Genomic DNA, 113310 nt, shown 5'->3' on the forward strand with positions numbered 1-113310 from the left:
TGCCTTTGTAAAGGTCAAAAAAGTAAGGCCGAGAGGTATATTTTTTGATAGGGGATTTTATTTGCGTTATTTTGAATGTATTTTGCTTTTAGTTCTAGGCAAAGCGCGTATAAATAAGTTCGGAAACAGGAGATGAAAAAGTTTTTTAAAAACTTATTTGGAGGAGAAGAGGTGGCTGAGGAGTCTTTCAGCACCCTTGGCGTAGACATGCACTCACATATCCTTCCTGGCCTTGACGATGGGTCGGATAGCCTGGAAAGGTCTCTTGAGCTGGTGCAGGTCATGAAAGATATGGGCTACCATAAACTGATCATGACGCCGCACATCATGAGTGACTTCTATAGAAACACGCCGGAGGGAATACGTGAACGGCTGGCGTTACTGCAGGATGCCGTGAAGGAGGCAGGAATTGAAATGGAATTGGCTTGTGCCGCCGAATATTACCTGGACGAGGGCTTTCTGGAGAAACTGGATACAGGACAGGAACTGCTGACCTTTGGCGATAATTACCTGCTGTTTGAGACCTCTTTCCTGAATGAACCTCTGAACCTGCGTGAAGCAATATTCAAGATGCGCTCCAAAGGGTATAAGCCAGTACTGGCACACCCGGAACGGTATAGCTACTTTTATGGCAAGTTCGACAGCCTGGCTGAACTAAAAGAACTGGGAGTGTTCTTTCAGCCCAACCTGAACTCTCTGAGCGGTTACTACTCATCAGGGGCAAAAAGTGTAGCTGAAAAGCTGATTGATAATGGAATGGTTGATTTTCTGGGCACAGATACACATGGCCTGAAGCATACGGATTCGCTTCAAAAGGTGCTGTCGTCAAAGTACCTGACTAAAGCATTTGCTTTACCGTTGCGCAACAATCAGTTATAATATTTCCCTCACTAACTATCTGCCACATGGTATTTGTAACAGGCGGGAGTGGCCTCATAGGCAACTTTCTGATTCCGGCACTTCTGGAGCAGGGGCATACGGTGAAAGCACTATATCGCGGAAGTATACCCCAGGTACATAATGCACAGCAGGTAACGTGGGTAGAGGGAGACATACTTGATCCTGTTTTTCTGCGCGATGCGCTTAAAGATGTGCAATATGTGTTTCATTGTGCCGGGCTAGTGTCTTATGCGCCGCAGGATAAGGAACTACTGAAGCAAGTAAATATTGAAGGTACTGCAAACATTGTAGACGCTTGCCTGGAACATGGGGATGTAAAGTTGTGCCATGTAAGTTCCATTGCGGCAGTTGGCAGGCCTAAAGGAGTGACAGTGCTTGCAGAAAATAGCAAATGGGATTCTGCCGCTGAGCACTCTGCTTATGCAAGTTCCAAATACTTGGGCGAGTTGGAAGTATGGCGTGGTATTTCGGAGGGGTTAGATGCAGTGATCGTTAACCCATCAGTTATACTTGGTCCTGCAGACTGGAACCGCAGCAGCACGCAACTATTCAGATATGTTTACAACGAACGACTCTTTTACACACAGGGCAGCGCAAATTTTGTGGATGTTCGTGATGTAGTGGAGGCGATGATGAAACTGACTTTCTCGGGTGTGACCGGAGAACGGTTTATACTTAATGCCGAACAGGTAAGCTACAAAGCTTTTTTTAAGAGTGTGGCCGATGGCTTCGGTAAAAAGGCACCTTCGGTTAAAGTGCCTCCTGCCCTGGCTGAGGTTGTGTGGCGACTGGAGAGTATCCGTACCTGGTTTACCGGCGGGCGCCCCCTGATTACAAAGGACACAGCTCGCGTATCCGGAAAAAACCATTTTTTCAGCAATGATAAGGTTAAAAAGGCAACTGGCCTTACCTTCAGGCCCTTAGCCGAAAGTATAGCCTGGGTTTGTCAAGAATTAAAGGCCGCCGCACCTGAATTGCGGTAAACTATTTGCGGTGTAAAAATGTAATAGAAAAAAGGCTGTTCCCTTGCAGCTTGTTGGATTTTTGAGATGAAAGATGACTTTGAAGAACACAGCGAGGAGCTGGAGTTGATAAACCGTTTCGAGCAGATGCTCGGAAGTGATGAGACCGTATTTTTTGATCTCTCTGATTTTGAATTAATAATAGATCATTATACTGCTAATTTCGATTACAAAAAGGCTTTAATAGCCTGTGACACAGCATTGGTGCAATATCCCTTTTCATCAGGATTGATGATTGATAAGGCGCAGCTGCTGGCAATGTCCGGCAATTTTGAGGATGCCCTTGTTCTTATAAACCAAGTGGCCGAGGTAGAGCCGGAGAGTGCAGACGTGCAGCTAACACGTGGTATTATCTATACACAGCGCGGCGAGTTTCGTGATGCTATTGACTATTTTAAAAAAGCCCTTGCTTATTCTGAAGACAGGGATGATATCTACTTTAACATTGGCCTGGCCTACCAGACGTGGGGTAAATTTAACGCTGCCATCAAATACTATAAAAAGTGCGTAGCGTTGAACCTTGAAAACGAGGCTGCTATGCAGGAAGTCATTTATTGCATGGAGCTGACGGGTACCATACGTGATCACATCCCGTTTTTCCAGGAGTTTGTCGATAAGGACCCTTATTCTTATGTGGCCTGGTTTAACCTTGGCAACGTGTATAACAAACAGGGCATATATGATAAGGCTATTGCAGCCTATGATTATGCCACGATCATCAAGCCTGATTTTATAACAGCTTACAATAACATGGCCAATGCGTACGTGTTCCTGGGTGAGTATACCAAAGCCATAGAAGGGTTTAACGCCATGCTGGAGCACGGCTCTCCTTCTGCGGAGGTATACTGTAACATAGGGGAGTGCTACGAGAAACTGCTGCAGTGGGACCTGTCCCGCAGGTACTACCAGAAGTCAGTTGACCTGGACCCGGAAATGGATGAAGCCTGGTTTGGGATTGGGGTGATACTGGATGCACAGGGCAAATGGTACGAAGCGGTACACTTTTACAAAAAAGCTGTGGAACTGTACGATGACAGTGCGGACTATTGGGTGGCGCTGGCTGGTGCCGAGTACAATGTGGGGCACGTGGTATCGGCACTGGAGAGCTATGCGCGTGCAGCCGATGTGCAACCAAGCGATAAGAATATTTACCTGAACTGGTCCATCATTCTGTTTGAACAAGGCAATTTTGAAGAGGCCATCGAAATTATTTTGAATGCGATAGAACTGCAACCAGACGAAGCAGAGCTGTATTATAGGGCTTGTGCATACATGCTTTCGGCAGGAAAATACCGCGAAGCTTATAATTATCTGGAAAATGCATTAATTTTGGACTTCGATAAGCACAAGCTGCTGTTTGAGTTCTTCCCTGAGCTGGAGTCGCAGCGCGCCTTATCCAGGTTAATTGATCAATATCGCAAATAAAATTAGATGAACTATTCGCTGAAGAGTATCCCGGAGCGCGAGGCAAAACCACGCGAACGCGGCTATACCATGGCTATGGACAAAGGTCTTAGCGTACGGGAGGTAGAGGACTTTCTGGAAGTAGCCGGAGATTATGTAGACATTGTAAAGTTGGGCTGGGGCACTTCGTATGTATCGCCTAATTTACAAAAGAAGCTGGATGTATATAAAGCCGCCGGCATACCTACTTATTTTGGTGGAACTCTGTTCGAAGCCTTTATCATCAGGAACCAGTTTGATGATTATCGCCGTGTACTTGATAAGTATAACATGACGTTTGCTGAAGTATCGGATGGATCTATCGAGCTGCCGCACGATGAGAAATGCAATTACATTAAGCAACTGGCAGAGCAGGTAACGGTGTTATCAGAAGTAGGCTCTAAAGATGCTGAAAAGATAATCCCGCCTTACATGTGGATAAAGCTTATGAATGCAGAGCTGGAAGCCGGTGCCTGGAAAGTGATCGGGGAGGCGCGTGAAGGCGGTAATGTTGGTTTGTTCCGTTCTACAGGTGAAGTGCGTAGTGGTTTGGTAGAAGAGATCCTGACGCAGATCCCTTTTGAAAAAATCCTTTGGGAAGCGCCGCAAAAGGCACAGCAGGTTTGGTTTATCAAGCTGTTGGGAGCCAATGTGAATCTCGGAAACATTGCGCCAAATGAAGTTATTCCTCTGGAAACGATTCGGTTAGGACTGCGCGGCGATACTTTCCTGCATTTCCTTGATTTAGAAAAACCTTGTTAGAGGATTGAAGTATAAAATCAAAAGTATATAAATTGCCCGTCGGGACGCCCGCACGGGCAATTTTAGTTAAGTAACAATATGAGCCAGGTTAAGCAGCCAAAAGAATCAATGAAAAGGAGATCATTAAGAGAATACATCCTGCTTTTTTCGAAGGGAGTAAGCATGGGGGCTGCCGATGTGGTGCCAGGAGTATCGGGTGGTACCATCGCCTTTATTACCGGCATCTATGAGGAACTGCTCGGCTCGATACGCTCTGTAGACGGTGAGGCTGTAAAGCTGCTCATCCGGTTCAGGCTAGCCGACTTCTGGAGTCATATTAATGGCAACTTTCTGGTAGTGCTTATATCAGGCATTCTTTTTTCAATTGCGTCTTTATCAAGGCTTATACTTTTCCTGCTGGAGAATTACCCGGAATTACTCTGGTCTTTTTTCTTCGGGCTGATTGTGGCATCGGCTGTTGTGGTGAGCAAAAAGATTACCCGCTGGACCTGGGGTGTACCGCTGGCAGGATTAGCAGGGGCAGCCATTGCTTATTACGTGACTGTGGCTACTCCTACACAAACCCCTGAGGCATACTGGTTTATCTTTCTATCAGGAGCCATTGCTATATGTGCCATGATTTTGCCTGGTATCTCAGGAAGCTTCCTGCTGGTGCTGCTGTCAAAGTATGAGTACATTCTGGGGGCGGTAAAGGAACTGAAGGTAGATGTGATCCTGGTATTTGGTGCAGGCTGTTTAACTGGTATACTTTCTTTCTCGCATGTGATCAACTGGATGCTGAAGAAGTACCACAACGTAACAGTTGCCCTCCTGACCGGTTTTATGGTAGGTTCTCTTAACAAAGTATGGCCCTGGAAGCTGACTATAGAAACCTATACAGACCGGCACGGAGAAGTTAAGCCTCTGATACAGGACAACGTGTTGCCGGGAGCTTATGAGTCTCTCACAGGAAAAGAATCCTACCTCGTTTATGGTGTGGTGCTGGCGATTTTTGGATTTATGCTGGTATACCTGGTGGATAAATTTACAGACGACAATACAACTCAAGTATAAGGCATGCGCAAGTTCGGCCTGATCGGTAAAAAGCTGGGGCACTCTTTCTCTAAACAGTACTTCACTGAGAAGTTTAAAAGGGAAGGAATAGCAGATACCACCTATGAGCTTTATGAATTACAGGAGGTAGAGGAGTTAAAAAGCTTGCTGCAACGGGAGCCGGACCTGGCGGGGCTGAATGTGACCATACCTTATAAGCAACAGGTAATACCCCTGCTTGATGAAATGGATGAGGCTGCCACACGCATTGGTGCAGTGAACACCATCAGGATCAGGAATGGCAAAACCAGGGGCTTCAATACTGATTATGTAGGTTTTAAGTCCACTTTAGATACGTTTTACCCTATAAATGCGCGTGGTAAAGCGTTGGTATTAGGAACAGGGGGCGCTGCTCAGGCTGTGATCACTGCCCTGGCAGACCTGCATATTCCATATAAACTTGTTTCAAGAGACCCGGGAGAAAGCTCACTGTACTATGGCCAGTTAACAAAAGAAGTGTTACAACAACACAACTTATTAGTGAATACTACTCCCTTAGGAATGGCACCGCATACAGCCACTTTCCCTGAGCTAAATTATGGGGCTCTAACAAGCGATCATTACGTTTATGACCTGGTGTACAATCCAGAACAAACTGTTTTTCTGCAAAAGGCTGCGGCGGCTGGTGCTCATACAATGAATGGTCTGCAAATGCTCTATGCACAGGCTGAGGCTGCCTGGCGGGTTTGGAATCTATAACAGCAGGCAAACATACAGGTATTAATATATTTATTCTGTGGCAACGCAACATTTAGCGGGTGCTCTCACGTAGAAGACGTGAAGCTCAAACCTACTAGCATGATGCAACTTAGCGCCCTAAAACAGAAAACCAATGCCCTTAATGTAGAGATCTACACCCTGTATTTATCTTATCGTGATCAGCGGGTGCATTGGTCTGCTCGTATACTCCTGGCGTTTGCCATCGGTTATGCCATCAGCCCAATAGATTTTATTCCGGATATGGTGGCGGTGTTTGGTTTCCTGGACGATGTTATTGTGGTGGCCTTGGGATTTCACTTCTCTTACCACCTGCTGTCTAAAACGGTAGTGGAGCAGGCAAGGCTCCAGGCATTCGACGAATTCAATGGTTCTTCAGAAAGAGCGGTAAATGCGACCAGAATTGTAAATTATGTCTGGTTACTCGCTTTTACATTTATATCACTGATGTGTTATAAGTTTTTGCACACTTCTGTACTTTAGTTACTATACTAGTTACTATACTCAAGCGAAATACTTTCTGGTTTGTACCTGCTCAGGCGTGCATAAAGTACACCGCACAGCTTTATATTCTTCAAGCTGTAACTATATAAAACCCCAAAATTTTTATACATTTGTCTGCCTAAAGTGATGCGATCATTTTGATGCCGTCCTTTATTCCCAAAATATTTTTATAGCCTTGCAACCCTTTGTGCCTGATAAGAATCATAGAGTTGTGTAAGGCATAATCTGGCAGCGTTTGAAGCTTTTTACTAAACCAAAATCTGAAGAGGATAAGCTCATAGAGGGGTGCATTTCCGGTAAGCGGGAGATGCAGCGACTGCTCTATGACCTTTATGCCAGCAAGATGATGGCGGTGTGTCTGCGTTATGCTCCTACTACTTTCGAGGCAGAGGATATAATGCAGGAGGCTTTTGTAAAGGTTTTTTCAAACCTTCAGAACTTTAAGAAAGATTGTCCACTGGAGTTCTGGGTCAGGAAGATCATGGTGAATACGGCGCTGAAACATTTGCGCAGTAAACAACTTCTAACGGTTTCGCATGAGACAGAGGAAGTAGCCAGCATTGCTTCTGATAGCTATAGCCTAAGCAGCTATAGTATGGATGAGCTGATGGGAATAATTCAAAGCCTTGCCCCGCGTTACAGAATGGTTTTTAACCTCTATGCCATAGAAGGTTACAACCACAAGGAAATAGGCGAAATGCTAGGCATTTCGGAAGGAACATCAAAATCACAATATTCACGCGCCAGAGCCATACTGCAGGGTATGCTAACGCGCCAGGAAAAAAACTATAATGAGCATGTCATCAGCAGCTAACCATAACCGTGGACCACTGGAGGAAGAATTCCAGCGCCGGATGCACGACGCTGAGGCTTCGCCATCTCCTGACCTATGGGCCCGCATAGATCATGACCTGACGATTCAGGAAAGCAGCCACTACAAAGGCAGGATGGTGCTTTACCGCCAACTGGCGGCAGCATGTTTTGTCCTTTTCGTGTTGGCAGGAGCACTGTTAACATATCACTTCAAGCAGGATGAGGCTGCTGCCATTGCTACTGTACAACTTGACCTTTCTCCAAGGGGACAAAATGAAATAGCAAAGGCAGCGGAAGGCAATGTGCTTGAGAGTGCATCTCCGGAAGGATTGGCTGACGTAGGGCAGGAAGCCTCTTCAGTTGTCAATCCTGTTGCCAGCAATTTGTCAGAAGATACACAGAACGTTAGTCCTTTAGCAGCAACAACTGTAGCTGAGAAGGGTAGTAATGCTCCGGTAAAAGATAAGCAGTTAGCAGGAGCGCTTCCCACGGCATATGGTATCAAACTTACTGCTAACAGCGATCAAATATTTGGCGGTGCAGAAGGTGCTGCAAAGGAAAGCATAGCAAATAAGTCAGCTTTCACGTCACTGAGGCCATTTTATCAGACTGCCCGTCAAGCAATAACCTCGATCCCGCCATCTTTTAATGGTTCTTCCATCAACTCTTTTGCAAGATATTCAGAGCGTCAGAAGTCTTTGGTAGAACTCAGCACAACAGTCCGGGAAGATATGGCTGCTAAACAGCAGAGAAGTGAAGCTCTTGCCATGGCGCTTAATAATTCGGGTGCAGAAAAGGAAGAGAAGGAAGGCAGTTCAGATAGCCGTTGGACCTTGGGCATGGGCTACGCACCATCTTATTTCAACCAAAACATAGGCATGCCAGAGCAGATGATGGGCACCGTGTCCAGGTATAGCTTAGTATCGTCTGGGCCGGACAAGACGGCAGAATCAGCAAGTAACATGGATGCGGCGCGTGATGAGTTTGAGGCAAACACTGATCCGGCTTTTTCTTATGCTGTTGAGGTTAAAACAGGCTTTAAACTCGGTAAAAAACTCAAATTGCTTTCAGGACTGGGCTTTACACAGAACACATCCCGAACAAAATCAAGCTACATTGTAAAGCAGTTCTGGATCAAGCCTACTACCAATGAGCGTGTAGCCATGCCTGCTACTTCCGTGTTCCTGCCATCCTTGAATAATAATTTCTCTACAGACTCCCTGAGTGTAGACAAGACAGATGACTTTTATGTAAACTACCGGTACCGCCACGTGACACTACCTGTTGGCCTGCAGTATGAAGGCAACATAAATAAAGATTGGTTCTGGTACACATCAGGAGGGGTTGCTGCTAACTTTTTAGTAGAAACAACAGTGATGGCTTCTAACAATGAGGTTAAAGATGTAAGCTACGATTATGGAGATGATTCACCTTTCCGCAAGGTCCAGTTCTCTGGCAATGTATCTCTGGGTGTAGGAAAGCGTGTTGCAAAAGCAATTTCTGTGACTGCGGGTCCTGAGTTCAGGGGCTACTTCAACTCGTTGTTAGCTGAACCGGATAAGGCGTTGGCTCCGCAGGGCAGACCGTACACCGTTGGTGTAAACATGTCGGTAAACTATGACCTTAGCCGGAGGTAAAAAGAAATTTTTTCTCTACAGCCTGCAACCAAAGCAGCCACAGGCGGGTCATGTTGATGAAAGCGTTTGCAGATAACCTGAACATCATCAGAAAAAATTATGAAAACGAATGCTAGTACCTTTGCTGCGCTAGTAGCTGTTGCCAAAGCAAATTTATCTGGGTGGTATGTACTGCTTATGTTGCTTTTAATGTCAGTGATTTTCTCTGGGTAAAAGCCAAAGCGGAATACACCAACTGCCTGCCAAAAGGTGATGCAGCAATGCATAGTCTTATGGTACACCGGAAACCTTCTGTTTCTACAGAGAAGGTAAAAATTATACTTTTATTCGCTCCTATCTAAGCTATGAAGAAGACTACTTATGTAGTTGCTATGGGCTTTTTTGCCCTGACTACTCTTGCCGGATGTTTTAAGAATGAAGAACCTGCCCCAGCGCTGGACTCAGTAGGTCTTAAAGCGTCCGTGCAAGGGAAGTGGTTTATAAACAGGATCAGTTACAGGCTCTGCCGGGAAAACAATTGTAATACTACTTATTATGCTGGCACTGCACAGGACTATTTCGAATTTAAGGCAGATAGTGCCTATCTGGTGCAGCGAGATGAGCAGGACGTACGACAGAAGACAAGCTTTGCTGCTGATTATTCGCGCCGTGATGCCATCATTTTAACTACGACTAATTGGTCAGGCACCTTTATAGTAGAAGAACTCAGGACTGACAGAGTGGTATTAAGAAATGAGTTTAAGGGCCGGGACCCTGCTGCAGTTTTTACTGACACCTATGAACTGACCCGGTAATTATGCGGGCTGTAACACAGGGTGTTTGTAGTACCGCAATTGTGTTAGTTTCAGACTGCCTTACAAAAACGAACTGCCATTAGTACAATATAATACCTATGAAAAGTTTTTTATATACTACCCTGCTATACCTGTTTCTGGCAGTACTTTTAACCAGATGTACCGAAGTTGCACCGGAACCCGTGTGCATTAGTGCCGAAGTTGTAGGGCCGGATTGTGACAGCGGGTGGTATATTCTGAAATTAGCTGAAAGCACTGAAGCTTCGGGCAAACTGAGCAACGGCTATACTGGCCAACTGCAAGGAGGGTATGTTACTACAAATAATCTTCCGGAGGAGCTAAGGCAGCCAGGAACTGCTGTTGGGCTAGCACTGGAAATCTATGGTGAGAGTGCACCACGTTGTGTGTCAGTAGCGGTTATGTATCCGGCTGTACAAGTAAAACGCGTATGTGGCAGCACTGTTACGCACCTATAAGTGCTACTGCTATATTATTATTAGTGTTGTTTTGATTGGAAATAGTGTTTACGTAAAAGGCCTGCCAGCTCTATGGCGGGTCTTTTTTATTTCTGGGTTTACCTCATTTAGGGCTTACGTAGCAACTTCAGGTACGCTTGCTACCTGTTTTCAATAAAAAGTTTTACCTGCTTGCAACCAAATGATACAGGTTAGGGTCATGTGAATGAGTGCGGTTAAAAGATAACCTTGTTGGAAGCATTAACTGAGTATTATGAAAAAAACTATTTACACTTTATTCTGTTTTGCCTTCGTTATCTTTTTAAGCAGCTGTGAAGAAGCAGAGGTGTCACCTTGTGTTGAGGTACGTGTAGTAGACAATGATCCTTGTGGAGGTGGAGTTGTGCTGGAGATTTTAGATGAGAATAGTTCTGTAGACGGAATAGTACGGTGTGGTAATGGAGTACAGCCGCGCTATGTGACAGTAGACAATGTGCCTGAAAACTTGAAACAGGCAGGCACTAAATTTACATGCCAATTAGAAGACAGGGAAGATGATATTCCTCTATGTCTCGCAATTTTTATAAGATATGAGGCTGCAACTATTTCAAGTATCTGCAGCCAACCAGAACCTGCACCGGTAGTTGCAGATGGGAATTAAGTTAGACATTTTTTCCTGCACAAATACTACCAGGAAGCCTGCTGTTCTCAGCAGGCTTCTTTTTGTTTACAGCCATACCTTGCAGCAACCACGTATCAACATCATAAATTGACAGCAGGCAAACTTCCTGTTTGTTTTAAATGTTATAGTTTATCTTTACTGATCCGTAAAACAGGAAAATGGATTTTATATTAACATCAGAGTTTCAACCAACCGGCGACCAGCCGAAAGCAATTGCCCAACTTACTGAGGGTATAAATAAGGGGGAACCCGCGCAGGTTTTGCTTGGTGCCACAGGTACTGGTAAAACGTTTACGATGGCAAATGTGATCAGGAACACTGGCAAGCCTACGCTGGTGTTATGTCACAATAAAACACTTGCGGCACAGCTTTACGGGGAGTTTAAGCAGTTTTTCCCGGAAAATGCAGTGGAGTACTTCATCTCCTACTATGATTATTACCAGCCTGAAGCATATATTGCTTCATCGGATGTTTTTATAGAGAAGGATCTTGCCATAAACGAAGAGATCGAGAAACTGAGGCTTCATACTACCTCAGCGTTGCTTTCCGGCAGGAGAGATATTGTGGTGGTAGCATCGGTGTCGTGCATTTATGGTATTGGTAATCCGGAAGAATTTGGGAAGAACGTACTTTACCTGGCACCCGGTCAGCGACATAGCCGTAATAACCTGCTTTATACTTTTGTTCAGATCCTGTACAGCCGTACCGAAGCAGAGTTCACACGTGGAACATTCAGGGTAAAAGGCGATACAGTAGATATTTATCCGGCTTATGCAGACTTTGCATACCGTTTATATTTCTTCGGAGATGAGCTGGAACAAATACACCGCATCGACCCGCAGTCAGGCAAAAAGTTATCTGACGAGAAGGCTATAACACTATACCCGGCTAACCTCTTCGTAACAGGTAAAGATACGCTGCACCAGGCCATCAATGAGATTCAATTTGATATGGTGGCACAGCATGAGTACTTTCTTAAAGAGGACAGGCCTACGGAAGCCAAGCGTATAAAAGAGCGTACCGAGTTTGACCTGGAGATGATACGTGAGCTGGGATACTGTTCAGGCATCGAAAATTATTCGCGTTATTTCGACAGGCGTTCCCCAGGGTCCCGGCCTTTCTGTTTGCTTGACTATTTCCCGGATGATTTCATGATGGTGATCGACGAGAGTCATGTAACGGTGCCACAGGTGCGCGCTATGTGGGGCGGTGACCGCTCCCGGAAAGTTGCTTTAGTAGAATATGGTTTCCGGTTACCGGCTGCCATGGACAACCGGCCCCTCACGTTTAACGAGTTTGAAAGTATGATGCACCAGGTTGTGTTTGTGAGCGCTACACCAGGCGATTACGAGATACAGAAATCTGAAGGTGTAATTGTAGAACAGATCATACGTCCTACCGGCTTACTTGACCCGGTTATAGAAGTTCGTCCGAGCACAAACCAGGTAGACGACCTGCTGGATGAGATAGATGAGCGCGTTAAAGAAGGAGCCCGAGTATTGGTGACAACGCTGACGAAGCGTATGTCAGAAGAGTTGACGAAGTACCTGGATCGCCTGAACATTAAAACCAAATATCTGCATTCCGAAGTTAAAACTCTGGACAGGGTTGAAATTCTGCGCGAGTTACGCTTAGGAGTAATAGATGTATTGGTAGGGGTAAACCTGCTGCGCGAAGGGTTGGATTTGCCGGAGGTAAGTCTGGTTGCCATTCTGGATGCCGATAAAGAAGGCTTTCTGCGCGACCAGCGTTCACTGATACAGACTATGGGACGAGCCGCCCGTAATGAAAAAGGCAAAGTGATCATGTATGCTGATCGGATGACCGGCTCTATGCAGCGCGCTATAGATGAAACGAACCGTAGACGTGCTACACAGATGGCTTATAACGAAGAACATGGTATAACGCCACGCACCATCTTTAAATCTCATGATGAAATCAGGGAGCAGACTTCAGTTGCTGATGCTCGCAAGAAAGAAGTAAAAATGTATGTAGGTCCGGAAGAAGTGTCGCTTGCTGCAGAACCGATCATCCAGACCATGAAGCGGGAGGAGTTGGAAAAGCTGATCAAGAAAACAGAGAAGCAGATGGAAGCTGCCGCAAAAGACCTGGACTTTTTACAAGCTGCCAAATATAGAGATGAACTGACTGAGCTAAAAAAGCTGCTAAAGACCAAGCGGGATTAACGTGAAGATCAAAATGCTGCTGCCCGCATAGTGCCGCTTTTTTATTACAAGTAGGTGTCAGCCCCTTTTTTGATTAAGTGTTGGTAATAAGTTTTGGTAGGGCCTTAGTATAAATCTCACTGAAACATTAATTAAGTATAAGCATGAATAAAATAGCCATTCTGGTATTGCCTGTTCTGATAGGAATGCTTTCTGCATGCAGTTCTACCGTAAGCGAAACTGCCGCAAATGAATCTGAAAATGTAGCGACACTGTCCACTGAAAATTATGGGAAGTACATGACAGCGCTAGCTTCTGATGAAATGGAAGGGCGGAAGCCTTTTACCAGTGGAGAAAAGAAAACGCTACAGTACCTGGAGAAGGAGTTTAAAGCTCTTGGCCTGGAACCCGGCAATGGTGAAAGCTACCTGCAGGAAGTACCGATGGTGGATATAAAAACGACTCCAAGCCAGAAGATGATAATAAAAGGCAATGGAAAGGAGTTTGTATTGCAGGGCCGTGAAGATTACGTACTATGGACCCGACGCACAGAACCAGTTATTGACATCAATAGCGAAGAGCTTGTATTTGCAGGCTTTGGCATTGTATCACCAGAGTATAACTGGAATGATTATGCCGGGTTGGATGTGAAAGACAAGATTGTGCTCATAATGGTTAATGATCCCGGATTTTACGAACGGACCCCAGACAAATTCAAAGGCAATGCCATGACCTATTATGGCCGCTGGACCTATAAGTTTGAAGAAGCAGCCAGACAAGGTGCAAAAGGCTGCCTGATCATACATAGAACAGAACCGGCAGGTTACGGTTTTGAAGTGGTACAGAACAATTGGAATACCTCTAAACTATACCTCGATGAACGTGGCAATGAATCCTATAAGTGCGCTATTGAAGGATGGGTAACTGATGCCACAGCCCAAAAGTTATTTGATGCCGCCGGTATGGATTATGCGGCCACAGTAGCCAGAGCATCAAAGCCAGGAGCGAAACCTCAACCAATGGGGTTAAAGGTAAGCACATCGCTGAAAACGAATGTAGCTTATGATAAGAGCTACAACTTTATAGCTAAGATTCCGGGTAGCACTAAGCCGGATGAGGCAGTTATTTACACAGCACATTGGGACCACCTGGGATATGGCAAAGCAGATGCCACCGGAGATAGTATTTATAACGGCGCCGTGGACGATGCAACAGGTGTGGCGGGATTGCTTGAACTTGCCAGGGCATTTAAAAGTTTGCCAACACCGCCAGAGCGGAGCGTCGTTTTTTTAGCCGTAACAGCTGAAGAGCAAGGGCTTTGGGGCTCTGCTTATTACGCTGCTAACCCGGTTATCCCGAAAGAGAAAACAGTGGCTGATATCAACATGGACATGATGAACTCCTATGGAAAAACGAAAGATATTGTCCTGTATGGCCTGGGGCAGTCAGAACTGGAGGACTACATTACGGAGGAGGCTAAGGCTGCCGGCAGGTATATTGCGCCTGAGGAGAACCCGGAGGCAGGCCTATACTATCGGTCTGATCACTTTAATTTCGCCAAGATCGGAGTTCCGGCATTGTTCATAGGGCCGGGTATAGATCATCTGGAAAAAGGAAAAGCCTATGGTAAGCAGAAGCTGGATGAGTATTTTTCGGACTACTATCATAAACCATCAGACGAGATGCGCGATGACCTTGTGTTAGAAGGTGCTGTAGATGACCTTACTCTTTTGTTTAAAGTGGGTAAAAGACTGGCTTATTCCAATGAATGGCCAAAATGGAAAACCGGATCAGAGTTCAAGGCAGCCCGCGAAGCTTACATGAAATAAAGTTTTTCAAGAGTATTTAACTTAAAAGGCACCCAAGGTTATACTTTGGGTGCCTTTTAAGTTAGTAGCAAAGGGTATGTTGTGAATTCCTTTGACGATTCAACATGAAAAAGCTCTTGAATATTTATTTTACTGTTGAACGGAATCAGGAAGGAATATTGAGACCTGGAAGTGTGGTAACTGGTTTACCCTGCTTCTACTCCGGGGTGGAGCAGAAACAGGACCAGGATTTTTCATAGTTGTAGGTAGTAGCATCGCGACAGGTCAAAGCATTTGCCTGCCATCTATGTACAAGATGCCGATTGTAGTAAAAGGGTTGCACGGGTATCTGAAAATTTCTGATATTTTTAAAAGAATAGAATAAGTGCAGAATTCAGTGCCAGACTTATAAAAGCAGTAACCCTTTCTCCCTTAACTCAAACCAGGTAGGCGAAGCCAGAAACTCATCAGCATTTAAATGTGCCTCTGCCGGGAAAATTTCTTTCAATTGCTTTAATGTAAGTGTTTCATTGCTATCCGGCGTAATTCTACGGATAGTATCGAAAAGCCATTGACCTATGGTAGCCGTGGTCTTAATCTGGAAGTCTTCCCCTTTTTCAAAAAAGGTCAGCACACAGCGCTCAATGGTCTGCCCTTTTTTAGCAAACATTGTAAAGTCTATCTCAGGCGTATTACCCAACCAAAGAACACGGGCATTAAGTCGGGTACTATCAGGGCGATGCGGTTGCTCTATGGCAGTGCTAATTAAGTCTGGCTTTAGTGTAGTGCGTGGTGTTTTAAAGTCAAACCAGAAGGAGAGAGGCTCCTCCAGTGCCACACCATGCATGTAATTATAAATCGCCTTTGCCAATCCTTCGCCAAATAAGCTGTGGTCGGTGCCCTTCGGGTCTTCGTGCCACAGGTCGTTGTTAGCAAAGTCGCCTTCTGGTGGCCCAACTTTCACTACATTATACTTTTCAGGATTTTTGCCGACAGGGCTATGGGCCGTCATGCTAAAGCGGTGCCAGTAGCCTGACTGAATTACATTATTGAGGAACAGCTGGCGGACTACCTCCAACGAATCCATTGTTTCCTGAGTGGTCTGAGTCGGGAAGCCATACATCAGGTAAGCGTGCACCATAATACCAGCTTGGGTAAAGCTATCCGTAACCCGGGCTACCTGACCTATGCTCACACCCTTCTCCATCAGGTCAAGCAACCTGTCTGATGCCACCTCCAAGCCACCTGATACAGCGATGCAGCCTGAGGCAGCCAGCAGGCGACACAGGTCTGGCGTAAAAGTCTTCTCGAAACGGATGTTGCCCCACCAGCTAATTTTAACACCCCTGCGGATAAGCTCAATAGCCATGTCGCGAAGTGGGGCAGGAGGCGCGGCCTCGTCTACGAAATGAAAGCCTGTTTGCCCGGTTTGGGCTATAATCTGCTCGATGCGGTCAACAAGCAAGGTAGCCGGAGCTACATCGTAGCGGTTAATATAATCCAGGGTGATATCGCAGAAAGAACAACGTTTCCAGTAGCAGCCATGCGCAATAGTAAGTTTGTTCCAGCGGCCATCGCTCCAAAGGCGGTGCATCGGGTTGATGACGTCGATAACCGAAAGGTAATTACTTAGTTGCAGGTCGCTGTAATCAGGAGTGCCTACCTCCGTATGCGATATATCAGCATCCTGGCAGCCATTGATATACTGTACCTGCCCATCAGAAAGAAGAAACGTGCGCTGAAGTTTTTCCTGTTCTCTTTCCTCTTGCAGGTATTCCAGTAACTTCAGCCAAGGGCCTTCGCCATCATCCAGAGTTACAAAATCAATGTACTTGAAAAGACGAGGCTCACGCAGGCTTCGTAATTCAGTATTGGGGTAACCGCCTCCCATGGCAGTTTTTATGTGTGGGTATTTCTGTTTGATATATTGTGCCAGCCGTAGCCCTCCGTAGAGGTTACCCGGAAAGGGAATAGAAAACCCTACAACATCTGGTGCGGCCTGCTGCAGATGTTCTTCCAGCAGCTCAAGCAACATTTCATCTATAAGGCTTGGCTTTTCCTGAAGGGCAGCTTCCATTGGGCTGAAAGATGTGGCCGATAAAGCCAGCTTCTCAGCATAGCGGCTAAAGCCAAAGTAAGGGCTTGCCGTTTCTTTGATCAGGTCACCGAGGTCTTCGAGGTATAAGGTTGCCAGGTAGCGCGCCCTGTCTGTAATACCCATACTTCCAAAGGCCCAGTCAATATCCTCCACCTGGTCAAAGCGGGAGGCCTCGGGTAAAAAGCGGCTATAACTGATTTGTTGTGCCAGCGTCAGGTCTTTGTTCTGCAGGAAACGAATTACGGGCTCAACAGTGTGCAGGTATTCGCGCTTCAGGCGCAGCATTCGTAGGCTGTTGTCTGATAACTCATACGCACCTGTTTCTATTTCTTTGAAGATACGGGTCAGGCCATACTTAGAGAACATCTTCAGCACCAGTTCAATCCCCAGATCAGCCTGTTTAACTGCAGCATATCCACTACCATTCAGAAATCCTTTTAGATAGGCTGTAGCCGGATAGGGAGTATTTAGCTGTGTAAGCGGAGGAGTTATCAACAATATGTTAGACTTCGACAAAGTATTCAGGATTTAAATATGTTACAGAAACCGATGCAATTTGCAAAAAATATGGCATCAGAACCTCTTGTTTCAATTTGGTGTGCTTTATAACAGCTTAATATAGGAGGAGGTTCATTGTTGATATAATATATAAAAATGTTAATATATTAGTTAATAAATAATTTTTAATAGATAGTTTATATTTATTTAAAAACTAATTAGCTTTGTTTGATTCAAAAAAACAATAAAAATATTATATATAAGTAATTCAATAATTGTGCTTTAAGAAACTACTCCAATTGTAAAATAGTGTATGAGTACAAAAAATAATGTTCAGATGTTTATTACAGTAATGTTGTTAGCATTAGGTGCTGTTTGCTCGTTATTTCAGAAGGATATTCCTTTGAAATACAACGTGGAACTACAGCTGTACCAGGATGCAGGTTCTGCGGCGCCTGTATTGGTGCTGCAAGATGTTGATACCCGTACATCAGAACTTATAAAATATGAAAAGGATATTAAGAGCCTGGAATTGACAGGTGTAACTGTATTCTTGAAAGGTACTTCAGATCTGGAGCAGCTTCAGGGAGAAATTTCCTTCGCAGAAAAGGGTAGTAAAGATTTTATTGAGTTAGGAAGACTGGAAGGTATTTGTGATCAGCTAAATCCGGAGGCAAAGCAGAAAGGTGCGGTGATCGTGCCCAATGCTTACGCCAGTCAAAAACTACTCGGACTGATCAAAGCTGGCCGCGTTATCACATTCCGATTAAAGGCAACATCCGACAAATATCCACTGGTAGCTAACCTGGCGCTTACTATCGATTCGAAGATGACGGTAGAAATATAAATGAATATCTATCAGTTGCCGGTAATCCTGCTGATCAGGTAATTAACCCCCGGTACTATAGCCATAACAGTAAATCCTATCAAAACGAAAAAGACAAAAAAGGAACGCATCCAGTTTATAAGAAAGCCGGAGCTGATTCCGAATGTATAGAGATTTAATGCAGAGGCAAGCAGTAAACTGATTACAGCAATCAGCATAAGCCTGGTCTTCAGGTGCGGATAAAGATTGTTTCTCATTAGCCAGTTATTATGAAGCAAAGGTACAGCTTTGTAAAGATTTATATAGCAGGAGTACCTTTTTGTGTGTTCACTTCTTCAGAAGCCTGTTACAAGGTGGGGCATATTTTAACTCTAAACAAATTGCCGTCGTACATTGAGTAGGATGCTGCTGTACAATAGCGGAACATGCCAATTATGTTAAACAGGAAACCGACACTACAATGAATAAAAATAAATTAAAGAATACCATACTAACCATAACACTGGCCGGAGTTGCAACGATAGGATTCAGTGCTTGTGATAAAGGCACGGAGCCTGGTGAAACAAATGTTGAACGTAGCGAGATAAAAGATGCTGGAGAGCTTGTCGGGGACGATGATGAAACGAAGCGCACAAGCGATACAACCAACCTTGAGAAATATTACGATGATGCCGACCATGAGAATCATGAGGATAATACGGATGAAGCGATCGGTGATGGCGCCTATGATGGCAAAGGAGATGGTGTAAATCGAGATGAAGTACAATAAGCTTTAAACCTTAATGAAAGAAAGAGCGCCCCTGCAGTATTGTTGCAGGGGCGCTCTTTCTTTAAGGGTTTCTGTTACTTAATTAAAAACAAATCCACTTGGCGCTATACCAGCTTTAAATGTACCGGCCTGGACGCCGGCGGGGGTAAAAATATAAACGGTTCCATCACCTTTAAAGCCATTTGCATCGCCTCCGTAAAGATTACCTGTTGCCGGATCTACACTAAGTCCATAAAAGCTTTTGTTGATAAACATGCTGTGGCTAAGGCTGTTGGCGGTAGTGCTTTGCTGGTATACCTGGCCATCATAGTTATAGTACAACATGCCGGACGTTTTGTTTATTACCAGTCTATCTGCCATTGCTGTGGTATTGGGGAATGTAAAGGTGTTTACAACAGTGCCTGTGGAGATGTTGATCTTGCTTAAAGCGCCTGCCGTATAAGCTGACTCAGGTAAAGCCCAGTCTTTGTTGCCAGAGCTTAGAACCCAAAGCATGTTGTTTGTATCAAGTACCAGGCTATTAGGCCCAAAGGTAACCGGTATTGTTTTTTCAACAGCATCTGTGGTCGTATTAATAACCGAAATTGTATTTCCTCCCGAGTTGGTTACATAAACTTTGCCGCCGCTAATGAGCAGGTGCTCAGGCTGAACTCCTACTGTAATCGTTTTTAAAACAGTGTTCGTTTTAAGATCAATCACAGATACCCGCCCGTTGTTGTAGCTATAATCAGCGTTAGCAGGTAACCATTCAGTTACATATGCCTTATCATTTACCGCAGCTACATAGCGTGGAGCACTTAAGCCCTCTATAACTCCCCCCGACTTAAAGGTAGATGCGTTCACAACCTCAATCTTATTGCTGTTGTTGGCAACTACATACGCGCGGTTATCATGGATCATCATATCCTGCACCACATCGCCAAGAGGGCGGCCTTCATTTTCTTTGCTGAAAACATCGGTATGCACCTCCTGCGTGGTAGTTTTATAAAATGAAACAGAGCCATTGGGAGTCCCAAAGTTGCCCTCGTTTATTACAAATACGCCATCTTCGGTGTAAGTGCCTGCCGGGGCATCTGTAGCCTCGTCGCAGCTAGTGAGGGCAAGAGAACCTGTTAGTAATACAGCGCATGCAAACAGCCTGTGGAAAAAGTTACTTTTTTTCATGAATTTAAGAGAAGAATTTAACTATGGAATAAGAAAGCGAATGCTAAATGTGTAGCCCCTTGGAGGCATGGCCCGATAAGCCATTGTCTGATACACTGTGTTTGTTACATTATCAGATCTCAAACTAAGGACAAGCCTGTTAGGCCCCACTGAAAGCTCTTTACTTAGCGCCAGGTTCAGGAGCATGAAACTGTTCAGGTAGCCTGATTCAGAATTGCTGGTATACCGGAGCCCGGTAAAGTTCAGGTCGCCTGAAACGGTAAGTTGTTTATACTTTATACTTGCGTTAAGTATAGCTTTATGATGGGGCACATACATGAGTTGCTTTCCTTTATCGCCGGTTCCCTCATAAACCTTCGCCTGTTCCGAAGAGGTATAAGTATAGCCGGCAGCGCCTGATAAAGTAAACTCGCCACGTTTCATTGTAGCTTGCGTACTTAGCTCCATGCCTTTGGATATAACCTGTTGCAGATTAGTTGGTCGCCACTGGCCTCTTGCGTTGGGGCTCCATTGTATCCAGTCATCAATCTGCATGAAATAAGACGTTGCTTCAGTTTCCAGAAGAAAGAAGTTGCCCGGCACCAGCACATGCCGCAAGCCGCTTTCGTAACTCCAGCCCTGTTCGGGTTTTAAGGAGGGGTTGCCGGCACCTTGCCAAAACCGATCATTAAGCGTGGGTACTCTGTAACTGCCGGAGGCGCTGCCTTTCAGGGAGAGTTGGTGAGTATTGTTATTGTAGAACTTCCATTCCACACCCATTGCAGGTGTTGGGTGTGGGTTATAACCTTCAACAAAAGCCTGGCGCAGGTTTAGGCTAAGTTTTAGCTGTTTTACCGGATCAAACCGAAAGAGAGCAAAAGCAGAGGCTCTGTTTTCATCTTTGACACCAGCATAGCCATCATTTTCTGCTATGAAGCGTTGCAGATTAAATCCTCCTCGTAAACTCCACTTATCAGCACGAGTATAAGTTTGCTCTGCCTGTAGCTGATATGTGGCCACATCCGCTTCCGAATTAGTTGAGAGGTCGGTATAGTTTAAGTAGTCGTTAAAGTAAGCGGCTTTTATACTGGTCTGCCCGAAGTGGCTGTCGTGGGTAAGCAATGACATAAGGCGCAGGCTCTTATCCTGTTGTGTAGCATTGTTGTAAACAGAGCCCATAGCAGGCTGTATCTCACGATCAGAAATAGTATACCAGCCGTGTATGGCAACCGTTGTGCGGGAATTAACCAGCCAGCTAATATCCTGGGTAAATCCGTGCTGAACTACAGCAGCGTTGGTCTGTTTTACTTCCGGGGTGCCATACCGGGACAGGTCATTGTATTTGAAATCGTTTTCTGCAGATCTGCCATAAGCGCTGGCACCTATCCGTACTTTATCATTGCTGTAACTCACGTTGCCGCTACCAAAACCACGGTGAAAGCTGCCAGCTTCTAACTGAATATCAGCTGCCAGTCCTCTGTTGTCATTAACCGGAGAAGAGAGCAGAACTGCACCGCCAATGGCCCCGCTACCATAAACAGCGGCCGCTGACCCGTATTGTAAGGCCACACCACCAAAACCGCTCACGGGCAATGTAGAGAAATCAGTTTGCCCTAAAACAGGAGAGGAGATGTGTAACCCATTCCAGAGTACTGCTGTTTGAGAGGCGTTTGTACCCCTGAAAGCGGCTGTGGAGATTCCGCTGATGCCATAGCTCTTAAAGTAAACCGGAGTGCGCGCTTGTAAAGCATCAGCCAGCGAACTGGAAGCATGGTGGCTGAGGTAAGTACTATCCAGATGCGCAACGTGGCTTCCTGCTGAAAATACTTCAGCGGGTTTGCCAAATACTTCTACTATGTGTAACTGGTGTAGGGTAGTATCCTGCTGTTGCGCCATGGCAACAGGTGCCAGCAAGCTACAGCAGGCTATCAGCCATACTTCAGAAAATAAGAATTTTGCCAATGTTCCGTTTGCTTTAGTCCCGAAGCATGCCGGCAAGTAAAAAAGAGGTAACAGCAAACGCAGTTTCAGCGGTGGCCGTGCAGCTTTTTACCCGAAAGCATACGACAAATCAGTGTCGGACTGGCAGGTCTCCTGGCTCTCTTCGGTTAGTCCGCCTTCCCATACTGCGGGTGCAATACAGTGGCCGTTGGTGTTGGGCTAACTTTTTTGTGAAGATGACAGTTGCGGGAACAGCGCAGGATTTACACCTGCTTCCCTTTTAAGGCAATAACCACGGCAGTAGTTACAGCCACCAATCAGGTGCAAAATTAGTGATTAATTCGGAATGCGTAATCAATAATGACTGGAATCTGATAAAGAGCTACTGAATGGGAAACGTAAAACAGGGCGTTCTACGTAAAGAGGGTCGTGTTAAGTATACTTATAAATGTCTGTTAACCTCTGATGACAAAGCTGCCCAAATCGTTTTATACCCGCCCTAATGTAGTTCAAATTGCCCGGGAGTTGCTTGGCAAATACGTCTACACATGTATTGATGGTATGCTGACTGGTGGCATGATCGTGGAAACAGAGGCTTATGCAGGAGAAAATGATCAGGCTTGCCATGCGCATCTTAACCGGCGCACACAGCGAACGGAGATCATGTACCACGAAGGCGGTGTAGCTTATGTGTACCTGGTTTATGGTATTTACCACCTGTTCAACATCATCACAAACATAAAGGACCGGGCAGACGCTGTACTTATCAGGGCCATTGAGCCGGAAGTTGGGATAGAGGAAATGCTGCTACGCAGGGACTTCACTACCATAAAACTAAACCTGAGCGCCGGCCCAGGAGTGCTAAGTATAGCACTTGGTATCAATAAGAAACTTTATGGTGCCGACCTGACAGGAGAGACCATCTGGATTGAAGATAAAAAGATCGTCATACCTCATGAAAATATATCCACGGGGCCTCGAATTGGCATAGACTATGCCGGAGAAGATGCTTTGCTGCCCTGGCGTTTTTGGGTGAAAGGCAACAAATGGGTAAGCAGGAAGAAGTGATGTTACTCTTTAGGCGGGAGTAAGGTTTTGAGGGCTAACGGCATGCGTTTTGCCCATGCTGCTTCAAAGTGTTTTGCCTCCGGATCTTTGATCCAGATGAAATCTTTGCCGGCTTTATAGCCTTTTTCTTTAAGCGCAGCTATCATCTCATCAATGCCTGGTTGCAGGCGCTCTTCCAGTTCAATACCGCCGTTGTCTATATAAAAAAACAGCTTTTTCTTTCTGCCTTGGTAATTCCGTACATCTTTTACATAATCGATGTGTTGTATCTTGAAAGCGGGCGACATACAGATAGCTTTTGAAAAGACCTTGGGATACTCCCAGGCCAGCATAAAAGCCATGATTCCGCCGGCAGATGACCCACCGGTAAAAGTATGTTTCCTGCCTTTTTTGGTGCGGTAAGCCTGATCAATGTAGGGTTTAACTGTATTTACAACAAAATCCATGTAAGCATTTCCCTTTTCACCGGGTGTGTATTCATCACTCCTGTCCGGGGTATTATAAATACCAACAATAATAACAGGAGCAATTGCCCCAGCTTTGATCAAACTATCCGCCGTTTCGTCAATCTGCCAGTCAACTCCAAATGAACTGGTAGCGGGGTCAAAAACATTCTGGCCGTCGTGCATGTAAAGCACAGGGTATTTTTTGGTGCTGGTGGCATATCCCGGGGGTAACCACACGATCAGGTCTCTATCTTTGATGCCCTTTCCTGTAAGGTTTTTGTGCAGTTCGGTGGTGCCAGTTACCCCACCTTTTAGTGTTACCGTTTTTTTGTCCAGCCAATACAGCACTTCATTTGTTATGATAGCTTTTTGAGTGGCGTTAAAACGAAAGTTCTGAAGCGCTTTTGCATCGGCATCAGTGCCTTCCCGGTCCCAGGAGCCAAGGGTATACTTGTACTCTACTGTCTGAGGTTCCTGCAGTTCTATTGTCTTGGACCAGGTATGATTGCCTATATATTCCATCCTGGCGGTAGCCGGATCCCAATTGCCCAGTTGCGGTATACTTCCGGTAATATAAACAGTAGTAGTGTCAGCTAATGCAGGTGATTTCATTAAAAACTGAACCTGGAAGGGCTGTTGAGCAACAGCAATGGAACAGCATGATAATAGAACAGCTAATGATAAGAGAAACAGCTTCATGTTTATGGGGTATAAATACCGTGTGAAGAATGATGATCAGTTGTCAAACTAGCTACTACGTGCATCTTTGAGCAAAGCTCTCATTTACTTGTTGAATTGGATAGCAGCATTAACTGAAATTTAAGCAAAAAGCCTGGCAGGTACAACATCTATGCTGTCCCAGCCAGGCTTTTTGCTTAAGCTTTTCGGCTTATCTTTTCTTCTTTACTTTATCCTGCTCGTTGTCGGTTCTGCCTTGAGGAGTTTGTGAGCGCGACAGAGGAGTACTGGTTACGTCTCTGTCCAGGCTGTTCGAAATATCTTTCTTTTTGCCTTCGCTCTTATCCGTAAGGCTAGAGCCTTTGCTTTTATTTTGGTCTTTCATTGCTTTCATAGGTTACTGTGGGTTATTCTTCAGAAGAGTTATTCTTCTTGCTGTTATCGTTTTTACCTGCACTTTGCCATCCTTTACTTTGAGAAGACTTACCCTGATTACTTGCTTTAGCTGTTGTTTTACTTTCTGCATGTGGGGTTGTAGCATCTTTCAAAGAGGCCTGCGTTGCAAGTATACTTCCTTTTTTACCTGCTTCGTAAGATTTCTGTGGGTTACTGGCAAAGCCATGGAATTCCCAGTTTGTTTTTTCTCCTTTCATGGGTAATTATAGTTTTGGGTAAAACATAGTATAGGCTGCTGCTGCAGCTTAAGTTTCAAGAATTCAGCTATCAGGACTTGCCTTTATCGGTGTTTTTGTGGCTTTGGCTGCCAGCCTTAGCATGTCCTTTTGAATCTCCGTGCCAGCCGCGGCCCTGGCTACTTTGAATATTGGTTGTGCTACCACTACTGCTGATTTTCGGGGAGGATGTGCTGTTTTGAGAAGTGGTTTCCCCTTTAATTCCTTTACTAGGTTTCATGGTGCGGGAGGTGTCATTAACATCAGCAGCCATTCTGCTCTGATTCTTGTCTTTGTTGGTCTTCATAGCAATACATAATTTATGAAACAAAGGCCTGCAAAAGAGCAGGCCTACACGGTATTGTACGAAGTAAAGCTGTGGTAGTTGGCAGTAAACTAGTGAATTATACCTTTGTGCAAATTAGCACAAGGGGTTTTTGGTGCATGTCAGTTGTAAAAAATAAGTACATATCACCACCCTCTTTGATGCCTGTTTTTTTACGAATTTCGGCCACTGATTCAGGAAAATTACGGACTGTAATGTTGGCTTTTTTGAGTGGCAGGTGGCGCATCAGTTCCTTTTTATTGTAGCGGCTAAGGCTAAGGCACCGGAAGCTTCTGCCCGGGAAATCAGCCACAAGTATAGGAGATGTGTAAAGGTGGCTGTTTGGGTGGAGCTTGTTCAAATTGTATTGCTGACCCAGGTACCGATAAGCCCCGGCCTTAAGTATGGCAGCATTTGGCTCATAAATATATTCCTGTGGATCGGTGTAGTGAGGCACAGCCTGCTCTTCCTGGGCACTGGTAAAGGAAATTGCTTGGGGGGCAGCATGTGTGCGCAAGTTAATAGCAGTACGCACTACATTTGCTAGTGGTGTTTTAGAAGGCTTTAATAAGTATAGCACCTCTTTTACCTCATTCTGCACTGCCACGACCCATACCTTACTTACATATCCAAGTTGCTCCAGAGCCAAATCAATATCCAGCATGGGAGAGGTTTTTAAAAGGACTGCCTGTGCTTTTTGTAACAGTAGCGGGAGCAGGTGCAGCACATCCGGCTCACAGTCTTGTAATAAGTGCAGCTTTTCATCGCTGCCGCCGCGCCTGGCAGGGTCCAGGTAAATCACATCAGCCTTACTCGAAAAGCGCTCCAGGAAGGTTTCAGCATTACTGTTTATACTTTCAATGTTATTTGCCTGCAGCAGGTTGAAATTGTAGGCGGCTACCTCCTGCAGTTCTGCATTCTGCTCCAGGTGAATCACCTGCTTAAAGCTTTTTGCAAAGAAAAAACTATCTATTCCCAATCCTCCGGTCAGGTCAACAAGCAACTCCCCACTTAGCAGGGATGCTTTAAAAGAGGCTGTTGCCTCAGATGAACTTTGCTCAACTGAAAGCGACACAGGGAAAATAATTTCAGGATGCTGTGCCCAGGACGGCAGCTTTAGCAACGCTTTTTGCCTTGCCTGTATCTGCTGCACAAGTTCAAGCATTGGCAGATGTGGGTATCGGCTGGCCTGAAGCATCAATGCAGCAGGATCTTGTCGTGAGTGCTCCTGAATAAACTGTATTTCCTCTTTCGTGAATTTCCGCATATCTCTTATACACCCTTATGTCGGGAGTGCCTTTTAAAAGCCCTTAAAGGTAGCTATTTATACTTTTATGCTCAGTGGCTGATAAAGATATCAAAGTGTTTTTTAAACAATGCAATTTGTATATGGTTACTAATCAAGTAATTGTAATTATGTAAAACTTAAATGAATTAGCTATGAAGAATTGGACCAAACTTTTGCTACTGGCAATTATGCCTGCCCTGTTTTTTACAAGCTGCGATGACGACGACGATGATCTGGACCTATTGGAAAACACGGCACAGGTGATGGTAATACACGCATCCCCAGATGCACCTGCCGTAGACTTATATGTTGACAATCAGAAAGTAAATCCCAGCGCCCTGAATTATCCTAACAATACCGGTTATCTGGAGCTTGAAGCTGGCACCCGCAATATAAAAGTAACGCCGGCAGGGGCAGATGTTAGCAGTGCCGTAATAAATGCAGATGTTGATTTGGATGAGGATGTAGCTTACTCTGTGTTTGCTGCAGATGTTGTAAGTAGCATTGAGCCTGTTGTGCTTGTGGATAATTTAGCAGAACCAGCTACAGGTAAAGCACATGTGCGCTTTGTACACCTTTCACCGGATGCGCCGACCGTGGATATTGCAGTGCAAAATGGACCGGTACTTTTTTCTGATATAGAATTTAAAGAGGGCACTGCCTTTATGCCTGTTGATGCAGGAACTTATAATCTGGAAGTTAGGCCGGCGGGTTCCACAAGCGTTGTTTTATCACCTACTGTAAACCTGGTTGAAGGGGGCATCTACACGATCTTTGCGAAAGGATTTGTTACCCCTCCATCCGGCAATAGCAATGCCCTGGGTGCAGAAGTGATCGTAAATAATTAAATTCTAGGTTAGTCAAATTGCTGTGAATGCCTGCTTAAATAGTGGGCATTTACAGTTTATAAACTGGTGTTACACAGCTTGAATGATGCATAATTGTTGAACTTGCGCAACAAATTGTGTATTTTTGTGTTTTCATCAGAAAATACAGACATAATGATCGATACACAGCTTAAGTACAAAGTGCGCGATATCTCACTGGCAGAGTGGGGGCGTAAAGAAATAAGACTTGCAGAGGCAGAAATGCCAGGTTTAATGGCTATCCGTGAGGAGTTTGGCCCGAGCAAGCCATTGGCAGGTGCCCGCATCGCTGGCTGCTTACACATGACAATCCAGACAGCAGTTCTAATTGAAACTCTGGTTGAACTGGGTGCAGAAGTTACCTGGTCGTCATGTAATATATTCTCTACCCAGGATCACGCTGCTGCTGCCATTGCTGCCGCAGGTATTTCTGTGTATGCCTGGAAAGGTATGACAGCAGAGGAGTTTGACTGGTGTATTGAGCAAACGCTTTTCTTCGGGGAAGACCGCAAGCCATTGAACATGATCCTTGATGATGGTGGTGACCTGACAAACATGGTGCTTGATAACTATCCGGAACTTGCTTCTGGTATCAAAGGCCTGTCTGAAGAGACTACAACTGGTGTTCACCGCTTGTACGAGCGTATGAAGAACGGTACGCTTACTATGCCTGCCATCAACGTGAACGACTCCGTTACAAAGTCAAAGTTTGATAACAAGTATGGCTGCAAAGAGTCTTTAGTAGATGCTATCCGTCGTGCAACTGACGTGATGATGGCTGGTAAAGTAGCTGTTGTGGCTGGTTACGGTGACGTTGGAAAAGGTTCTGCTGCTTCGCTTAGAGGTGCAGGTGCCCGCGTAATTGTTACCGAGATAGATCCGATATGCGCACTTCAGGCTGCCATGGACGGCTTCGCTGTAAAGAAAATGGCAGATGCTATTAAAGAAGCTGACATTGTAGTAACAGCAACTGGTAACAAAGATATCATCGGTGAGAGCGAATTCCGCTCTTTAAAAGATAAAGCTATCGTTTGTAATATCGGCCACTTCGATAATGAGATCGATATGGCATGGTTGAACAAGGCTTACGGCAATACAAAAGATGTGATCAAGCCACAGGTTGATCTTTATAACATCGAAGGTAAAGATATTATCGTGTTAGCTGAAGGTCGTTTGGTAAACCTTGGTTGTGCTACAGGCCACCCATCTTTTGTTATGTCAAACTCTTTCTCTAACCAGACATTGGCACAGCTAGAGCTTTGGACCAACGCAGATGCTTACGAAAACAAAGTTTATACTTTGCCAAAGCATTTAGATGAAAAAGTAGCTCGTCTTCACCTTTCAAAAATCGGTGTTGAGCTGGATGAACTTACGCCTGACCAGGCCCGCTACATTGGTGTGGAAGTAGAAGGCCCTTATAAGCCAGAATACTACAGATACTAAACCTTAGGGTCTTATATATAAAAGAAAAAGCCGCTGCAGAATTTTCTGCAGCGGCTTTTTCTTTTTAGGGGTAAGGGTCAAGAGTATCTTATTCAGTCATATAATATTGAATTTTGACATTAGTGCCTTTTTGTAAGATTTACCAATAGGAACATCGCCTTTTGCAAATACCACCGAGTTCTCTTCCAGTGCTTCAATTTTATCCAGATTTGCGATATAGGAACGATGTACGCGCACAAAGTTTTGGGAAGGGAGTTTCTGCTCCATGTCTTTCAGGGTAGAGCTCACCAGATATTTTTGTTCAGCGGTAACAATAAAAGAGTAATTGTCATAAGCCTCTACCCAGATTATCTCGCTGTAGTGCACTTTAATGATACGGTGCTTTACCTTAACAAAAATGTAATCTGTAGAAACATCTGCGTCTTTATTGTTTACATGTGAGCCATTCATCTCCTTATCTTCTTTGCCCACATTATCATGTTTATAAAGAGCTATTTCTATGGCTGAGCGCAAACTTTTTTCATCATAAGGTTTCACCAGAAATCCATCAGGCTCTGTTTTCTTAGCCCTGTCTATGGTAGCGTTGTCAGCGTATGCCGTCAGGTATATAAAAGGAATATCAAATTCCTGTCTTATCTGTGAACCGATATCAACGCCGTCATGATCACCGCTGAGATTAATGTCTAGCAGCACCAGGTCGGGCTGCGTCTCACGGATTCTGCTTATGGTATCTTCGCCAGAATCTATTGCACATGTTGTGTAGCCTAATTCTTCTAGACTAGCTGCAAGATCCTCCGCAATGATGACCTCGTCTTCTGAAATAAGGATTTTGGGTTTTGTCATAGCATTAGGTTCTTACGATAAATTTTAAATTATGATGGTAAAACAAAATGTAATATTGATTTTGTTCCATTATTATTAATGAAGCTAATAGTCCCGTTTAGTTTCCTGCTTAATGATGAAACCAGTTGTAATCCAAAGGATTGCGTTCTTTTATAGTCGAAATTTGCAGGTAGGCCTTTACCGTTATCGCTGACAGTTAATATACAATGGTGGGCCGCTAATTGTTCTAAAACAATACTTAACAGTCCTTTTCCCTTACAATCAGGGAATGCATACTTTAACGAATTGGAAACAAGTTCGTTTACAATTAATCCTAAAGTTATTGCAGTATCTATATCTACTCTTATGGCAGGTACCTGTAACTCAAGTAAAACATCCTCCTGCGTAAACCCATAGGCTTCGTATAAACTCTGGCAAATACTCATAAAATAGTCGTCCAGATCTATCTGGTCCAGGTCCTCGAGGCGATAGAGGCGCTCATGCAGGATAGCCATGGAGCGCACCCTGCTTCTGATGGCACGCATCACATCTACAGCCTGCGGGTCGTTTACGTGGCGTGCCTGCAGGTTTAACATACTGATCACGATCTGGAGGTTGTTCTTAACCCTATGATGTATTTCCTGGAGCAACATCTCTTTTTCCCTGTTCTTCCTTTCCAAAAGTCTGGTCCGGTGGTTAACCCGCATTTCCAGCAGCGTGTTCATCTTTACCAGGCTCCTCTCGCGCAACCTGACAATGCTAAGCACTGAGCCGGCTAATATGAGCAGCAATACCCCGATAAACCATTCGCGCCGCCAGATAGGGGGAACAATAGAGAAGGTATAAAGTAAAGGTTGCGGTGTCCAGTAGCCGTCATTGTTCTGTGCATGGAGCTCAAAGGTGTAGGTGCCGGGATTAAGGTTGGCATAGGTAGCAAACGATTGATCTGTGGCCGGAGACCATTGTTTTTCATAGCCCTTCAGACGGTGTTTATACTTTACTTTGTCTGGCCCTGAGAGGCAGATGGCATGAAAGTCAAAGGTAAGGTGGTTTTGTGTATGCGGCAGCTTCAGGTTAACCGGGAGACCGGAGAGAGTGTCCACGGCAAATCCTAACTTTTCCCAATTGGTAGGCTTCTGATACAACATGATATCAGTCAAGGCTAATTCCGGGTATACCTTATTTCTTCTGTCCAGAGAAGGCAGGTACTTGGTAAGGCCTTTTGTAGTGCCAAACCACACACTGCCATCCGGGGTTTGAGTGATGGCATTATAGCAGATCTCAATTCCTTTAAAACCATTGGAGCCAGCATAGCTTCTGTAATTAAGCCGGCCATTCTGACGTAGTATAGGTAACCGGACCTTTAACACATCGCGGCTGGTGCCTACCCACAGGTTATCGCTGGCATCAACAAAAAGCCCTTTTATACCTTCGTTTGGCAACCCATCGGACGCATTAAACAGCTTGGGCTTTTGCCAGGCTTCATTTAAAACTATAATGCCATAGTTAAAGCCCCCAAAATATAAGACACCTGCTTTGTCCTCTACAATAGAGACAACGTCTTCAAAATGAAACTGGTCCAGCTCCGGCACTTTCGTCAGCTTATTATTCTTTAGCTGGTAAATACCGCTGATGGATCCAAACCAGATGCGGTTTTTACTGTCCTGGAAAACCTGATATATTTTTTCAGAGGGTTGCGCATTATCTGGGGTGTAGTTGGTGAATTTGCCTTTGTTGAAGCAAGTGGCACCATTTGCCGTAGCTATCCAAATATTTCCTTTGGTATCCGATGTGCAATGGAAAGCCTCGTTCGCGGGCAACCCGTCTTTCATCGTATATTGGATGGTAGAATCAGGGGTAATGTGCCAGACACCATTGCTAGTTGATACCCAAACGTTTTTATCCCCATCCAGCATCAGGATGTGGTTTATAGCTGTACCCTCAGGCCATGCTGTTTTACGGTTCCAGTTCAAATGCCCACCACTCATATAAGCGGTGGTGCCTTCGTCGGTACCCAACCAGATAGTGCCTTTAGAATCTTCGGACAAAGCAGTTACTCTGGGCTCTGATATATCGCCTGACTCAAAATAATGAACGAACCAAGGCGACATGTACTGCTGCAGCCCATACCCGTTCATCCCGATCCATACATTGCCTTCATTGTCTGTTGCTAACGTATTAACCCTTCTTGACCGCAAGCCATTCAGGCGCGTGATGTGCGTATACGATTTGCCATCGTACTTTACGATACCATTCTGGCGCAGAGCTATCCAAAGATTGTTATAAGCATCAATCACAAAGCTTGTGACTGCCAGGTTAGACCCGGTTATGGGAAGTGGGAAATACGCAAGGGAGTCCTGCTTTATCTGAGCCACACCAGCATCTGTTCCGATCCAAACAGTTTTGTCGTTGGTCTGGATCAAACTACTTATGCTATTGCTGGGTAGCGCACTGTTCTCTGTTTTGTAGTTTGTAGCGGAGCCGGAATTAGTGATCTTATAGAGCCCATTAGTGGCTGACCCCGTCCAGATAGTACCATTGGGTAGAAGCAGGAGCGAAGTATAAGCTTGTTCGGGCAAGGCATTATACTTTACAAATCCTTCTAAATTGCCATAGAAAAGCCCCTTTTCAGTTGCAAGCCATATTCTCCCCATTTTATCTTCTGCCACAGCAAAAATGGTTTTGATAGGCAATGCCTCTTTTTGATCATATCTAAAAAAGGAGCGGCCCGTGTAGCGCGTAAGACCATGGTCTGTGGAACCAATCCAGATATTATTGCGGCTATCCTGAAAAAGACATGAGACATTGTTGCTGCTAAGGCCTTCTTCTTTAGTGTAGGTAATAAAGTCTTTCCCGTTAAACCGGCTGATGCCCCCCCTGGTTGCCACCCAAAGTTGCCCATCGTGGTCCTGGAGTACATCGTTTACCTGCGATTGAGGTAAACCTTGTTCAAGTGTCCAGTTCCGGAAGTTATATTGTTGTGCAGATGCCGCATTAAACAACAGGAGCAAACAAAATAGTAAAAGGAAGCGCATATATTACATCAAAGCCATTACAGTTTTGTCTCCGGCTTACAAATTCATTTGTAATCAAGGAGATAAGGGTAAATAATGCTTACGGTGTATACGCTAAAAAGTACGTAGTTAATTAGTTGCGCTTATGTGGCAGAAGCCATAAAATAACGAGTAAAAGCAATTGCTACTGATGTCAATACTATAGACGCTTGCTAAAAAGGGACTTTATACTTCTGGTTATTTTATATAAGCCACTTCTTTGGCAGGGAAAATCCTGTCCAGGAGGCTGGCCAGGCGTAATTTGGTGTTCTTTTCTCTTTTTCGGATAGGAATGCCTGAAAAGCCAAATTCTTTCATCCTGGCAATATCCTGCTCAATGCTGCCGCCTTTTAAATAAGAACCCAGGAAAAATTGTGTGATGCCGACATTCCACTCTTCCTTGTTGCTCCAGTAATGGCCGATCCATTTATCTGCAGCCTGTAAGCCATACGTCTCCGCAAGGGCCACTGAGAGGGCAAACTGTTCAATTAAACGCCTTGTAACGTTTTCGCGGCACATGTCGTCGCAAATAGAAAGGGCCAGTTGCACAGCTTGCAGGTTGTTTTTCTGCGGAATAGCAACCACACCTGCATTCCACATAGTATGAGATTCAGTGATAGTTACTCCTCCAAAGCTTTTATCTCTAACCTGCTCCCACATCAACTTCTCTGTTTTACTTTTTAACTGTGAAAGTTTTCCCTCCTCCTCGTGCATCAGTGCACTTTCCTGAAGTGCTGCTTTAAGTCCTTTAATATCGTTGTATAAGAATGTATCCGAATCAAGGTAGATCAGGGAATTGCTATTACTGCTTAAAATAAAATGTTCCAAGGCCTTTATCTTGATTCGCCAGAAGAAGTCATGTTCTCCTTTCCAGCTTTTTAGCATTGCCTCAGTAACATGAATGATGTTGATCTTATGGCTAAGGCGCTCATAAAAGCTTGGTTGATCAGTATATACATTAATTGAATCCACTTCCTCCTGTTGCACAAGGAAAGACAACATGCAGAAATTAGCCTGGTAGTGATTTTTGATATTAGGGCCAAACGTCAGAAAAAGTAAATCCATTTTTGTGTAAGATTAAAGTAAAAGAGGTGCTTAAGTACAAGGGGCAGTGCTTAAAAATCAGCCCACATTTTAATGCCATGCAATTGAAGCTCAGCAGCTAGTGAATCAAAACCTTCTGTTGCTTCTGTAGGGGGCTGTTTTGATGCACTCAGTAAAGCAAAGTCGTTTTTCCAAAATGCTATAAAGGAGCTTAAAGAAGTAGGGGCACCACTTGATTTATATATAAATGTGCCTCTCTTTGCCTGCCGCTTTACTTGCTTTAAAAAGTCAGTAGTGAGTACAGCGTTATTGGCAACTACAACAACATATTCGCCCACAGAGATTTCAACCGCCTCCCGAAGTATAGCATGGAAGTTGAAAGTACCTGACGAATTTACATATCGGACAGGCATAAAAGTATGCTGAACCTGTACTAACCCTGAGGTGCTAACTTCAGGATCTGTGTGCATTGTGATCAGCTCAACAGGCGCTTCCTGCTGCAAGCATAGCTTTTGCCTGGTTGTTTCCCATACTTCCCTGTTCTGAGGTTGCAGGATGATCAAACTTATTTGAAGCGTTTGGTTTGCCTCGTACAGCTTCATGTACTTATAGAATGCACCAGCGGCATTGGTAAAAGAAATAGTGAAGCCTTCATAGCCATACAAAAAGCCCCGCTGTAGCACGTAGTTCTTAAAAAAAGAAAATACCCACTTGTAGTAACTTTTAAATGGCGAGGATTTCTTTAAAAACCTGTTTTCAGACGCAAAAAGGGAGGTGTAGGAATTTGATTTCGAGATAAGCTGCGCGATGGAATCATAGGAGTAATGGTGTAGCGTGCCTGCTATCTGCTGCACCTCCAGGCCCTCCGTCCGGACGTACTCATGCACCTGCAGGTTTGCAAAGCTTGTGGAACATTTATTATACAAGCGCAGCACCACGTCGTTGTCCCAGCCGCAGGCTCTAATATGCTTATTACGATAGTAGTTATGTCTCTTAAAGCTATAAACAGTTGTATCTGACAATTCCAGGTTTAAAAGTTCTGCCTTCAAATCATCAGCCAATACCTCGTCACTATCTATAGAAAGTATCCAATTATTAGCTGCAGATTGCGCCGCGAAATTTTTAAGGGGACCAAACCCTATGAAGGGTGTTTCAATAACTTTTACATTCTGAAATTGCTTTGCAATAGCAATGGTATTGTCTGTAGACCCATTATCCAGTACAATTACTTCATCAAAATCCTGAAGGGCGCTAAGGCAGGTGCTTAACAGTTTCTGGCTGTTTTTTGTTAGTACAGTTACTGAAATTAAATTGCCCATAAGCAGTTTGCCGCAGGTTTGTTAAGTGAGTTGATACTACAAAATTAAGGAGAAGCAGCTGAAGTACTGCGAAAAAAAAAGATGAACCACACTAAATTCTCTAAATGACGTATTAAGCAACAGAATAATTACTCTATTATCAGCCTGTGAGGTTATAACTGTTGCAACCTTGAAGCGGCAAGCAAGGTATGTAATTAAAATTTCTATATTTGCGTATAATACGCGATGGAGGACTTCACAAAAGTACAAAATCCAAGTAGATGAGCGAGCAAACAGGTAAACAGCTAAGTAAAGAGGAAAAAGACGCAAGGTTTGAGGCTGAACTTTTGCCTGTGCTGGACCCTCTGTACAATTTTGCCTACCGACTCACCCTAGACGAAGACGACGCCAATGACCTGGTGCAGGAGACGTATCTGAAAGCCTATCGTTTTTTTGACTACTTCGAGCAAGGAACTAATGCAAAAGCATGGCTGTTCCGAATCCTGAAGAACTCATTTATAAACGAGTTTCGGAAAAAGAGCAAACAACCTGCTAAGGTAGACTACAGCGAAGTTGAGGGATATTATAATTCCGAAGATGTAGAGGGTGAGAGTGGTGTGGCATCAACAACCGACATGCGCACAGAAAGTGTGCAGGATCTGATCGGGGATGAAGTAGCCAGTGCCTTGAATGCTTTGCCAGTCGACTTCAGGACAGTAATCATACTTTGTGATTTAGAAGGGTTTACCTACGAAGAAATGGCCAAAATACTGGACATCCCGATAGGTACCGTTCGATCCAGGTTGCACCGCGCCCGAAACTCTTTAAAGGAGAAGTTGGAAAAGTATGCTAAAAGCATGGGTTATAACAGTTAGTTAGAGATTTTAAGAGTTTGAGTAAAGATGGAATCGAAATTTACAGAAGTGTACCAAAAAACATCGGAGGAAGGTCACGACACAGATTGTGGTAAGGTATCCGATATGCTAGACCTCGTTATTGACGGGGAAGCAACCACTGAAGAAGAGAAATTTTTTAACGCTCACATTGAGGATTGTGTGAGTTGTTTCGAAAACCATCAGAAGCAAAAGCTGCTCAAAGGGATTATTAGCGGCCATCTAAAGCGCGTGATTGTGCCAGAAAGCCTGGCATTTTCTATCAAAGCGAAGATTCAAGAAACTTTATAACCCCTAATGCAAGGCAAGATCATCATCTTTTCGGCTCCATCCGGTGCCGGCAAAACTACCATTGTAAAGCATCTGCTCAGTATCAATCCTAATCTGAGCTTCTCTATTTCGGCTTGCACACGCGATAAGCGCGGCCGCACCGAAGAAAACGGTAAAGACTATTACTTTATTACCCCCGAAGATTTTAAAAAGAAAATCGCGAACGATGAGTTTGTTGAATGGGAAGAAGTATATGAGGGTGCCTTTTACGGAACCCTTAAGTCAGAAATTGAGCGTATCTGGAAAAGTGGCAAGCATGTTATTCTTGATGTAGATGTAAAGGGAGGTTTAAGTATAAAGCACTTTTACAAAGATCGCGCCCTGGCAGTTTTTGTGAAACCACCTTCCGTGGAGGAGCTTGCCAAGCGTCTGACTGCCCGTAACACTGATTCTGATTCAAGTATTTCGAGTCGTGTTTTTAAAGCAAAATTTGAATTAGGGTTTGAGGACCAGTTTGACAAGGTGATTGTCAATGATAATCTTGAAAAGGCCTTTGGAGAGGCTGAGAAACTGGTGAATGAATTCCTGAACGCAGAGCCGGCTATCGTATGAAAGTAGGCCTGCTGTTTGGCTCCTTCAATCCAATCCACATCGGGCACCTTATACTAGCCAATTTTATGGCAACCAACACCGATCTGGATACAGTGTGGCTGGTGGTTTCGCCTCAGAATCCGTTTAAGCCCAGTAATACGCTGCTGCACGAGTTCGACAGGCTGCACATGGTGTCGTTGGCGATTGCCGATAATCCAAACCTTGGGGTGTCGAACATAGAGTTCAGCATGCCTAAACCGAGCTATACGATTGATACCTTAACTTACCTACAGGAAAAGTATCCGAGCTATGAGTTTGTGCTGATCATGGGTGAGGATAATCTCCCGCTGTTCCCGAAGTGGAAGAATTCTGAAAGTATACTGCAGTACCATAAGGTTTATGTATATCCACGCTCCGGTTCCGTAAGTACTGAGATTCCGGATATGCCAAGCGTATCCTTTGTAAAAGCTCCCATACTTGATATATCAGCTACCTTTATCCGAAAGTGTATTCAGGAAGAGAAAAGTATAAAGTACCTGGTGCCTGACGAAGTGGCGGAATATATTAAAGTACACAAGCTGTATCAATAGCTTTAACATATTCCATTTCCCGACTACATGTTACGAGTAAGTGGAAAAGCAAAAGCCCCGCGAGTTATCTCGCGGGGCTTTTGCTTTAATTTTGAGTATCTTGATACGTTCTAAGGGAATCGTATTTAGATTGTCATGATCTCTGCTTCTTTCTTTGAAAGCAGTTCATCTATTTTTACGATATAAGCATCAGTAAGCTTCTGTACTTTAGCTTCCGCATCACGTACGGCGTCCTCTGACGTGCCTTCTTTCTGAAGTTTTCTCAAGCTGTCATTCACATCCTTACGAATGTTACGGATGCTGATCTTGCCATTCTCTGTCTCGTTTTTTACCTGCTTAACAAGATCACGGCGGCGCTCCTCTGTTAATGCCGGAATATTAAGGCGGATAGCATCCGCTTCTTGCTGAGGGTTAAGATTCAGGTCGCTGTTTTTGATCGATTTGTTGATCTCTCCGAGCATATTCTTCTCCCAAGGCTTGATCAGAAGTGTGCGTGCATCAGGAACAGCGATGTTAGCCACCTGTGAAATAGGAGTAGGTGAGCCATAATAATCAACGCGCAGGTCTTCTACCATAGCCGGAGATGCCTTGCCAGCACGAATTTTAGAAAGTTCAGAGCCGGTGTGTTGCACCGCTTTTTCCATAGACTCCTCAGCCTCGCTGAGGTAAAACTGAATTTCTTCCGTCATATCAATTGTAGCTTAAAAAAGTTCTGTTGAAACTATACGTATTGTTGCGCTGCAAAAATACTAATTTTTGTCAGTTTTGTTTAGAGCTCCTGATTCCAGCAGCTAATCAACCGGGTCAGTCAGCTCATTCATTGTTACCAGCGTACCGATTTCTTCACCCTGAACCAGACGCTTCAGGTTGCCGGGCGTGTTCATGTCGAACACAATAATTGGTAGGCCATTTTCTTTACAAAGCGTAAAAGCGGTCATGTCCATAACATTCAGCCCCTTTTCAAAAACGTCTTTAAAAGAGATATTTCTATAGAAGATAGCGTCCGGATCTTTTTCAGGGTCTGCAGAATAAATGCCATCTACCCGGGTTCCTTTTAATACTACATCTGCTTCGATCTCAATTGCCCGTAACGATGCAGCGGAGTCAGTGGTGAAGTATGGGTTGCCAGTACCGGCTCCGAAAATCACTACACGGCCTTTCTCCAGGTGGCGCACGGCACGACGACGGATATACGGCTCACATACCTGCTGTATGTTTAACCCTGAAAGCAAGCGTGTGTAAACACCTATTTTTTCAAGGGCACTTTGTAAAGCCATGCTATTGATTACGGTGGCAAGCATGCCCATGTAATCGCCCTGCACACGGTCTAAACCAACCTGCTCGGCCTGGACACCTCTGAAAATATTGCCGCCTCCGATTACTACAGCTACCTCAACGCCCATTCCGGATACTTCCTTGATTTCCTTAGCATACTGTATGAGTCTGTTTGAATCAATACCGTACTGCTGTTCTCCCATCAGCGCCTCACCGCTAAGCTTCAGTAATATTCTCTTATACTTCACGATCTATACTTTAATTGTTTGAGTTTAATCTATAGTTTCTGAGGGCAGACACGTGCTGCCCGTATGGCAACACAAAAAAGTTAAAATAGAATCAAAACCTGATTCTTTTCTACGTTTTGGCGGGCCTGTACTTTTATCTCCTTTACAGTGCCATCTCCGGGAGATTTTAGAATGTTCTCCATTTTCATGGCTTCCAGGATAAGGATCGGGTCACCTTTCTTTACTTCCTGGCCTGGCTGCACCTTTATTTCCAGTACAAGGCCCGGCATAGGAGCCTTCACATCATTTACCTTATTTGTATTAACGTCACTCATTCCCAGTTTGTCAAGCAGAAGGTCAAATCGATCCTTCACGTTTACTGTTTGTTTGATGCCGTTGATCTTAAAAGTAAAAGTTTTGGCTTGATAATCTGTCTCAACCAGTTCTGCGGTGTAAGACTTGTTATCCTTTATGATGTGGAAAGCGTTAGTGCTGATGGGCTGTATGTCCCAGCTAAAAGGTGTTCCGTTTAAAAGTATGGTTTCTTTTTGAATATCAACCTGCCATGTTTTGTCGTTAGCGGTTTTTATCTGGAGCATCTTGTATATGTAGTTTAGAGCTTAAAGGTAATTGATTTCTCACAGTATTTTTAGAACTTGACCTCAAAATTAAAACATTCCATCATGAATCATAGGTTTTTGAGTGTAGTCGGCTTGGTGGCAACATTGTCGTTTATGACTGGCTGTAGCGCAAATAAAGCAGCAGCAGATAAGAACACAGCAAGCGTAGCACTAAGTAAACCATCAGAACAGGCATCCGCTGACACAGTTCCTGTTTGGGCTCCCAAAAAACACGGCTTTAATCCGTCCCATACTTTAGAACACGATCTGATACACACAAAGTTACGTGTAAGCTTTGATTGGGAAAAGCAATATCTGAACGGCTTGGCGGAACTTACGCTAAAGCCGTACTTCTACCCGCAGAATACCCTTACGTTAGATGCAAAGGGAATGGACATCCATAGCGTAAGTCTCATGAAAGGATATGACGCTACTCCGTTGCAGTTTAAGTACGATGGGCAAAAGCTGATCATCGACCTGGACAAGACTTATACGCGCAGCGAAGAGTACACAGTTGAAATAGATTACACTGCCAAACCAAACGAACTTGCCGCTGGCGGTAGCGATGCAATTACGCAGGATAAAGGTTTATATTTTATTAATCCGCTGGGCCAAGAGGCAGGAAAACCACAACAGATCTGGACTCAGGGGGAAACGCAGGCAAACTCTGCCTGGTTCCCTACTATTGATGCGCCCAATGAGCGCATGACGCAGGATATTTACATTACTGTTGATCCGAAATTTACGACTTTATCAAATGGGGTTTTTATGTACTCGCGCCGGAACGCAGATGGTACTAAAACAGATTACTGGAAACAAGAATTGCCCCATGCTCCTTACCTCACAATGCTGGCTATTGGAGACTTTGCTGTAGTTAAGGATAAGTGGCGGGATAAGGAAGTAAGTTATTACGTGGAGCCTGCTTATAAAAGTACCGCAAAGAAAGTTTTCGGGAATACGCCGGACATGATGGAATTCTTCTCCAAAAAGCTTGGTGTAGTGTATCCTTGGCCAAAATATGCACAGGTAGTTGTGCGAGATTTTGTATCGGGGGCTATGGAGAATACATCTGCGTCAACATTTATGGAAGATTTGCAGATGAATGAGCGGGAACTGCTGGATAAGAATTGGGATGGTATCATTGCACATGAACTTTTTCACCAATGGTTTGGAGACTATGTAACGACAGAGTCGTGGGCAAATCTTCCGCTTAATGAGTCGTTTGCAAACTATGCAGAATATTTGTGGGCAGAGCATAAGTATGGAGAAGATGAGGCTGCTTATCTGCAACTAGATGAACTGAACCAATACCTGGAAGAGGCTGAGACGAAGCGGGAGCCATTGATCCGCTATTACTATGGTGACAAAGAAGACATGTTTGACAGCCACTCCTACGCTAAAGGAGGCCGTGTATTGCATATGTTGCGCAACTTAGTAGGCGATGAGGCATGGTGGGCATCGTTAAACCGCTACCTGACGCAAAATAAGTTCTCTGCGGTAGAAGTTGCAGAGCTGCGAATGGCTTTTGAAGATGTAACCGGAATGGATCTGATGTGGTTCTTTGATCAGTGGTTTATGAAGCCAGGGCATCCGGAGCTTAAAGTAGAACACAGCTACCAGAACGGGCAACTGAGCCTACATGTTATGCAGCAGCAGGATACAGCTTACATGCCTGTGTACCTTCTGCCTTTGGAGGTTGCAGTATGGGTAAATGGTAAAAAAACATTGCATCCAATCGTTGTTGATAAAGCAGACCAAACGTTTACAATTCCGGCAGCAGCACAGCCGCAGCTAGTAATTTTAGATCCGGCGCACCAGCTTCTGGGTACCATAGCACAGGAGAAGTCTAAGCAGGAACTGGTATACGAGTTTTACAATGCCAAGCACCTGGCTGCTAAACTGGAAGCTATAGAAAAGCTAAAGGAAATAAATCTGGCTGATAAAGAAGTTATCAAGCTTCTGACTGATGCACTGCAGGATAAGTACTGGGTAGTAAGGAGTGCTGCCATCAATGCCCTTAGTGGTTTAGAGGCTGAAAATGCTGCAGGTATAGTAGGAGAGGTACAGCGACTGGCGCGGCAGGATAAAAAAGGGGCTGTGCGGGCTGATGCTATCCTGGCACTGGCAAACTGGGGCGGAAGCAAGTATAAGGACTTGTTCGAGCAGGCCATGCAGGATAGTTCCTACCAGGTTGCCGCTGCTGGTATACTTGGGTATGCTGGAACAGGTGCACCAGACACCATGACTAAGATAGCACGCTTTGATAATGAGAAAAGTGCAGATGTTGTGATCGCTTTATCCACGTTGTACGCGCTGCAAGGTGGGGCTGAGAAATATGATTGGTTTATGAAGCAGGCGAAGAGTGCAAAGGGTGGAGCTTTATATTATTTGCTACAGAGTTTCGGTGCTTACCTGGCAACAAATCCAGATGCGAACACACCGGAAGTGATAGCGATGTTAAAGGATATTGCCCAAAATCACAACATTTACTATGTAAGGGGGGCAGCGTACCAGGCATTAATGGTTATGTCAGAAAAACCTGAAGTGAAGCAGATTTTGAGGGAAATCAAAGAGAATGAATCAGATACGCGTTTGCTGGAGATGTATAACTGAGCATGAAAATGTGCAGCAGTAGAAAAAAAAGAACTTTTTTTGCAAGAATATTTGACAGGAAAGAAAAAGCGGTTAATTTTGCATCTCCTTAGAACGAAGAACACGTCAGAAGTGCTTCTTTCAAAGGGAAAAGTTCTGCTGATTTAATTTGAAATTAGCGTATGGGGAGATTCCAGAGCGGCCAAATGGGACGGACTGTAACTCCGTTGTCTTACGACTTCGCAGGTTCGAATCCTGCTCTCCCCACAGAAAACTTTGAATAATTGAGTGGCTTAATTTTGATTGGTTTTTTACTCATTCAAAATTAAGCTATTCAAAATTTTAAAAGCGGGAGTAGCTCAGTTGGTAGAGCGATAGCCTTCCAAGCTATAGGCCGCGAGTTCGACCCTCGTCTCCCGCTCATTTTTTAAGAAGAGATTAATTTTAACTTACGGGTTTAATTTGGGAGGGATTTCATCTTGATGGATTTCCTTTTTATTGTAAGTTAAGATTTAGGCGCTTCGGGAAGTTTTAAGCCGACGTAGCTCAGGGGTAGAGTACTTCCTTGGTAAGGAAGGGGTCGTGGGTTCAATTCCCATCGTTGGCTCTAAGTCCGTTACGTGTAATTAAAAGCGCGACAGAAACTTAAACGTTTTAACCTTAATTTAATATCATACAATGGCTAAAGAAACATTTGACCGTTCCAAACCGCACGTAAATATCGGTACTATCGGTCACGTTGACCACGGCAAAACTACATTGACTGCAGCTATAACTACTGTATTGGCTAGCAAAGGTCTTGCTTCACTTCGTGACTTCTCTTCAATTGATAACGCTCCTGAAGAAAAAGAAAGAGGTATTACTATCAATACATCACACGTTGAGTACGCTACAGAAAACCGTCACTATGCACACGTTGACTGCCCAGGTCACGCTGACTACGTGAAGAACATGGTTACTGGTGCTGCTCAGATGGACGGTGCCATTCTTGTGGTTGCTGCGACTGATGGTCCAATGCCACAAACTCGTGAGCACATCCTTCTTGCTCGTCAGGTAGGTGTTCCTCAGCTTGTAGTATTCATGAACAAAGTGGATATGGTGGATGACCCAGAGCTTCTTGAGCTTGTTGAAATGGAAATCCGTGAGCTACTTTCTTTCTACGATTTCGATGGCGATAACATTCCTGTAATTCAGGGTTCTGCACTTGGTGGCCTTAACGGTGATGCTAAGTGGGTGAAGACTATCGAAGATCTAATGGATGCTGTTGACAACTGGATTCCAATTCCAGCTCGTCTGACTGACCTTCCATTCTTGATGCCGGTTGAAGACGTGTTCTCAATTACAGGTCGTGGTACTGTTGCTACAGGTCGTATTGAGCGTGGTGTAATCAACTCTGGTGAGCAGGTTGACATCTTAGGTATGGGTGCTGAGAACTTGAAGTCTACAGTTACTGGTGTTGAGATGTTCCGTAAGATTCTTGACAGAGGTGAAGCTGGTGACAACGTAGGTCTATTACTACGTGGTATTGAGAAAACTGATATCCGTCGTGGTATGGTTATCTGTAAGCCAGGTTCAGTTAAGCCTCACACACACTTCAAAGCTGAGGTTTATGTTCTTTCTAAAGAAGAAGGTGGACGTCACACTCCATTCTTCAACAAGTACCGTCCACAGTTCTACTTCAGAACGACAGACGTTACTGGCGAGATCATCCTTCCAGAAGGTGTAGAAATGGTTATGCCTGGTGATAACATCACTATCGAGGTGAAACTGATCAACGCTGTTGCAATGGAGAAAGGTCTACGTTTCGCTATCCGTGAGGGTGGTAGAACAGTAGGTGCCGGTCAGGTAACTGAAATCCTTGACTAATTACTATGTTACAAACCCGTTCTTGAGAAGTTTTTTAAGAACGGGTTTGTTTTCATAAAAGATTTATATAAATTTGCACTCCATTTGATAAAAATGGCGTGCATTTTTTTACGGGTGTAGCTCAATTGGTAGAGTAGTGGTCTCCAAAACCATTGGCTGGGAGTTCGAGTCTCTCCACCCGTGCAATTAAAACTATCTGGATAGCGAAGAAATGAGCAAGGTTAGAAACTACGTAAGTGAAACAGTTGAGGAAATGAGAGACAAAGTCTCCTGGCCCTCTTATTCTGAATTACAGAATAGCTCTGTATTGGTACTAATTGGTTCTCTGATTTTTGCTATAGTAGTTGGTGCTATGGATTTGGTTTTCGATTCTGGCCTGACGTGGTTCTACAACCAGTTTTAAAAAGGACGCTATGGCTGATTTAAAATGGTATGTGGTTCGCGCGGTAAGCGGACAGGAGAAAAAAGCGAAAGCTTATCTCGAAAATGAAATTGTAAGGCAAAACCTTGAAGAGTATGTCCCGCAAGTGCTTATACCAGCTGAAAAGGTATACGAGATGCGCGGAGGCAAAAAGAGGATCAGAGAACGTAACTTCTTCCCAGGGTATGTGTTAGTGCATGCTGATCTTTCACATGGAGAGGCTGAGCACATCATTATAAGCACTCCTGGTGTTATTGGCTTTTTAGGTGCTAACGATAGTGCCGCTAACAAGAAGCCTGTTCCCCTTCGTCAGTCAGAGATTAACAGGATCTTAGGAACTGTTGATGAGGCTGAAGAGCAGGCGGAGGTACTGGATACGCCATTCATCGTTGGTGAAACAGTGAAAGTAATGGATGGTCCTTTCAGCGGATTCTCTGGAACAGTAGAGGAAGTATTTGAAGAGCGTAAGAAACTGAACGTAATGGTGAAAATCTTCGGAAGAAACACACCAGTTGAGTTGAATTACATGCAAGTGGAAAAAGAATCGTAGTAAATACAAATAATGGCAAAGGAAATAAAAGGTTATCTGAAACTTCAGATAAAGGGAGGTGCCGCGAATCCATCGCCACCGGTTGGACCTGCACTTGGTTCTAAAGGTCTTAACATCATGGAGTTCTGTAAGCAGTTTAATGCAAGAACTCAGGATAAGCCTGGACAGGTGTTACCAGTATTGATTACAATATATGCAGACAAGTCCTTCGACTTCGTGGTGAAAACTCCACCTGCTCCAGTATTGTTAATGGATGCTGCTAAAATTAAGGGTGGTTCTAAAGAGCCAAACCGTAACAAAGTAGGTTCAGTTACATGGGATCAGGTAAGAGAGATTGCTGAGACTAAGATGCCGGATTTAAATGCGTTCCAGATAGAAGCAGCTATGAAAATGGTAGCTGGTACTGCTAGAAGCATGGGTATCACAGTGTCGGGTAATGCTCCGTGGAACGAATAATTAGAGTTAAAGGATAATGGCGAAGATTTCAAAAAATAGAAAAGCAGCTTTGGAAAAAGCTGACTTGACAAAAGAATATTCTTTAACAGATGCCGCTTCAGTAGTAAAGGATATTACCTTCACTAAGTTTGATGCCTCTGTTGATATCGATGTTCGTCTTGGTGTTGACCCTCGTAAGGCAGACCAGATGGTACGTGGTATCGTTACACTACCTCACGGTACTGGTAAAGATGTTAAAGTGCTGGCACTTGTTACTCCTGACAAAGAGCAGGAAGCAAAAGATGCTGGTGCTGACTTTGTAGGTCTAGATGATTATATTCAGAAAATCGAAAAAGGATGGACTGATGTTGATGTGATCATTACAATGCCTGCAGTTATGGCTAAAGTAGGTCGTTTAGGTAGAATATTAGGTCCTCGTAACCTGATGCCTAACCCTAAGTCAGGAACAGTTACGCAAGACGTAGCGAAAGCAGTGAAAGAAGTTAAAGCTGGTAAGATCGACTTTAAAGTTGATAAGTTTGGAATCATCCACACCAGCGTAGGTAAGGTTTCCTTCACTACAGAGCAGCTTGCTGCTAACGCAGCTGAGGTGATTCAGACACTAAACCGTTTGAAGCCTTCTTCTGCTAAGGGTACATACATAAAGAGCATAACATTGTCTAGCACAATGAGCCCGGCCGTAATCGTTGACAAGAATTCAGCTATCTAAGAAAATGACCAGGGAAGAAAAAGAAATAATTGTACAGGACCTGAGCGAGAAGTTAGCCAACACGAACTACTTCTATATCACTGATGCGTCTAAAATGACGGTAGCAGGTGTGAACGCATTCAGGAGAATGGCATTCGATAGAGGTATCGAGTACAAGGTTTACAAGAACTCATTAATCAAGAAAGCCCTAAACAACTTAGAGGCTGACACAACTGAGCTTGAAGAGGTTTTGAAAGGCGCTTCCGGTATCCTGTTCTCTACTGAGTCAGGCAATGCCCCTGCAAAACTAATCCAGGACTACAGAAAGAAGGGAAATACGCTTCCACTTCTTAAGGGTGCCTTCATTGATAGCGGTTTATACATTGGCGAGGAGCAGCTTAAGGCGCTTTCTGAGATCAAGTCTAAAAATGAGCTTATCGGTGATGTTATTGGTTTACTACAGTCTCCAGCTAAGAACGTTATTTCAGCGCTTCAAAGCAGTGGCGGTAAGTTAGCCGGTATCCTGAAAACATTATCAGAAAAAGAATAAATTCTAAAAACGTAATCAATAAGTAACTTTTAATTTCAATAAAAATGGCAGATTTGAAAGCATTCGCTGAGCAGTTAGTAAACTTAACTGTAAAAGAGGTTAACGAACTAGCTACTATTCTTAAGGATGAGTATGGCATCGAGCCTGCTGCTGCTGCTCCAGTTATGATGGCTGGTGGTGCTGCTGAAGGTGGTGCTGCTGCAGAAGAGAAAACGTCTTTCGACGTAATCCTTAAGTCAGCCGGTGCTCAGAAACTAGCAGTAGTTAAGCTTGTAAAAGAGCTTACTGGTCTTGGTCTGAAAGAGGCTAAAGAACTAGTTGATGGCGCTCCAAAAGCTCTAAAAGAAGGTGTTGCTAAAGACGAAGCAGATTCACTGAAGAAATCTTTGGAAGAAGCTGGTGCTGAAGTGGAGGTTAAATAATCTCACTTCATCAACATACCGACAACAGGTAGACCTGGCATATTAGTCAGGTCTTTTCCTGTTTGTATATGGATTCATTTTTGAATCCTTTTTTGCCCACAGCTGTTTTGGACTCTGTGTGCCCTTAAGTGATTGTAAACGTAAAACTTCAAGGCTTTGGCTAAGAATAAAACGACAGATCGAATCAATTTTGCCTCTATTAAACCTGTAATAGATTATCCTGACTTCTTAGATGTTCAGGTACAGTCATTTCAGGACTTCTTTCAGTTGGAGACTCCAGCTGAAAATAGAGCTCAGGAAGGCTTGTTTAAGGTATTTGCCGAGAACTTTCCTATCTCCGATTCACGCGAGAACTTTGTACTGGAGTTTATCGATTATCATATAGATCCTCCAAAATATTCTGTTGATGAAAGCATCGACAGGGGTCTAACATATTCAGTTCCGTTGAAAGCGAAACTTCGTCTTATCTGTAATGATGAGGATAACGAAGATTTCGAAACAATTGAGCAGGAAGTTTTCTTAGGGAATATTCCTTATATGACTGAGAAAGGCTCATTTGTTATTAATGGAGCCGAACGTGTAATTGTATCTCAGTTACACAGATCACCAGGTGTGTTCTTTGCTCAGAGCAAGCATACCAACGGTACAAAGTTATACTCTGCCCGAATCATTCCTTTCAAAGGATCTTGGGTTGAGTTTGCGACAGACGTGAATAACGTGATGTACGCGTACATTGACCGTAAAAAGAAATTCCCGGTTACTACATTGTTACGTGCCATCGGTTATGGAACTGACAAGGATATCCTGGATCTGTTTGGCTTATCAGAGGAGGTTCCTGCGAATAAGACGAACTTAAAGAATTCTGTAGGAAGAAAGCTTGCTGCACGTGTTCTTAGAACATGGACAGAAGACTTCGTAGATGAAGATACTGGTGAAGTTGTTTCTATAGATAGAAATGAAGTGATCCTGGAGCGTGACTCTGAAGTTACTCCTGAAGATGTGGATGTAATTTTAGATTCAGGTGTGCAGTCAATCATTCTTCACCGTGAGAATGTAAACATTGCTGATTACGCTATCATCTATAATACACTTCAGAAGGATAACTCTAACTCTGAGCAGGAAGCAGTAGAGCAGATCTACCGTCAGCTTAGAAACACAGAGGCACCAGATGTTGAAACAGCTCGCGATATCATCCAGAAGTTGTTCTTCTCTGATAAGCGTTATGACCTGGGTGAAGTTGGCCGATATAGAATAAACAAGAAGCTAGGTCTTGATACAAACTGGGATGCTAAGGTTCTGACGAATGAGGATATCGTACTGATCGTGAAATACCTGATCGGTCTGATAAACTCTAAAGCTGTAGTGGATGATATTGACCACTTAAGTAACCGTCGTGTAAGAACAGTAGGTGAGCAGTTGTATGCACAGTTCGGCGTAGGTCTGGCTCGTATGGCCAGAACTATTAAGGAGCGTATGAACGTGCGTGACAATGAAGACTTCAAGCCTGTTGACCTTATTAATGCGCGTACACTGTCTTCTGTGATCAACTCGTTCTTCGGAACAAATCAGCTGTCTCAGTTCATGGACCAGACGAACCCACTTGCAGAAGTGACGCATAAGCGTCGTGTATCTGCTCTTGGACCAGGTGGTCTGTCAAGAGAGCGTGCCGGTTTCGAGGTACGTGACGTTCACTATACTCACTACGGACGACTTTGTACGATTGAAACTCCGGAAGGACCAAACATTGGTTTGATATCCTCTCTTTGCGTGCATGCAAGAGTAAACCACATGGGCTTTATCGAAACTCCTTACCGCAAGGTAATTGAAGGTAAAGTACAGGTGGATGGTACTGTAGAGTATCTGACAGCAGAGGAAGAAGATACACACCACATCGCTCAGGCAAATGCCCTGATTGATGATAAAGGTAACTTCCTTAATGAAAGAGTAAAAGGTAGATTCGAGGGTGACTTCCCTGTAGAAGAGCCAAATATCTATACATACATGGACATTGCGCCAAACCAGATTGTATCTGTGGCGGCGTCCATGATTCCATTCCTGGAGCATGATGATGCAAACCGTGCCCTGATGGGTTCAAACATGCAGCGTCAGGCAGTACCACTTCTGAAGCCACAGGCTCCGATTGTAGGTACAGGTCTGGAAAGAAGAGCAGCAATTGACTCAAGAGCACTTGTAATCGCCGAAGGTGATGGAGTGATCGATTTTGTTGATGCTACTAAGATCGTTGTGAAGTATGATCTGTCAGATGATGAGAAACTAGTTTCGTTTGATGCGGAATTTGTGACTTATAACCTGATCAAATTCAGAAGAACTAACCAGGATACATGTATTAACCTGACTCCACTTGTGAGAACAGGGCAGCGTGTAACGAAAGGCGAGCCACTTTGTGAAGGTTATGCTACTAACAATGGTGAGCTTGCATTGGGTAGAAACCTGCAGGTAGCTTTCATGCCATGGCAAGGATACAACTTTGAGGATGCGATCGTAATCTCAGAGAAGGTTGTTCGCGATGATGTGTTTACTTCAATCCACATTGAAGAGTTTGAATTAGAAGTTCGTGAAACGAAAAGAGGTGAGGAAGAATTAACTTCTGAAATTCCAAACGTAAGCGAAGAAGCTGTTCGAAACCTTGATGAGAATGGTATCATCCGTTTAGGAGCAGAAGTAAAAGAAGGAGATATTCTGATTGGTAAGATCACACCGAAGGGTGAAACAGATCCAACACCAGAAGAGAAACTTCTTCGTGCCATCTTTGGTGATAAAGCAGGTGATGTGAAGGATGCTTCGCTTAAGGCGCCTCCTTCATTGAATGGTGTTGTAATTGACACTAAGTTGTTCTCAAGACCTAAGAAAGACAAAAACCTTCGTGCTAAGTCTAAGAAAGAGGTAGAAGAGCTAAAAGTAAAGTATGGCAAAGAGCTGACTGCTATCAAAAATGTGATGGTAGATAAGCTGGTTGCATTACTTGAAGGCAAAACTTCACAGGGTATTAAGCATAAGTTTGGAGACGATATACTTTCTAAGGGAGTTAAATTCACTAGAAAGAACATCATTGAAGCTCTTTTCCCTGAGAAGAACCCATATAAAGACGAGAGCAACTACGCTGTGCCTGAAGAGGTGAACATGTTCAAAGATCTTATTCTGGAGAACTGGACAAGCGATGACAAAGCGAACAAGATGCTGGTTGAGCTTGTTAAGAACTACAATAAGCGTAGAAACATCGTTTCAGCACACTTTAAGCGTGAGCGATTCACGTTAGAAGTTGGAGACGAATTACCGGCTGGTATCGTGCAGCTTGCTAAAGTTTACATTGCTAAAAAGCGTAAGCTTAAAGTAGGTGACAAGATGGCTGGTCGACACGGTAACAAAGGTGTTGTAGCAAGAATCGTTCGTGAGGAAGACATGCCGTTCTTAGAAGACGGAACTCCAATGGATATCGTATTGAACCCACTTGGTGTACCTTCCCGAATGAACATCGGACAGATATATGAAACAGTGTTAGGATGGGCCGGCCTTAAATTAGGCAAAACCTATGCAACACCTATCTTCGACGGAGCTACTGAAGAGCAGGTGTCAGCTGAGCTGGCAGAAGCTGGTCTTCCAATATTCGGTCGTTCCTATCTGTTTGATGGACTAAGCGGAGATCGTTTCGATCAACCAGTTACAGTAGGTGTAATATACATGCTGAAACTTGGTCACTTGGTTGACGATAAGATGCACGCCCGTTCAATCGGACCATACTCATTGATCACGCAGCAGCCACTAGGTGGTAAAGCTCAGTTTGGTGGTCAGCGTTTCGGTGAAATGGAGGTGTGGGCGCTTGAGGCATTTGGTGCGTCAAACGTGTTGCAGGAAATACTTACAGTAAAATCAGACGACGTTATTGGCCGTGCGAAAGCGTACGAGGCAATCGTTAAAGGTGATGTACTTCCAAAGCCAAATATTCCTGAATCATTCAATGTATTGATTCACGAATTAAGAGGCCTTGCGCTTGAAATCACATTAGAATAGTAAAGTTTAACGCTAAGCGCTAAGGCATTCGCCGAAGCGCTTAGCGCACTTTATAAGACAAAGCTGTAAGGCATATTCATTGTATTGACATTATTATAATAATATGGCATTTGCAAAAAATAAAAAGCTAACTCAGGACTTCTCTAAAGTAACGATAAGCTTAGCTTCTCCAGAATCGATTTTGGAGCGTTCTAACGGAGAGGTAACAAAGCCTGAGACAATCAACTATAGAACCTATAAGCCTGAAATGGGTGGATTATTCTGCGAAAGAATATTCGGACCTGTAAAGGACTGGGAATGCCACTGCGGGAAGTACAAGAGAATCAGATATAAAGGTATCATCTGCGACCGTTGCGGTGTAGAAGTTACTGAGAAGAAAGTGCGCCGTGAGCGTATGGGTCACATCGAACTTGTTGTTCCTGTGGCACATATCTGGTATTTTAAATCCCTGCCAAATAAAATCGGGTATCTGTTAGGCTTACCAACAAAGAAGCTTGACCAGATTATCTATTATGAAAGATATGTAGTTATTCAGCCAGGTATACTTGCAGAAGACAGTGTGAACACACTGGACTTTCTGACAGAGGATGAGTACCTGGATATGATTGACAAGCTTCCGCGCGAAAACCAAATGTTGGATAATACTGATCCAAATAAGTTTATCGCGAAAATGGGTGCTGAAGCATTACAAATGCTGTTGGAGCGTACAAACCTGGATGATCTTTCTTACGAGCTTCGTCATGCAGCAGCGCACGAAACATCTCAGCAGCGTAAAGCGGAGGCGTTAAAGCGTCTTCGTGTTGTAGAGGCTTTCCGTGATGCTACAACAAGAATTGAAAACAGACCAGAGTGGATGATCATCCGCATGGTGCCTGTAATACCACCTGAACTACGCCCACTTGTTCCTTTGGATGGTGGTCGTTTCGCTACATCTGACTTAAATGACCTTTACAGACGCGTAATTATTCGTAACAACCGTCTGAAGCGTCTTATTGAGATCAAGGCTCCAGAAGTAATCCTGCGTAATGAGAAGCGTATGCTTCAGGAAGCAGTAGACTCTCTGTTTGACAACTCACGTAAAGTGAATGCTGTTCGGGCAGAAGGAAACCGCGCTTTGAAGTCTCTTTCTGACATGCTAAAAGGTAAGCAAGGACGTTTCCGTCAGAACTTATTAGGTAAGCGTGTAGACTACTCTGGCCGTTCGGTAATTGTGGTTGGACCTGAACTGAAGCTGCATGAGTGCGGTCTGCCAAAGAATATGGCAGCTGAACTTTTCAAGCCTTTCATCATCCGTAAGCTGATCGAAAGAGGTATTGTAAAGACTGTAAAATCAGCCAAGAAGATAGTAGACCGTAAGGACCCGGTTGTTTGGGATATCCTGGAGAACGTGCTGAAAGGCCATCCAGTGCTCCTAAACCGTGCCCCTACACTACACAGATTAGGTATCCAGGCATTCCAGCCAAAGCTAATTGAAGGAAAGGCGATACAGTTACACCCACTTGTGTGTACTGCATTCAACGCTGACTTTGACGGTGACCAGATGGCTGTGCACGTTCCGTTAGGACCTGCTGCTGTACTGGAAGCCTCTATGCTGATGCTTGCTTCGCACAATATCCTAAATCCTGCCAATGGTGCACCAATCGCTGTACCTTCTCAGGACATGGTACTTGGTTTATACTATGTATCAAAAGGAAAGCGTAGCACTGAAAATGAGAAAATTGCCGGTGAAGGAATGAGATTCTACTCTGCAGAAGAAGTAATCATTGCTATCAACGAAGGGCGACTTTCAAAGCAGGCTTATATTAAAGTAAGAACTAAAGTAAAGAATGAGCAAGGCGAACTTGTTACGAAACTGATAGAAACGGTTGCAGGCCGTGTAATATTCAACCAGTTTGTTCCGGAGGAAGTAGGTTTTGTTGATGAATTACTAACAAAGAAAAAACTTCAGCAGATCATTTCAAGAGTGTTCAAGGAGACAGGTATGGCTCGTACTGCACACTTCCTTGATGATATAAAAACACTAGGATTCCAGTCAGCTTACAAAGGTGGCCTGTCAATGGGTCTAGGTGATATAAATATCCCTGCTGAGAAAGATATACTTGTTGAGCAGGCCAAGAAAGAAGTTGATGCTGTATGGCAGAACTACTCTATGGGTCTGATCACTGATAACGAGCGTTACAACCAGGTAATTGACATCTGGACACGTATCAACAACCAGATTACTGAAACGTTGATGCGTCGTCTGGAGAATGATGACCAGGGCTTTAACTCCATCTTTATGATGATGCACTCAGGAGCCCGTGGTTCAAGGGAGCAGATTCGTCAGTTAGGTGGTATGAGAGGTCTGATGGCGAAGCCTCAGAAGTCACTTCAAGGATCAGTAGGTGAAATTATCGAAAACCCTATTCTTTCTAACTTTAAGGAAGGTCTGGATGTAATCGAGTACTTCATCTCTACACACGGTGCTCGTAAAGGTCTTGCCGATACGGCTCTTAAAACTGCCGATGCGGGTTACCTGACTCGTCGTCTAGTTGACGTGTCACAGGATGTGATTGTGAACGAAGAAGACTGCGGTACTTTACGTGGTCTGGAAGTAAGCGCTCTTAAAGATAACGAGGACATCGTTGAATCTTTGTCTGAAAGAATCTTAGGTCGTGTAACTGTACATGATGTTTATGATCCTATCTCAAATGAACTGATTGTAGAATCTGGTGATGAGATAACAGAAGAAGTAGCACGCGCTATAGAAAATACTTCAATCGAAACAGTGGAAATACGTTCAGTATTGACATGTGAATCGAAGCGAGGAATCTGTGCAAAATGCTATGGCCGTAACCTGGCAACAGGATTCATGGTGCAGAAAGGTGAAGCCGTAGGTGTAATTGCAGCACAGTCAATTGGTGAGCCAGGTACTCAGTTAACATTACGTACATTCCACGTGGGTGGTACAGCGTCTAACATCGCGGTAGATGCAACAATCGTTGCTAAGTTTGGCGGTAAAATCGAACTTGAAGATGTACGTACAATTGATACCGTAAACAACGAAGGCGATACCGTAAAAGTAGTAATGGGTCGTTCAGGTGAAGTGAAGATTATTGATCAGGCTTCAGGTAAGCTATTGATCAGTAACCACGTACCATACGGATCATTTATAACTGTAAGTGACGGACAAACTGTTGAGAAAGGTGAGAAGCTATGTAGCTGGGATCCATATAATGCAGTTATATTGTCAGAGTTTGACGGTGAGACCAGCTATGAGTCGATCATTGAAGGTGTAACTTACCGTGAGGAGTCGGATGAGCAGACAGGTTACCGTGAAAAAGTAATTGTCGATACAAAAGACAAAACGCAAAACCCTGCTATCATTGTAAATCCAAAGAATGGTGAACCGAAGGGCTACAATATACCGGTAGGTGCTCACTTAACTGTTGAGAACGGGGAGAAAATCAAAGCGGGTCAGATTCTTGCTAAGATCCCACGTGCAATTGGTAAGACACGAGACATTACAGGTGGTCTTCCGCGAGTTACCGAATTATTCGAGGCTCGTAACCCATCTAACCCGGCAGTAGTGTCTGAGATTGATGGTGTAGTTACTTACGGAAGTGTGAAGCGTGGTAACCGTGAAATCTTCATAGAATCAAAAGATGGTGTGAAGAAGAAATACATGGTGCCTCTGTCCAAGCACATACTTGTTCAGGATAATGACTTTGTTCGTGCTGGTATGCCATTATCAGATGGAGCAATCACACCTACAGACATTTTGAATATTCAGGGGCCTGGAGCTGTACAAGAGTATCTTGTAAATGAGATTCAGGAAGTATACCGACTGCAGGGTGTGAAGATCAACGACAAGCACATTGAAGTTGTTGTACGTCAGATGATGCAGAAAGTAGTAGTGGTAGATGCAGGTGATACAAGCTTCCTGGAGCATCAGGTAGTTGATAAGATCAACTTCATGGAAGAGAATGACAGAATCATCGACATGAAAGTTGTCGAGGAATCTGGCGACTCTACAAGCTTGAAACCAGGACAGATTGTTACAGCAAGAAGACTTCGTGATGAAAATTCAAGTCTGAAGCGCCGCGACATGAAATTGGTGACTGTGCGCGATGCACAACCATCAGTATCAAGACCAACGCTACAAGGTATTACTCAAGCATCTCTTGGTACGCAAAGCTTTATCTCTGCGGCGTCCTTCCAGGAAACTACCAAAGTGCTAAGTGAAGCAGCTATCAAAGGTAAAGCAGATGAGTTGCTTGGACTGAAAGAAAACGTGATTGTAGGACACTTAATTCCAGCCGGTACAGGTCTGAGAGAGTATCAGAAAATGATCGTTGGAAATCAGGAAGAGTACGATTCATTGGTTGAATCTAAAAAAGCAACTTCTAAATCCAAGCAACAAGAATTACAAAACAGATAAGGTATGGCGGAGGATCTGCAAAAGCAAAATCAAATAAACATTGAGCTGTCTGAAGAAATTGCTGAAGGAGAGTATGCGAATTTAGCGATGATCGCACATTCAAGTAGTGAGTTTGTGATTGACTTTATAAGATTGATGCCAGGAGTGCCTAAAGCAAAAGTGAAATCAAGAATTGTTATTACCCCAGAGCATGCTAAAAGACTTTTGGCTGCTCTGGCGGATAATATCAATAAATTTGAGGCAAGTTTTGGAGAAATAAAGCAGTCCCAGGATGCCCCATCTTTCCCGATGAACTTCGGAGGAACGGTGGGAGAGGCCTAAGGTGCTAATAATTAATGAATTAAAATTTTGAATTTGCAAAGCTTATTTCATACCTTTGCAGACCAAATTTTAGAGTGGAAAAATCTATAATTAACAGATTGTAAATGCCTACTATACAGCAATTAGTAAGAAAAGGAAGAGAGAAGTTAACTTCAAAGTCAAAGTCTCCTGCCTTAGATTCATGCCCACAGCGACGTGGTGTTTGTACTAGAGTATATACAACTACGCCAAAGAAGCCGAATTCGGCTATGCGTAAAGTGGCTAGGGTAAGACTCACAAACGGAAAAGAAGTAAACGCCTATATTCCAGGTGAAGGACACAACCTACAGGAGCACTCAATTGTGCTTATCAGAGGTGGTAGAGTAAAAGACCTTCCAGGAGTACGTTACCACATAGTACGTGGTGCCCTGGATACTGCAGGTGTAAGCGGACGTCTGCAAAGCCGTTCGAAGTATGGTGCTAAGAGACCAAAACCAGGTCAGGCTCCAGCTGCTGCAGGTAAAGGTGGTAAGAAAAAGTAATTCATAGAGTTATAATACAATGAGAAAAGCAAAGCCTAAAAGTAGAATTCTCCTTCCAGATCCAAAATACAAAGAAACGTTAGTAACACGTTTTGTGAACTACATGATGGTAGATGGCAAAAAAAGTGTTGCCTACGGAATCTTTTATGATGCTGTAGATCTAGTAGAGCAAAAAACAAAAGAAAACGGACTTGAAACCTGGAAGAAGGCATTGAATAACATCATGCCAAGCGTAGAGGTGAAAAGCCGTAGAGTAGGAGGAGCTACATTCCAAGTGCCGACTGAGGTTCGTCCAGACCGCAGAGTATCTCTAGGTATTAAGTGGATGATTTCTTACTCTCGCAAGAGAGGTGAGAAGACAATGAAAGACAGATTAGCTGGTGAGATAATCGCGGCTGCTAAAGGTGAAGGTGCTGCCGTTAAGAAAAAAGACGACACGCACAGAATGGCCGAAGCAAACAAAGCATTCTCACACTTTAGATTCTAGTAATGGCAAGAGACTTAAAATACACAAGAAATATTGGTATTGCTGCGCATATTGATGCGGGTAAGACCACTACGACTGAACGTATTCTTTATTATGCTGGTGTAAGCCACAAAATTGGTGAAGTTCATGATGGTGCTGCCACAATGGACTGGATGGAGCAGGAGCAGGAGCGTGGTATCACTATTACTTCAGCTGCTACAACTGTTACTTGGCCATACAGAGGCGACGATTACCATATTAACATTATTGATACTCCAGGTCACGTTGACTTTACAGTAGAAGTAAACAGATCACTTCGTGTATTGGATGGACTAGTATTCCTATTCAGTGCAGTAGACGGAGTGGAGCCTCAATCTGAAACAAACTGGCGCTTAGCAGATAACTACAAAGTTGCCCGTATCGGTTTCGTTAACAAAATGGATAGATCCGGTGCCGATTTCCTTGCTGTTTGTAAGCAAGTGAAAGAGATGCTGGGAAGCAACGCTGTAGCACTTCAGTTACCTATTGGTGCTGAAGATAACTTCAGAGGTGTTGTTGACCTTGTAAACTTCCGAGGCATTGAGTGGAATGACGAAGATAAAGGTATGACCTTTACTGAAGTTCCAATTCCTGCTGATATGCTGGAAGAAGCGGAAGAGTACAGAGAGAAGCTTTTAGAAGCAGTAGCTGAATACGATGAGTCATTAATGGAGAAATACTTCGAAGATCCATCTTCAATTACTGAAGATGAAATCATCGCAGCTCTTCGTGCAGCAACTATTGACATGGCCATCGTTCCGATGTTGTGTGGTTCTTCATTCAAGAACAAAGGTGTACAAACAATGCTTGATTATGTGATGGCTCTTTGCCCGTCACCTATGGATAAGGAAAGCATCAAAGGTACAAACCCAGACACAGGTGAGGAAATATCTCGTAAGCCAAGCGAAAGCGAGCCGTTTGCTGGTTTGGCTTTCAAAATTGCTACAGACCCTTATGTTGGTCGCCTTTGCTTCGTAAGAGCATATTCAGGTGTATTGGAGTCAGGTTCTTATGTGTTTAACACACGTTCAAACAACAAAGAGCGTATCTCTCGTATTTTCCAGATGCATGCTAACAAGCAGAACCAAATCGAAAGATTAGGTGCTGGTGACATCGGAGCGGTAGTTGGTTTCAAGGATATCAAAACAGGAGACACACTTTGTGATCAAAGTGCGAAGATCGTTTTAGAATCAATGGACTTCCCTGAGCCGGTAATTGGTTATGCAATTGAGCCTAAATCTCAGGCTGACTCAGATAAGATGGGTATGGCAATCGCTAAACTTATCGAAGAAGATCCAACCCTACAAGTTAACACTGACGAAGAAACTGGTCAGACAATTCTTCGTGGTATGGGTGAACTTCACCTGGAGATCATTATTGATCGTATGAAGCGTGAGTTCAAAGTTGAACTGAATCAGGGTGCACCTCAGGTAGCTTACAAAGAAACAATCACAAAATCTGTTGAGCATAGAGAAGTGTTCAAGAAGCAGTCTGGTGGTCGTGGTAAGTTTGCCGACATCGTATTTGAGATGGGCCCACGTGAGGATGGAAAACAAGGACTTGAATTCGTGAATGGTATTGTTGGTGGTGTTATTCCAAAAGAATTTATCCCAGCTGTACAGAAAGGTTTCGAGGAAGCGATGAAAAACGGTATTCTTGCCGGTTTCCCAATAGACTCCATGAAAGTGCGTTTATTCCATGGTTCATTCCACGATGTAGACTCTGACTCACTTTCTTTTGAATTGGCTGCTCGTCAAGGTTTCAAAGAAGCAGGTAAGCAGTGTGCTCCTAAGCTACTTGAGCCAATCATGGCAGTTGACGTTGTTACTCCGGATGAGTATACAGGACCTGTGACAGGTGACTTGAACAGAAGAAGAGGTATCATGAAAGGTATGGATACGAAAGGAACTGCGACAGTAGTGAAAGCTGACGTTCCACTATCTGAACTGTTTGGTTATGTAACCGATCTTCGTACCATTACTTCTGGTAGAGCAACTGCCTCTTTGACTTTCTCTCATTATGAGCAAGTACCACAAAACCTGGCAGACGGCATCATTGCTAAAGTAAAAGGAACAGCAGCTAAATAATCTAGTAAAGAAATGAATCAGAAAATAAGAATAAAGCTTAAGTCTTACGATCACAACTTGGTTGACAAATCATCTGAGAAAATTGTGAAAGCTGTTAAAGCAACAGGTGCAATCGTAAGCGGACCAATTCCTCTTCCAACAGAGAAGGATAAATTCACAGTTCTTCGTTCACCACACGTAAACAAGAAATCACGTGAGCAGTTCCAGCTTTGTACATACAAGAGACTAGTAGATATTTATTCAACTAGTTCAAAAACAGTAGATGCCCTAATGAAGCTTGAGCTTCCGAGTGGCGTTGATGTTGAGATCAAAGTTTGATAAACAGCCTTTAAAATAAAAAAGGAGAGCCCATAAAGCTCTCCTTTTTTATTTTAAAGGCTGATAATAAATAATTTAGAAAAGGTTTGTTATAGCAAGAGAAAAATTGTTAACTTTGCACTCCCTTAGCAAAACTGAGGGGCAATATAATATTGTATCCATCTTTTTAAAATCAAGTTGAATGCCTGGAATTATCGGTAAAAAAATCGGAATGACAAGCCTCTTCACTGCAGATGGTAAATACACACCAGTTACGCTTATTCAAGCAGGTCCGTGTGTAGTTACTCAAGTGAAGACAGTCGAGACTGATGGCTATGAAGCTGTACAGCTTGGCTATGGCGAGAAGAAGCTTAAAAGAGTAACTAAGGCGGAAGCAGGTCACTACAAAAAAGCTAATACTGCTCCTAAGAAGAGAGTTGCTGAGTTTGACGTTGAAGGTTCGTCCTTTAACCTTGGAGACACAGTAGATGTGAATCTTTTCTTAGAAGGAGAGTTTGTTGATGTAGTTGGTACATCAAAAGGTAAAGGTTTTCAGGGTGTTGTAAAGCGTCACAACTTTGCAGGTGTTGGTGGCCAAACGCACGGTCAGCATAACCGCGCAAGACACCCAGGTTCAATCGGTGCATGTTCTTGGCCATCAAGAGTATTCAAAGGAATGCGTATGGCTGGTAGAATGGGCGGCAACAGAGTTAAGATCCAAAACTTAACAGTTGTTCGTGTTATCGCAGATAAAAACCTGTTAGTAGTTAGTGGCTCAGTACCAGGTGCCAAAAATTCTTACGTGTTAATTGAGAAGTAAAATGGAGCTTTCTGTATTAAATATTAAAGGTGAAGATACGGGCAGAAAGGTGACGCTTTCTGATGCGATCTTTGGTGTTGAGCCAAATGAGCACGCAATGTATCTTGACGTTAAGCAGTACCTGGCGAATCAGAGACAGGGTACACACAAGTCAAAGGAGCGTGCTGAAGTAGCTGGCTCAACAAAGAAAATTAAGAAGCAAAAAGGTACAGGTGGAGCCCGTGCAGGTAGCTTAAAGTCTCCTGTGTTCATCGGTGGTGGTCGTGTATTCGGTCCTAAGCCAAGAAACTACAGCTTCAAGTTAAATAAGAAACTAAAGGAGGTAGCTCGTTTATCAGCTCTGTCTCTTTTGGCACGTGATAATAAAGTAGCCTTAGTTGAGTCATTTACTTTTGATGCTCCTAAGACAAAAGAATTTATCTCGATATTAAGTAACCTGAATTCAACTGGTAAAACTTTGTTAGTTGTTCCAGCTGTTGATAAGAATGTTGTGCTTTCAGGCAGAAACCTTAAAAAGGTTAAAGTTTCTACTGCAAGTGACGTGAACACTTATGATCTGCTGAACACTGAGAAGCTTCTTTTAGTTGAAGATTCAGTTAAAGTATTAGAAAACCTCTTTAGCGCACAATAATGAACGTTCTGAAAAGACCACTAATCACAGAGAAGTACGCTGCCATGAACGAGGTTGGTAAATATGCTTTTGAGGTTGATAAAAAAGCCAATAAAGTTGAGATCAAGAAGGCAGTAGAAAAGATGTATGGAGTTACTGTTGAAAAAGTAGCTACCATGAGATCACTTGGTAAAGTGAAGACTAAATATACAAAGTCTGGAGCTGTAAGTGGCCGTACGTCTTTGATAAAGAAAGCAATCATCACCGTGAAGGATGGTGAAGTAATAGACTTTTACAGCGGCATATAATTAAGTAGAAATGGCTTTAAAAAAGTTAAGACCAACAACACCAGGTCAAAGATTTAGAGTAGCTCCTGCTTTTGATGAAATAACATCATCTACTCCGGAAAAATCTTTGTTGGCACCAATCACAAAATCTGGTGGACGCAATAACTCAGGTAAAATGACAATGCGCTACATGGGTGGCGGTCATAAAAGAAAATACCGAGTTATAGATTTCAAGCGTAACAAGCATGGTATACCAGCAACTGTTAAATCGATAGAATACGATCCAAACAGAACTGCACGTATCGCATTGCTTTACTACGCAGATGGAGAGAAGAGTTATATCATTGCTCCAGCAGGACTACAAGTAGGTACAGAGATCACCTCTGGCCCTGGAATAGCACCGGAAGTTGGCAACAGCTTACCTTTATCTGATATTCCTCTAGGTACAATCATTCACAACATTGAGCTTCAGCCAGGAAATGGTGGAACACTTGCACGTAGTGCAGGTTCTTATGCTCAGCTTGTTGCACGTGAAGGTAGATACGCAACTATCAAATTGCCTTCAGGTGAATTAAGAATGGTACTAGTTAACTGCTTTGCTACAGTAGGAACAGTTTCTAATTCTGACCATATGAACGTTAAGCTTGGAAAAGCAGGACGTAACAGATGGTTAGGTAGACGTCCTCGTGTACGTGGTGTTGCGATGAACCCAGTCGATCACCCTATGGGTGGTGGTGAAGGTAAATCTTCAGGTGGTCACCCACGCTCACGTAAAGGCTTAATTGCAAAAGGTTATAAGACCAGAAACAAGAATAAGTATTCTGAAAAGCTTATAGTTAACAGAGGAAAGAAAAAATAAATGGCTAGATCATTAAAAAAAGGGCCTTATATTGACTATAGGCTCCAGAATAAAGTCGATGTAATGAACGAGTCTGGTAAGAAAACAGTTATCAAGACTTGGTCACGCAGATCCATGATTTCTCCGGAATTCGTAGGTCATACATTCGCAGTTCACAATGGTAATAAGTTCATTCCGGTTTATGTTACTGAAAACATGGTAGGTCATAAACTAGGTGAATTTGCTCCAACAAGGAACTTTAGAGGTCACATCGCTAAAAAAGATAAAGGTAAGCGTTAATCATGGAAGCAGTAGCAAGATTAAATAATGTGCCTACTTCTCCTCGTAAAATGAGATTAGTAGCTGGCTTGATCCGCGGTAAAAGCGTTTCAAGAGCCCTAGGTTTACTTAAGTTTGAACCTAATGCTGGTGCAGCAAGAATTGAGAAGCTCCTTTTATCTGCGTTGTCTAACTGGCAGCAGAATAACGAAGATGCTCGAGTTGAGGATGCGAATCTATTCATCAAAGAGATCTTTGTAAATGAAGGAAAAATGCTTAAGCGTCTTCGTCCGGCTCCTCAGGGCCGCGGATACCGCATCAGGAAAAGATCAAACCATGTTACTCTAGTAATAGATAGCATGACTGAAGAGCAACTAGAGCAGCAATCAAAGAAATCTAAAAAAGCCAACAAGTAAGAAATGGGACAGAAAGTAAATCCAATTGGTTTTCGCCTCGGTATCGTTAAAGGTTGGGATTCTAACTGGTATGGCGGCAAAGATTTTGCTGAGAAGCTGATCGAGGATGAGAAAATCAGAAAATATATTTTAGCGCGTATTCCTAAAGGCGGAATTTCTAAAATAATAATCGAGAGAACGCTAAAGCGCATCACTATCACAGTTAACACTGCCCGTCCGGGTGTTGTTATTGGTAAAGGTGGTCAGGAAGTAGATAAGATCAAGGAGGAGTTAAAGAAGCTTACAAACAAAGATGTTCAGATTAACATTTTTGAAATTAAGCGTCCAGAACTTGATGCAAAACTTGTAGGCGAGTCTATCGCTCAGCAGCTACAAGCTCGTATCTCTTTCCGCCGTGCCATGAAGCAAGCAATTGCTTCTGCTTTAAGAGTAGGAGCAGAAGGTATCAAAGTTCAGGTTTCAGGCCGTCTAGGTGGTGCTGAAATGGCAAGAACTGAGCATTACAAAGAGGGTAGAACTCCTCTTCATACATTACGTGCTGATATCGACTATGCACTTTCTGAAGCACAAACTGTGTATGGTAAACTAGGTATCAAAGTATGGATCTTTAAAGGCGAAGTTTATGGCAAAAAAGATCTTACTCCTAATGCTGGATTAGAAAGCAAAGGACCTGGTTCATCTTCTGGTGATAGACGTGGTGGACGCAAGAAAGCTGAGGGAGCACCTAAGCGTAAGCGTCGTCAATAAGTGTTCGATAACATTATTAAGTATTAGAAAATGTTACAGCCTAAAAGGACAAAATATAGAAAAATGCAAAAAGGCCGCGTGAAAGGTCTGGCTCATAGAGGCAGTACTATTTCATTTGGTTCATTTGCGATCAAATCGCTTGAAGCATCTTGGATCACAAGCCGCCAGATTGAGGCCGCTCGTATCGCGATGACAAGAGCAATGAAACGTGAGGGTCAGGTTTGGATCCGTATCTTCCCAGATAAACCTATTACCAAAAAGCCAGCAGAAGTGCGTATGGGTAAAGGTAAAGGTTCCCCAGAGTATTGGGTAGCAGTTGTTAAGCCAGGTACAATCATGTTTGAATCTGATGGTGTACCTATGGAGGTAGCAAAAGAGTCATTGAGACTAGCTGCTCAGAAGCTTCCAGTTAAAACAAAATTTGTAGTACGTAGAGATTACGTTGAGAAATAGTATATGAAAAATTCAGAGATAACAGCTTTATCTTTAGAGGAATTAAAAGAGAAGCTTAACACTGAGCGCTCCAACATGCAGAACATTCGTTTTGCACATGCTATATCTCCGTTGGAGAACCCGATGAAGATACGTGAGACTAAGCGCACCATCGCTCGTCTTAATACAGAGATCCGTCGTCGTGAAATTGAAGCTAACTCTTAATACTTATTAGATCATGAACGAGAGAAATCTTAGAAAAGAAAGAAGTGGTAAGGTTGTTAGCAACAAGATGGACAAATCTATCACTGTATTAGTGGAGAGCAGAATGAAACACCCAATGTATGGTAAGTTTCTAAGCAAGTCCACTAAATTTATGGCACACGACGAGAAAAATGAGTGTAACATAGGCGACTATGTTAAGATCCAGGAAACTCGTCCGTTGAGCAAAAATAAAAACTGGCGTTTAGTAGAAATCATAGAAAGGGCGAAGTAAAATGATACAGCAGGAATCAAGACTTACTGTTGCGGATAACAGTGGTGCCAAAGAGGTACTATGTATCCGTGTGTTAGGAGGTACTGGTAAGAAGTACGCCTCTATCGGTGATAGAATAGTTGTAACTGTTAAATCAGCTCTTTCTTCTGGTAATGTTAAAAAAGGTACTGTTTCTAAAGCAGTAATAGTAAGAACTAAGAAAGAGGTAAGAAGAAAAGACGGATCATACATCAGATTTGATGATAATGCCGCTGTTCTTCTGAACGCAAACAACGAACCGCGTGGTACTCGTATTTTCGGTCCGGTTGCACGTGAACTTCGTGAAAAGCAATTCATGAAAATTGTTTCGTTAGCACCTGAAGTTCTATAAACCCTAATTCAGATTAAGATGAATAAGAAAAAACTTCATGTAAAAACTGGCGATACAGTTAAAGTTATAGCCGGTGACGAGCGCGGTAAAACTGGCCGTGTGATCGCTGTTAATCTAGACAAGCAGAGAGTAACAATCGAAGGATTAAATATGGTAACTAAGCATTCTAAGCCTAGTGCTGCCAATCCTCAGGGAGGAATCTCTAAAGTTGAAGCTCCAATGCACGCTAGTAATGTTGCCTTAGCAAACGCAAAAGGTGAAACATTCAAAGCTGGAAGCAGAAAGAACAGCGAAGGAAAAACAGAGCGTTACTCTAAAAAAACAGGAGAAGTAATCTAACATGGCTACTACAAGATTAAAAGAGAAATATCAGAATGAGGTAGTGCCTGCCCTGAAAGAGAAGTTCCAATATAAGAACGTGATGCAGGTGCCTAAACTCACCAAAATCTCTATCAATAAGGGTATTGGTGCTGCTGTAGCTGATAAAAAACTAGTTGATATCGGTGTTGATGAATTGTCAACCATCACTGGTCAAAAAGCTGTTGCAACAATCGCGAAGAAGTCTGTATCAAACTTCAAGCTTCGTGAAGGTATGCCAATCGGTGCAAAAGTTACTTTAAGAGGTGAAAAGATGTATGAATTCTTGGACCGTCTTTTAACTATTGCTTTACCACGTGTACGTGACTTCAGAGGCGTGAATGACAAAGGTTTTGATGGCCGTGGTAACTATACCTTAGGTATCAAAGAGCAAATCATCTTCCCGGAGATCAGCATTGACAAAATTAAGGCCATTACTGGAATGGACATTACTTTTGTGACTACAGCTAATACTGACGAAGAGAGCTATGAGTTGCTAAAAGCATTCGGTATGCCTTTCACAAACATCAAGAAATAAAAAGACATGGCTAAGGAAGCAGTAAAAGCTAGAGAGCTGAAAAGACAGAAATTAGTAGCAAAGTATGCTGCTAAAAGAGCTGAATTGAAAGCTAATGGTGATTATGATGCGCTGGATAAACTTCCACGTAACGCATCACCTGTTAGATTACACAACCGTTGCAAGTTATCAGGACGTCCAAGAGGTTATATGAGAAAGTTCGGTATTTCTCGTGTAGTTTTCAGAGAACTTGCTGTAATGGGTAAAATTCCTGGTGTAACAAAGTCGAGCTGGTAAAATTTTCTTACGATAGTGAGAAAGTAAAGAAGATATTCGTATCTTTGCCGCTCGCTTAGAGTAAGCATTCATTATTTAAGTGATTCGTAATGAACTCAGATCCAATAGCAGATTATTTAACTAGAGTGCGTAATGCCATCAAGGCAAACCACAGAATAGTTGAAATACCATCTAGCAAGATTAAAAAAGAGATAACAAAAGTATTGTACGATAAAGGGTATATTCAAAGCTACAAGTTTGAAGACTCTGCTGTACAAGGTACTATCAAGATCGCTCTGAAGTACAACCCTAACACTAAGCAATCTGCTATTGTGAAATTAGAGAGGGTAAGTAAGCCAGGGCTTCGCAAATACGCTGGAAGTGAAGCGTTACCAAGAGTTCTTAATGGACTTGGTGTAGCTATTTTGTCTACTTCTAAAGGCGTAATGACAGAGAAAGAAGCCAGGTCACTTAATATAGGTGGCGAGGTATTATGTTACGTTTATTAATAGGAGGATAGACAATGTCACGAATAGGAAAATTGCCAATCACCCTGCCTAATAACATTGAAATTAGCATCGGTAATGACAACGTAGTTACAGTTAAAGGTCCGAAAGGATCTTTAAGTACTACAGTTGACAAAGATATTATTGTTAAAGAGCAGGATAATCAGATTGTTGTTGAGCGTCCGACAGAGCAGAAGCGCCATAAGGCTATGCATGGTCTGTACAGGTCTCTTATCAATAACATGATTATTGGTGTAAGCGAAGGCTATAAGGAGCAGTTAGAATTAGTGGGTGTTGGTTATAAAGCAACTGTTCAGGGAGATATTCTTGAGCTTGCATTAGGCTACTCTCATAACATTTTCATGGCCCTGCCTGCAGAGGTTTCTGCTACAGCAGTTACAGAAAAAGGTAAAGCACCACTTATAACACTTGAAAGCAATGACAAGCAGTTAATAGGTCAGGTTGCTGCCAAAATCAGATCACTACGTAAAGTGGAACCTTACAAAGGTAAAGGTATCCGTTTCGTTGGTGAAGTAATCAGAAGAAAAGCTGGTAAGACAGCGTCTAAATAATCATCATCATGTCTGCTAATAAAGTAACAAGAAGACTTCGAATTAAGAGAAGTATCAGGAATAAGATCTCTGGTACAGCTGAAAGACCTAGATTGTCTGTATTTAGAAGCAACAAGGCTATCTATGCACAGATCATCGATGACACTACCGGTAAAACACTGGTAGCTGCTTCTTCAGCTAAGCTTGATGATGCAAAAGCAAACATAGATACTTCTAACAGAGTTGGAAAAGCCATTGCTGAACTTGCCCTTGAAAAAGGAATTAGCCAGGTAGTTTTTGACCGCTCTGGTTACCTATACCATGGTAAAGTTAAATCATTGGCAGAAGGCGCTCGTGAAGCTGGCCTTAAATTCTAAAAATTTATGTTGAAGAATAATATACGTAGTGTAAAAGCTAGCGAAATCGAATTAAAAGAGAAAGTAGTAGCTATTAATCGCGTTGCCAAGGTAGTTAAAGGTGGTAGAAGATTTAGTTTCGCTGCCATAGTTGTTGTTGGTGACGGTAACGGTGTAGTTGGATACGGACTTGGTAAAGCCAACGAAGTAACTGATGCAATTGCCAAAGGTATTGATGATGCTAAAAAGAACCTTGTTAAGGTTCCGGTATATCATAATACAGTACCTCATCCAATGGAAGGCAAGTATTCTGGTGGTTATGTGTTGGTTAAACCAGCAGCTCCAGGTACAGGTGTTATCGCGGGTGGTGCTATGCGTGCAGTACTAGAAAGTGCTGGTATTAAGGATGTACTTTGTAAGTCAAAAGGATCTTCTAACCCACATAACGTGGTAAAGGCTACTTTTGATGCACTAGCTAAGATGCGTGATCCTTTAGCAGTAGCTCAGCAGCGTGGTGTAAATCTTCAGAAAGTATTTAACGGTTAATTGAGATGGCTCAGATTACTATCACACAAATCAAAAGCATAATTGACAAACCAAAGAGTCAAAAGCTTACAATTCAAGCTTTAGGCCTTGGTAAGATCAATAAATCGGTAACTGTTGAAAACACTCCTCAGATTGCTGGTATGGTAAATAAGGTTCAACATCTTGTAGAAGTAAAAAATATTTAATAATGTATCTTAACTCATTAAAACCTGCAGAAGGTTCTGTAAGAAACAGAAAAAGAATAGGTAGAGGTACTGGTTCTGGTAGAGGTGGTACTTCTACAAGAGGTCACAAAGGAGCCAAGTCTCGTTCTGGTTATTCACAGAAATCAGGCTTTGAAGGAGGGCAGATGCCACTTCAGAGACGTGTTCCAAAGTATGGCTTTAAGAACATCAATAGAGTTGAATATAAAGCTATCAACCTGGATGTTATCCAATCTTTGGCAGATTCTACGAACGAAACAGTGTTCAACTTTGATTATTTCAAAGCACATGGTTTAGTTCAGAAGAACGATAAAATTAAAGTATTAGGTAGAGGTGAGATCAGTAAAGCTGTTGAAATTCATGCACATGCTTTCTCTCAGACAGCTACAGAATCTATTGAAAAAGCAGGCGGTAAAACAGTTGCGATCTAGTAGATATGAAGAAGTTTATAACAACTATCAAGAACATTTGGGCTATTGATGATCTGAGGGTCCGTATTTTAAATACGATTCTTTTTATAGCCATTTTTAGACTGGGTTCTTATGTTGTTCTTCCTGGCATTGATCCTAATCAACTTCAAGCTAATACAGGAGGACTGTTTGGTTTGCTGGATACATTCTTAGGTGGAGCATTTAGTAATGCTTCCATCTTTGCATTGGGTATCATGCCTTATATATCTGCTTCAATCGTATTGCAGCTCTTAACCATTGCTGTACCTTACTTCCAAAAGATGCAGAAGGAGGGTGAGTCTGGTAGAAAGAAAATAAACCAAATCACCCGAGTTCTCACTATCATTATTACGTTAGCTCAAGCGGTTGGCTTTGTTGCTACAATCAATGCTGAGGCTATCGAAATTAGCACAACACTGTTTACTATCACTTCAATGATTGTACTTACTTCAGGTACTATCTTCTGTATGTGGTTAGGAGAAAAAATCACCGATAAGGGAATCGGTAATGGTATCTCTATGCTGATCATGATTGGTATAGTATCCAGATTCCCAGGTGCAATTGTGGCTGAATTCCTTTCTAAGCAATTGAATGGCGCCTTGCTTTTCATTTTCGAGATAGCTGTGTTATTCTTTGTAGTAATGTCTGTTGTAATGTTAACACAGGCAATCAGAAGAATTCCTGTACAATATGCTAAACAGGTAGGAGGGAACTCCTTATACAGCGGACAGCGTCAATTTATACCTTTAAAGGTAAATGCTGCCGGTGTTATGCCAATTATATTTGCTCAGTCTCTTATGTTTCTGCCATCTATGATCGCATCTATATGGGCTGATTCCAGTGACACTGCAAACTATATCGGATCTACTTTTTCTGACTTTACCTCTTGGCAATACAATTTGGTATTCGGTTTAATGATCCTTTTGTTTACATATTTCTACACAGCAATTAGCGTCAATCCAAATCAAATTGCTGATGATTTAAAGAGAAGTGGCGGATTTATACCAGGTGTTAAACCAGGAAGAACTACTTCTGAATATATTGATACAATTTTAACTCGAATAACTCTTCCTGGAGCTATTTATCTTGCACTTGTTGCCATATTCCCTTCTTTAGCAATGCTATTGGGTGTTACAAGAGAGTTCTCACAATTCTTTGGAGGTACTTCACTTATAATCATGGTTGGAGTTGTACTTGATACACTACAGCAAATTGAAAGTTATTTACTCATGAGACATTATGATGGTATGATGAAATCTGGAAAACTGAGAGGTCGTACAGAGAACATTGCCATGGTATCTTAATAAATGATATTTTACAAAACTGAAGAAGAAATTGAGCTGATTCGCCAGAGTGCTTTAATATTAAGTAAAGCACATGGCGAAATTGCTCTTCTTATAAAAGAAGGTATCTCTACGGCTGAGTTAGATAAAAGAGCTGAAGAGTTTATACTGGATCATGGGGCTAAACCCTCATTTAAAAATTACAATGGTTTTCCATATAGCCTTTGTATTTCAGTTAATGCTACTGTAGTACATGGTATGCCTAGTAATTATGTTCTTAAAGACGGGGATGTAATTTCAGTAGATTGTGGAGTGTTCCACAATGGTTACCACAGTGACTGTGCTTATACACATGCGGTTGGTAATGTAAGTGACGAAGTACAGAACCTTTTAACTGTTACAAAGGAATCTCTTTATAAAGGGATTGACAATGCTACGGTAGGCTCTAGATTAGGAGATATTAGTTATGCCGTACAGCATCATGCCGAATCCAATGGGTATGGTGTTGTGCGTGAACTTGTAGGTCATGGTTTAGGCAGGAACTTACATGAGTCCCCTGAGGTTGCTAACTATGGTCGAAGAGGCCAGGGTATTAAACTACAGAATGGTTTAGTTATTGCTATTGAGCCAATGATCAATCTTGGCACAAGGCACATTGTTCAGGAAGAAGATGGTTGGACTATCCGCACTAGGGATAACAAACCATCAGCACACTTTGAACATACTGTTGTTGTTCGAAAGGATAAAGCAGAGATTTTAACATCTTTTGAATATATAGAACAAGCTAAAAAACAATAAATGGCGAAACAGTCATCTATAGAGCAAGACGGAACAATTGTAGAAGCACTTTCGAACGCGATGTTCCGGGTAGAGCTTGAAAATGGTCATCAGGTAATAGCTCACATTTCTGGTAAAATGAGAATGCACTACATCAAAATTTTGCCAGGCGACAGAGTAAAATTAGAAATGTCACCTTATGACTTAACTAAAGGTAGAATTGTTTATCGATATAAATAAATTACAATGAAAGTTAAAGCATCAGTAAAGAAAAGAAGTGCTGAATGTAAAGTTATCCGCCGCAAGGGGAAACTTTATGTGATCAACAAAAAAAATCCAAGATATAAACAAAGACAAGGATAATTAAAAGAGTATGGCTAGAATAGCAGGAGTAGATATTCCGGATAACAAAAGAGGCGAGATAGCTTTGACTTATATTTACGGTATTGGCCGTAACCTTTCTCAGACTATCTTAAATAAGGCCGGGGTGGATCTTGACAAGAAGGTGAAAGACTGGACTGAAGATGAAGCTAATGAGATTAGAAATGTAATTGCTGCAGATCATAAAACGGAAGGTGTTTTGAGATCAGAAGTGCAGTTGCACATTAAGCGTCTTCTTGACATTGGTTGCTACCGTGGATTAAGACACCGTAAAGGTCTGCCAGTACGTGGACAGCGCACGAAGAACAACTCGCGCACTAGAAAAGGAAAGCGTAAGACAGTTGCAAACAAGAAGAAGGCTTCTAAATAATCATTAATCATGGCTCAGAAAAGAAAAGATAAAGCTAAAAAGCGTGTTGTAGTTGTTGAATCAACTGGCCAAGTACACATCAAAGCTTCTTTCAATAATATTATTATATCTGTAACCAACAACGCAGGACAAGTTATCTCTTGGGCTTCTGCTGGTAAAATGGGTTTCAAAGGTTCTAAAAAGAACACTCCTTACGCTGCACAAATGGCAGCTTCTGATTGCGCTAAGGTTGCTTATGACCTTGGAATGCGTAAAGCAGAAGTTTTTGTTAAAGGCCCAGGTGCAGGTAGAGAGTCCGCCATCCGTACTGTTCAGAATTCAGGTATCGAAGTTACGTCTATCAAAGATGTTACTCCATTACCTCACAACGGCTGTCGTCCTCCTAAGCGCAGAAGAGTTTAATTTTTAAAGTAGATTAAATAACATGGCAAGATATACTGGTCCTAAAAGCAAAATCTCCAGAAAATTCAACGAAGAGATTTTTGGCCCAAGCAAAGCATTAAAAAAGAAAAGCTACCCTCCAGGGCAGCATGGCAGAGGCCGTCGTAAGAAGCAGTCTGAATACGCTATTCAGTTAGCAGAAAAGCAGAAGGCTAAATACATTTACGGTATTCTGGAGAAGCAATTCGCTAACATTTTCGAGAAAGCTCACCGTAAAGGTGGTGTAACTGGTGAAAACTTACTGGTTATGCTTGAGTCTCGTTTAGATAATACAGTTTACCGTCTGGGAATTGCTCCAACAAGAAGAGCGGCGCGTCAGTTGGTATTACACAAACATATCACTGTAAACGGTGAGATTGTTAACATACCTTCTTATAGCTTAAAAGTTGGTGATGCTGTAGCCGTTAGAGAAAAGTCTAAATCTCTTGAAGCAATCACAACTAGCCTTTCTGTACGTAATGCACGTCAGTTTAGCTGGTTAGAGTGGAACGCTTCTGAGATGGTTGGTAAGCTTGTGTCTACGCCTGAGCGTGACCAAATCCCTGAGAAAATCCAGGAGCAGCTAATCGTCGAGCTTTACTCTAAGTAATCAGCTTAATCAATTTTTAACCTTTAACACTGCAAGTATGTCAATATTAGCATTTCAAATGCCAGAGAAAGTTGTAATGGAAAAAGCCGACGACTTTCATGGTTTATTTGAATTCAAGCCGCTTGAAAAAGGTTACGGTGTAACCATCGGTAATGCACTGCGAAGAATTTTGTTATCTTCTTTAGAAGGTTACGCTATTACAAGCATCCGCATACCTGGTGTACTGCATGAGTTTTCGTCTGTTGAAGGCGTGGTGGAGGATGTTTCTGATATCATCCTTAATTTGAAGATGGCTCGCTTCAAAAAAGTAAGCGAAGTTATCGATGATAAGATTACAGTAACGATCAGTGGTAAGGATACCTTCACTGCTGGTGATATTAATAATTTCACTACAAGTTTTGAAGTGTTAAACCCGGATCTGGTTATTTGCCATCTGGATAAAAATATCACCCTGGAGATTGAGCTTACTATTCAGAAGGGACGTGGTTACGTACCTGCTGATGAAAATAAGACAACTGATCAGGTATTTGGTCTTATCTCAATTGATGCTATCTTCACTCCAATCAAAAACGTAAAGTTTAGCGTGGAGAACACCCGTGTAGAGCAAAAGACTGACTACGAGAAACTAGTTCTTGACATACAGACTGACGGCTCTATTCACCCGGAAGATGCTCTTAAAGGTGCTGCAAATATTCTTATACAGCATTTCATGCTGTTCTCAGATAATACAATGACATTTGAGACTGCAAAACCTGAAGAGGAGGAAGCTGTAGACGAAGAATTGCTGCACATGCGTAAAGTGCTTAAGACTTCATTACAGGATATGGACCTGTCAGTAAGAGCTTACAACTGTTTGAAGGCTGCCGATATCAAAACATTAGGCGACCTTGTTCAGCTTGATATCTCTGATATGATGAAGTTCAGAAACTTCGGTAAGAAGTCATTGACTGAATTAGAGAACCTGGTTCAGGAGAAAGGCCTTACATTCGGTATGGATCTTTCCAAGTATAAATTAGAAGAAGAATAATTCATTTACGGCATAATTCCCGATCCCGTATAGGTTGATCGACGGTATGCCCGTGCACAATTAAAAATAATGAGACACGGTAAAAAAATCAATCACTTAGGAAGAACAGCAGCGCACCGCAAGGCCATGTTATCAAACCTTGCTTCTTCTCTAATTTTACACAAGCGCGTTTCTACTACGGTAGCAAAAGCTAAAGCGCTTCGTAAATATGTAGAGCCTCTGCTAACTAAGTCTAAGAACGATACTACTCACTCAAGAAGAACTGTATTCTCTTACTTACAGAACAAAGAGTCTGTAAAAGAGCTTTTTGATGAAGTATCAGTTAAAATCGCTAACAGACCAGGTGGTTATACTCGTATTCTTAAGACTGGCTACAGACTAGGTGACAACGCAGAAATGTGTGTTATCGAGTTAGTAGACTACAATGAGGATATGCTAGCAACAACTGGTGCTGCTGCTACTGGTGCTAAGAAAACTCGTCGTCGTTCTTCTGGTAAGAAAAAAGATGTTGAGGCTACTACAGCTCCTGAAACTAAAGCAGAAGCCACAGAAACTAAAGATGAGGCAAAAGATGCTGAATAAGCGTTTTCTGTAAATAATTTGAAAGGGGCATGACGTTAGTCGTGTCCCTTTTTTATTTTTGTATCAAATTGTTATCATGAAAAAGTATACAACCACTGAAGCAATCCTTCTTCTAGAAGACGGTACATTATTTAAAGGTAAAAGTTTAGGCCTTATTGGCACATCTGGAGGAGAGTTGTGCTTTAATACTGGCATGACGGGTTATCAGGAAATCTTTACTGATCCATCTTACTTTGGACAGATTGTAGTTACTACAGTATCACATGTGGGTAATTACGGCGTGCAGCACGAAGAAGTTGAATCGGATAATGTGCAGATAAGAGGACTCGTTTGTAAAGAATTTTCACATCATTTTTCAAGAAATACAGCAGAAGGTTCCCTACAGGAATATTTTGAAAAAGCTGGTATTGTTGGAATCTGTGAAATTGACACGCGTTCATTAGTGCGCCATATCAGAGATAAAGGAGCTATGAATGCGATCATATCTTCTGAGACAACAGATGTAGAAGAGTTGCGTACTAAATTGGCTGGTATTCCTTCTATGGCTGGTCTTGAGCTCTCTTCACAGGTAAGTACAAAAGCTACCTATGACCTGAAGCCAGAGGAAGTAAAGTATAGAGTGGCTGTTCTGGATCTGGGTATTAAAAAAAACATAATAAAAAATTTGGTTAGCAGAGGCTGTGAAGTAAAGATCTTCCCTTACAATACATCCTTTGAAGTAATGGAGCAGTGGAACCCTGATGGTTATTTCATTTCTAATGGACCAGGAGACCCTGCTGCAACGGTAGATGCTGTTAACAGTGTAAGAAAGATGCTCGAAAAGAAGAAGCCATTATTTGGTATCTGCCTCGGACATCAGGTTTTAGCTGAAGCTAACGGTATAGCTACCTACAAAATGCATAATGGACATCGTGGATTGAATCATCCGGTTAAAAACCTGATAACAGGTAGATGTGAAGTAACAAGTCAGAACCATGGCTTTGTTGTGGATGCAGACCAGCTGAAGAACCATCCGGATGTTGAGGTAACGCACATTAACCTGAATGACAATACAATTGAAGGCATTCGCTTGAGAACCAAGCCTGCTTTTTCAGTACAATATCACCCAGAGTCGTCACCAGGGCCTCATGATTCGGAGTACTTATTCGATGACTTTGTAGCGTTATTAGAACAGAATAAAAATCAAGTAAAACTATAGTTAAAAAACAATGAGCTTAATAACCGATATTAAAGCCAGACAAATCTTCGATTCACGAGGAAATCCTACTGTTGAAGTAGATGTAGTAACTGAGAACGGAATTTTAGGCCGTGCTGCTGTCCCTTCCGGGGCCTCTACAGGTATTCATGAGGCTGTTGAGCTTCGTGACAATGATAAAAGCAGGTACATGGGCAAAGGTGTACAGCAGGCAGTAAAGAATGTGAACGAGAAGATCGCAGAAGAGCTTGTGGGTTTTCCGGTATATGAGCAAAATTTGTTAGACAAGATCATGATCGAGCTGGATGGCTCTGACAACAAGGGCAACCTTGGTGCCAATGCCATACTAGGCGTATCACTGGCAATTGCCCGTGCTGCGGCCCAGGAGCTTAACATGCCTTTATATCGTTACGTGGGTGGTGTAAACGCAAATACGCTGCCTGTACCAATGATGAACATCCTGAATGGCGGTAGCCATGCAGACAATGCAATTGACTTCCAGGAGTTCATGATCATGCCGGTAGGTGCACCTTCTTTCTCAGAGGCGCTACGTATGGGTTCTGAAGTTTTCCATCACCTGAAGAATGTGCTGAAGAAAAAAGGCCTTTCTACGAACGTAGGTGATGAAGGCGGCTTTGCTCCAAACATTGCTTCTAATGTAGAGGCTATTGAAGTAGTTCTTCAGGCAATTGAGGCTGCTGGCTACAAGCCAGGTGATGATATGATGATTGCTATGGATGCGGCGAGCTCTGAATTCTATGATGCTTCTTCTGGTAAGTATGTGTTCAAGAAGTCTACAGGCGACAAGCTTTCTTCTTCTGAAATGGTAAGCTACTGGAAAGAGTGGACCGAAAAGTACCCGATCGCTTCTATCGAAGATGGTATGGCCGAGGATGACTGGGCTGGCTGGAAAGAGCTGACGGAGAAAATTGGTGACAAAGTGCAGTTAGTTGGAGACGACCTTTTTGTAACGAATGTAAACCGCCTGCAGCAGGGTATTGATCAGGGAGTGGCTAACTCTATCCTGATAAAAGTAAACCAGATCGGTACGCTTACAGAAACAATCAACGCCATTAATCTTGGCTTACGTCATGGTTACAAGAGCGTTATGAGCCATCGTTCTGGTGAGACAGAGGATAACACCATTGCTGACCTTGCAGTAGCGTTAAACACAGGCCAGATCAAAACTGGTTCTGCTTCCCGTTCTGATCGTATGGCAAAGTATAATCAGCTACTTCGTATCGAGGAAGAGCTTGGAGAGGTGGCATACTTCCCTGGCAAGAAGTTTTAAGTTACAGTACCATAAAATATTTATGGCTAAGGCTGTGGGTTTTACAACTCACAGCCTTATTTTTGTATAGCACCCTTACATCGTTCAGCTATGTTAAAGCGCATTCCGAAAGTATTCCGTAATTTCTACTTCATAACCACCTTTTCATTTATCGTGTGGATGCTCTTTTTCGATTCCAATGATTTTATCACACAGTACCAGATGAGCGCCAAGCTGAGTGAACTGGAAGATACACGAGAGGATTATCAACGGAAAATGGAAGAAGTTGAAAAGGACAGGAAAGCTTTGATGGGAAACACGGAGCTGCTGGAAAAGTATGCACGGGAAAAATACCTGATGAAACGACCGAATGAGGATGTTTTTATTGTTGTGACAAAAGAAGACTAATAAAGTTTCAAAGTATAAACACAAAGGGCTGTTCGCATGAACAGCCCTTTGTGTTTATACTTACTTGCGTGCTGTAAAAGTCATTAAAAAGCAGTAAACGTTTCCTATTAAGCCCTAAAACAAAACCCCTCCCTAAATTTTTGTAAATTGCAGCAAATGCAGTCGCTGAAAAGTGATAAGCTTAAAAAAATAGAAATTATGGCAAAAGTTGCAATAAACCTTTCAACAGGTTCCATACAGCAGGAAGAGGTAATTGTAGGTATAGATCTGGGTACAACCAACAGCCTGGTAGCATACATTCATCCCGAAGACAAGAAACCTATCGCGATTAACGATCAGGGGCAGGGTACCATAGTTCCGTCGGTGGTGCATTTTACAGATAATGGCGAAACTATAGTTGGCAACGAGGCGAAAGAATATTTGCTCACAGATCCGGCCAACACTATTTATTCTGTTAAGCGCCTTTTAGGTAAATCTTATAAAGACCTGGGCGAGCATAAGGATTATTTTGGTTATAAAGTGATCGATGATGATAGTGAAGGTTTGGTGAAGATACGGGTGAAGGATAAGTTCTATTCACCTATCGAGCTTTCTGCTGAGATATTACAGGAGCTGAAAGAGCGCGCTGAGCATGCTCTGAAAACACCGGTGAACCGTGCAGTAATAACAGTACCGGCTTATTTTAACGACTCACAAAGACAAGCTACCCGTGATGCCGGTAAGCTGGCAGGCCTTGATGTGTTGCGAATTGTAAACGAGCCAACCGCAGCTGCACTGGCTTACGGCATTGGTATCGATCCGAACGAAGAGAAAACAGTAGCCGTGTACGATTTGGGCGGCGGTACATTTGATATTTCTATCTTAAGTATCCACCAGGGCATTTTTGAGGTGCTTTCTACGAACGGGGACACTTACCTGGGCGGGGATGACTTTGACCGTGCCATCATCAACCACTGGATCCAGGAAAATGAGCTGATAGCAGATACTGTGAACCAGGATAAGCATCTTTCGCAGGAGTTGCGCCTGAAAGCTGAAGAAGCAAAGAAAGCCTTAAGCTCACAGGAGGTATTTACCAGCAGCATTAACGACAAGATAACGTGCCATCTGGAGCGCCATACTTTCGAAACACTGATCGCTCCGATTGTAGCCAGAACCATAGAAAGTTGCCGCATGGCCATGGCCGATGCAAAGCTACAGCCGGAGCAGATTGATGCTGTGATCATGGTTGGAGGCTCTACACGCGTGCCGATGGTGTATGAAGCCGTTTCGGAGTTCTTTGGAAAGCCTGCAAACAACTCGTTAAACCCGGATGAAGTAGTTGCCCTGGGAGCAGCTATACAGGCAGACATTCTGGCTGGTAACCGCAAAGATATCCTGCTGCTGGACGTAACGCCGCTTACGTTAGGTATAGAAACAATGGGTGGCCTGATGGACCCTATCATTCCTAGAAACTCTAAAATACCAACCAAAGCAGGGCGTCAGTATACAACATCCGTAGACGGACAGGTAAACATGAAGATTTCAGTTTACCAGGGAGAGCGCGATGTAGTGAAAGAAAACCGTAAGCTTGCCGAGTTCGATCTCAAAGGTATACCTGCCATGCCTGCCGGTTTCCCGAAGGTGGACGTAAACTTTATACTTAACGCAGATGGCATACTTAAAGTAGAAGCTATCGAGTTACGTTCAGGCGTGCGGCAGGAGGTAGAGGTAAAGCCACAGTATGGCCTGACGGATGAACAGGTAGAGCAGATGCTGATGGATTCTATGATGAACGCGAAAGAAGACGTAGCGACACGTATGCAGATCGAGGCACGTACAGCAGCCGAACAGATGCTTTACCAGGTAGAACGTTTTGTGGAGAAGAACAAAGAACACCTGACAGAGGAGGAAATTACTCTTACGCAGAAGAATTTACAGAACCTGAAGGATGTGTTAGCCGCAGGAGGTGACAAGGATGCCATTTATGCAGCCGTAGATGTACTGGAAGAGCAGACAAGCCCTTTTGCAGAACGAGTAATGCAGATATCGATCAAGCAGGCGATGTCTGGTAAAAAGATCGAGTAGTAATAGCCAAAGTATAAAACTAAGTATAAAGCAAAAACGCCGGTATCACTACCGGCGTTTTTGCTTTATATTATTTAAGGTGCTGCTGCAGCCAGTCTAAAGTTGTATTTACATCCAGTATCGACCAGGAGTGCGGGTTAACACTGCCATCAGCGCGTCGGCCTTTATCGCTGGTAAGTATAAGCTGTGCCTGCTGGTTGCCCATACTTTGCAGGTCTGTGATCATGGCTGTACAATCAGCGGCGTTAAGGTCGTACAAGTCGCGGTGATTCGTGTTAAATTGGTTGGCTACGTCTGGCTCAGAGTATAAAAGTACCGGTAGTTGCTTCAAAGGTTGGATAGCAGTGTTTGCCGTATCACTGTACGCATAGGGAGAGATGGTGTAGTACTTCTCCGGAGCCTGAACAGGTGTAGCGGCAAAGTCTTTTTGTAGCATGTGCTGCAGCATCTGTAACATTTGCCTCGGCCCCTGAGATTTCTCACGCTGCACCGCTTTCAATACCGTTCTTTCAAAACGTTCTAGGTCCAGGAGCGGGTCTACAGCAAACAAAGCGGATACATTCGGGGTCGTTGCTGATGCCAGGCTATGCTCTGTAAACTTAACAGCCGTAGTGCCACCCATCGAAAAACCACCAACAGCTAGCTTTCTGTTCTGCAGTTTATACTTTTTCTGTACATCCTGCACAAGCTGTACCAGTTGCTTCTGCCGGGCTTCAGAGAGTAGCAGTGCTGTGTTGTTGCTAATATACGGAAGGGTAACTAAGTATCCTGCCTGAGCAGCTTTCATCGGAAAGTCTGTTTCTTTTAATACATCAGAAGGAGTCTCTCCGAAGCCGGGGAAAAGTAACAGCCAACCATTTACATTACCCGATTCAGGCTTAACAATCAAAGTATAATTACTGGCTGTGTCAGAATAAGCGCTGCTGTAAAAGCGCTCCATCTTTTGTGCAGATGCCATTTGAAAGGTAAGTAGCAGGCAGAGGGCAAGCAGTAAGCGTTTGAAATCAGGCATAGTATAGATTAGTTTCGGTACAGGATCAGCACAATTTGTAGCAGGTAATAATTAAAGTATAGCAGCGTAATAGCCACAATCACTCCTATCATTATATTGGCATAAGGAGTATCTTTCTCCCGTACTTCACGCACACCCCAGTAAGCATAAGCCACCAGGGCAGTCACAGCATAAACGAGGAGCAGCAGAGGCACAGCTATAAATACCTGTACAGGTACTATGCTCCAGAAAAAGTTAAAGCCTAACCAGGCTATACCAATCGTCCAGGTTACCACCAGCATCAGTATACTTCGCTTTGTAGAGCGCAGGCCAATAGCCCTGAAGAATCGTGCTGTGGTTGAGGGCATACAGGTCTACAGCTTCAGCTTAAACTTTTTTGCTAAAGTCTCCAGGTCACGCTCCACAGGCGCAAGTAAAGGAATGCCATTCTTCAGGCGCTTTTCTGTCATCTCTCTTTCTGGGTCGCCGGGTATTAGCACTGCTTTTTCGCCTTTTTTCACTTTAGCTGCCCGGAAAGTATCGATCCAGTTATCCATGTGCTCTTTAAACTCATCGGCAGGACGGAAAGCATCAATCCGCATTGCCCCTAAAAAGTGGCCGATTCCCTGGCCAACCGGGTCTGTCGGAGGATTCAGGAAACTAACGAACGGAGGTACCCATGGGCCATAGTTGGCACCCGAAAGTACTGCCGAGAAAATATCAACTATAGAAGCCAACGCGTAACCTTTGTGGCTGCCATGTGTTTTGTCGCTACCTAAAGGTAAAAGTGCACCACCCTCTTTCAGCTCGTTGGCATTGGTAGTCTTGTGTCCTTCTTTTGTTTGAATCCAGCCTAACGGGGCTTTCTTCTCTTTCCGCTGCAGGATCTCCAGTTTACCGTTAGCAGCCGAGGCAGTGGCAAAGTCAGCTACGAAAGGAGGATTTTTGGCAGTAGGAACGGCAACCGCGATCGGATTGGTGCCCAGCATTCTTTCCGTTGAAAAAGTAGGCGCTACCAGCGGCGAGGCATTCGTCATGGCAATGCCGATCATGTTTGAAGACAAGGCTTCCATGGCATGATAACCGGCGATACCGAAATGGTTGGAGTTTTTAACAGATACCCAGCCAGTGCCAACCTGATCCGCCTTACCTATAGCAATATCCATGGCTCGAGGTGCTATCACTAAACCCAGACCGCCGTCACCGTCTACGGTTGCTGTACTTGGTGTTTCGTGTACGATGCGCATCTTTGGCTTAACATTGATGCGGCCAGCCTCCCATAGACGAACATAACCACTTAAACGGGCTACGCCATGTGAGTCTACCCCTCTCAAATCAGCTTCCAGTAATACTTCTGCGGCAAGTTTAGCATCCTTTGGCGGACAGCCCATGCTAAGGAAGACTTCTTCTGTGAAATTAAAAAGTTGTCTGTATGGATACATAATTCTGTTGCTTAATCAAAGCGCCAAATTAACGAATTCTCATGAAAGACACGGGTATATACTTTAGGATGAAGTGTTTTATACTTCCTTTTCTGAAGCACCAGGCCATGATAAAAGAAATAAGTATAGACTTTTTATATATTTTCGGGGATTAGTTAGCAGTTGTGGCCCAGATTTTGTCTTGGCTGATTTATGCTATAAGATACACGATATGAAAAGAGCTTTACTTTTTCTGCCCCTGCTGATTGCTGCTATTGCAGTGCAGGCTCAAAACAAGATAGTTTTTGAGGAAACTATTTCTGATGCTTTTCTGATGAAATCAGGTTCTGCCGGAAACCAGCAAAACCTCAATACCATTATCTCCTTACTGAACGAAGCGGGAGTGAGTGCGCAGGGCGGACGACCTTCGCGTAGTCCGGAGTTCACTGTAAAACTGGAGCAACAGGCACGCATTACCGATACAGGTGATAATTTACTGGTGAAAGTTAAGCTAAACCGTGTTTCTGTTTCAGGAGATGCTAATGTTAAAGGCTTTGATGTAAGTGAGGTTTTAGTGCCGGAAGAGCTGCGCTACAAAGTGAAGCTACTGAATGCTAAAAATGAGCTTGTAAAAGAATACACAAACCAGCGTGTGCTGCTGCATGGCAATGATCTGAGCATGCTGGAGGTGACGATACCAGATACCGCAGCCAATCAGAACTACAAGTTAAAAGTAGAGGAGAAGCAGGTGCTGTATGCTACAGCCGACGTAAATCGGGTGAAAGAGCGTGTAGAATTAATCCGTAACTATTTCGCTGCTGATGCTACCGTGTTACGCGCTTTGCAGGATGTTGCCCATGTTCGTCCGGATGACATTGATAGGCTGCCTTTGCAGGAACGTAGCCTGCGGGAGTTGGAGGGTGTCTACGCCGATTTAAAAAACCAGTTCCAGGGTAAGTTAAACCTGGAGCAGCACGACCCGCAACGCCTCAACTATAAGTTAAAGCAGCTGCAGGAGATATTGCAGGAGCGACGTCGTGCTATTGATTACGCTTTTGCAACCCTCGATCAGCAATACTTTAATCGTGGCGTCAGTTTGTTAAAAGGCGGTAACCGTTCTGCGGCACAGGCATACTTTGCCAAATCAATTGATGCCAATCCGCAGTTTGCACCTGCACACGTGCAACTGGCCCGACTGGATTTTATGAACGGTTATATCAGGGAAGCGAGCAACAGAACCCGCGATGTTCTGACCAACATGCGCCTGGACCGTGAAACAGAAGCCATCGCCATGACGCTGATGGATGAGATCTATGCTGCCCATATCAGCACAGGCAACAGCCTCACCAGTCGTGGAGAGTATCACAACGCTTTAGCTGCTTTTGCAGAGGCAAGAAATATCTGCAGCACTACCCGCGGGCTCCGCTGCAACATGACTGCGCTAAATGATGGGGAGGCACGTGCTGCTACAGGTGCATACCGTGCCATGGTAGACAATGGAAAGCGGCTGCTTGCCCGCAACGACCTGAAAGAAGCTGAGCGTGCTGCTGAAGAGGCTTTGGACTTTCAGCATGACTATGATTTTGTGCTCAGCCAGGAAAGAGAGGCAACAGACCTGATGGGGCAGGTGAAGTTCCAGTATTACCTGCAACATATAGATATGGGCAAGCGCCACCTGAGCCAACAAAACTATGCTGCTGCGTTAAACCAGTTTGAAGATGCATTGGACCTGGAGAAGCGCTATACTTTTAAGCCGGTGCAGGAGCTGGCTGTGCTGGCACAAAAAGCTGCAAAGCCGATACTCTTGGCAAAATTGACGGAAGGATATGAGCAGGCGATGCAGAACAGGTTAAGCAATGCCAGAGCAACAGCTTCTGCCGCCACCGATATGCAAAGCCGTTTTGGCTTACAGGCCGATGCGGATGTTGTAAGCAAGTATAACCTGCTCCGTGAGCGCATTTTTACCCAGGAGTGTGTGAATACGCAGGCTACTTATGATAAGCATTATCAGAATGCACAAGCACTGATCCGTGAGAAGAAATACATCGCCGCTGACCAGGCGTATCAGGCTGCTATCAGTGCGGCAACTGAAAAGCAGGAGTGTGGTATTGCTACGTTCACAGCCAAGGATGGCCAGGCTGCCATCGCGGCGGCGGCTACTTACCAGCGTATGCTGGAGAACGTGGAGCGGCACATTTCTAAAAAGCGATATACCGAAGCTGTACAGGAACACAATGCTGCCCGTGATTATTACCTGGCAAACAACGTGAGCAAGTATGGCCTCGATCACATCTCCCTATATAACTTCGCCAAAGATAACCGCAACGAAAAGTTCACGGCACATGTAGTGGATTACCTGGCAAGTATAAACGAAGAGCAGGCTTCTATTCAACTCCTGACCTCCCTGCTGGACAGAGGCTTTGCCAGACGCAAAACAAAGAAAGTGCAGGAGCAATTAGGTAAGCAACTGGCTTTGAAAGATGCGGCACGAGATTCAGGACAGAAGGCAGATGTGTTGGCCGCTCAGTACACTCAGAACCACAAAAAGCTGAAGAAGCTAAGAAAGGCTTACGAGAAGGAGCGTAAGAGACTGGCGAAGAATAGCTAAGTATGAAATAAAGTATAAGGCCCTGCTAATCAATTAGCAGGGCCTTATACTTTATTTCATACTTGCCAATGTCTGTTGCAGCACACCTTCTTTCAGGGCATAAGCCGATACGCGTATCTCTTTCAGGTTATACTTCTGAAGCACGAAGTCCACGATTATACTTGCCAGCACGATCATGTCCACGCGCATTTCCAGCATACCAGGTATAGCAAGGCGTTCTTCGTGGTTTTTGTGCAGCAGTTCGTTGTGTATCTTATAATAATCGTCAATAGTTAAATAAGAAGCGGCAGGTTGTGCCTTTTGGCGGGAGGTATCGCCTTTGCTAAGAGCGTCGATGTCGCAGATGGTATCGAAGGTGCCGGAGGAGCCGATGAGCACAGCAGGTATATACTTAGCTACAGCCTCGGTAAGAGGCTGCAGTTTCTCCTCCAGGTAGGCTTTTTCAGAGGTAATACTTTCTGTTGCAATAGGGTCTTCTGTAAAGAATTTATCCATCAGGCGCTGAGCACCTATTTCAAAGCTTTGTTTCCAGAATATCTCCTGATCATTGCAGATGATGAATTCTACGCTGCCTCCGCCAATATCAATGATCAAAGCAGTTCTATTATCCAGCACGCCAGCAGAGCGAACACCATAATAGATCAGTTCTGCTTCTCTTGCGCCATCAATTATCTCTACTGTAATATCGGTCTGCTTAAAGACATCCTTCACAAAGTCATCGCCGTTTGCCGCATTACGAACCATACTTGTAGCCATGGCACGAACTGTTTCAACACCATAACTATCTATCTGCTTCCGGAAATCTTTTAATGTTTTGATTGCACGCTCGTAAGCCTCCGGCGCAATTGCTCCATTACTAATACCACCTTGCCCCAAACGCACCGGCACTTTTGTTCTCACAAAGTCATGCATTTTTCCATCTTCATCTACTTCAGTAATGAGCAAATGAAAGGTATTGGTACCCATGTCAATTAGTGCGAGGCGGTTTTTCATGTAGTTTTTATTAATTTTTGCTACTTCTTTAATTATCTGAACGACGTTTTTGTGTATAGCTCATTGCGGGAAAATAGGCGGCTATTTTTCAGCCGTAACCAATAGATAGCAAATTGCAATGAATTCCGATTTAAAGTTCAGCCGCAACGAGCTATACACGTTGTTATAGCTATACTTTTATAAATGGATTAATATCCGATTTTCGTCTTCTTTTTTCTTATCCAAAATTTTCCCAATAATTATTCCTGAGATTAATCCAAGTGAAGAGCCAACCACAGGGCCATAAATAATCCCATTAACGAATAAAACGCTAAAAGAAATTCCAATTCCTGCTCCAATAGCTATTCCAGCTCCAATTCCTATAGTTATATAATAGTTTGGGGGAACAAACCCAAATCCACTGTTTAATGACTTTTTTAAATTCTTGAACCCATTTTTTGCTTCTTGCTCTGTTTGGATATTTCCAAGATGAGATTCTATTTCATTTTGTATGTCACTTTTTTTCTTTTCAGAAATATTTTTTTCATCTATTTCCTTTAGCAATAGTAGGATACTCTCCAAAATTTTCCTGAAACTGTTGCTTCCAGTTTCAGTTTGTAATTTTTGAAATTGTTTAATTAATTTAGATAAGTTCATTTTTGAAAGTTTTATTTGTATTGGCTACAACATTACTCGTGCAGTCGATGGGCGAGGCGGAGCCGAGCATAAGGGCTGAACTTTGTTGGTGGAAGTTATTCTTTATAACCCTTTTTATCAATTAGAACCGAGTCAGCAACTTGAAGAAAAACAGTATCTCCTAATCCGTTCTTTATTAAGATTGTCTTTGTATTCTTGTCAGCAGTTAAGTACTCTTCTTCAGCAAGATCTTTTTCATTAGGTTCATAAGGTTTACTGGCTTCATTCAAGATAAACCAGAAGTAGACAGCAAAGCCACCTATAACAACGAAATGAGCCAGTAGTGCGCCTTTATTAAATTTATCAGCTGAATTTTTAAAAAATTCAACTATCCTACGAATCAGAAGAATTACTCCAATGACTAATACAAGAAAACCAATCAAGTGGTGGATGCCAGGAGCATGTATATACTCCCAACCAATGATTAAATAAGCTGCCCATGCTATTGCGAATCCTATAGCATAATATGCTGCTGCTCTCAAACCACCTTTTAAAAATTCTTTTCCCAATTCATAATTGTTATTACCACCAACTACTGTGTAAACGGAAGTCTATTCCGTTTATATACCCAAATCTGGCAGCTAAACGGAATAAGATTAACATTTTAGCTTATTTATTAACCACAGAAGTAAACCTAAAGAAAGTACCCAATGGCAACCTGCGTTCTCCACTATCATGCAGGTATAATTCTCCCAACTCCTCGTTCTTAACCAGCTCCCCAAACGTATCGCGCATCAGGTTTTCCAGTACCATCGCCGAGAAGCCCATTGAGTATAAATTGATCAGCAGGAAATAATCTGTGCCGTCCAGCATTTCGCGGCAAAGTTTTATCATCTCGTTCAGCTCGTTCTCCAGCTGCCATTTTTCGCCGTTCGGGCCACGGCCATAAGAAGGAGGGTCCAGGATGATGCCATTATACTTGTTACCACGCTTTACTTCACGGCGGGCATACTTCATGGCATCTTCCACTATCCAGCGCACGTTGTCCAGGTTGCTGGCTTCCATGTTATCGCGGGCCCAGAAGTTTACCTGCTTAATAGAGTCGAGGTGAGTAACATCTGCTCCGGCGGCTTTGGCTGCTAAAGTGGCGGCACCGGTGTAGGCAAACATATTAAGTATTTTAGGTTGCTGTGCCTTGAGCTTACGGGTAGTGTCGTAAATAAACTTCCAGTTGCTATCCTGCTCCGGGAAAATGCCCACGTGCTTAAACGACGACAAACCTAACCGGAAACGCAATTTCAGGTCGTTATACTTATAGTTAATGAACCACTGCTCCGGCATTCCTTTTTTCAGCTTCCACTGGCCTTTTTCCTGGCTGCCTTTGTCGCGGGTAAACACGGCATTGGCTAAACGCTGCCATTCCTGCTCCGGCAGGTGCTTGTCCCAGATGGCCTGAGGTTCGGGTCTTGCTACAAAGTACTCGCCGAAACGCTCCAGCTTTTCAAAATTTCCGGAATCAACCAGCTCATAGTCAGCCCAGTTTTCTGTAGTTAAAAAGGAATACATATCTTTGTCGTTTATTTCTGGCTCTGTGCCACTATGAGGCAAAAGTACTCAATATCCGCTTAACCTTAAAAAGTGCACGCAGTCGCTGATTTTTTTGTTACATAAACATGGCAATTAGCTTTTACAAGTACCAGGGCACCGGTAACGACTTTATAATGGTTGATAACCGTAAGCTCATTTTTCCTGCTGATGATGAATCATTGGTAAAGCATCTCTGTGACCGACGCACAGGTATTGGTGCCGATGGACTCATCCTTTTGCAGGATCACCCGGACTACGATTTTGAGATGGTGTACTATAACGCTGACGGGCGTTTAGGCTCCATGTGCGGAAACGGAGCACGTTGCACCGTTCGCTTTGCGCGTAATTTAGGTGTGATCGAGGATGTGGCCTGCTTTCTGGCTGCAGACGGCGAGCACCAGGCCAGTGTGGAGCGCGACCTGATTCAGCTGAAGATGAACGATGTGTCAGGGATAGAGGAGCTAGGCAACGACTATTACCTGAATACAGGTTCGCCGCATTATGTACGGTTTGTGGATGATGTAGAGGAACTGGACGTGTATGAAGAAGGAAGAGCCATTCGCTACAACGATCGCTTTACTGCCGAAGGAACAAACGTAAACTTTGTGCAGCGCCTTTCGGGCAACGCGATTTTTGTGCGCACCTATGAGCGTGGCGTAGAAGATGAAACATTGTCTTGCGGAACCGGAGTAACAGCCTGTGCTTTGGTAGCAGGTTTAGAAGGTATGGAAAGTCCGGTTAAGGTGAAGACACTTGGCGGAGAACTTGAAGTAGCTTTTGAACAGGACAGGAACCTGTTTAAATATATTTACCTGATCGGCCCTGCACGGCAGGTGTTTACAGGCACAATTGCACTTCAGCAGGTTTAAGCGTACGCTGCGTGTTTCTTACGTTAGATAATACCTGTTTAAGGGCATTGGAGCCTGCTGACCTGGATTTTCTGTATACACTGGAAAATGATATGGGTGTGTGGCATGTTGGCAATACCCTAACACCTTATTCCCGGTTTGTGCTGGAGCAGTACCTGGAGAATGCCACACAGGATATTTATACTGTCAAGCAACTCCGGTTAGTTATCTGTAATCAAAACCAGGAAGCTGTAGGAGCCATCGACCTCTTTGACTTTGACCCCTTGCATCGCCGAGCAGGTATCGGGATAGTAGTGGCAGCTAACCATCGTAAAAACGGGCATGCCGCAGATGCGCTTTCAATGCTTACCCACTATTGCCGGCACACGCTGCAACTCCACCAGGTTTATTGCTCTGTTACTGCTACCAATCAACCAAGTATAAATTTGTTCAGCAAAGCAGGGTTTAAACGGGTTGGCACCCGCAAAGAATGGCTGAAGACACCGGAAGGATGGGAAGATGTAATAGAGATGCAGCATATTTTTAGTGGATAACAGCTTACAAGAGAGTATACCTGCCACATTGCCACGGCCGTACAAGATTATGGCATAGGATTTTACATTGCTATAGCAAATATATAAGTTGTGCTATACTCTATCGGCAATTATGGCAGATAACTTAAGTAGCTTTTATTCTGGTATTGTTTTAGTACAGAGACTTAGATATATCGGAAAAACAGCTATTTTTGACGATATTGCGAAAACAGGATTTCAATTAAGAACAGCATATACACATGTTTGATTTTTTCGGTAAAACCGTTGCGAAAATATTCGGAACCAAATCCGACAGAGATATAAAGGAGGTACTACCTTATGTATCTAAAGTTAATGAAGAATACGCTAAGCTAAGCAGCCTTACGGATGATCAGTTGCGACAGAAAACTGCCGAGATCAAAGGTATAATTGATGAGCGACTAAAGCCTATTGATGAGAAAATAGCGGCTTTGCATAAGCGCATTGCCGATGAGCCGGAGCTGAACATCGTACAAAAAGAGAATATCTTCTCTGAGATCGATGAGCTGGAGAAGGAGCGTAACAAAGACCTGGAAGTGGTGCTGATGGAAGTACTGCCAACAGGTTTTGCCATTGTTAAGGAAACTGCCCGCCGCTGGAAAGAGAATGGCCAGCTCGTGGTTACCGCCACTGAAATGGACCGTGACCTGTCTGGCCGTAAGCCAAACGTGCAGCTTGATGGCGACAAAGCTATCTGGGCTAACAGATGGATAGCAGCAGGCAACGAGATTGTATGGGATATGCTGCACTACGATGTGCAGTTGATCGGTGGTATTGTGCTGCACCAGGGTAAGATCGCTGAAATGGCAACTGGTGAAGGTAAGACATTGGTGGCAACGCTGCCTGCTTTCCTGAATGCCCTTGCCAAGCGCGGTGTGCACGTAGTAACAGTAAACGACTACCTTGCACGACGTGACTCTGAGTGGATGGCACCATTGTTCGAGTTCCATGGCCTGACCATCGACTGTATCGATAAGCACCAGCCTAACTCCGAAGCACGCCGTAACGCTTACAAAGCAGATATCACCTACGGTACAAACAACGAGTTCGGCTTCGATTACCTGCGCGACAACATGGCCCGCGAACCACAGGACCTGGTACAGCGCAAGCATCATTATGCAATGGTCGATGAGGTTGACTCTGTATTGATTGACGATGCCCGTACACCTTTGATCATTTCTGGTCCTGTTCCACGCGGCGATGAGCACGAGTTCTACCAGCTGAAGCCACGCATTGCCATGCTGGTGGATGCACAGCGTAAAGTTGTTCAGAATTTCCTGACAGAGTCTAAACGCATGATCAAAGAAGGTAATACGCAGGAAGGTGGTTTATCCTTGTTCCGTGCTTACCGTGGTCTGCCAAAGAGCAAGCCTTTGATCAAGTTCCTGAGCGAAACAGGTAACCGTGCGATCATGCAGAAAACGGAGAACCACTACCTGCAGGATAACTCACGCATGATGCCAGAGGCCGATGAGCCCCTGTACTTCACAATAGATGAGAAGCACAACCAGATCGAACTTACTGAAAAAGGTATTGACCTGATCACAGGCCAGGGTGAAGATCCAAACTTCTTCATCATGCCAGACATCGGAACTGAGATCGCCAACATCGAGAATGATAAGTCGATGACGCATGAGGAGCAACTCCATAAGAAGGAAGCCCTTATTGCCGATTTCCAGGAGAAATCTAAGCGAATTCACACGATCAACCAGTTGCTGAAGGCTTATACTTTGTTCGAGAAGGATACAGAGTATATTGTTACCCCTGATAATAAAGTAAAAATTGTAGATGAGCAGACAGGCCGTGTTATGGAAGGTCGCCGATACTCCGATGGTCTGCACCAGGCAATTGAGGCAAAAGAGAATGTGAAGGTAGAGGATGCCACACAGACCTACGCTACCGTTACGCTTCAGAACTACTTCCGTATGTACCACAAGCTTTCTGGTATGACGGGTACAGCCGAAACAGAAGCAGGTGAGTTCTGGGATATCTATAAACTGGATGTGGTGGTTATCCCGACCAACCGTCCTATTGCCAGAAAAGATGAGCACGACAAGGTTTACAAAACCGTTCGTGAAAAGTATAATGCCGTTGCCGACGAGATCGTTGACCTGACTGAAAAGGGCCGGCCAGTGCTGGTAGGTACCACTTCAGTAGAGATTTCGGAGCTCCTAAGCCGCATGCTTACGCTGCGCAAGATAAAGCACCAGGTACTTAACGCTAAGATGCACCAGAAAGAGGCAGAGATCGTGGCCGAAGCTGGTAAGCCTTCTACTGTAACCATTGCAACCAACATGGCAGGTCGTGGTACAGACATTAAGCTGGCTCCTGAGTCTAAAGCTGCCGGTGGTCTGGCCATTATTGGTACAGAACGTCACGAATCCCGCCGCGTTGACCGCCAGTTGCGTGGTCGTGCCGGCCGTCAGGGTGACCCGGGTTCTTCTCAGTTCTTTGTTTCCCTTGAGGATAACCTGATGCGTTTGTTTGGTTCTGATCGTATAGCCCGCCTGATGGACCGCATGGGTCTGGAAGAAGGCGAGGTTATCCAGCACTCGATGATCACGAACTCTATTGAACGTGCGCAGAAGAAAGTGGAGGAGAATAACTTTGGTATGCGTAAGCGCTTGCTGGAGTATGACGACGTGATGAACGCACAGCGTGAGGTAGTTTACAAGCGCCGCAGAAACGCCCTTTACGGAGAGCGTCTGGAGCTTGATATCTGGAATATGATCTATGATATCAGCGAAGATGTGATTGTAAACTATAAGAATATTAACGATTACGAGAACTTCCAGCTGCATGTGCTGCGTGTATTTGGTATAGAATCGACAATCACAGAAGAAGAGTTCAGATCTACTCCTGCTAACCAGTTAGCAGAGCGTTTATACAACGAAGCACTGAACCATTACCTGGAGAAGAACAAGAAGACGGCTGAGCAGGCGTACCCGATCATTACGGATATCCACGAGAACCGTGGACCAATGATCGAGAACGTGGCGGTGCCATTTACAGATGGCAAGCGCCAGGTGGCCGCCGTAGCGAACTTAACCAAGACCTATGAGTCGAAAGGTAATGAGCTACTTCGTGCCATGGAGAAACTTATTACACTGGGCACCATCGACCAGGCCTGGACAGAGCACCTGCGCCAGATGGATGACCTGAAGCAATCGGTTCAGAATGCCGTTTACGAGCAGAAAGACCCGCTGTTGATCTATAAGTTTGAGTCTTTTGAGCTGTTCAAACGCATGATCGGTAAGGTAAACGAACAAACTATCCAGTTCCTGTTCCATGCCTTTATCCCGGTTCAGGCACCAGAGCAGGTACAGGAGCCGCGTCCGCAGCAAATGCCAAAGCCGCCGGTGCTTAAAGAGCAGAAGCAGGAGGTACATTCGTCTCTTGAAGATGAAACCGGACATACAACAGCACCTTCAGCAGCACCAGAAAAAGTGATGCCGGCGCACTCTCAAAAGGTAGCAGGCAGAAACGACAGGGTGAGCGTGCAGTACATGGATGGCCGTGTTGTAAAAGACGTGAAGTTTAAAACCGTTGAAGATGATCTGATGCACAATCGCTGCGTCCTGATCGAAGAGTAATAAATGTGGCCTGTCAGCGTTCAGGTTGATAGGCCACAAAGTTTTAATTATTGGATAGAGGATGTAAGAAGAAGGCTACTTTGATCTTATATCCTTTGTCATTTAATGAGTAATATGTCCGCAGAAGAACTAGCTTCCTACATCGACCATACATTACTAAAGCCGGAAGCGACGGCAGAGCAGGTGTTGCAGTTATGTGACGAAGCCCGTAACTATGGTTTTGCAGCAGTTTGCATTCCGCCATGTTATGTGCAGCAGGCTAAAGAGCGACTGGGCCCGGGTGCATTGGTTAAAGTGGCAACGGTAGTTGGCTTTCCACTAGGTTATCAGCATCCGAAGGTTAAATTCCTGGAAACGCACCAGGCAATTGCCGACGGAGCAGATGAGATTGATGTGGTTATAAATATATCTGCGTTTAAGTCTGGTTTGTATGATCAGGTAGAAAATGAACTAAGCGATCTTGCTAAGTTCTGCCATTTAAAAGAAGCCGCGTTAAAGGTTATCATTGAAACTGCGCTCCTGACAGAAACAGAAATAATAAAAGCATGTGAGCTGTGCGTTAACGCCGGCGTTGACTACGTGAAGACCTCCACAGGCTTCGCATCTGGTGGAGCGACCGTTGAAGATGTTAAGCTGATGCGTCGTGTTTTGCCAAGCTCTATGAAAATAAAGGCTGCCGGCGGAATAAGAACAATAGAAGATGCAGAAGCGTTAATCAAAGCTGGTGCTGACAGGATTGGGTGTTCAGCCAGTATTAAAATAGTTACTCATGAATAGAATTGTAAGTCTTTTTCTGGTTATGGCTTTAATGCTTTCCACTGCCTGTGCATCGTCTGCAGGCAAAGGGGGCGGGACAGCCGATACAGGTAAATCCAAAACTGCAGGGAAAGAAAAAGTAGCAGAAGACTTAAGTGTTTATCGCCCGAAATATACTGTGCCGGATGCCACGTCGCAAGCCCGTGTAGAGCCGACACATCATGTAAATGACAAAGTGGCGGTACTTATGGATACAGTTGCCAGCGTGAACAAATCAATAAAGTATGCAAAAGGTTACCGCATTCTGGCTTATAATGGTTCAGAACGCCAAACAGTAATGAACCTGCGCAAAGCTATTATCACACGTGTACCAGACGTTAAAGATTACCTGACGTACCAACAGCCAAATTTCCGCCTTAAGGTAGGCGATTTTTTTAGCCGTGTAGAGGCGCAGCAGGTACTGAACAGGCTTTCAGACCTGATACCGAATGCACAGATCGTACAGGATCAGATAAACATCGACAAGACTTATTAAGGTACCAGACCAAAAAATTTTTGAAAACGCTGTGGCCTGAAATGGGCACAGCGTTTTTTTATTTTTATAGCTTACGGTTAATCACCACATTGCAATACCGTAGGTAAAGCAGGTAAAGAAGAGCAGCTAAACCATCCGTAATTAAACACTATAAATGGCTATAATTGAAAAAATAAAACAGCTTGCACAACAGTATGCACCCGATACTGTAAAAGTGCGCCGCCATATACATGCCAATCCGGAACTGTCTTTTGAAGAACATGGCACTGCAGCTTATGTAAAGGAAGTGCTGAAAGGGTACGGGATTGCGTCTGAGAGTATGGCTGAAACAGGTGTGGTTGCTTTGATAAAAGGCCGTAATCCTGAGAAGAAAACAATAGCCCTGCGTGCCGACCTGGATGCCTTGCCCATTGTTGAAGCGAATGAGGTAGCCTACAGATCCACTAACGAAGGGGTGATGCATGCTTGCGGCCATGATGTGCATACTTCCTCAGTGTTAGGTACTGCCCGGATACTGCAGGAGTTAAATGGTGAGTTTGAAGGAACTGTAAAGTTGATCTTTCAACCAGGAGAGGAGAAATTTCCTGGCGGAGCATCTATCATGATCAAAGATGGTGTGTTACAGAATCCGGCCCCCACAGGTATTGTGGGCCAGCACGTGTTCCCGATGCTGCCTGCCGGTAAAGTAGGGTTCCGCTCAGGTATGTACATGGCCAGCGCCGATGAGATCTATATCACCGTGAAAGGGAAAGGCGGCCACGCGGCCATGCCTGAAATGAACATAGACACAGTGCTTATCGCATCACACCTGATCGTGGCCTTGCAGCAGATCGTTAGCCGGCATGCCAGCCCTAAAATACCCTCTGTGCTCTCTTTTGGAAAAGTAGAAGCGAAGGGAGCCACAAACGTGATACCGGATGAAGTGAAGATAGAAGGCACTTTCCGGACCATGAACGAGGAGTGGCGCAGGGAGGCACACAAGCGTATTAAGAAGATGGCCGAAGGGTTATGCGAAAGTATGGGAGGTAGCTGCGAGATCGATATTAAAAATGGTTATCCTTTCTTAAAAAATGACCCTGATTTAACAGGGCGTGCACGGGCGGCCGCAGAAGCATACCTGGGCACCGATAACGTGGTAGACCTAGATTTATGGATGGGAGCTGAGGATTTTGCTTATTATTCTCAAAAAGTGCCTGCATGTTTTTACCGCCTGGGAACACGTAACGAAGAACGTGGTATTGTTTCGGGGGTGCATACGCCTACGTTTGACATTGACGAGGCTGCCCTTGAAACAGGTATAGGATTGATGGCGTTTATTGCCCTGCAGGAGTTGGAGTCTTAATCGGAATATATTTATGAGAAGTATACTGCTTTTGGGTGCAATGGGTGTGCTACTGCTTGCGGGCTGCGACAAGTCTGTGCCGGCTGACACGGAATCAACCCAGGGAACACCAGCTGCTGCGCATGTTTTAGCACAGCAGTCAAAGCTGCATGCCTTCTCAGATCCGGTAAAATCAGATACTTTCAAAATAAAGCTGATAGGAGACTCCGTTCAAACGGCCACTGCCACGCTTGAAATTGTTAGTAGCGAGGGGGAACTGTTGTACAGCGATAACTTTGAAGCAAATTACCTCATCAATTATGACCTGATTGATAACGCAACGGAGGCTCAAAAGCAGGAGTTTATACTTAAAAGGATAAAGACTTTCTTTTCAGATGAAAACTTTAAGTCCCCGGCCATTGCAGATAACATGCCTTTCGATCCGAATTACTCGGATGAGGAGGCCTGGAATACAATCAAATCAGATGATAAAGCTATTGGCTTTTTTTATTTGTTAGGTAAGGAAGACGGCCGTTGGCTGGCTTATTCACATCTAAAGCAAAAGGTAGTGCTATACCTGAACTGTTGCTGAATATCAGCTTATGAAAAAACTATACTTTCTTTTGTTGCTCCTGCTGCCCCTGCTGGTATCAGGTCAGAGCAAAGTAACAGCACCTGCCGCTATCTGGCCTGAACTGCAGCTTAATTATGGTCTGGGTGATAATGGAATACTGTTTTTCCGGAACCAATACCGCATCAATACGGATAGTAGGTACAATGATCTGAGGAATTCTGGACCCTTAAGTGGTTTTGAGCGGGTGGAACTGAGCCTGGGCTATGAACAGGAGCTGACAGATCATTGGCGGGGAGGAGGTATATTGCGTTATGCGGCAGAGGATTTCCCGAAGACACTATACTATACTTTATTTGTAAGGCATGCCGGAGATCTAAAGGGTTTGTACTTCAACAAGCAATTAATGTTTGAGTATGTGACGCAGGAAAAGCAGGAACCGTTTGGCCAGTTTAAGCTTCTGGCTGAACTTGGAAAACGTTTACCTCTTGGGAGCAAGTATATCACGCCAAGTATAAGCTATGAAGCCATGCTGCACTCAGATTTTGGAAGAGAGACGGATGGTGGTTCTCTGAAACGCTTCTTTAGCCGCACAGCCCTCCGTTTGAATTTCACTTACGAAGTAACAGAAAAGCTCCGTATCAATTCGTACTTTGCCCGCCAGACGCACTATTATTATGTACTGGTGCCACCTGTTTACAACGCTCAGGGGCAACTAGAACTGGAAGGGTATACTACCAAAAGAAATCGCATAGCGCCTGTTGTTGGTCTGGAAATAAAATACAACCTTAACAAAGCCACTACACCTGCCAGTATTACTTATTAAAAAGAGGTTAACTGTAATGTTGTCAGGTAGTTACCTTGTTTGCATTTGCAATAAATGACAATATTGCATGAATTAAAAGGATATTCTGAATGGCATAGAATTTACTATTAGTTAGCTGTAAATCATTAAGCAAACTAAAGTATAAAGCTATGGCACTAACAAGATATAACGGAATGCAGGAAGGTGCTCAGAACGCGAACACTTTCAGCTCTATGTTGGATCGATTCTTTAATGAATCTGTAAACTCCAGAAATTTCTCAGGTTTTACTCCACACGTGGATGCCTGTGAAACTGAAAAAAATTATGAAATTGAACTGGCTCTTCCGGGAGTAAAAAAAGAAGATATCAGCATTGATTTCCAGGAAGGTAAACTGACAATTACCGGTGAAAGAAAGCTGGAGAAGAAGGAAGACAACCGGCGTTATCACATGCTGGAAACGCAGTACGGCTCCTTCAGCAGAACTTTTTATCTGCCGGATAAAGTGAATCCTGATAAAATTTCTGCTCACCTGGATAATGGTGTATTGGTGGTTACTGTGCCTAAAGACGAGCACAAGACTATGAAACGCCAGATAAACATCACTTCGCAGGAAAACGGCAAACAAAAAAATAAAGAGGAGAAAGAAACGGCAACCGATTCAAAAGGGAAGTCTAAAAAGGCTTCATAACTAATTATAAACAAAAAGGAGGTACAAAGTTTGGCCTCCTTTTTGTTTATAATTAGTTATAATTTCTATACTACCTTGCAGGTACATACTACCGTATACTCTAGTAACGTTACCTATTTAAGTATATAGAATCCTTAATATCTTTAGATAAATCAAAAGACAAAGTTAATTACATGAAAACGAAACAGTTTATCGTTGGCTTAACGCTTTCTGCCATGCTAGGTGGCGGTGTTGCTGTTGGTAGCTATAAGCTGCTGGAAGACGAAGCAACTACTAACGTATCAGACGAGCAGTTCCCGACTGTACGTTATACCAGCAACATGCGCAGCAGTGATGCGGTTGTGCCGGAAGGCCTGAATTTTGTAAAAGCAGCACAAGTATCAACGCCTGCCGTTGTACACGTCATGACGGAGTACAGCGTTAGGTCCTCTGAACAGTATGGCAGCCCGATGGATCCTTTTCTGAGAGAGTTTTTTGGGGATGGATTTGGTGAAAGAGCTCCGCGAGGTCCGCAACTTGGTTCAGGTTCAGGAGTAATTATAGCCTCAAATGGTTATATCATTACCAACAACCACGTGATCGATAAAGCCGATAAGATTGAAGTAGTGATGGACGATAAACGTAAGTTTGAAGCCACACTTGTAGGTACAGACCCTACCACAGATATTGCCCTTTTAAAAATTGAGGCTGACAAACTGCCTACCGTGCGCTATGGTAACTCAGACGACCTGCAGGTAGGAGAGTGGGTGTTAGCGGTTGGTAACCCAATGAACCTCACATCAACTGTAACAGCCGGTATTGTAAGTGCCAAAGGGCGTAACATCAATATCCTGCGCACCAGCCAGAACCGTGACCTTAGCGTAGAGTCATTCATCCAGACAGATGCAGCCGTAAACCCTGGTAACTCAGGTGGTGCATTGGTAAACCTGAACGGAGATCTGGTTGGTATCAATACCGCTATCGCTTCTCAGACCGGACAGTTTGCCGGTTATTCGTTTGCGGTTCCTTCTTCTATCGTAAGCAAGGTTGTAGACGACCTGCTCAAGTATGGCGAGGTGCAGCGTGCGCTGCTAGGTGCTACCATCCAGGAAATTGATGCTGCTTTCGCGAAAGAAAAAGACCTCAAAACTTTGAATGGCGTTTACATTGCCGGCGTTGAAGAGAAAAGCGGAGCTGAAGAAGCTGGCTTAAGACAAGGTGACGTGATTACAGCAGTTAACGGAATAAATGTAGCTAAGTCATCACAGTTACTGGAGCAGATTGCCCGCTACCGCCCAGGTGATAAAGTGAAAGTGGCTTTTATCCGCGATGGTAAAGACAAAAACACGACTGTTACACTCAAAAACGTGAACTATAGCACAGAGCTTGTTAAGCGTAGCAACGCTGAGCCTATTAAGTTTGAAGGTGCCAATTTTTCGCCTTTATCGAAGCAGGAAATGAATAAGCTCGGTATTGACGGTGGTGCTAAAATCAGCAATGTGCAAAGCAGCAAGTTCCGTAATACAGGCATGAAAGATGGCTTTATAATTACCCGGATCGATAAGTACCCGGTTAATAAGCCTGCCGATGTAGAGAAATATCTGAAGAATATTAATGATAGTGTAGTATATATAGAGGGTGTTTACCCAGACGGCTTAAAGGCTTACTACCCTATCGGAAAAGGTTAATATTACTCTTTTAAAAGTAATAGAAAGCTTCTGCAACCTTGCAGAAGCTTTTTTATTTTTTAGATTTGTACTAGTACCCTTTCTTTAACCACTAAATAGATAAAACTCATGAAACAAACCATAGATGAACTACCGATAACCAAGGAGATAAAAGATGTACTGCAGCAACTAGGTATAAAGGAGAAAAATCCTGCCTATAGCACTGGTCTTTCCTGGGGCGGAGAAAATAATGCCAATACCCGTAACATTAATTCGCCGGCCGATGGTAGTTTTATAGCTGCTGTTAACATGGTTACGGCAGAGGATTATGACCAGGTAGTAAAAACAGCGCAGGAGGCTTTTAAAGTATGGCGTAAGGTGCCGGCTCCGAAACGTGGAGAGATAGTACGCCAGATAGGTGATAAGCTGCGTGAGCACAAAGAGGCCCTGGGTAAATTGGTAAGCTACGAGATGGGCAAGATCTACCAGGAAGGCCTGGGCGAAGTGCAGGAGATGATTGACATTTGTGACTTTGCTGTAGGTTTATCGCGCCAATTACATGGCTATACGATGCACTCAGAGCGCCCGGAGCACCGCATGTACGAGCAGTACCACCCGCTTGGAATTGTAGGCATCATTTCAGCTTTTAACTTTCCGGTAGCCGTTTGGAGCTGGAATGCTATGTTAGCTGCCGTTTGTGGCGATGTAATGATCTGGAAGCCATCTGAAAAAACACCACTTACAGGTGTTGCCTGCCAGCATATAATCAGAGATGTTCTGGCAGATAATGAACTGCCGGAAGGTATCTTTAACCTGATCATTGGTGATGCCGAGATCGGTAGCCTGATGAGCCATGACAAACGTATTCCGTTAGTTTCTGCTACAGGTTCTACACGCATGGGCAAAAAAGTAGGTGAGGCAGTAGGTGCCCGTTTGGGTAAATCGCTGCTGGAACTGGGCGGTAACAACGCCATCATCCTTACCGAGAGCGCCGACCTTGAAATGGCTTTACGTGCCATCGTATTTGGTGCAGTAGGTACTTGCGGCCAGCGCTGTACATCTACCCGGCGTTTAATTATCCACGAAAGTATGTATGAGCAGGTAAAAGAGCGCTTGCTAAAGATATACCCTAACCTGCCTATCGGGCATCCCCTGGACGGCACAACCCTGGTAGGGCCCCTGATTGATACAGATGCTGTGGCAGCCTTCACGAATGCACTGGAGAAGGTGCAGCAGGAAGGTGGCACTTTGCTAACAGGTGGTGATGTGTTGAGTGGAGGGGGTTATGAAAGCGGAACCTACGTGAAGCCGGCTATCGTTGAAGCTGAAAATCATTTTGAGATGGTGCAGGAAGAGACTTTTGCCCCGATATTATACCTGATAAAGTATAAAGGCGAAGTAGAGAATGCAATTGAACTGCAAAATGGCGTCCGCCAGGGCTTGTCATCTGCAATTTTCTCTACTAACCTGCAGGAGACAGAGGCTTTTCTGGGCCACTGGGGTTCTGACTGTGGCATTGCCAACGTAAACATTGGTACGTCCGGTGCAGAGATCGGAGGAGCCTTTGGAGGAGAGAAAGAAACTGGTGGAGGTCGTGAGTCTGGTTCAGATGCCTGGCGGGTATATATGCGTCGCCAGACAAACACGATTAACTACAGCCGCGAGTTGCCTTTGGCCCAGGGTATCAAGTTTGATATAATGGACTAAGTTGTAAAGCACGCAGCAATACTTTCTAATTAAATACCTCCTGATCTACAATGGCAGGAGCAAAAAAACAAAAAGGCAACCCTGTTTCTGGGTTGCCTTTTTGTTTTAACAGGTAGTAAAACAGGTAGTAAAACAGGTAGTAAAAGCAAATTCAAGTATAAAACGAAGGGATGCAGGTTAAAAGTATTTCTTTCCAGAAAAAAATATCAGAAATTTTGCAACTTCATGCAACCCTGGCTTTTTCCTGCTGTCTTTAGTTTGAAAATGGATGAAGGGGACGAATAGATGAGGAAAGCCGGGAAAGGTTAAAAGCACAACGTTAAACGGAATAATTTGGAAGCTGTCAGTTACCAGGACGTAAATAGCCACGTGATCGATCGGTGTAAGGAAGGGGACAACCGCGCTCAGTACGAACTGTACAAGTTGTACTCTAAAGCGATGTTTAACGTGAGTATGCGCATAACAAATGATTACGCTGAAGCTGAAGATGTACTTCAGGAGGCTTTTATCAGTGCTTTCAGAAACCTTCATGCTTTCAAGTCAGAAGCGTCGTTCGGTAGTTGGCTCAAAAAAATAGTGGTGAACGCAGCCATCAACGCAATCCGGAAAAGGAGATCTGAGTTAGTACCGATGGATGAGCAGGTTGTTGCCGAAGTGGCAGATGAGCAGTTTGAGGATGATTCGGAATGGAAAGTAGACAATGTAAGACGGGCCATTCAAAAACTTCCGGATGGGTATAGGGTGGTGCTGAGTTTATACTTGCTGGAGGGCTTTGATCATGCTGAGATAGGTGAGGTGCTGGGAATAACAGAGTCAACATCTAAGTCGCAGTATAGCCGGGCAAAAAAGAAGTTGTTAGAGATTATGAAAGAGCCCCAGTTTTCGGTTTAGTAATAAAGAGTATGTAAATGAGGAGATATTTACAATGAAAGATAAATTAAAAGATTTTGTGAGTGAGCATCGGGATGAGTTCGATGTGTTTGAGCCCCGGCCGGATATGTGGCAAAGTATCTGCCAGGATCTGCCAGCGACACAGAGCAAAAAGGCCAAAGTAATCAAATTTAACTTTGGAGATAGTGCCAGCTTTAGCGCAAATGTATTGTTTATGCGCGTGGCGGCAGCAGTAGTGCTGCTTTTAGGTTGCGGCATCACCCTTTTCCTGATGAAGCAAAATGCACCTGCTGCGAGTAACACAATAGCAGTGGCATCGGAACAGAAGGTGATCAGCAACATTGCACCTGAGATGGTAGAAGTGGAAGCATATTATGTGAACCAGATCAAAGAAAAGAAAAGCCAGTTAAGCGATTACGACCTTAAGTTGCTGGGCCTGGACGAACAGCGTGAAGTAGACCAGGAATTAGCAAAGCTGGACAGTAGTTATATCCAGCTCAAGAAACAGCTTTACACCACTCCAAATACAGATGAAATTGTTGAAGCCATGATCCAGAACCTGCAGATACGGATCAGAGTGCTAAACAAGCAGTTGGAAGTGCTCCAGAGTGTTAAAAATCTGGAAAAATCAATTAATTCAGAAATCAAAGAAAATGAAACGACAGATGTATAAAAGTATACGCTCCCTGCTTGTGCTCCTTTTAGTAGCACCTGGCATGGCCTGGGCACAAAAGCAAGATGCTCCAGCTCCATGTTCTTCCAACATTCAAGTCTCACTCGATCTTTCGGATGTAATGACATTGGCTAATGTTGCCTCTCTCGCCGAATTGAAGAAAATACCTGACTTGTCCGAACTATCGGAGTTAAAAGAGATAGGCAAGCACTTTAGTCAGACAGGTCCCGCAGGTGAGGTCGTAACTGCGTATGATAGTGAAAAGCGCAAAGCGATTGATAAGACCTTTAAAGTAACCAAATCGGACGTGTTAAGCATCCAGAATAAGTTTGGTAAAGTGCATGTAAATACCTGGAACAAAAACGAGATAAAAGTTAGGGTAGATATTATTGCACGGGCCAGTTCTGACACGAAAGCGCAGGAAATTCTGGATAAGATAAGTGTACAGGAAAACCGCCAGAGTAGTATGATCTCTTTTAAAACCCAGATGGAGCCAATGAAGATCACAGGCAAAGGTGACAAGAGCTTTGAGATTAACTATACTGTATACATGCCCGAAGATAATGCGATTGCTGTGAAAAACAGTTTTGGAGATGTTTACCTGGCTAACTTAAAGGGCAAAGCAGATATTTCTGTAAAGTATGGTACTCTGAAAACAGATAGATTAAGCAATAACTCCAATAGTGTGTCCTTGGCCTATAGCTCCGGAAACTGTGGCTATATTAACGGCGGTAATATTAATGTGTCTTATTCGGATATGAACGTTGGTGGCGCAAACGGTTTGCAGGGTTCTTCTAAGTTTAGTGATTTTAAGATCGGGGACCTGGGGCAGGAGCTAAACCTGGAGTTAAAGTATGGTTCTTTTAAAGTGGACCGGGTAAGTAAAGACATCCGTAAGATTATGCTGGAAAGCGGATTTAGTCCTATCCTGTTAAACTTTGCTGATAACTCCGCATTTAACTTTGATGTGAATGTGCAGTTCGCTGACTTTAAGGTAGATAAGTCGCTGGTGAATGTTACCTCTTTGGAAAAAGGATATACCTCAGCGGAGTATAAAGGTAAGTTCGGAGGCGCTTCTCCAAAAGGTGTGATCAGCATCAACTCTAAATATGGCGATGTGAAGTTTACCAAGTAATTGTTTGTGAATAATTGTTTGACCCTGGGAAGGCCGGCTATCAGCTGGCCTTTCTTATTTTGCTACTGCTCTTCCTCCTACTCCTTAAACGGGACCATGTGAGTATTGCCCCTGCCAAATATATCGCCAGTCAGGAAAAAGCGCTGTTTGTTTACAGGTGATTCAAACAAGGTATTTCCGTATTTGCTATGAATGAACTTGATATTATAGCCCTGGAGTAAAAGTAAAGTAGGAAAGATCTGGGCTTGCGACTGCTGGTTAGGTGCCGGTATGGTAAACCTGGCAGTCACCTTTGATTTATCCAGTAACCAAAGTGGGACATTTGCTTCTATTGAGCTGGTGTTACTTGTAGATGCATGTGCAATACTGATTCCATCACCCTGTAAGTTCTGTCCATGGTCTGAGGTATAAATAACAACCGTACTGTCGGAAGGGGCTATGTTTTGCATTAGCTTCTTCCAGAAACCATCTACAGTCCAGCGTAGTGCATTATGATACGTATTCACTGAACGCTCCTGATCCTTTAGCATACTTCTTTCAGAAAGCACAGGCGTGAACATAGCCTCACTTTTAGGATATGTTCTGGCATAGGGCCAATGGGCGCCTACTTTATTTACATACACAAAAACCTTCTCATCAGCTTTTGAGAGTTTTGCCAATAGTGCGGCTACTTTATAATCACGCATATAGTAGGGTAGCTCCGGTTTTGAATTTCCCGGTTGAATAAAGTGGTCTATATACTTCAGGTCTGCTGGCGCCATGTAATTCTGCATAGCGTTTAATGCTAACTGCGCATCAATAAAGTAGGTGCTGTAACCGGCTTGTTTGGCATACTGAAATATACTTGGCTCCGTAAGGGCAGCATGTTGCAGATCAGGTAAATGTTCAGTCTGTATACCACTCATCAGTGCAATGTTACTCCCGGCGCTGTAATTTGCCAGGGCGCTGGCAATGCCAAAGTTCAGGATGCTGTCTTTTGCAGCTTCTAGAAAGGGAGTAGTGCTTACCGGGTTGCCGTTCAGTGAAAGAGAGCTGCCGGTAATGCTTTCATCCACTATCAGGAACAGGTGCTTGGTGCCTGCCTGTGATGGTTGTACATTCACTCGTTTTCGTTCTCCTATTGGAAGCTCGTGGGCTGATGCTAAGCCCGTACTTACCGGTACACGGTAAAAGGCAGGTAAGTCATCAATTATACCCAATGAACGATTCACGTACCACACACTGATTAATAGCACTGGTATAAATGCAAATGCCTGTATAGGCGAATAACAGCGGCTTATCCGTTTCTGTAGCTGTGCCAGGAGCAACACTATAATTATCGAACTGATTAAGGCTAGAACTACTGGTAAGGTAAAGTTTGTAAGGGCTGCACTCCAGAAGGAGGAGTTATTAAGGGCAGTTTGGGCATCAGTATAAGCAAAATTATAGCCTGTTATATACCGGTAAGTTAAGCTGATGAAGAGTAACGGTAACAGGACAAACAGAAAAGCGGTGCGTATAAAGCGGCTCCTGTTCAGTAAGAAAACCTGCTGGCTCCAGACTGCCAGGGCGAATACCGCAAGGTATAAAAGTAACTCCAGCACGCTCTGCCTGAAAAGCAGTAGCTGAAGTAAGTAGTACACCCTGCCGGGGCGCATTTCTACAGTTACTGTAAAAAGGCACATCGCTACAAAAAGCAGGAAGAGCTGCCAAAACAAGTTAGACTTCAGGAATCTCATTTCACACTTACTTCTGGTGCTGTCCGGTTATAGGTTAAGAACCTCCAGAATTTCTCCAGTGGCCCTTGCGCATGATACCGAAGCCACCAATAACTTAGGCATGCCTGCACAAAGAAAAGTACTACCGCAAATAGCATTAACTGCCAAAGTTGCCATTGCTGGTATTGTTCAAGGCCGTAGCCATAAAAGATTAGCCCAAGTACTACATTTTGAAGGATATAATTTGACAAGGACATTCGCCCGAGACAAGCAAGTATGGCTACGGGTTTGTCAAACCACTTATTACCGGCCACAAACATAAAAGCAGCTATATAAATAGAAGGATTCAGCAAGTAGTTCAGAAATGACAGCCAAATTAATGTCGTACTAAGACTAGTGAAACGATCCAGTGAAAAGGCAAGAAAGGCAGTAGTTATCCTGATTAAAACCAAAATAAGCAGCGTATTCAACCAGCGTACTTTATCATAGTGTCGAAGTATAGAGCCTTTGCTAAAGTATAATCCAAACAAAATAAAAGAAAAGACTTTAATGCTGTAGAACAGACTTTCAATACTTTCATAGCTCGTCGGAAGTCCTTTGATTCTGAACAGTACCAAGGCAGGGTAGTTTAATTCTATTACAGGTATAGTGGTTAGTGTGTGAGTTAGTACCAGTATTTCGCTGATCTGATACGCATAGAAACTATGAATTGCGTAAACTGTTACTGCAGCAGTAAGAATGAGGTGCTTCTTAAGGTTTATGAAGGCAAGAGCTACTATACCTGCAAGGCTATACCTGATTAAGATATCACCGTCCCAAACAAATACGTAATGCAGTATTCCGATTAACAGCAGAACCAGTAGCCGTCTAAGTAAAAGTTTGTAAGCTGCTTCTGTGTTGCTCTGTTTCAGGAATTGCATTCCCATACCTAAACCAAACAGCAAAGCAAAAATAGGATAGAACCGGCCTCTGAAGAAGAACTGAACAACAAAACTAGTCAGGATGTTCATCTTGTCACTAAAAGTGCTCAGGTAAGCGGGTAAATCCCCGGTGTAGCAATTAAATAGATAAATGTTTGCTACCAGCACACCAAATAAAGCAAAGCCTCTCAGTGCATCTAGCGCTCTGTTTCTGCCGGTATGATTGTAAGCTTTAACGAACATGATGTGCAAGAAGCGCTATTGGTTTAGCTAAAATGTTTAAATTAACTAGATTTGGATATACAACAGCAGTAAATTACAAACAATGGCAGCAGATAACAAAGAACTACTAAACTCCTCGAAAGCTCCGGAACCTGTTGGGCTATATCCACACGCGCGTCGGGTGGGTGGCCTGCTATTCCTGTCGGGGGTAGGGCCGCGAGAGCGTGGCAGTAAAAAGATACCTGGCGTGGAATTAGATGAAGATGGCAATATTTTATCTTACGACATTGAAAAGCAGTGCCATTCCGTGTTTCAGAACGTGCGTTATATTCTGGAAGATGCCGGTACTTGTTGGGAAAACCTGGTAGATGTAACCGTTTTCCTGACAAATATGAAAGATGATTTTGAGATTTATAACAAACTCTACGCGCAATATTTTAAAGATAATCAGCCTTGCCGTACTACAGTGGAGATTAACAAATTGCCCACACCAATTGCCATAGAGCTAAAATGCATTGCTACCATAGAACCACCTTCACAAAGTTAGAAGAAGCTTTAAACGTATCAGCGTGATCAAAAACAGAGAAGAATTATACAAACAGCGCATAGACGCATTTACAACCTTAGAGAACAGTGCAGCTAAAAAATCCAGCAGGGTATCGTGGCTTAGGGTTATTATGTTCCTGATCGGCGTAGCTATTGCGTATCAGCTTTTTACTACAGATAATGAAAAAGCAGGGGCAGTCTCTGTTTTTATATTTTATACGTTGTTTGTGGTGGTAATACGCTGGCATAGCAAGCTGGAGTTCGTCTACGAGCAGTACAAGCTGCTCCGTGAACTAAACCAGCAGGAAATAGACAGGCTGCATGGGAACCTTAAAGCGTTTGATGGAGGTGAAGAATTTATAAACGACCACCATCCCTATACTTCTGATCTTGATATTTTCGGGCCTAACTCCCTGTTTCAGCTTATCAATCGTTCTGTTACAAGTATTGGGAAGCACAGGCTTGCACAGTGGCTGCGTTCTGCGGCACCTACACAAACTGTAACAGACAGGCAGGAGGCAGTTGCATCGTTGGCTAATGAATCTGAGCTGGACTGGCTACAGGATCTGCTGGCACTCCCTATGCACTATAAGCACAACGAAGAATCTGCGACAGGTTTTATTGAGTGGTTTTCAGGTAAATCTTTTTATAAGCAATATCCTCTGCTAAAGGTATTGGTGTTTGTATTGCCAGTGCTTACGCTGGCTGCAATTGCTGCCTGGAGTTATGGGGCAAGCGGGTATATACCAGGCGCTTTTTTAACGCTTCAGTTTATTCTTGCCTATAGGTTCAGGGTAGAGCGTGATGACTACTACGATAAGAGCATCGGTATTTACGAGGCTATGCGCAGCTATACAAAGCAGCTCCGTCATATTGAGCAGAAGAAATTCTCCTCGCCACAGCTTCAGGCGCTACAGTCAAAGTTGAGACAGTCGGGTACTCAAAGCTCAGCTATTATACATAAGTTGGCAAGTATCATCGATTACTTCTCCTGGCGGTTAAGTACGCTGATGGCTTTTTTCCTGAACACGATACTGATGTGGGATTTTGTATGGATGTATCGCCTGGAGAGTTGGAAAGACAAATACCTATTGCAACTGGAGGAGGTATTGAATACCTTATCTGAGTTTGAGGCGTTGGCAAGTATAGCAGCGTTTCAGCATGCGCATCCGGCTTATGCGGTTCCTGAGTTAAGCGATGTACCCTTTGAGTTTCGTGCCTTTAACATGGCCCATCCGTTAATATTTTCGGTTAAGCCCGTTGCAAATGATTTTGAGATGCAGGGTGCAGGTAAAACAATGGTAGTGACAGGTTCTAATATGTCCGGTAAAACTACTTTCCTGCGTACTGTAGGCATCAATATGGTACTTGCTTTAATGGGGGCACCCGTAAATGCCCAAAAACTGAGAGTGGCACCATCGCAGGTATATACCGCTATGCGTACTGTAGATAACCTGGCTGAAAACACATCTTCTTTCTATGCCGAATTAAAACGATTGCGTATGCTTTTAGAGCTCACGGAGCAAGGGCTGCCTGTATTCTACCTGCTCGACGAAATACTGAAAGGAACTAACTCCCGTGACCGCCACTCAGGGGCTATGGCCTTGATCCGGCAGTTGCATAAACGCAATGCTTCTGGTTTGATTTCTACCCACGACCTTGAGTTAGGAGAAATGGAGCAGGAGTTACCAGGCAGCGTGGAGAACTATAGCTTTAACAGCGATATAATTGGTGATAAAATAGAGTTCGACTATAAACTGCATAAAGGCATTTGCCGTAGCTTTAACGCCAGCAAGCTGATGCAGCTGATGGGCATTGAGATAGAGGAGAAGGTGTAAGCTTTCTAAAGGACTACTGAGGTTAAGAGACGCATCTAAGTTGTTGTTGCGAGTAGGAAAAGAGATCAGAAATGTCTGTGAAATACTTGAGGTTTCTTTTGCGTCCAATATGACAGCTACTTTATCCTTCCCCTCCCAGGAGGGGTAGAGGTGGGTCATCTCCTCCAGAATTTATACATTAACACACTAAATATAACCCAGAACCATGAGAGTAGTAGCAGATATACCAAACCCACACATCAAGATCACTTTGCACTCTTACAACGGCAAATATATATTAAAGCTGGAGAAAGCAAATCTGGAGCAGATCTATAAGATTGAGGAAACAGAGGTATCAGGTGACGAAGGCGTAAAAGCCTTGATAGATGAGGAGTTTATCGAGGCTGTTCTAAATCGTTTTCAGGATATGCGCGATGCCTTTGTGAGCACGATCAGGAGGAATGGGTAAATTAATTCTTGGATTGACTGAGTATATTACGTTTATCTACTAGTTGGCACACATAAAAGTTATGAAAGAAGTTTTAGCTTCAGCTATTCTCCTGGTGCTCTTATCTTTTATGGTGTATCTGGGAAAGCAGACTATATCATTTAGAGATGTTACTTCAAAGCCTGCCGTTGTAACTACTGATGCTGAAATCTTTTATCCTCCGCCTATTGAGCCACCATTATTAGAATATACAGACTCTTCGGTTATAGAAACTATACATTTTGAATCCCTCAATTCGACGAGAATATTTAATAAACTTAAAGGCAAAGCCAAAGTTTACTACCGTGACTATTACTATGGTACTAATATCTTAAGAGAGGAAGGGACTTTTGTGAAGGGTGACTATTCAGGAGTATGGAGATGCTACTCACCTGAAGGAAAGTTAATGAGAGAATGTGAATACCCCATCCTTGATTAACCTCTTTTTAGAAGTAAATTCATATCTTCATTGCCAAACCACTTAGAAGAATTACATATGCCTACAAAGTTTTAACCCTTGCTACGATTCGGGCTTCAACTGCATAAGTAACGTTGACAAAAATAGGTAATTAATGAAGAAGAGAGTCTTCTATATCTTACTCGCTTTTTCAGCAAGCTTAATATTGCTGATAGGATACTCCATTTATGACAGTGAGCACAGCAGCAAGGCTGTAGTGGGTCTAGAAAATCTGAAGAAGCTTAAGGATGTGCAAATAGGAATGGACTCTCTTTCTGTACTTGCAATCATGGGAAGACCAAGTGATAGGTATTTTTTTAAAGAAGAAACCTTTTATAACTATGAAGTGCCACCAGGTAATTCATATCAAGCTCAAATCATATTTGACAAAAGGGGAAAGGTAAGTTACATCTCAGCTGTTTCATGGTGAAGAATAGTGACTCAAAAACTTATTGTGCCAACACATTGCATATTAAACCCTCACTACGTTTCGTACTTTGCATGCACGCGGCCCATTACCCTTATTAATAGTATAAAATCAAAGGCATTTATCAGCCTGATTAGCTTACTTTTGGTTCTTTATTTTAATATTTCCGGAATAAATCAGGGGGTGATATAGCAATAAAATTCTGCATTGCTACTTTCTCTCTGATTCACCTGATTTGTGTTTTTGTATTAATGATAAGGAGCAGAAGTAGTAAATGCACTTTGCTCTTTTGGAAGAAAAATGGTTTAGCTTTAAATGTAGTTTTTTCTCATTTACTTTCAGAATACAGATTGAACAAGCATTTGTAAGATGGTGGTGATAGAGTAATAGTTGAGGAGTACTAAAAACGGAAGAATAATTTTGGATATCAAAGCACAGGTATCATGTTCGGCTGATGCTTCACCCGTTCCTTGTGCGAGGATTTAATGTCCAACATAAAAAAACGCCCCTGATTTCTCAGGGGCGTTTTTTTTATACTTTCAGCTTATACTTAAGCGATAGCTACACGCTTGAATGCGTTAACTGTCATGCCTTTGCTGGTTTTATCAAGCAACTGCGCGATAGTCATAGAAGAGTCTTTTACGAACTCCTGGTTCAACAAAGTGTTCTCTTTGTAGAATTTGTTCAGTTTACCCTGAGCGATCTTATCAAGCATTGCCTCTGGCTTGCCTTCAGCACGTGCCTGCTCTTTACCGATCTCGATCTCACGCTCTACAGTAGCTGCATCAACACCGTCTTTATCAAGGGCAACAGGGTTCATAGCAGCGATTTGCATAGCTACGTCCTTACCAACTTCAGTTGCATCAGTGCCGTTTGTGTTCACAAGGCCTACTAATACACCTAATTTACCAGTAGAGTGCGTGTAAGCAACTACCTGGTCAGCAGATACAGTCTCGTAAGAAACAACATCAATTTTCTCACCGATCTTACCCATCAGGTCAGTAATATGATCCTGAAGTGAACGACCATCTTCCTGAGAAGCGGCAAGAAGTTCTTCTTTAGTAGCAGCGTTAGTAGATACAGCAGTATCCATAACTCGCTGTGCTAAGCTTTTGAAGTCAGCAACTTTAGATACAGGCTCAGTTTCGCAAGCTACAGCAACTGCTATACCGTTGTTTCCATCTGCATTTACCTGCGTTAGAACGATACCTTCAGAAGTGGCATTGTCAGCACGCTTGCTGGCAATTTTTTGGCCTTGCTTACGAAGAATATCTTTCGCTGCTTCGAAATCGCCGTTAGCTTCTGTAAGCGCTTTCTTGCAGTCCATCATACCTGCTCCGGTTTCCTGGCGGAGTTTGTTAACGTCTTGTGCTGTAATAGCCATGATCTTTATAATTATGAATTACGAATTAATAATTTTATTCCGGGGTTTGTTCAGACTCTGATAGACAAGAACGGCTATTAATAGCTTTTTATAAGCTGTAAAAGTCTTGTGTTCTGTGCCTTCTGGCTGTTGCTTTTTAAAATTCCCCTAAAACAAACTGAACATTGAAGCTGCAAAGCCCAATGTTCAGTTGTTATGATTGCAATATGAACAATTGACTATTGCTCGTCTGCTTCTTGCTTAGCCTTGATGCCTTCTTCTTCAGAACGCTTGCGCTCAGTTTCCTCTTTGTCAACCTTACGCTCAGAAAGACCTTCTTCAATTGCCTTACCAATGATAGACACGATAAGAGCTACTGACTTAGAAGCATCATCGTTTGCAGGAATTGGATAATCAACCAGCTCTGGGTTAGAGTTAGTATCGCAAACTGCGAATACTGGCAGGTTTAATTTATGTGCTTCCTTAACAGCGATGTGCTCACGCTTTACGTCAACAATGAAAAGAGCTGCTGGCAGTCTGGATAGGTCAGCGATACCGCCAAGTACTCTTTCCAGTTTCTCACGCTCACGAGAAAGCATTAATCTTTCACGCTTTGCGATAGCTGCATAAGCAGTGTTGTCTTTTACCATCTTATCGATAGTAGACATTTTCTTAAGAGACTTACGCACTGTAGCAAAGTTAGTAAGCATACCGCCTAACCAACGATCAGTAACGTAAGGCATTTTAAGGCGCTTCGCTTCTTCTGTAACGATCTCTTGTGCTTGCTTCTTAGTAGCAACGAACAAGATCTTACGTCCAGACTTCGCGATGTTCTTGATAGCGGCAGAAGCCTCATCAAGCGCAACCAATGTCTTATTTAAGTCAATGATATGGATTCCGTTCTTCTCCATGAAGATATACGGAGCCATTTTTGGATCCCACTTTCTGGTAAGGTGACCGAAATGAACACCTGCCTCAAGTAATTCTTTATAATTAGTACTTGCCATGTTGTTGATACACCTAAAATATTAACGTTTACTGAACTGGAATGAACGACGTGCTTTACGCTTACCGAACTTCTTACGCTCCACCATACGTGGGTCACGAGTGATAAATCCTTCTTTACGAAGAGCTGATTTAACTTCGGCGTTCTCAACTACCAGTGCTTTAGAGATAGCAAGTCTTAGTGCTTCAGCCTGGCCGCTTACACCACCACCTTTTAGATTAGCAGTAACATCGTACTTGCCAATTAGATCTAAGGTTTGAAACGGCTGATTAACTATAGTTTGCAGTACTTCGTCAGGGAAGTATGCCTTGATATCTTTACCGTTAATAGTGATATTCCCTTGCCCGGCCGTCATGTAGATACGAGCCACCGAGGTTTTTCTTCTACCAGATGTATTGATAACTTCCATTAATAATTAGATGTTGAGGGTTAATTCTTTAGGCTGCTGAGCTGCAAATGGATGCTCGCTTCCTGTAAAAACATGAAGATTTCTGAATAGCTCGCTACCCAGCCTGTTTTTTGGCAACATGCCACGTACAGCACGCTCTACAAGTAATGTAGATGATTTCGCCTTTAGCTCACGTGGAGAAGTTCTCTTCTGACCGCCTGGATAACCAGTGTGTGTCAGGTAGTACTTCTGATCCCACTTACGGCCTGTGAAACGTACGTTGTCAGAATTGATAACAATTACGTTGTCACCGCAGTCAGCATTAGGAGTGTATGAAGGCTTGTGTTTGCCCTTCAGGATCTTGGCGATCTCAGATGCCACACGACCCAAGTTTCCTTGCCCGGCATCAACAATAACCCAGCCTTTATTAGCTGAAGCTTTGTTGACCATCAGGGTCTTATAACTTAAATGATCCATTTTTAGTGGTTGTAAGCGATTTATTTATTTAATTATTGATCTTTCGGTACTTGAAAAATGGTCACAAAGATAGAAAGACTTTATCTGATATGCAATACCGATATTATAAATTACCGTTAATCAGGGAAATAGCTCCTGCTAACTATAGTTCTTGCTTCTAAGTTGTCCTTACCTGTTAGTGTGTTATAGAAACAGCTAAAGGTACAACTAAAAAAACAGCACAGCGCTATTGATTTACCGCTGTGCTGTTATAAACTATAAGCGTTTGCTTTTTGGTCTGTTACTCTTTCAGGAGTTTCTGGATCTCTTTAGCCAACGTTTCTATGTTAGCCTCTCCATTACCCATGGACACATATCTGATAATGCCGTTTTTATCTATCAGGAAATTCAGAGGTATACCACTTTTTGCATACTGATTCCAGATAGTTTCATCAGGGTCAACGCCGACATTGAAGTCTATTCCTCTTTTCTTCAGATCAAGCATCTTGTTCGATACTTTTTGCTTTGTTTCTCCTCTGGATATAGGTAACAGCACAAAGTCATTGCTTTTGTTTGGTTCTATAATTTTTGAAGGGAAATCATGGAACTCCAGAAGACAGGGAGCACACCAGGTAGCCCAGAAATTGAGTAGCACAATTTTCCCTCTTAATTCTGACAGCCTCATCGTTTTACCATCTATCATGTTTACGGTAAAATCTTTTGCAGCATCATTTACATTTAAAACCAGTGCCTCTTTGCTTAGATCAGACAGTTTCACCGTTTTGCCATCGTTCGTGCTTACGGTAATATCCTTTGCATTATCCTTTACATCTGATTCGAACGCATCCTTGTTTTCATCCTT

Annotated in this window: 122 protein-coding genes, 4 tRNA genes and 1 riboswitch (1 of these 127 running past the window's edge); of the genes, 96 read left to right on the forward strand and 30 right to left on the reverse strand. The window is 43.5% G+C overall.

What is annotated here, in order from left to right:
- Positions 1-132 precede the first annotated feature (132 nt).
- From ACSX1A_RS19285 to ACSX1A_RS19355, 15 genes are all read left to right on the forward strand, one after another.
- On the forward strand, positions 133-879 hold the full coding sequence (locus ACSX1A_RS19285; RefSeq protein WP_439881271.1) for a tyrosine-protein phosphatase: 747 nt from the start codon (positions 133-135) through the stop codon (positions 877-879).
- Between the two features lie 26 nt (positions 880-905).
- Positions 906-1883: an NAD-dependent epimerase/dehydratase family protein gene (locus ACSX1A_RS19290; RefSeq protein ID WP_439881272.1), complete on the forward strand. Its 978-nt coding sequence runs from the start codon at positions 906-908 to the stop codon at positions 1881-1883.
- A gap of 66 nt (positions 1884-1949) precedes the next feature.
- Complete coding sequence (locus ACSX1A_RS19295; RefSeq protein ID WP_439881273.1) at positions 1950-3347, forward strand: tetratricopeptide repeat protein; 1398 nt, start codon at positions 1950-1952, stop codon at positions 3345-3347.
- A gap of 6 nt (positions 3348-3353) precedes the next feature.
- A complete protein-coding gene (locus ACSX1A_RS19300; protein WP_439881274.1) occupies positions 3354-4127 on the forward strand; it encodes a phosphosulfolactate synthase in 774 nt (257 codons plus the stop codon).
- 108 nt (positions 4128-4235) lie between these two features.
- Complete coding sequence (locus ACSX1A_RS19305) at positions 4236-5180, forward strand: DUF368 domain-containing protein (RefSeq protein WP_439881275.1); 945 nt, start codon at positions 4236-4238, stop codon at positions 5178-5180.
- Between the two features lie 3 nt (positions 5181-5183).
- Positions 5184-5918: a shikimate dehydrogenase family protein gene (locus ACSX1A_RS19310; protein ID WP_439881276.1), complete on the forward strand. Its 735-nt coding sequence runs from the start codon at positions 5184-5186 to the stop codon at positions 5916-5918.
- A gap of 99 nt (positions 5919-6017) precedes the next feature.
- Entirely contained in the window at positions 6018-6419 is a 402-nt protein-coding gene (locus ACSX1A_RS19315; RefSeq protein ID WP_439881277.1) for a YkvA family protein, read from the forward strand.
- A 256-nt stretch (positions 6420-6675) separates the two neighbouring features.
- On the forward strand, positions 6676-7254 hold the full coding sequence (locus tag ACSX1A_RS19320; protein WP_439881278.1) for an RNA polymerase sigma factor: 579 nt from the start codon (positions 6676-6678) through the stop codon (positions 7252-7254).
- Positions 7238-8890 (forward strand): outer membrane beta-barrel protein, encoded by a 1653-nt coding sequence (locus tag ACSX1A_RS19325; RefSeq protein WP_439881279.1) that lies wholly within the window; start codon positions 7238-7240, stop codon positions 8888-8890. Before ACSX1A_RS19320 ends, ACSX1A_RS19325 begins: the two co-directional genes overlap by 17 nt.
- A 344-nt stretch (positions 8891-9234) precedes the next feature.
- Positions 9235-9684, forward strand: a complete 450-nt coding sequence (locus ACSX1A_RS19330) for a hypothetical protein (RefSeq protein ID WP_439881280.1) — start codon at positions 9235-9237, stop codon at positions 9682-9684.
- Positions 9685-9782: 98 nt separating this feature from the next.
- On the forward strand, positions 9783-10160 hold the full coding sequence (locus ACSX1A_RS19335; protein ID WP_439881281.1) for a hypothetical protein: 378 nt from the start codon (positions 9783-9785) through the stop codon (positions 10158-10160).
- 253 nt (positions 10161-10413) lie between these two features.
- Positions 10414-10800, forward strand: coding sequence for a hypothetical protein (locus tag ACSX1A_RS19340; protein ID WP_439881282.1), 387 nt, complete (start codon positions 10414-10416; stop codon positions 10798-10800).
- Positions 10801-10979: 179 nt separating this feature from the next.
- Positions 10980-13007 (forward strand): excinuclease ABC subunit UvrB, encoded by a 2028-nt coding sequence (gene uvrB, locus ACSX1A_RS19345; protein ID WP_439881283.1) that lies wholly within the window; start codon positions 10980-10982, stop codon positions 13005-13007.
- A 143-nt stretch (positions 13008-13150) separates the two neighbouring features.
- Complete coding sequence (locus ACSX1A_RS19350; protein ID WP_439881284.1) at positions 13151-14815, forward strand: M28 family metallopeptidase; 1665 nt, start codon at positions 13151-13153, stop codon at positions 14813-14815.
- A 104-nt stretch (positions 14816-14919) separates the two neighbouring features.
- Positions 14920-15054, forward strand: a complete 135-nt coding sequence (locus ACSX1A_RS19355; RefSeq protein WP_439881285.1) for a hypothetical protein — start codon at positions 14920-14922, stop codon at positions 15052-15054.
- A gap of 146 nt (positions 15055-15200) precedes the next feature.
- On the opposite strand, the gene ACSX1A_RS19360 is transcribed toward ACSX1A_RS19355, so the two are convergent.
- Positions 15201-17408 carry a B12-binding domain-containing radical SAM protein gene (locus ACSX1A_RS19360; RefSeq protein ID WP_439881286.1) on the reverse strand — a complete coding sequence of 736 codons (2208 nt, stop codon included), beginning with the start codon at positions 17406-17408 and terminating at the stop codon, positions 15201-15203.
- A 295-nt stretch (positions 17409-17703) separates the two neighbouring features.
- Between ACSX1A_RS19360 and ACSX1A_RS19365 the strand changes: the two genes are divergently transcribed.
- Positions 17704-18237, forward strand: a complete 534-nt coding sequence (locus tag ACSX1A_RS19365; RefSeq protein WP_439881287.1) for a hypothetical protein — start codon at positions 17704-17706, stop codon at positions 18235-18237.
- An 11-nt stretch (positions 18238-18248) separates the two neighbouring features.
- Here ACSX1A_RS19365 and ACSX1A_RS19370 read toward each other — a convergent pair whose 3' ends face one another.
- Positions 18249-18473: a DUF2798 domain-containing protein gene (locus ACSX1A_RS19370; RefSeq protein WP_439881288.1), complete on the reverse strand. Its 225-nt coding sequence runs from the start codon at positions 18471-18473 to the stop codon at positions 18249-18251.
- A gap of 203 nt (positions 18474-18676) precedes the next feature.
- Here ACSX1A_RS19370 and ACSX1A_RS19375 point away from each other — a divergent pair, with 203 nt between their 5' ends.
- Positions 18677-18985, forward strand: a complete 309-nt coding sequence (locus tag ACSX1A_RS19375; RefSeq protein ID WP_439881289.1) for a hypothetical protein — start codon at positions 18677-18679, stop codon at positions 18983-18985.
- Between the two features lie 78 nt (positions 18986-19063).
- Here ACSX1A_RS19375 and ACSX1A_RS19380 read toward each other — a convergent pair whose 3' ends face one another.
- Together ACSX1A_RS19380 and ACSX1A_RS19385 are read right to left on the reverse strand one after the other, a co-directional pair.
- A complete protein-coding gene (locus ACSX1A_RS19380) occupies positions 19064-20149 on the reverse strand; it encodes a YncE family protein (RefSeq protein ID WP_439881290.1) in 1086 nt (361 codons plus the stop codon).
- Positions 20150-20170: 21 nt separating this feature from the next.
- A complete protein-coding gene (locus ACSX1A_RS19385; protein WP_439881291.1) occupies positions 20171-22090 on the reverse strand; it encodes a TonB-dependent receptor plug domain-containing protein in 1920 nt (639 codons plus the stop codon).
- Positions 22091-22195: 105 nt separating this feature from the next.
- Positions 22196-22402, reverse strand: a riboswitch (cobalamin riboswitch).
- A gap of 132 nt (positions 22403-22534) precedes the next feature.
- Here ACSX1A_RS19385 and ACSX1A_RS19390 point away from each other — a divergent pair.
- Positions 22535-23137, forward strand: a complete 603-nt coding sequence (locus tag ACSX1A_RS19390) for a DNA-3-methyladenine glycosylase (protein WP_439881292.1) — start codon at positions 22535-22537, stop codon at positions 23135-23137.
- A gap of 2 nt (positions 23138-23139) precedes the next feature.
- On the opposite strand, the gene ACSX1A_RS19395 is transcribed toward ACSX1A_RS19390, so the two are convergent.
- The 5 genes from ACSX1A_RS19395 to ACSX1A_RS19415 all read right to left on the reverse strand — a co-directional run bounded on the left by ACSX1A_RS19395 (position 23140) and on the right by ACSX1A_RS19415 (position 26524).
- The gene (locus ACSX1A_RS19395; RefSeq protein WP_439881293.1) at positions 23140-24282 is read right to left on the reverse strand and encodes an alpha/beta hydrolase-fold protein; all 1143 of its coding nucleotides are present in this window, start codon (positions 24280-24282) and stop codon (positions 23140-23142) included.
- 190 nt (positions 24283-24472) lie between these two features.
- Positions 24473-24655: a hypothetical protein gene (locus ACSX1A_RS19400; protein ID WP_439881294.1), complete on the reverse strand. Its 183-nt coding sequence runs from the start codon at positions 24653-24655 to the stop codon at positions 24473-24475.
- 13 nt (positions 24656-24668) lie between these two features.
- Complete coding sequence (locus ACSX1A_RS19405) at positions 24669-24914, reverse strand: hypothetical protein (protein WP_439881295.1); 246 nt, start codon at positions 24912-24914, stop codon at positions 24669-24671.
- A 70-nt stretch (positions 24915-24984) separates the two neighbouring features.
- Positions 24985-25239: a hypothetical protein gene (locus ACSX1A_RS19410; protein WP_439881296.1), complete on the reverse strand. Its 255-nt coding sequence runs from the start codon at positions 25237-25239 to the stop codon at positions 24985-24987.
- 97 nt (positions 25240-25336) lie between these two features.
- On the reverse strand, positions 25337-26524 hold the full coding sequence (locus tag ACSX1A_RS19415; protein ID WP_439881297.1) for a THUMP-like domain-containing protein: 1188 nt from the start codon (positions 26522-26524) through the stop codon (positions 25337-25339).
- Between the two features lie 173 nt (positions 26525-26697).
- Here ACSX1A_RS19415 and ACSX1A_RS19420 point away from each other — a divergent pair, with 173 nt between their 5' ends.
- Entirely contained in the window at positions 26698-27393 is a 696-nt protein-coding gene (locus ACSX1A_RS19420; protein WP_439881298.1) for a DUF4397 domain-containing protein, read from the forward strand.
- 153 nt (positions 27394-27546) lie between these two features.
- Positions 27547-28854 (forward strand): adenosylhomocysteinase, encoded by a 1308-nt coding sequence (ahcY, locus tag ACSX1A_RS19425; protein ID WP_439881299.1) that lies wholly within the window; start codon positions 27547-27549, stop codon positions 28852-28854.
- A 96-nt stretch (positions 28855-28950) separates the two neighbouring features.
- Here the strand turns inward: ahcY and ACSX1A_RS19430 are convergent, their stop codons facing one another.
- The 4 genes from ACSX1A_RS19430 to ACSX1A_RS19445 all read right to left on the reverse strand — a co-directional run bounded on the left by ACSX1A_RS19430 (position 28951) and on the right by ACSX1A_RS19445 (position 35092).
- Entirely contained in the window at positions 28951-29697 is a 747-nt protein-coding gene (locus ACSX1A_RS19430) for a LytR/AlgR family response regulator transcription factor (protein WP_439881300.1), read from the reverse strand.
- 29 nt (positions 29698-29726) lie between these two features.
- The gene (locus ACSX1A_RS19435) at positions 29727-32711 is read right to left on the reverse strand and encodes a two-component regulator propeller domain-containing protein (protein ID WP_439881301.1); all 2985 of its coding nucleotides are present in this window, start codon (positions 32709-32711) and stop codon (positions 29727-29729) included.
- Between the two features lie 216 nt (positions 32712-32927).
- Positions 32928-33794 carry a hypothetical protein gene (locus tag ACSX1A_RS19440; RefSeq protein ID WP_439881302.1) on the reverse strand — a complete coding sequence of 289 codons (867 nt, stop codon included), beginning with the start codon at positions 33792-33794 and terminating at the stop codon, positions 32928-32930.
- A gap of 50 nt (positions 33795-33844) precedes the next feature.
- A complete protein-coding gene (locus tag ACSX1A_RS19445; protein ID WP_439881303.1) occupies positions 33845-35092 on the reverse strand; it encodes a glycosyltransferase family 2 protein in 1248 nt (415 codons plus the stop codon).
- Between the two features lie 260 nt (positions 35093-35352).
- On the opposite strand from ACSX1A_RS19445, the gene ACSX1A_RS19450 reads away from it, so the two are divergent.
- From ACSX1A_RS19450 to nadD, 4 genes are read left to right on the forward strand one after another with little or no spacing between them, the layout of a single operon-like run.
- Positions 35353-35946 (forward strand): sigma-70 family RNA polymerase sigma factor, encoded by a 594-nt coding sequence (locus ACSX1A_RS19450; protein ID WP_377503338.1) that lies wholly within the window; start codon positions 35353-35355, stop codon positions 35944-35946.
- Positions 35947-35973: 27 nt separating this feature from the next.
- On the forward strand, positions 35974-36255 hold the full coding sequence (locus tag ACSX1A_RS19455) for a zf-HC2 domain-containing protein (RefSeq protein ID WP_439881304.1): 282 nt from the start codon (positions 35974-35976) through the stop codon (positions 36253-36255).
- A 6-nt stretch (positions 36256-36261) separates the two neighbouring features.
- A complete protein-coding gene (gene gmk / locus ACSX1A_RS19460; RefSeq protein WP_439881305.1) occupies positions 36262-36846 on the forward strand; it encodes a guanylate kinase in 585 nt (194 codons plus the stop codon).
- Positions 36843-37415: a nicotinate (nicotinamide) nucleotide adenylyltransferase gene (nadD, locus tag ACSX1A_RS19465; protein WP_439881306.1), complete on the forward strand. Its 573-nt coding sequence runs from the start codon at positions 36843-36845 to the stop codon at positions 37413-37415. Before gmk ends, nadD begins: the two co-directional genes overlap by 4 nt.
- 125 nt (positions 37416-37540) lie before the next feature.
- Here the strand turns inward: nadD and frr are convergent, their stop codons facing one another.
- The 3 genes from frr to ACSX1A_RS19480 all read right to left on the reverse strand — a co-directional run bounded on the left by frr (position 37541) and on the right by ACSX1A_RS19480 (position 39516).
- On the reverse strand, positions 37541-38104 hold the full coding sequence (gene frr / locus ACSX1A_RS19470) for a ribosome recycling factor (protein WP_439881307.1): 564 nt from the start codon (positions 38102-38104) through the stop codon (positions 37541-37543).
- 102 nt (positions 38105-38206) lie between these two features.
- The gene (pyrH, locus tag ACSX1A_RS19475; protein ID WP_439881308.1) at positions 38207-38938 is read right to left on the reverse strand and encodes a UMP kinase; all 732 of its coding nucleotides are present in this window, start codon (positions 38936-38938) and stop codon (positions 38207-38209) included.
- A gap of 80 nt (positions 38939-39018) precedes the next feature.
- Complete coding sequence (locus ACSX1A_RS19480; protein WP_439881309.1) at positions 39019-39516, reverse strand: acetyl-CoA carboxylase biotin carboxyl carrier protein subunit; 498 nt, start codon at positions 39514-39516, stop codon at positions 39019-39021.
- A gap of 84 nt (positions 39517-39600) precedes the next feature.
- Between ACSX1A_RS19480 and ACSX1A_RS19485 the strand changes: the two genes are divergently transcribed.
- The 52 genes from ACSX1A_RS19485 (at position 39601) to dnaK (ending at position 78705) form a co-directional block, all read left to right on the forward strand.
- Positions 39601-42150, forward strand: a complete 2550-nt coding sequence (locus tag ACSX1A_RS19485; RefSeq protein ID WP_439881310.1) for a M1 family aminopeptidase — start codon at positions 39601-39603, stop codon at positions 42148-42150.
- Positions 42151-42313: 163 nt separating this feature from the next.
- A tRNA-Tyr gene (locus ACSX1A_RS19490) sits at positions 42314-42396 on the forward strand.
- Positions 42397-42477: 81 nt separating this feature from the next.
- A tRNA-Gly gene (locus ACSX1A_RS19495) sits at positions 42478-42550 on the forward strand.
- 114 nt (positions 42551-42664) lie between these two features.
- A tRNA-Thr gene (locus ACSX1A_RS19500) sits at positions 42665-42736 on the forward strand.
- A 71-nt stretch (positions 42737-42807) separates the two neighbouring features.
- Positions 42808-43995, forward strand: a complete 1188-nt coding sequence (gene tuf / locus ACSX1A_RS19505) for an elongation factor Tu (protein ID WP_439881311.1) — start codon at positions 42808-42810, stop codon at positions 43993-43995.
- A 110-nt stretch (positions 43996-44105) separates the two neighbouring features.
- Positions 44106-44178: transfer RNA gene (locus ACSX1A_RS19510), tRNA-Trp, on the forward strand.
- Positions 44179-44206: 28 nt separating this feature from the next.
- Positions 44207-44398 (forward strand): preprotein translocase subunit SecE, encoded by a 192-nt coding sequence (secE, locus tag ACSX1A_RS19515; RefSeq protein WP_439881312.1) that lies wholly within the window; start codon positions 44207-44209, stop codon positions 44396-44398.
- 10 nt (positions 44399-44408) lie between these two features.
- Positions 44409-44966 (forward strand): transcription termination/antitermination protein NusG, encoded by a 558-nt coding sequence (gene nusG, locus ACSX1A_RS19520; RefSeq protein WP_439881313.1) that lies wholly within the window; start codon positions 44409-44411, stop codon positions 44964-44966.
- 12 nt (positions 44967-44978) lie between these two features.
- On the forward strand, positions 44979-45422 hold the full coding sequence (rplK, locus tag ACSX1A_RS19525) for a 50S ribosomal protein L11 (protein WP_439881314.1): 444 nt from the start codon (positions 44979-44981) through the stop codon (positions 45420-45422).
- Between the two features lie 16 nt (positions 45423-45438).
- A complete protein-coding gene (gene rplA / locus ACSX1A_RS19530) occupies positions 45439-46131 on the forward strand; it encodes a 50S ribosomal protein L1 (RefSeq protein WP_439881315.1) in 693 nt (230 codons plus the stop codon).
- Between the two features lie 4 nt (positions 46132-46135).
- On the forward strand, positions 46136-46660 hold the full coding sequence (gene rplJ / locus ACSX1A_RS19535; RefSeq protein ID WP_439881316.1) for a 50S ribosomal protein L10: 525 nt from the start codon (positions 46136-46138) through the stop codon (positions 46658-46660).
- Positions 46661-46704: 44 nt separating this feature from the next.
- Positions 46705-47082, forward strand: coding sequence for a 50S ribosomal protein L7/L12 (gene rplL, locus ACSX1A_RS19540; protein WP_439881317.1), 378 nt, complete (start codon positions 46705-46707; stop codon positions 47080-47082).
- A gap of 156 nt (positions 47083-47238) precedes the next feature.
- Positions 47239-51111: a DNA-directed RNA polymerase subunit beta gene (gene rpoB / locus ACSX1A_RS19545; protein WP_439881318.1), complete on the forward strand. Its 3873-nt coding sequence runs from the start codon at positions 47239-47241 to the stop codon at positions 51109-51111.
- Positions 51112-51214: 103 nt separating this feature from the next.
- A complete protein-coding gene (gene rpoC, locus ACSX1A_RS19550; RefSeq protein WP_439881319.1) occupies positions 51215-55531 on the forward strand; it encodes a DNA-directed RNA polymerase subunit beta' in 4317 nt (1438 codons plus the stop codon).
- Positions 55532-55534: 3 nt separating this feature from the next.
- On the forward strand, positions 55535-55852 hold the full coding sequence (locus tag ACSX1A_RS19555) for a DUF3467 domain-containing protein (RefSeq protein WP_439881320.1): 318 nt from the start codon (positions 55535-55537) through the stop codon (positions 55850-55852).
- A gap of 104 nt (positions 55853-55956) precedes the next feature.
- Positions 55957-56373 (forward strand): 30S ribosomal protein S12, encoded by a 417-nt coding sequence (gene rpsL, locus ACSX1A_RS19560; protein WP_219875622.1) that lies wholly within the window; start codon positions 55957-55959, stop codon positions 56371-56373.
- A gap of 19 nt (positions 56374-56392) precedes the next feature.
- On the forward strand, positions 56393-56860 hold the full coding sequence (gene rpsG / locus ACSX1A_RS19565) for a 30S ribosomal protein S7 (RefSeq protein WP_439881321.1): 468 nt from the start codon (positions 56393-56395) through the stop codon (positions 56858-56860).
- A 2-nt stretch (positions 56861-56862) separates the two neighbouring features.
- Positions 56863-58965, forward strand: a complete 2103-nt coding sequence (fusA, locus tag ACSX1A_RS19570) for an elongation factor G (RefSeq protein ID WP_439881322.1) — start codon at positions 56863-56865, stop codon at positions 58963-58965.
- Positions 58966-58977: 12 nt separating this feature from the next.
- Complete coding sequence (rpsJ, locus tag ACSX1A_RS19575) at positions 58978-59283, forward strand: 30S ribosomal protein S10 (RefSeq protein ID WP_007654312.1); 306 nt, start codon at positions 58978-58980, stop codon at positions 59281-59283.
- A 181-nt stretch (positions 59284-59464) separates the two neighbouring features.
- The gene (gene rplC, locus ACSX1A_RS19580) at positions 59465-60082 is read left to right on the forward strand and encodes a 50S ribosomal protein L3 (protein ID WP_439881323.1); all 618 of its coding nucleotides are present in this window, start codon (positions 59465-59467) and stop codon (positions 60080-60082) included.
- A 1-nt stretch (position 60083) separates the two neighbouring features.
- Positions 60084-60713: a 50S ribosomal protein L4 gene (gene rplD, locus ACSX1A_RS19585; RefSeq protein ID WP_439881324.1), complete on the forward strand. Its 630-nt coding sequence runs from the start codon at positions 60084-60086 to the stop codon at positions 60711-60713.
- Positions 60713-61000: a 50S ribosomal protein L23 gene (rplW, locus tag ACSX1A_RS19590; RefSeq protein ID WP_439881325.1), complete on the forward strand. Its 288-nt coding sequence runs from the start codon at positions 60713-60715 to the stop codon at positions 60998-61000. Before rplD ends, rplW begins: the two co-directional genes overlap by 1 nt.
- A 10-nt stretch (positions 61001-61010) precedes the next feature.
- Entirely contained in the window at positions 61011-61838 is an 828-nt protein-coding gene (rplB, locus tag ACSX1A_RS19595) for a 50S ribosomal protein L2 (RefSeq protein WP_439881326.1), read from the forward strand.
- Positions 61839-62117, forward strand: a complete 279-nt coding sequence (rpsS, locus tag ACSX1A_RS19600) for a 30S ribosomal protein S19 (protein ID WP_377503314.1) — start codon at positions 61839-61841, stop codon at positions 62115-62117. It begins immediately after the preceding gene.
- Positions 62118-62119: 2 nt separating this feature from the next.
- Positions 62120-62512 (forward strand): 50S ribosomal protein L22, encoded by a 393-nt coding sequence (gene rplV / locus ACSX1A_RS19605; protein WP_439881327.1) that lies wholly within the window; start codon positions 62120-62122, stop codon positions 62510-62512.
- A gap of 3 nt (positions 62513-62515) precedes the next feature.
- Positions 62516-63259, forward strand: a complete 744-nt coding sequence (gene rpsC / locus ACSX1A_RS19610) for a 30S ribosomal protein S3 (protein ID WP_439881328.1) — start codon at positions 62516-62518, stop codon at positions 63257-63259.
- A gap of 30 nt (positions 63260-63289) precedes the next feature.
- Entirely contained in the window at positions 63290-63712 is a 423-nt protein-coding gene (gene rplP / locus ACSX1A_RS19615; protein WP_377503311.1) for a 50S ribosomal protein L16, read from the forward strand.
- A 3-nt stretch (positions 63713-63715) separates the two neighbouring features.
- A complete protein-coding gene (rpmC, locus tag ACSX1A_RS19620) occupies positions 63716-63916 on the forward strand; it encodes a 50S ribosomal protein L29 (RefSeq protein ID WP_439881329.1) in 201 nt (66 codons plus the stop codon).
- A 13-nt stretch (positions 63917-63929) separates the two neighbouring features.
- Entirely contained in the window at positions 63930-64187 is a 258-nt protein-coding gene (gene rpsQ / locus ACSX1A_RS19625) for a 30S ribosomal protein S17 (protein WP_439881330.1), read from the forward strand.
- Between the two features lies 1 nt (position 64188).
- Positions 64189-64557: a 50S ribosomal protein L14 gene (gene rplN / locus ACSX1A_RS19630; RefSeq protein ID WP_147920494.1), complete on the forward strand. Its 369-nt coding sequence runs from the start codon at positions 64189-64191 to the stop codon at positions 64555-64557.
- A gap of 18 nt (positions 64558-64575) precedes the next feature.
- Positions 64576-64896 carry a 50S ribosomal protein L24 gene (gene rplX / locus ACSX1A_RS19635; RefSeq protein ID WP_439881331.1) on the forward strand — a complete coding sequence of 107 codons (321 nt, stop codon included), beginning with the start codon at positions 64576-64578 and terminating at the stop codon, positions 64894-64896.
- A gap of 1 nt (position 64897) precedes the next feature.
- The gene (gene rplE / locus ACSX1A_RS19640) at positions 64898-65452 is read left to right on the forward strand and encodes a 50S ribosomal protein L5 (RefSeq protein WP_439881332.1); all 555 of its coding nucleotides are present in this window, start codon (positions 64898-64900) and stop codon (positions 65450-65452) included.
- 6 nt (positions 65453-65458) lie between these two features.
- Complete coding sequence (gene rpsN, locus ACSX1A_RS19645; protein WP_377503306.1) at positions 65459-65728, forward strand: 30S ribosomal protein S14; 270 nt, start codon at positions 65459-65461, stop codon at positions 65726-65728.
- Between the two features lie 89 nt (positions 65729-65817).
- Positions 65818-66216, forward strand: a complete 399-nt coding sequence (rpsH, locus tag ACSX1A_RS19650) for a 30S ribosomal protein S8 (protein ID WP_439881333.1) — start codon at positions 65818-65820, stop codon at positions 66214-66216.
- A 14-nt stretch (positions 66217-66230) separates the two neighbouring features.
- A complete protein-coding gene (gene rplF / locus ACSX1A_RS19655) occupies positions 66231-66785 on the forward strand; it encodes a 50S ribosomal protein L6 (RefSeq protein ID WP_439881334.1) in 555 nt (184 codons plus the stop codon).
- An 8-nt stretch (positions 66786-66793) separates the two neighbouring features.
- On the forward strand, positions 66794-67141 hold the full coding sequence (gene rplR, locus ACSX1A_RS19660; RefSeq protein WP_439881335.1) for a 50S ribosomal protein L18: 348 nt from the start codon (positions 66794-66796) through the stop codon (positions 67139-67141).
- Between the two features lie 6 nt (positions 67142-67147).
- Positions 67148-67666 carry a 30S ribosomal protein S5 gene (rpsE, locus tag ACSX1A_RS19665; RefSeq protein WP_439881336.1) on the forward strand — a complete coding sequence of 173 codons (519 nt, stop codon included), beginning with the start codon at positions 67148-67150 and terminating at the stop codon, positions 67664-67666.
- 5 nt (positions 67667-67671) lie between these two features.
- Positions 67672-67851: a 50S ribosomal protein L30 gene (gene rpmD, locus ACSX1A_RS19670; protein ID WP_439881337.1), complete on the forward strand. Its 180-nt coding sequence runs from the start codon at positions 67672-67674 to the stop codon at positions 67849-67851.
- Positions 67852-67853: 2 nt separating this feature from the next.
- Positions 67854-68300 carry a 50S ribosomal protein L15 gene (rplO, locus tag ACSX1A_RS19675; protein ID WP_439881338.1) on the forward strand — a complete coding sequence of 149 codons (447 nt, stop codon included), beginning with the start codon at positions 67854-67856 and terminating at the stop codon, positions 68298-68300.
- 5 nt (positions 68301-68305) lie between these two features.
- Positions 68306-69622, forward strand: coding sequence for a preprotein translocase subunit SecY (gene secY / locus ACSX1A_RS19680; protein WP_439881339.1), 1317 nt, complete (start codon positions 68306-68308; stop codon positions 69620-69622).
- Between the two features lie 3 nt (positions 69623-69625).
- Positions 69626-70399 (forward strand): type I methionyl aminopeptidase, encoded by a 774-nt coding sequence (gene map / locus ACSX1A_RS19685; protein ID WP_439881340.1) that lies wholly within the window; start codon positions 69626-69628, stop codon positions 70397-70399.
- Positions 70400-70618 carry a translation initiation factor IF-1 gene (gene infA / locus ACSX1A_RS19690; protein WP_439881341.1) on the forward strand — a complete coding sequence of 73 codons (219 nt, stop codon included), beginning with the start codon at positions 70400-70402 and terminating at the stop codon, positions 70616-70618.
- 6 nt (positions 70619-70624) lie between these two features.
- Positions 70625-70741, forward strand: a complete 117-nt coding sequence (rpmJ, locus tag ACSX1A_RS19695) for a 50S ribosomal protein L36 (protein ID WP_007654264.1) — start codon at positions 70625-70627, stop codon at positions 70739-70741.
- 10 nt (positions 70742-70751) lie between these two features.
- On the forward strand, positions 70752-71129 hold the full coding sequence (gene rpsM / locus ACSX1A_RS19700; RefSeq protein ID WP_377503296.1) for a 30S ribosomal protein S13: 378 nt from the start codon (positions 70752-70754) through the stop codon (positions 71127-71129).
- A gap of 9 nt (positions 71130-71138) precedes the next feature.
- Entirely contained in the window at positions 71139-71531 is a 393-nt protein-coding gene (rpsK, locus tag ACSX1A_RS19705; protein WP_439881342.1) for a 30S ribosomal protein S11, read from the forward strand.
- 22 nt (positions 71532-71553) lie between these two features.
- Positions 71554-72159: a 30S ribosomal protein S4 gene (gene rpsD, locus ACSX1A_RS19710; RefSeq protein ID WP_439881343.1), complete on the forward strand. Its 606-nt coding sequence runs from the start codon at positions 71554-71556 to the stop codon at positions 72157-72159.
- A gap of 37 nt (positions 72160-72196) precedes the next feature.
- Entirely contained in the window at positions 72197-73186 is a 990-nt protein-coding gene (locus tag ACSX1A_RS19715; RefSeq protein WP_439881344.1) for a DNA-directed RNA polymerase subunit alpha, read from the forward strand.
- A 69-nt stretch (positions 73187-73255) separates the two neighbouring features.
- On the forward strand, positions 73256-73768 hold the full coding sequence (gene rplQ / locus ACSX1A_RS19720; RefSeq protein WP_439881345.1) for a 50S ribosomal protein L17: 513 nt from the start codon (positions 73256-73258) through the stop codon (positions 73766-73768).
- A 76-nt stretch (positions 73769-73844) separates the two neighbouring features.
- Entirely contained in the window at positions 73845-74966 is a 1122-nt protein-coding gene (gene carA, locus ACSX1A_RS19725) for a glutamine-hydrolyzing carbamoyl-phosphate synthase small subunit (RefSeq protein ID WP_439881346.1), read from the forward strand.
- A gap of 10 nt (positions 74967-74976) precedes the next feature.
- Positions 74977-76254 carry a phosphopyruvate hydratase gene (gene eno, locus ACSX1A_RS19730; protein ID WP_439881347.1) on the forward strand — a complete coding sequence of 426 codons (1278 nt, stop codon included), beginning with the start codon at positions 74977-74979 and terminating at the stop codon, positions 76252-76254.
- Between the two features lie 90 nt (positions 76255-76344).
- Entirely contained in the window at positions 76345-76641 is a 297-nt protein-coding gene (locus tag ACSX1A_RS19735) for an FtsB family cell division protein (RefSeq protein ID WP_439881348.1), read from the forward strand.
- Positions 76642-76839: 198 nt separating this feature from the next.
- Positions 76840-78705, forward strand: coding sequence for a molecular chaperone DnaK (gene dnaK, locus ACSX1A_RS19740; protein ID WP_439881349.1), 1866 nt, complete (start codon positions 76840-76842; stop codon positions 78703-78705).
- A gap of 70 nt (positions 78706-78775) precedes the next feature.
- On the opposite strand, the gene ACSX1A_RS19745 is transcribed toward dnaK, so the two are convergent.
- The 3 genes from ACSX1A_RS19745 to ACSX1A_RS19755 are packed head-to-tail and all read right to left on the reverse strand — an operon-like array spanning position 78776 to position 81138.
- Positions 78776-79717, reverse strand: a complete 942-nt coding sequence (locus tag ACSX1A_RS19745; protein WP_439881350.1) for an alpha/beta hydrolase — start codon at positions 79715-79717, stop codon at positions 78776-78778.
- Positions 79718-79725: 8 nt separating this feature from the next.
- The gene (locus tag ACSX1A_RS19750; RefSeq protein ID WP_439881351.1) at positions 79726-80064 is read right to left on the reverse strand and encodes a hypothetical protein; all 339 of its coding nucleotides are present in this window, start codon (positions 80062-80064) and stop codon (positions 79726-79728) included.
- 6 nt (positions 80065-80070) lie between these two features.
- A complete protein-coding gene (locus ACSX1A_RS19755) occupies positions 80071-81138 on the reverse strand; it encodes an Ldh family oxidoreductase (RefSeq protein ID WP_439881352.1) in 1068 nt (355 codons plus the stop codon).
- A gap of 211 nt (positions 81139-81349) precedes the next feature.
- On the opposite strand from ACSX1A_RS19755, the gene ACSX1A_RS19760 reads away from it, so the two are divergent.
- Positions 81350-83725 carry a hypothetical protein gene (locus ACSX1A_RS19760; protein ID WP_439881353.1) on the forward strand — a complete coding sequence of 792 codons (2376 nt, stop codon included), beginning with the start codon at positions 81350-81352 and terminating at the stop codon, positions 83723-83725.
- A gap of 51 nt (positions 83726-83776) precedes the next feature.
- Here ACSX1A_RS19760 and ACSX1A_RS19765 read toward each other — a convergent pair whose 3' ends face one another.
- From ACSX1A_RS19765 to ACSX1A_RS19780, 4 genes are all read right to left on the reverse strand, one after another.
- The gene (locus tag ACSX1A_RS19765) at positions 83777-84718 is read right to left on the reverse strand and encodes a Ppx/GppA phosphatase family protein (protein ID WP_439881354.1); all 942 of its coding nucleotides are present in this window, start codon (positions 84716-84718) and stop codon (positions 83777-83779) included.
- Positions 84719-84895: 177 nt separating this feature from the next.
- The gene (locus ACSX1A_RS19770) at positions 84896-85354 is read right to left on the reverse strand and encodes a hypothetical protein (protein WP_439881355.1); all 459 of its coding nucleotides are present in this window, start codon (positions 85352-85354) and stop codon (positions 84896-84898) included.
- 95 nt (positions 85355-85449) lie between these two features.
- Positions 85450-85902 (reverse strand): hypothetical protein, encoded by a 453-nt coding sequence (locus tag ACSX1A_RS19775; protein WP_439881356.1) that lies wholly within the window; start codon positions 85900-85902, stop codon positions 85450-85452.
- A 100-nt stretch (positions 85903-86002) separates the two neighbouring features.
- Positions 86003-86899, reverse strand: a complete 897-nt coding sequence (locus ACSX1A_RS19780) for a class I SAM-dependent methyltransferase (RefSeq protein ID WP_439881357.1) — start codon at positions 86897-86899, stop codon at positions 86003-86005.
- A 107-nt stretch (positions 86900-87006) separates the two neighbouring features.
- On the opposite strand from ACSX1A_RS19780, the gene dapF reads away from it, so the two are divergent.
- From dapF to ACSX1A_RS19850, 14 genes are all read left to right on the forward strand, one after another.
- A complete protein-coding gene (gene dapF, locus ACSX1A_RS19785) occupies positions 87007-87789 on the forward strand; it encodes a diaminopimelate epimerase (protein ID WP_439881358.1) in 783 nt (260 codons plus the stop codon).
- An 11-nt stretch (positions 87790-87800) separates the two neighbouring features.
- Positions 87801-88322 (forward strand): GNAT family N-acetyltransferase, encoded by a 522-nt coding sequence (locus ACSX1A_RS19790; protein ID WP_439881359.1) that lies wholly within the window; start codon positions 87801-87803, stop codon positions 88320-88322.
- A gap of 239 nt (positions 88323-88561) precedes the next feature.
- Positions 88562-91933, forward strand: coding sequence for a preprotein translocase subunit SecA (gene secA, locus ACSX1A_RS19795; protein ID WP_439881360.1), 3372 nt, complete (start codon positions 88562-88564; stop codon positions 91931-91933).
- Positions 91934-92047: 114 nt separating this feature from the next.
- Entirely contained in the window at positions 92048-92710 is a 663-nt protein-coding gene (gene deoC, locus ACSX1A_RS19800; RefSeq protein WP_439881361.1) for a deoxyribose-phosphate aldolase, read from the forward strand.
- Positions 92703-93224 (forward strand): sporulation protein, encoded by a 522-nt coding sequence (locus ACSX1A_RS19805; protein ID WP_439881362.1) that lies wholly within the window; start codon positions 92703-92705, stop codon positions 93222-93224. Before deoC ends, ACSX1A_RS19805 begins: the two co-directional genes overlap by 8 nt.
- Before the next feature lie 154 nt (positions 93225-93378).
- Positions 93379-94566 (forward strand): M20 metallopeptidase family protein, encoded by a 1188-nt coding sequence (locus tag ACSX1A_RS19810; protein WP_439881363.1) that lies wholly within the window; start codon positions 93379-93381, stop codon positions 94564-94566.
- A 13-nt stretch (positions 94567-94579) separates the two neighbouring features.
- Entirely contained in the window at positions 94580-95137 is a 558-nt protein-coding gene (locus ACSX1A_RS19815) for a hypothetical protein (RefSeq protein WP_439881364.1), read from the forward strand.
- 10 nt (positions 95138-95147) lie between these two features.
- Positions 95148-95942: a hypothetical protein gene (locus tag ACSX1A_RS19820; RefSeq protein ID WP_439881365.1), complete on the forward strand. Its 795-nt coding sequence runs from the start codon at positions 95148-95150 to the stop codon at positions 95940-95942.
- Positions 95943-96091: 149 nt separating this feature from the next.
- Positions 96092-96610 (forward strand): Hsp20/alpha crystallin family protein, encoded by a 519-nt coding sequence (locus ACSX1A_RS19825; RefSeq protein ID WP_439881366.1) that lies wholly within the window; start codon positions 96092-96094, stop codon positions 96608-96610.
- 173 nt (positions 96611-96783) lie between these two features.
- Complete coding sequence (locus ACSX1A_RS19830) at positions 96784-98277, forward strand: Do family serine endopeptidase (protein ID WP_439881367.1); 1494 nt, start codon at positions 96784-96786, stop codon at positions 98275-98277.
- A 108-nt stretch (positions 98278-98385) separates the two neighbouring features.
- Entirely contained in the window at positions 98386-99963 is a 1578-nt protein-coding gene (gene amaB, locus ACSX1A_RS19835; RefSeq protein ID WP_439881368.1) for an L-piperidine-6-carboxylate dehydrogenase, read from the forward strand.
- A 333-nt stretch (positions 99964-100296) separates the two neighbouring features.
- Entirely contained in the window at positions 100297-100854 is a 558-nt protein-coding gene (locus tag ACSX1A_RS19840; RefSeq protein ID WP_439881369.1) for an RNA polymerase sigma factor, read from the forward strand.
- Between the two features lie 34 nt (positions 100855-100888).
- Positions 100889-101527 (forward strand): hypothetical protein, encoded by a 639-nt coding sequence (locus ACSX1A_RS19845; RefSeq protein WP_439881370.1) that lies wholly within the window; start codon positions 100889-100891, stop codon positions 101525-101527.
- Positions 101508-102662 (forward strand): hypothetical protein, encoded by a 1155-nt coding sequence (locus tag ACSX1A_RS19850; RefSeq protein ID WP_439881371.1) that lies wholly within the window; start codon positions 101508-101510, stop codon positions 102660-102662. The genes ACSX1A_RS19845 and ACSX1A_RS19850 overlap by 20 nt, the downstream gene beginning before the upstream one ends.
- 77 nt (positions 102663-102739) lie before the next feature.
- On the opposite strand, the gene ACSX1A_RS19855 is transcribed toward ACSX1A_RS19850, so the two are convergent.
- Together ACSX1A_RS19855 and ACSX1A_RS19860 are read right to left on the reverse strand one after the other, a co-directional pair.
- A complete protein-coding gene (locus tag ACSX1A_RS19855) occupies positions 102740-104380 on the reverse strand; it encodes a sulfatase-like hydrolase/transferase (protein WP_439881372.1) in 1641 nt (546 codons plus the stop codon).
- Entirely contained in the window at positions 104377-105522 is a 1146-nt protein-coding gene (locus ACSX1A_RS19860; RefSeq protein WP_439881373.1) for a DUF418 domain-containing protein, read from the reverse strand. Before ACSX1A_RS19860 ends, ACSX1A_RS19855 begins: the two co-directional genes overlap by 4 nt.
- 82 nt (positions 105523-105604) lie before the next feature.
- Between ACSX1A_RS19860 and ACSX1A_RS19865 the strand changes: the two genes are divergently transcribed.
- The 5 genes from ACSX1A_RS19865 to bamE all read left to right on the forward strand — a co-directional run bounded on the left by ACSX1A_RS19865 (position 105605) and on the right by bamE (position 109238).
- Positions 105605-106048: a RidA family protein gene (locus tag ACSX1A_RS19865; protein ID WP_439881374.1), complete on the forward strand. Its 444-nt coding sequence runs from the start codon at positions 105605-105607 to the stop codon at positions 106046-106048.
- 22 nt (positions 106049-106070) lie between these two features.
- A complete protein-coding gene (locus ACSX1A_RS19870) occupies positions 106071-107885 on the forward strand; it encodes a MutS-related protein (RefSeq protein ID WP_439881375.1) in 1815 nt (604 codons plus the stop codon).
- 205 nt (positions 107886-108090) lie between these two features.
- A complete protein-coding gene (locus tag ACSX1A_RS19875; RefSeq protein WP_439881376.1) occupies positions 108091-108333 on the forward strand; it encodes a hypothetical protein in 243 nt (80 codons plus the stop codon).
- Between the two features lie 61 nt (positions 108334-108394).
- The gene (locus ACSX1A_RS19880; RefSeq protein WP_439881377.1) at positions 108395-108790 is read left to right on the forward strand and encodes a hypothetical protein; all 396 of its coding nucleotides are present in this window, start codon (positions 108395-108397) and stop codon (positions 108788-108790) included.
- A gap of 133 nt (positions 108791-108923) precedes the next feature.
- The gene (gene bamE, locus ACSX1A_RS19885) at positions 108924-109238 is read left to right on the forward strand and encodes an outer membrane protein assembly factor BamE domain-containing protein (RefSeq protein ID WP_439881378.1); all 315 of its coding nucleotides are present in this window, start codon (positions 108924-108926) and stop codon (positions 109236-109238) included.
- A 547-nt stretch (positions 109239-109785) separates the two neighbouring features.
- Here the strand turns inward: bamE and tsf are convergent.
- The 5 genes from tsf to ACSX1A_RS19910 form a co-directional block, all read right to left on the reverse strand.
- The gene (gene tsf, locus ACSX1A_RS19890) at positions 109786-110619 is read right to left on the reverse strand and encodes a translation elongation factor Ts (RefSeq protein ID WP_439881379.1); all 834 of its coding nucleotides are present in this window, start codon (positions 110617-110619) and stop codon (positions 109786-109788) included.
- Positions 110620-110837: 218 nt separating this feature from the next.
- Complete coding sequence (rpsB, locus tag ACSX1A_RS19895) at positions 110838-111605, reverse strand: 30S ribosomal protein S2 (protein ID WP_439881380.1); 768 nt, start codon at positions 111603-111605, stop codon at positions 110838-110840.
- Between the two features lie 21 nt (positions 111606-111626).
- Positions 111627-112013: a 30S ribosomal protein S9 gene (gene rpsI, locus ACSX1A_RS19900; protein ID WP_377512691.1), complete on the reverse strand. Its 387-nt coding sequence runs from the start codon at positions 112011-112013 to the stop codon at positions 111627-111629.
- 6 nt (positions 112014-112019) lie between these two features.
- Entirely contained in the window at positions 112020-112469 is a 450-nt protein-coding gene (gene rplM / locus ACSX1A_RS19905; RefSeq protein ID WP_439881381.1) for a 50S ribosomal protein L13, read from the reverse strand.
- Between the two features lie 280 nt (positions 112470-112749).
- Positions 112750-113310, reverse strand: the 3' portion of a protein-coding gene (locus tag ACSX1A_RS19910) for a TlpA family protein disulfide reductase (RefSeq protein WP_439881382.1). Its footprint extends 318 nt past the window's final position; 561 of the gene's 879 nt are visible here — the last part of the coding sequence; the start codon falls outside the window, past its right edge — the gene reads right to left on this strand; its stop codon occupies positions 112750-112752.

The sequence above is a fragment of the Pontibacter sp. MBLB2868 genome, assembly GCF_051904785.1.
GTDB lineage: Bacteria > Bacteroidota > Bacteroidia > Cytophagales > Hymenobacteraceae > Pontibacter.

What these genes read in the sequence shown, in the direction of transcription:
- ACSX1A_RS19350 (WP_439881284.1), top strand. Translation starts at nt 13,151, where the DNA reads ATGAATAAAATAGCCATTCTGGTATTGCCTGTTCTGATAGGAATGCTT.
- ACSX1A_RS19285 (WP_439881271.1), top strand. Translation starts at nt 133, where the DNA reads ATGAAAAAGTTTTTTAAAAACTTATTTGGAGGAGAAGAGGTGGCTGAG.
- ACSX1A_RS19770 (WP_439881355.1), bottom strand. Translation starts at nt 85,354, where the DNA reads ATGAACTTATCTAAATTAATTAAACAATTTCAAAAATTACAAACTGAA.
- ACSX1A_RS19420 (WP_439881298.1), top strand. Translation starts at nt 26,698, where the DNA reads ATGAAGAATTGGACCAAACTTTTGCTACTGGCAATTATGCCTGCCCTG.
- rplN (WP_147920494.1), top strand. Translation starts at nt 64,189, where the DNA reads ATGATACAGCAGGAATCAAGACTTACTGTTGCGGATAACAGTGGTGCC.
- rplL (WP_439881317.1), top strand. Translation starts at nt 46,705, where the DNA reads ATGGCAGATTTGAAAGCATTCGCTGAGCAGTTAGTAAACTTAACTGTA.
- ACSX1A_RS19300 (WP_439881274.1), top strand. Translation starts at nt 3,354, where the DNA reads ATGAACTATTCGCTGAAGAGTATCCCGGAGCGCGAGGCAAAACCACGC.
- ACSX1A_RS19845 (WP_439881370.1), top strand. Translation starts at nt 100,889, where the DNA reads ATGAAAGATAAATTAAAAGATTTTGTGAGTGAGCATCGGGATGAGTTC.
- rplF (WP_439881334.1), top strand. Translation starts at nt 66,231, where the DNA reads ATGTCACGAATAGGAAAATTGCCAATCACCCTGCCTAATAACATTGAA.
- ACSX1A_RS19555 (WP_439881320.1), top strand. Translation starts at nt 55,535, where the DNA reads ATGGCGGAGGATCTGCAAAAGCAAAATCAAATAAACATTGAGCTGTCT.
- rplQ (WP_439881345.1), top strand. Translation starts at nt 73,256, where the DNA reads ATGAGACACGGTAAAAAAATCAATCACTTAGGAAGAACAGCAGCGCAC.
- rpmJ (WP_007654264.1), top strand. Translation starts at nt 70,625, where the DNA reads ATGAAAGTTAAAGCATCAGTAAAGAAAAGAAGTGCTGAATGTAAAGTT.
- bamE (WP_439881378.1), top strand. Translation starts at nt 108,924, where the DNA reads ATGAAGAAGAGAGTCTTCTATATCTTACTCGCTTTTTCAGCAAGCTTA.
- rpmC (WP_439881329.1), top strand. Translation starts at nt 63,716, where the DNA reads ATGAAAAATTCAGAGATAACAGCTTTATCTTTAGAGGAATTAAAAGAG.
- ACSX1A_RS19760 (WP_439881353.1), top strand. Translation starts at nt 81,350, where the DNA reads ATGAAAAGAGCTTTACTTTTTCTGCCCCTGCTGATTGCTGCTATTGCA.
- rpmD (WP_439881337.1), top strand. Translation starts at nt 67,672, where the DNA reads ATGGCTCAGATTACTATCACACAAATCAAAAGCATAATTGACAAACCA.
- ACSX1A_RS19330 (WP_439881280.1), top strand. Translation starts at nt 9,235, where the DNA reads ATGAAGAAGACTACTTATGTAGTTGCTATGGGCTTTTTTGCCCTGACT.
- carA (WP_439881346.1), top strand. Translation starts at nt 73,845, where the DNA reads ATGAAAAAGTATACAACCACTGAAGCAATCCTTCTTCTAGAAGACGGT.
- ACSX1A_RS19880 (WP_439881377.1), top strand. Translation starts at nt 108,395, where the DNA reads ATGAAAGAAGTTTTAGCTTCAGCTATTCTCCTGGTGCTCTTATCTTTT.
- ACSX1A_RS19430 (WP_439881300.1), bottom strand. Translation starts at nt 29,697, where the DNA reads ATGACAAAACCCAAAATCCTTATTTCAGAAGACGAGGTCATCATTGCG.
- ACSX1A_RS19875 (WP_439881376.1), top strand. Translation starts at nt 108,091, where the DNA reads ATGAGAGTAGTAGCAGATATACCAAACCCACACATCAAGATCACTTTG.
- rpsS (WP_377503314.1), top strand. Translation starts at nt 61,839, where the DNA reads ATGGCTAGATCATTAAAAAAAGGGCCTTATATTGACTATAGGCTCCAG.
- nusG (WP_439881313.1), top strand. Translation starts at nt 44,409, where the DNA reads ATGGCTGATTTAAAATGGTATGTGGTTCGCGCGGTAAGCGGACAGGAG.
- ahcY (WP_439881299.1), top strand. Translation starts at nt 27,547, where the DNA reads ATGATCGATACACAGCTTAAGTACAAAGTGCGCGATATCTCACTGGCA.
- rpsK (WP_439881342.1), top strand. Translation starts at nt 71,139, where the DNA reads ATGGCTCAGAAAAGAAAAGATAAAGCTAAAAAGCGTGTTGTAGTTGTT.
- ACSX1A_RS19335 (WP_439881281.1), top strand. Translation starts at nt 9,783, where the DNA reads ATGAAAAGTTTTTTATATACTACCCTGCTATACCTGTTTCTGGCAGTA.
- ACSX1A_RS19735 (WP_439881348.1), top strand. Translation starts at nt 76,345, where the DNA reads ATGTTAAAGCGCATTCCGAAAGTATTCCGTAATTTCTACTTCATAACC.
- rpsL (WP_219875622.1), top strand. Translation starts at nt 55,957, where the DNA reads ATGCCTACTATACAGCAATTAGTAAGAAAAGGAAGAGAGAAGTTAACT.
- rplE (WP_439881332.1), top strand. Translation starts at nt 64,898, where the DNA reads ATGGCTACTACAAGATTAAAAGAGAAATATCAGAATGAGGTAGTGCCT.
- rplR (WP_439881335.1), top strand. Translation starts at nt 66,794, where the DNA reads ATGTCTGCTAATAAAGTAACAAGAAGACTTCGAATTAAGAGAAGTATC.
- ACSX1A_RS19310 (WP_439881276.1), top strand. Translation starts at nt 5,184, where the DNA reads ATGCGCAAGTTCGGCCTGATCGGTAAAAAGCTGGGGCACTCTTTCTCT.
- ACSX1A_RS19375 (WP_439881289.1), top strand. Translation starts at nt 18,677, where the DNA reads ATGAATAAAAATAAATTAAAGAATACCATACTAACCATAACACTGGCC.
- ACSX1A_RS19830 (WP_439881367.1), top strand. Translation starts at nt 96,784, where the DNA reads ATGAAAACGAAACAGTTTATCGTTGGCTTAACGCTTTCTGCCATGCTA.
- ACSX1A_RS19390 (WP_439881292.1), top strand. Translation starts at nt 22,535, where the DNA reads ATGACAAAGCTGCCCAAATCGTTTTATACCCGCCCTAATGTAGTTCAA.
- ACSX1A_RS19410 (WP_439881296.1), bottom strand. Translation starts at nt 25,239, where the DNA reads ATGAAGACCAACAAAGACAAGAATCAGAGCAGAATGGCTGCTGATGTT.
- rpoC (WP_439881319.1), top strand. Translation starts at nt 51,215, where the DNA reads ATGGCATTTGCAAAAAATAAAAAGCTAACTCAGGACTTCTCTAAAGTA.
- ACSX1A_RS19480 (WP_439881309.1), bottom strand. Translation starts at nt 39,516, where the DNA reads ATGCTCCAGATAAAAACCGCTAACGACAAAACATGGCAGGTTGATATT.
- deoC (WP_439881361.1), top strand. Translation starts at nt 92,048, where the DNA reads ATGTCCGCAGAAGAACTAGCTTCCTACATCGACCATACATTACTAAAG.
- ACSX1A_RS19825 (WP_439881366.1), top strand. Translation starts at nt 96,092, where the DNA reads ATGGCACTAACAAGATATAACGGAATGCAGGAAGGTGCTCAGAACGCG.
- rpsG (WP_439881321.1), top strand. Translation starts at nt 56,393, where the DNA reads ATGAGAAAAGCAAAGCCTAAAAGTAGAATTCTCCTTCCAGATCCAAAA.
- rpsC (WP_439881328.1), top strand. Translation starts at nt 62,516, where the DNA reads ATGGGACAGAAAGTAAATCCAATTGGTTTTCGCCTCGGTATCGTTAAA.
- amaB (WP_439881368.1), top strand. Translation starts at nt 98,386, where the DNA reads ATGAAACAAACCATAGATGAACTACCGATAACCAAGGAGATAAAAGAT.
- ACSX1A_RS19750 (WP_439881351.1), bottom strand. Translation starts at nt 80,064, where the DNA reads ATGCCCTCAACCACAGCACGATTCTTCAGGGCTATTGGCCTGCGCTCT.
- rplC (WP_439881323.1), top strand. Translation starts at nt 59,465, where the DNA reads ATGCCTGGAATTATCGGTAAAAAAATCGGAATGACAAGCCTCTTCACT.
- ACSX1A_RS19355 (WP_439881285.1), top strand. Translation starts at nt 14,920, where the DNA reads ATGAAAAAGCTCTTGAATATTTATTTTACTGTTGAACGGAATCAGGAA.
- ACSX1A_RS19445 (WP_439881303.1), bottom strand. Translation starts at nt 35,092, where the DNA reads ATGGGCAATTTAATTTCAGTAACTGTACTAACAAAAAACAGCCAGAAA.
- dapF (WP_439881358.1), top strand. Translation starts at nt 87,007, where the DNA reads ATGGCAATTAGCTTTTACAAGTACCAGGGCACCGGTAACGACTTTATA.
- ACSX1A_RS19290 (WP_439881272.1), top strand. Translation starts at nt 906, where the DNA reads ATGGTATTTGTAACAGGCGGGAGTGGCCTCATAGGCAACTTTCTGATT.
- ACSX1A_RS19370 (WP_439881288.1), bottom strand. Translation starts at nt 18,473, where the DNA reads ATGAGAAACAATCTTTATCCGCACCTGAAGACCAGGCTTATGCTGATT.
- rplJ (WP_439881316.1), top strand. Translation starts at nt 46,136, where the DNA reads ATGACCAGGGAAGAAAAAGAAATAATTGTACAGGACCTGAGCGAGAAG.
- frr (WP_439881307.1), bottom strand. Translation starts at nt 38,104, where the DNA reads ATGACGGAAGAAATTCAGTTTTACCTCAGCGAGGCTGAGGAGTCTATG.
- rpsJ (WP_007654312.1), top strand. Translation starts at nt 58,978, where the DNA reads ATGAATCAGAAAATAAGAATAAAGCTTAAGTCTTACGATCACAACTTG.
- eno (WP_439881347.1), top strand. Translation starts at nt 74,977, where the DNA reads ATGAGCTTAATAACCGATATTAAAGCCAGACAAATCTTCGATTCACGA.
- rpsE (WP_439881336.1), top strand. Translation starts at nt 67,148, where the DNA reads ATGTTGAAGAATAATATACGTAGTGTAAAAGCTAGCGAAATCGAATTA.
- ACSX1A_RS19780 (WP_439881357.1), bottom strand. Translation starts at nt 86,899, where the DNA reads ATGTATTCCTTTTTAACTACAGAAAACTGGGCTGACTATGAGCTGGTT.
- ACSX1A_RS19305 (WP_439881275.1), top strand. Translation starts at nt 4,236, where the DNA reads ATGAAAAGGAGATCATTAAGAGAATACATCCTGCTTTTTTCGAAGGGA.
- map (WP_439881340.1), top strand. Translation starts at nt 69,626, where the DNA reads ATGATATTTTACAAAACTGAAGAAGAAATTGAGCTGATTCGCCAGAGT.
- ACSX1A_RS19805 (WP_439881362.1), top strand. Translation starts at nt 92,703, where the DNA reads ATGAATAGAATTGTAAGTCTTTTTCTGGTTATGGCTTTAATGCTTTCC.
- ACSX1A_RS19415 (WP_439881297.1), bottom strand. Translation starts at nt 26,524, where the DNA reads ATGCGGAAATTCACGAAAGAGGAAATACAGTTTATTCAGGAGCACTCA.
- ACSX1A_RS19485 (WP_439881310.1), top strand. Translation starts at nt 39,601, where the DNA reads ATGAATCATAGGTTTTTGAGTGTAGTCGGCTTGGTGGCAACATTGTCG.
- rpsM (WP_377503296.1), top strand. Translation starts at nt 70,752, where the DNA reads ATGGCTAGAATAGCAGGAGTAGATATTCCGGATAACAAAAGAGGCGAG.
- ACSX1A_RS19765 (WP_439881354.1), bottom strand. Translation starts at nt 84,718, where the DNA reads ATGAAAAACCGCCTCGCACTAATTGACATGGGTACCAATACCTTTCAT.
- rplO (WP_439881338.1), top strand. Translation starts at nt 67,854, where the DNA reads ATGTATCTTAACTCATTAAAACCTGCAGAAGGTTCTGTAAGAAACAGA.
- ACSX1A_RS19400 (WP_439881294.1), bottom strand. Translation starts at nt 24,655, where the DNA reads ATGAAAGCAATGAAAGACCAAAATAAAAGCAAAGGCTCTAGCCTTACG.
- ACSX1A_RS19860 (WP_439881373.1), bottom strand. Translation starts at nt 105,522, where the DNA reads ATGTTCGTTAAAGCTTACAATCATACCGGCAGAAACAGAGCGCTAGAT.
- rpsH (WP_439881333.1), top strand. Translation starts at nt 65,818, where the DNA reads ATGAACTCAGATCCAATAGCAGATTATTTAACTAGAGTGCGTAATGCC.
- rplP (WP_377503311.1), top strand. Translation starts at nt 63,290, where the DNA reads ATGTTACAGCCTAAAAGGACAAAATATAGAAAAATGCAAAAAGGCCGC.
- nadD (WP_439881306.1), top strand. Translation starts at nt 36,843, where the DNA reads ATGAAAGTAGGCCTGCTGTTTGGCTCCTTCAATCCAATCCACATCGGG.
- fusA (WP_439881322.1), top strand. Translation starts at nt 56,863, where the DNA reads ATGGCAAGAGACTTAAAATACACAAGAAATATTGGTATTGCTGCGCAT.
- ACSX1A_RS19755 (WP_439881352.1), bottom strand. Translation starts at nt 81,138, where the DNA reads ATGTATCCATACAGACAACTTTTTAATTTCACAGAAGAAGTCTTCCTT.
- rplW (WP_439881325.1), top strand. Translation starts at nt 60,713, where the DNA reads ATGAACGTTCTGAAAAGACCACTAATCACAGAGAAGTACGCTGCCATG.
- ACSX1A_RS19405 (WP_439881295.1), bottom strand. Translation starts at nt 24,914, where the DNA reads ATGAAAGGAGAAAAAACAAACTGGGAATTCCATGGCTTTGCCAGTAAC.
- rpsN (WP_377503306.1), top strand. Translation starts at nt 65,459, where the DNA reads ATGGCTAAGGAAGCAGTAAAAGCTAGAGAGCTGAAAAGACAGAAATTA.
- ACSX1A_RS19715 (WP_439881344.1), top strand. Translation starts at nt 72,197, where the DNA reads ATGTCAATATTAGCATTTCAAATGCCAGAGAAAGTTGTAATGGAAAAA.
- uvrB (WP_439881283.1), top strand. Translation starts at nt 10,980, where the DNA reads ATGGATTTTATATTAACATCAGAGTTTCAACCAACCGGCGACCAGCCG.
- gmk (WP_439881305.1), top strand. Translation starts at nt 36,262, where the DNA reads ATGCAAGGCAAGATCATCATCTTTTCGGCTCCATCCGGTGCCGGCAAA.
- ACSX1A_RS19295 (WP_439881273.1), top strand. Translation starts at nt 1,950, where the DNA reads ATGAAAGATGACTTTGAAGAACACAGCGAGGAGCTGGAGTTGATAAAC.
- ACSX1A_RS19450 (WP_377503338.1), top strand. Translation starts at nt 35,353, where the DNA reads ATGAGCGAGCAAACAGGTAAACAGCTAAGTAAAGAGGAAAAAGACGCA.
- rpsI (WP_377512691.1), bottom strand. Translation starts at nt 112,013, where the DNA reads ATGGAAGTTATCAATACATCTGGTAGAAGAAAAACCTCGGTGGCTCGT.
- ACSX1A_RS19435 (WP_439881301.1), bottom strand. Translation starts at nt 32,711, where the DNA reads ATGCGCTTCCTTTTACTATTTTGTTTGCTCCTGTTGTTTAATGCGGCA.
- rplK (WP_439881314.1), top strand. Translation starts at nt 44,979, where the DNA reads ATGGCAAAGGAAATAAAAGGTTATCTGAAACTTCAGATAAAGGGAGGT.
- ACSX1A_RS19440 (WP_439881302.1), bottom strand. Translation starts at nt 33,794, where the DNA reads ATGGATTTACTTTTTCTGACGTTTGGCCCTAATATCAAAAATCACTAC.
- dnaK (WP_439881349.1), top strand. Translation starts at nt 76,840, where the DNA reads ATGGCAAAAGTTGCAATAAACCTTTCAACAGGTTCCATACAGCAGGAA.
- ACSX1A_RS19815 (WP_439881364.1), top strand. Translation starts at nt 94,580, where the DNA reads ATGAGAAGTATACTGCTTTTGGGTGCAATGGGTGTGCTACTGCTTGCG.
- infA (WP_439881341.1), top strand. Translation starts at nt 70,400, where the DNA reads ATGGCGAAACAGTCATCTATAGAGCAAGACGGAACAATTGTAGAAGCA.
- ACSX1A_RS19395 (WP_439881293.1), bottom strand. Translation starts at nt 24,282, where the DNA reads ATGAAGCTGTTTCTCTTATCATTAGCTGTTCTATTATCATGCTGTTCC.
- ACSX1A_RS19865 (WP_439881374.1), top strand. Translation starts at nt 105,605, where the DNA reads ATGGCAGCAGATAACAAAGAACTACTAAACTCCTCGAAAGCTCCGGAA.
- ACSX1A_RS19315 (WP_439881277.1), top strand. Translation starts at nt 6,018, where the DNA reads ATGATGCAACTTAGCGCCCTAAAACAGAAAACCAATGCCCTTAATGTA.
- rpsB (WP_439881380.1), bottom strand. Translation starts at nt 111,605, where the DNA reads ATGGCAAGTACTAATTATAAAGAATTACTTGAGGCAGGTGTTCATTTC.
- ACSX1A_RS19810 (WP_439881363.1), top strand. Translation starts at nt 93,379, where the DNA reads ATGGCTATAATTGAAAAAATAAAACAGCTTGCACAACAGTATGCACCC.
- ACSX1A_RS19745 (WP_439881350.1), bottom strand. Translation starts at nt 79,717, where the DNA reads ATGCCTGATTTCAAACGCTTACTGCTTGCCCTCTGCCTGCTACTTACC.
- ACSX1A_RS19365 (WP_439881287.1), top strand. Translation starts at nt 17,704, where the DNA reads ATGAGTACAAAAAATAATGTTCAGATGTTTATTACAGTAATGTTGTTA.
- tuf (WP_439881311.1), top strand. Translation starts at nt 42,808, where the DNA reads ATGGCTAAAGAAACATTTGACCGTTCCAAACCGCACGTAAATATCGGT.
- ACSX1A_RS19855 (WP_439881372.1), bottom strand. Translation starts at nt 104,380, where the DNA reads ATGAGATTCCTGAAGTCTAACTTGTTTTGGCAGCTCTTCCTGCTTTTT.
- secA (WP_439881360.1), top strand. Translation starts at nt 88,562, where the DNA reads ATGTTTGATTTTTTCGGTAAAACCGTTGCGAAAATATTCGGAACCAAA.
- tsf (WP_439881379.1), bottom strand. Translation starts at nt 110,619, where the DNA reads ATGGCTATTACAGCACAAGACGTTAACAAACTCCGCCAGGAAACCGGA.
- rplB (WP_439881326.1), top strand. Translation starts at nt 61,011, where the DNA reads ATGGCTTTAAAAAAGTTAAGACCAACAACACCAGGTCAAAGATTTAGA.
- ACSX1A_RS19325 (WP_439881279.1), top strand. Translation starts at nt 7,238, where the DNA reads ATGTCATCAGCAGCTAACCATAACCGTGGACCACTGGAGGAAGAATTC.
- rplD (WP_439881324.1), top strand. Translation starts at nt 60,084, where the DNA reads ATGGAGCTTTCTGTATTAAATATTAAAGGTGAAGATACGGGCAGAAAG.
- rplX (WP_439881331.1), top strand. Translation starts at nt 64,576, where the DNA reads ATGAATAAGAAAAAACTTCATGTAAAAACTGGCGATACAGTTAAAGTT.
- secY (WP_439881339.1), top strand. Translation starts at nt 68,306, where the DNA reads ATGAAGAAGTTTATAACAACTATCAAGAACATTTGGGCTATTGATGAT.
- secE (WP_439881312.1), top strand. Translation starts at nt 44,207, where the DNA reads ATGAGCAAGGTTAGAAACTACGTAAGTGAAACAGTTGAGGAAATGAGA.
- rpsQ (WP_439881330.1), top strand. Translation starts at nt 63,930, where the DNA reads ATGAACGAGAGAAATCTTAGAAAAGAAAGAAGTGGTAAGGTTGTTAGC.
- rplM (WP_439881381.1), bottom strand. Translation starts at nt 112,469, where the DNA reads ATGGATCATTTAAGTTATAAGACCCTGATGGTCAACAAAGCTTCAGCT.
- ACSX1A_RS19820 (WP_439881365.1), top strand. Translation starts at nt 95,148, where the DNA reads ATGAAAAAACTATACTTTCTTTTGTTGCTCCTGCTGCCCCTGCTGGTA.
- rpsD (WP_439881343.1), top strand. Translation starts at nt 71,554, where the DNA reads ATGGCAAGATATACTGGTCCTAAAAGCAAAATCTCCAGAAAATTCAAC.
- rplV (WP_439881327.1), top strand. Translation starts at nt 62,120, where the DNA reads ATGGAAGCAGTAGCAAGATTAAATAATGTGCCTACTTCTCCTCGTAAA.
- ACSX1A_RS19380 (WP_439881290.1), bottom strand. Translation starts at nt 20,149, where the DNA reads ATGAAAAAAAGTAACTTTTTCCACAGGCTGTTTGCATGCGCTGTATTA.
- ACSX1A_RS19340 (WP_439881282.1), top strand. Translation starts at nt 10,414, where the DNA reads ATGAAAAAAACTATTTACACTTTATTCTGTTTTGCCTTCGTTATCTTT.
- ACSX1A_RS19850 (WP_439881371.1), top strand. Translation starts at nt 101,508, where the DNA reads ATGAAACGACAGATGTATAAAAGTATACGCTCCCTGCTTGTGCTCCTT.
- ACSX1A_RS19455 (WP_439881304.1), top strand. Translation starts at nt 35,974, where the DNA reads ATGGAATCGAAATTTACAGAAGTGTACCAAAAAACATCGGAGGAAGGT.
- rplA (WP_439881315.1), top strand. Translation starts at nt 45,439, where the DNA reads ATGGCGAAGATTTCAAAAAATAGAAAAGCAGCTTTGGAAAAAGCTGAC.